General features: G+C 42.3%; 91 protein-coding genes and 1 pseudogene (1 of these 92 running past the window's edge). 35 read left to right on the forward strand and 57 right to left on the reverse strand.

Annotation, left to right across the window (positions count from 1 at the left end; all coding sequences use genetic code 11):
• Positions 1-741 precede the first annotated feature (741 nt).
• The 3 genes from LX64_RS04050 to LX64_RS04060 form a co-directional block, all read right to left on the reverse strand.
• Positions 742-1,962 (reverse strand): glycoside hydrolase family 5 protein, encoded by a 1,221-nt coding sequence (locus LX64_RS04050; RefSeq protein ID WP_111596352.1) that lies wholly within the window; start codon positions 1,960-1,962, stop codon positions 742-744.
• A 128-nt stretch (positions 1,963-2,090) separates the two neighbouring features.
• Positions 2,091-2,849, reverse strand: coding sequence for a DUF4846 domain-containing protein (locus LX64_RS04055; protein WP_111596353.1), 759 nt, complete (start codon positions 2,847-2,849; stop codon positions 2,091-2,093).
• A gap of 15 nt (positions 2,850-2,864) precedes the next feature.
• Entirely contained in the window at positions 2,865-3,704 is an 840-nt protein-coding gene (locus LX64_RS04060; RefSeq protein ID WP_148707185.1) for a DUF4846 domain-containing protein, read from the reverse strand.
• Positions 3,705-4,175: 471 nt separating this feature from the next.
• On the opposite strand from LX64_RS04060, the gene LX64_RS04065 reads away from it, so the two are divergent.
• The 5 genes from LX64_RS04065 (at position 4,176) to LX64_RS04085 (ending at position 12,639) form a co-directional block, all read left to right on the forward strand.
• Entirely contained in the window at positions 4,176-7,226 is a 3,051-nt protein-coding gene (locus tag LX64_RS04065) for a SusC/RagA family TonB-linked outer membrane protein (RefSeq protein ID WP_111596355.1), read from the forward strand.
• Between the two features lie 18 nt (positions 7,227-7,244).
• Entirely contained in the window at positions 7,245-8,714 is a 1,470-nt protein-coding gene (locus LX64_RS04070; RefSeq protein ID WP_111596356.1) for a RagB/SusD family nutrient uptake outer membrane protein, read from the forward strand.
• Between the two features lie 14 nt (positions 8,715-8,728).
• Positions 8,729-10,372: an arylsulfatase gene (locus tag LX64_RS04075; protein ID WP_111597023.1), complete on the forward strand. Its 1,644-nt coding sequence runs from the start codon at positions 8,729-8,731 to the stop codon at positions 10,370-10,372.
• An 11-nt stretch (positions 10,373-10,383) separates the two neighbouring features.
• Positions 10,384-12,006 (forward strand): arylsulfatase, encoded by a 1,623-nt coding sequence (locus tag LX64_RS04080; protein WP_111596357.1) that lies wholly within the window; start codon positions 10,384-10,386, stop codon positions 12,004-12,006.
• Between the two features lie 93 nt (positions 12,007-12,099).
• Entirely contained in the window at positions 12,100-12,639 is a 540-nt protein-coding gene (locus LX64_RS04085) for a prolyl-tRNA synthetase associated domain-containing protein (RefSeq protein ID WP_111596358.1), read from the forward strand.
• 121 nt (positions 12,640-12,760) lie between these two features.
• Here LX64_RS04085 and LX64_RS04090 read toward each other — a convergent pair whose 3' ends face one another.
• Positions 12,761-13,147 carry a hypothetical protein gene (locus LX64_RS04090; protein WP_111596359.1) on the reverse strand — a complete coding sequence of 129 codons (387 nt, stop codon included), beginning with the start codon at positions 13,145-13,147 and terminating at the stop codon, positions 12,761-12,763.
• A 233-nt stretch (positions 13,148-13,380) separates the two neighbouring features.
• Between LX64_RS04090 and LX64_RS04095 the strand changes: the two genes are divergently transcribed.
• Positions 13,381-15,372 carry an ATP-binding protein gene (locus LX64_RS04095; RefSeq protein ID WP_111596360.1) on the forward strand — a complete coding sequence of 664 codons (1,992 nt, stop codon included), beginning with the start codon at positions 13,381-13,383 and terminating at the stop codon, positions 15,370-15,372.
• Positions 15,359-15,994 carry a response regulator gene (locus LX64_RS04100; RefSeq protein WP_111596361.1) on the forward strand — a complete coding sequence of 212 codons (636 nt, stop codon included), beginning with the start codon at positions 15,359-15,361 and terminating at the stop codon, positions 15,992-15,994. The genes LX64_RS04095 and LX64_RS04100 overlap by 14 nt, the downstream gene beginning before the upstream one ends.
• Positions 15,995-16,012: 18 nt before the next feature.
• Here LX64_RS04100 and LX64_RS04105 read toward each other — a convergent pair whose 3' ends face one another.
• The 4 genes from LX64_RS04105 to LX64_RS04120 form a co-directional block, all read right to left on the reverse strand.
• Complete coding sequence (locus LX64_RS04105) at positions 16,013-17,386, reverse strand: hypothetical protein (RefSeq protein ID WP_111596362.1); 1,374 nt, start codon at positions 17,384-17,386, stop codon at positions 16,013-16,015.
• A gap of 72 nt (positions 17,387-17,458) precedes the next feature.
• Complete coding sequence (locus LX64_RS04110) at positions 17,459-18,649, reverse strand: hypothetical protein (protein WP_111596363.1); 1,191 nt, start codon at positions 18,647-18,649, stop codon at positions 17,459-17,461.
• Between the two features lie 666 nt (positions 18,650-19,315).
• Complete coding sequence (locus tag LX64_RS04115) at positions 19,316-21,709, reverse strand: TonB-dependent receptor (protein ID WP_111596364.1); 2,394 nt, start codon at positions 21,707-21,709, stop codon at positions 19,316-19,318.
• A gap of 121 nt (positions 21,710-21,830) precedes the next feature.
• Positions 21,831-22,616: a hypothetical protein gene (locus LX64_RS04120; protein WP_111596365.1), complete on the reverse strand. Its 786-nt coding sequence runs from the start codon at positions 22,614-22,616 to the stop codon at positions 21,831-21,833.
• 172 nt (positions 22,617-22,788) lie between these two features.
• Between LX64_RS04120 and LX64_RS04125 the strand changes: the two genes are divergently transcribed.
• The 5 genes from LX64_RS04125 (at position 22,789) to LX64_RS04145 (ending at position 26,544) form a co-directional block, all read left to right on the forward strand.
• Positions 22,789-23,664: a sugar phosphate isomerase/epimerase family protein gene (locus LX64_RS04125; RefSeq protein WP_111596366.1), complete on the forward strand. Its 876-nt coding sequence runs from the start codon at positions 22,789-22,791 to the stop codon at positions 23,662-23,664.
• A gap of 175 nt (positions 23,665-23,839) precedes the next feature.
• Positions 23,840-24,286 carry a hypothetical protein gene (locus LX64_RS04130; protein WP_148707186.1) on the forward strand — a complete coding sequence of 149 codons (447 nt, stop codon included), beginning with the start codon at positions 23,840-23,842 and terminating at the stop codon, positions 24,284-24,286.
• Between the two features lie 11 nt (positions 24,287-24,297).
• Positions 24,298-24,585 carry a hypothetical protein gene (locus tag LX64_RS04135; protein WP_148707187.1) on the forward strand — a complete coding sequence of 96 codons (288 nt, stop codon included), beginning with the start codon at positions 24,298-24,300 and terminating at the stop codon, positions 24,583-24,585.
• A 69-nt stretch (positions 24,586-24,654) separates the two neighbouring features.
• Positions 24,655-25,353, forward strand: a complete 699-nt coding sequence (locus LX64_RS04140) for a GNAT family N-acetyltransferase (RefSeq protein WP_111596369.1) — start codon at positions 24,655-24,657, stop codon at positions 25,351-25,353.
• A 57-nt stretch (positions 25,354-25,410) separates the two neighbouring features.
• Entirely contained in the window at positions 25,411-26,544 is a 1,134-nt protein-coding gene (locus tag LX64_RS04145) for a hypothetical protein (protein ID WP_111596370.1), read from the forward strand.
• Position 26,545: 1 nt separating this feature from the next.
• Here LX64_RS04145 and LX64_RS04150 read toward each other — a convergent pair whose 3' ends face one another.
• Together LX64_RS04150 and LX64_RS04155 are read right to left on the reverse strand one after the other, a co-directional pair.
• Positions 26,546-27,250, reverse strand: coding sequence for a LytR/AlgR family response regulator transcription factor (locus LX64_RS04150; protein ID WP_111596371.1), 705 nt, complete (start codon positions 27,248-27,250; stop codon positions 26,546-26,548).
• Between the two features lie 20 nt (positions 27,251-27,270).
• Positions 27,271-28,281 carry a sensor histidine kinase gene (locus tag LX64_RS04155; RefSeq protein ID WP_111596372.1) on the reverse strand — a complete coding sequence of 337 codons (1,011 nt, stop codon included), beginning with the start codon at positions 28,279-28,281 and terminating at the stop codon, positions 27,271-27,273.
• A gap of 167 nt (positions 28,282-28,448) precedes the next feature.
• Here LX64_RS04155 and LX64_RS04160 point away from each other — a divergent pair, with 167 nt between their 5' ends.
• From LX64_RS04160 to LX64_RS25945, 5 genes are all read left to right on the forward strand, one after another.
• Positions 28,449-29,507 carry a DUF5694 domain-containing protein gene (locus LX64_RS04160; RefSeq protein WP_111596373.1) on the forward strand — a complete coding sequence of 353 codons (1,059 nt, stop codon included), beginning with the start codon at positions 28,449-28,451 and terminating at the stop codon, positions 29,505-29,507.
• An 85-nt stretch (positions 29,508-29,592) separates the two neighbouring features.
• On the forward strand, positions 29,593-30,048 hold the full coding sequence (locus LX64_RS04165) for a PaaI family thioesterase (protein ID WP_111596374.1): 456 nt from the start codon (positions 29,593-29,595) through the stop codon (positions 30,046-30,048).
• A 454-nt stretch (positions 30,049-30,502) separates the two neighbouring features.
• Positions 30,503-30,682: a hypothetical protein gene (locus tag LX64_RS25745; protein ID WP_148707188.1), complete on the forward strand. Its 180-nt coding sequence runs from the start codon at positions 30,503-30,505 to the stop codon at positions 30,680-30,682.
• A gap of 2,034 nt (positions 30,683-32,716) precedes the next feature.
• Positions 32,717-32,878: a hypothetical protein gene (locus LX64_RS25940; protein WP_158538520.1), complete on the forward strand. Its 162-nt coding sequence runs from the start codon at positions 32,717-32,719 to the stop codon at positions 32,876-32,878.
• Between the two features lie 291 nt (positions 32,879-33,169).
• Positions 33,170-33,334, forward strand: a complete 165-nt coding sequence (locus tag LX64_RS25945) for a hypothetical protein (RefSeq protein WP_158538521.1) — start codon at positions 33,170-33,172, stop codon at positions 33,332-33,334.
• A 709-nt stretch (positions 33,335-34,043) separates the two neighbouring features.
• On the opposite strand, the gene LX64_RS04175 is transcribed toward LX64_RS25945, so the two are convergent.
• On the reverse strand, positions 34,044-35,642 hold the full coding sequence (locus LX64_RS04175) for a vitamin K epoxide reductase family protein (RefSeq protein ID WP_111596376.1): 1,599 nt from the start codon (positions 35,640-35,642) through the stop codon (positions 34,044-34,046).
• A gap of 122 nt (positions 35,643-35,764) precedes the next feature.
• On the opposite strand from LX64_RS04175, the gene LX64_RS04180 reads away from it, so the two are divergent.
• The 3 genes from LX64_RS04180 to LX64_RS04190 all read left to right on the forward strand — a co-directional run bounded on the left by LX64_RS04180 (position 35,765) and on the right by LX64_RS04190 (position 39,706).
• The gene (locus LX64_RS04180; RefSeq protein ID WP_245952548.1) at positions 35,765-37,618 is read left to right on the forward strand and encodes an ABC transporter ATP-binding protein; all 1,854 of its coding nucleotides are present in this window, start codon (positions 35,765-35,767) and stop codon (positions 37,616-37,618) included.
• Positions 37,619-37,799: 181 nt separating this feature from the next.
• Positions 37,800-38,948 carry a sensor histidine kinase gene (locus tag LX64_RS04185; RefSeq protein WP_111596377.1) on the forward strand — a complete coding sequence of 383 codons (1,149 nt, stop codon included), beginning with the start codon at positions 37,800-37,802 and terminating at the stop codon, positions 38,946-38,948.
• Positions 38,945-39,706: a LytR/AlgR family response regulator transcription factor gene (locus tag LX64_RS04190; protein ID WP_111596378.1), complete on the forward strand. Its 762-nt coding sequence runs from the start codon at positions 38,945-38,947 to the stop codon at positions 39,704-39,706. The genes LX64_RS04185 and LX64_RS04190 overlap by 4 nt, the downstream gene beginning before the upstream one ends.
• A 242-nt stretch (positions 39,707-39,948) precedes the next feature.
• On the opposite strand, the gene LX64_RS04195 is transcribed toward LX64_RS04190, so the two are convergent.
• The 5 genes and pseudogenes from LX64_RS04195 to LX64_RS04210 all read right to left on the reverse strand — a co-directional run bounded on the left by LX64_RS04195 (position 39,949) and on the right by LX64_RS04210 (position 44,118).
• Positions 39,949-40,362: an EamA family transporter gene (locus LX64_RS04195; protein ID WP_111596379.1), complete on the reverse strand. Its 414-nt coding sequence runs from the start codon at positions 40,360-40,362 to the stop codon at positions 39,949-39,951.
• Between the two features lie 180 nt (positions 40,363-40,542).
• Positions 40,543-40,776, reverse strand: a pseudogene (locus tag LX64_RS26430) (putative immunity protein); the annotation flags it as partial.
• Positions 40,777-41,065: 289 nt separating this feature from the next.
• Entirely contained in the window at positions 41,066-42,397 is a 1,332-nt protein-coding gene (locus LX64_RS04200) for a DUF2268 domain-containing putative Zn-dependent protease (RefSeq protein ID WP_111596380.1), read from the reverse strand.
• Between the two features lie 100 nt (positions 42,398-42,497).
• Positions 42,498-43,178, reverse strand: a complete 681-nt coding sequence (locus tag LX64_RS04205) for a ribosomal protein L7/L12 (RefSeq protein WP_148707189.1) — start codon at positions 43,176-43,178, stop codon at positions 42,498-42,500.
• Positions 43,179-43,590: 412 nt separating this feature from the next.
• Positions 43,591-44,118 carry a DinB family protein gene (locus tag LX64_RS04210; protein WP_111596382.1) on the reverse strand — a complete coding sequence of 176 codons (528 nt, stop codon included), beginning with the start codon at positions 44,116-44,118 and terminating at the stop codon, positions 43,591-43,593.
• Between the two features lie 128 nt (positions 44,119-44,246).
• Between LX64_RS04210 and LX64_RS04215 the strand changes: the two genes are divergently transcribed.
• The gene (locus LX64_RS04215) at positions 44,247-44,537 is read left to right on the forward strand and encodes an outer membrane protein assembly factor BamD (RefSeq protein ID WP_148707190.1); all 291 of its coding nucleotides are present in this window, start codon (positions 44,247-44,249) and stop codon (positions 44,535-44,537) included.
• Positions 44,538-44,622: 85 nt separating this feature from the next.
• On the opposite strand, the gene LX64_RS04220 is transcribed toward LX64_RS04215, so the two are convergent.
• The 5 genes from LX64_RS04220 to pdxR form a co-directional block, all read right to left on the reverse strand.
• On the reverse strand, positions 44,623-45,519 hold the full coding sequence (locus LX64_RS04220) for a DUF4421 family protein (protein WP_158538522.1): 897 nt from the start codon (positions 45,517-45,519) through the stop codon (positions 44,623-44,625).
• Positions 45,520-45,739: 220 nt separating this feature from the next.
• Positions 45,740-46,120, reverse strand: a complete 381-nt coding sequence (locus tag LX64_RS04225; protein WP_111596385.1) for a DUF1634 domain-containing protein — start codon at positions 46,118-46,120, stop codon at positions 45,740-45,742.
• Positions 46,121-46,132: 12 nt separating this feature from the next.
• Positions 46,133-46,966 carry a sulfite exporter TauE/SafE family protein gene (locus LX64_RS04230; protein ID WP_111596386.1) on the reverse strand — a complete coding sequence of 278 codons (834 nt, stop codon included), beginning with the start codon at positions 46,964-46,966 and terminating at the stop codon, positions 46,133-46,135.
• Entirely contained in the window at positions 46,967-47,632 is a 666-nt protein-coding gene (locus LX64_RS04235) for a FadR/GntR family transcriptional regulator (RefSeq protein WP_111596387.1), read from the reverse strand.
• Between the two features lie 67 nt (positions 47,633-47,699).
• Positions 47,700-49,121 carry a MocR-like pyridoxine biosynthesis transcription factor PdxR gene (gene pdxR / locus LX64_RS04240; protein ID WP_111596388.1) on the reverse strand — a complete coding sequence of 474 codons (1,422 nt, stop codon included), beginning with the start codon at positions 49,119-49,121 and terminating at the stop codon, positions 47,700-47,702.
• 105 nt (positions 49,122-49,226) lie between these two features.
• Between pdxR and LX64_RS04245 the strand changes: the two genes are divergently transcribed.
• Positions 49,227-49,457 (forward strand): thioredoxin family protein, encoded by a 231-nt coding sequence (locus tag LX64_RS04245; protein WP_111596389.1) that lies wholly within the window; start codon positions 49,227-49,229, stop codon positions 49,455-49,457.
• A gap of 82 nt (positions 49,458-49,539) precedes the next feature.
• Complete coding sequence (locus tag LX64_RS04250; protein WP_111596390.1) at positions 49,540-50,262, forward strand: AAA family ATPase; 723 nt, start codon at positions 49,540-49,542, stop codon at positions 50,260-50,262.
• A gap of 62 nt (positions 50,263-50,324) precedes the next feature.
• Here LX64_RS04250 and LX64_RS04255 read toward each other — a convergent pair whose 3' ends face one another.
• Positions 50,325-50,963, reverse strand: a complete 639-nt coding sequence (locus LX64_RS04255; RefSeq protein ID WP_111596391.1) for a hypothetical protein — start codon at positions 50,961-50,963, stop codon at positions 50,325-50,327.
• Positions 50,964-51,042: 79 nt separating this feature from the next.
• On the reverse strand, positions 51,043-51,444 hold the full coding sequence (locus tag LX64_RS04260) for a barstar family protein (RefSeq protein WP_111596392.1): 402 nt from the start codon (positions 51,442-51,444) through the stop codon (positions 51,043-51,045).
• A 68-nt stretch (positions 51,445-51,512) separates the two neighbouring features.
• Here LX64_RS04260 and LX64_RS04265 point away from each other — a divergent pair, with 68 nt between their 5' ends.
• Positions 51,513-52,031 carry a GNAT family N-acetyltransferase gene (locus LX64_RS04265; RefSeq protein ID WP_111596393.1) on the forward strand — a complete coding sequence of 173 codons (519 nt, stop codon included), beginning with the start codon at positions 51,513-51,515 and terminating at the stop codon, positions 52,029-52,031.
• A gap of 32 nt (positions 52,032-52,063) precedes the next feature.
• Positions 52,064-52,453, forward strand: a complete 390-nt coding sequence (locus LX64_RS04270; RefSeq protein WP_111596394.1) for a VOC family protein — start codon at positions 52,064-52,066, stop codon at positions 52,451-52,453.
• 574 nt (positions 52,454-53,027) lie between these two features.
• On the opposite strand, the gene LX64_RS04280 is transcribed toward LX64_RS04270, so the two are convergent.
• The 9 genes from LX64_RS04280 to LX64_RS04320 all read right to left on the reverse strand — a co-directional run bounded on the left by LX64_RS04280 (position 53,028) and on the right by LX64_RS04320 (position 60,461).
• Complete coding sequence (locus tag LX64_RS04280) at positions 53,028-54,587, reverse strand: M61 family metallopeptidase (protein WP_111596396.1); 1,560 nt, start codon at positions 54,585-54,587, stop codon at positions 53,028-53,030.
• Between the two features lie 152 nt (positions 54,588-54,739).
• A complete protein-coding gene (locus LX64_RS04285) occupies positions 54,740-55,513 on the reverse strand; it encodes an alpha/beta hydrolase (RefSeq protein ID WP_111596397.1) in 774 nt (257 codons plus the stop codon).
• A gap of 91 nt (positions 55,514-55,604) precedes the next feature.
• Positions 55,605-56,018 (reverse strand): OsmC family protein, encoded by a 414-nt coding sequence (locus tag LX64_RS04290; protein ID WP_111596398.1) that lies wholly within the window; start codon positions 56,016-56,018, stop codon positions 55,605-55,607.
• A gap of 90 nt (positions 56,019-56,108) precedes the next feature.
• On the reverse strand, positions 56,109-56,978 hold the full coding sequence (locus tag LX64_RS04295; protein WP_111596399.1) for a helix-turn-helix domain-containing protein: 870 nt from the start codon (positions 56,976-56,978) through the stop codon (positions 56,109-56,111).
• 63 nt (positions 56,979-57,041) lie between these two features.
• Positions 57,042-57,680 carry a hypothetical protein gene (locus LX64_RS04300; protein WP_148707191.1) on the reverse strand — a complete coding sequence of 213 codons (639 nt, stop codon included), beginning with the start codon at positions 57,678-57,680 and terminating at the stop codon, positions 57,042-57,044.
• Positions 57,681-57,687: 7 nt separating this feature from the next.
• Complete coding sequence (locus LX64_RS04305) at positions 57,688-58,335, reverse strand: hypothetical protein (protein WP_111596401.1); 648 nt, start codon at positions 58,333-58,335, stop codon at positions 57,688-57,690.
• A gap of 122 nt (positions 58,336-58,457) precedes the next feature.
• Complete coding sequence (locus tag LX64_RS04310; RefSeq protein ID WP_111596402.1) at positions 58,458-58,799, reverse strand: DUF2185 domain-containing protein; 342 nt, start codon at positions 58,797-58,799, stop codon at positions 58,458-58,460.
• A gap of 3 nt (positions 58,800-58,802) precedes the next feature.
• A complete protein-coding gene (locus LX64_RS04315; RefSeq protein WP_111596403.1) occupies positions 58,803-59,918 on the reverse strand; it encodes a glycoside hydrolase family 130 protein in 1,116 nt (371 codons plus the stop codon).
• Positions 59,919-59,999: 81 nt separating this feature from the next.
• Entirely contained in the window at positions 60,000-60,461 is a 462-nt protein-coding gene (locus LX64_RS04320; RefSeq protein ID WP_111596404.1) for an Lrp/AsnC family transcriptional regulator, read from the reverse strand.
• 156 nt (positions 60,462-60,617) lie between these two features.
• Between LX64_RS04320 and LX64_RS04325 the strand changes: the two genes are divergently transcribed.
• The gene (locus LX64_RS04325; protein WP_111596405.1) at positions 60,618-61,526 is read left to right on the forward strand and encodes an EamA family transporter; all 909 of its coding nucleotides are present in this window, start codon (positions 60,618-60,620) and stop codon (positions 61,524-61,526) included.
• 345 nt (positions 61,527-61,871) lie between these two features.
• Positions 61,872-63,272: an alpha-L-fucosidase gene (locus LX64_RS04330; RefSeq protein WP_111596406.1), complete on the forward strand. Its 1,401-nt coding sequence runs from the start codon at positions 61,872-61,874 to the stop codon at positions 63,270-63,272.
• Positions 63,273-64,037: 765 nt separating this feature from the next.
• Here the strand turns inward: LX64_RS04330 and LX64_RS04335 are convergent.
• Positions 64,038-64,532 carry a molybdopterin-binding protein gene (locus tag LX64_RS04335; protein WP_111596407.1) on the reverse strand — a complete coding sequence of 165 codons (495 nt, stop codon included), beginning with the start codon at positions 64,530-64,532 and terminating at the stop codon, positions 64,038-64,040.
• Positions 64,533-64,623: 91 nt separating this feature from the next.
• On the opposite strand from LX64_RS04335, the gene ybaK reads away from it, so the two are divergent.
• The 4 genes from ybaK (at position 64,624) to LX64_RS04355 (ending at position 67,632) form a co-directional block, all read left to right on the forward strand.
• A complete protein-coding gene (gene ybaK, locus LX64_RS04340; RefSeq protein ID WP_111596408.1) occupies positions 64,624-65,094 on the forward strand; it encodes a Cys-tRNA(Pro) deacylase in 471 nt (156 codons plus the stop codon).
• A gap of 49 nt (positions 65,095-65,143) precedes the next feature.
• Positions 65,144-66,031, forward strand: coding sequence for a dienelactone hydrolase family protein (locus tag LX64_RS04345; RefSeq protein ID WP_111596409.1), 888 nt, complete (start codon positions 65,144-65,146; stop codon positions 66,029-66,031).
• Positions 66,032-66,127: 96 nt separating this feature from the next.
• The gene (locus LX64_RS04350) at positions 66,128-66,946 is read left to right on the forward strand and encodes a pseudouridylate synthase (RefSeq protein ID WP_111596410.1); all 819 of its coding nucleotides are present in this window, start codon (positions 66,128-66,130) and stop codon (positions 66,944-66,946) included.
• Between the two features lie 47 nt (positions 66,947-66,993).
• Positions 66,994-67,632 (forward strand): hypothetical protein, encoded by a 639-nt coding sequence (locus LX64_RS04355; protein ID WP_111596411.1) that lies wholly within the window; start codon positions 66,994-66,996, stop codon positions 67,630-67,632.
• A gap of 69 nt (positions 67,633-67,701) precedes the next feature.
• Here LX64_RS04355 and LX64_RS04360 read toward each other — a convergent pair whose 3' ends face one another.
• The 12 genes from LX64_RS04360 to LX64_RS04415 form a co-directional block, all read right to left on the reverse strand.
• Entirely contained in the window at positions 67,702-69,183 is a 1,482-nt protein-coding gene (locus LX64_RS04360; protein ID WP_148707192.1) for a hypothetical protein, read from the reverse strand.
• 70 nt (positions 69,184-69,253) lie between these two features.
• Positions 69,254-70,348: a tryptophan 7-halogenase gene (locus tag LX64_RS04365; RefSeq protein WP_111596413.1), complete on the reverse strand. Its 1,095-nt coding sequence runs from the start codon at positions 70,346-70,348 to the stop codon at positions 69,254-69,256.
• A gap of 3 nt (positions 70,349-70,351) precedes the next feature.
• The gene (locus tag LX64_RS04370; protein ID WP_111596414.1) at positions 70,352-72,262 is read right to left on the reverse strand and encodes a LodA/GoxA family CTQ-dependent oxidase; all 1,911 of its coding nucleotides are present in this window, start codon (positions 72,260-72,262) and stop codon (positions 70,352-70,354) included.
• 27 nt (positions 72,263-72,289) lie between these two features.
• Positions 72,290-73,312: a catalase family protein gene (locus tag LX64_RS04375; RefSeq protein ID WP_211324732.1), complete on the reverse strand. Its 1,023-nt coding sequence runs from the start codon at positions 73,310-73,312 to the stop codon at positions 72,290-72,292.
• 637 nt (positions 73,313-73,949) lie between these two features.
• A complete protein-coding gene (locus LX64_RS04380; RefSeq protein WP_111596415.1) occupies positions 73,950-74,915 on the reverse strand; it encodes a TlpA disulfide reductase family protein in 966 nt (321 codons plus the stop codon).
• A 65-nt stretch (positions 74,916-74,980) separates the two neighbouring features.
• The gene (locus tag LX64_RS04385; RefSeq protein ID WP_111596416.1) at positions 74,981-76,222 is read right to left on the reverse strand and encodes a TlpA disulfide reductase family protein; all 1,242 of its coding nucleotides are present in this window, start codon (positions 76,220-76,222) and stop codon (positions 74,981-74,983) included.
• Between the two features lie 29 nt (positions 76,223-76,251).
• Positions 76,252-78,366 carry a carboxy terminal-processing peptidase gene (locus tag LX64_RS04390; protein ID WP_158538523.1) on the reverse strand — a complete coding sequence of 705 codons (2,115 nt, stop codon included), beginning with the start codon at positions 78,364-78,366 and terminating at the stop codon, positions 76,252-76,254.
• Between the two features lie 177 nt (positions 78,367-78,543).
• Complete coding sequence (locus LX64_RS04395; protein ID WP_111596418.1) at positions 78,544-79,356, reverse strand: putative zinc-binding metallopeptidase; 813 nt, start codon at positions 79,354-79,356, stop codon at positions 78,544-78,546.
• A gap of 19 nt (positions 79,357-79,375) precedes the next feature.
• Positions 79,376-80,875, reverse strand: coding sequence for a RagB/SusD family nutrient uptake outer membrane protein (locus tag LX64_RS04400; protein ID WP_111596419.1), 1,500 nt, complete (start codon positions 80,873-80,875; stop codon positions 79,376-79,378).
• 17 nt (positions 80,876-80,892) lie between these two features.
• Positions 80,893-84,525: a SusC/RagA family TonB-linked outer membrane protein gene (locus LX64_RS04405; protein WP_111596420.1), complete on the reverse strand. Its 3,633-nt coding sequence runs from the start codon at positions 84,523-84,525 to the stop codon at positions 80,893-80,895.
• A 60-nt stretch (positions 84,526-84,585) separates the two neighbouring features.
• Complete coding sequence (locus tag LX64_RS04410; RefSeq protein ID WP_111596421.1) at positions 84,586-85,704, reverse strand: FecR family protein; 1,119 nt, start codon at positions 85,702-85,704, stop codon at positions 84,586-84,588.
• A 50-nt stretch (positions 85,705-85,754) separates the two neighbouring features.
• A complete protein-coding gene (locus tag LX64_RS04415) occupies positions 85,755-86,306 on the reverse strand; it encodes an RNA polymerase sigma-70 factor (RefSeq protein ID WP_158538524.1) in 552 nt (183 codons plus the stop codon).
• Positions 86,307-86,820: 514 nt separating this feature from the next.
• Here LX64_RS04415 and LX64_RS04420 point away from each other — a divergent pair.
• Both LX64_RS04420 and LX64_RS04425 read left to right on the forward strand, forming a co-directional pair.
• The gene (locus tag LX64_RS04420; protein WP_111596423.1) at positions 86,821-87,702 is read left to right on the forward strand and encodes a lysophospholipid acyltransferase family protein; all 882 of its coding nucleotides are present in this window, start codon (positions 86,821-86,823) and stop codon (positions 87,700-87,702) included.
• 57 nt (positions 87,703-87,759) lie between these two features.
• Positions 87,760-88,803, forward strand: coding sequence for a fatty acid desaturase family protein (locus tag LX64_RS04425; protein ID WP_111596424.1), 1,044 nt, complete (start codon positions 87,760-87,762; stop codon positions 88,801-88,803).
• Positions 88,804-88,873: 70 nt separating this feature from the next.
• Here the strand turns inward: LX64_RS04425 and LX64_RS04430 are convergent, their stop codons facing one another.
• Both LX64_RS04430 and LX64_RS04435 read right to left on the reverse strand, forming a co-directional pair.
• Positions 88,874-89,752 (reverse strand): DUF11 domain-containing protein, encoded by an 879-nt coding sequence (locus LX64_RS04430; protein ID WP_111596425.1) that lies wholly within the window; start codon positions 89,750-89,752, stop codon positions 88,874-88,876.
• A 154-nt stretch (positions 89,753-89,906) separates the two neighbouring features.
• Positions 89,907-93,170, reverse strand: coding sequence for a glycoside hydrolase family 38 N-terminal domain-containing protein (locus tag LX64_RS04435; protein WP_111596426.1), 3,264 nt, complete (start codon positions 93,168-93,170; stop codon positions 89,907-89,909).
• A 167-nt stretch (positions 93,171-93,337) separates the two neighbouring features.
• On the opposite strand from LX64_RS04435, the gene LX64_RS04440 reads away from it, so the two are divergent.
• Entirely contained in the window at positions 93,338-93,907 is a 570-nt protein-coding gene (locus tag LX64_RS04440) for an RNA polymerase sigma-70 factor (RefSeq protein WP_111596427.1), read from the forward strand.
• Between the two features lie 49 nt (positions 93,908-93,956).
• On the opposite strand, the gene LX64_RS04445 is transcribed toward LX64_RS04440, so the two are convergent.
• The 6 genes from LX64_RS04445 to LX64_RS04470 all read right to left on the reverse strand — a co-directional run bounded on the left by LX64_RS04445 (position 93,957) and on the right by LX64_RS04470 (position 105,873).
• Positions 93,957-97,580, reverse strand: coding sequence for a glycoside hydrolase family 2 TIM barrel-domain containing protein (locus LX64_RS04445; protein ID WP_111596428.1), 3,624 nt, complete (start codon positions 97,578-97,580; stop codon positions 93,957-93,959).
• A 24-nt stretch (positions 97,581-97,604) separates the two neighbouring features.
• Positions 97,605-98,576 carry a BT_3987 domain-containing protein gene (locus LX64_RS04450; protein WP_111596429.1) on the reverse strand — a complete coding sequence of 324 codons (972 nt, stop codon included), beginning with the start codon at positions 98,574-98,576 and terminating at the stop codon, positions 97,605-97,607.
• Between the two features lie 32 nt (positions 98,577-98,608).
• Positions 98,609-100,357, reverse strand: coding sequence for a RagB/SusD family nutrient uptake outer membrane protein (locus LX64_RS04455; RefSeq protein ID WP_111596430.1), 1,749 nt, complete (start codon positions 100,355-100,357; stop codon positions 98,609-98,611).
• A gap of 18 nt (positions 100,358-100,375) precedes the next feature.
• Entirely contained in the window at positions 100,376-103,672 is a 3,297-nt protein-coding gene (locus tag LX64_RS04460) for a SusC/RagA family TonB-linked outer membrane protein (RefSeq protein ID WP_158538525.1), read from the reverse strand.
• 253 nt (positions 103,673-103,925) lie between these two features.
• Positions 103,926-105,047 carry a FecR family protein gene (locus LX64_RS04465; RefSeq protein WP_111596432.1) on the reverse strand — a complete coding sequence of 374 codons (1,122 nt, stop codon included), beginning with the start codon at positions 105,045-105,047 and terminating at the stop codon, positions 103,926-103,928.
• Positions 105,048-105,120: 73 nt separating this feature from the next.
• A complete protein-coding gene (locus LX64_RS04470) occupies positions 105,121-105,873 on the reverse strand; it encodes a hypothetical protein (protein ID WP_111596433.1) in 753 nt (250 codons plus the stop codon).
• A 660-nt stretch (positions 105,874-106,533) separates the two neighbouring features.
• Between LX64_RS04470 and LX64_RS04475 the strand changes: the two genes are divergently transcribed.
• Positions 106,534-106,983 (forward strand): SRPBCC family protein, encoded by a 450-nt coding sequence (locus LX64_RS04475; protein WP_111596434.1) that lies wholly within the window; start codon positions 106,534-106,536, stop codon positions 106,981-106,983.
• A gap of 133 nt (positions 106,984-107,116) precedes the next feature.
• Here LX64_RS04475 and LX64_RS04480 read toward each other — a convergent pair whose 3' ends face one another.
• The 4 genes from LX64_RS04480 to LX64_RS04495 form a co-directional block, all read right to left on the reverse strand.
• Positions 107,117-108,502 (reverse strand): hypothetical protein, encoded by a 1,386-nt coding sequence (locus tag LX64_RS04480; RefSeq protein WP_111596435.1) that lies wholly within the window; start codon positions 108,500-108,502, stop codon positions 107,117-107,119.
• Between the two features lie 76 nt (positions 108,503-108,578).
• On the reverse strand, positions 108,579-109,949 hold the full coding sequence (locus tag LX64_RS04485; protein WP_148707193.1) for a hypothetical protein: 1,371 nt from the start codon (positions 109,947-109,949) through the stop codon (positions 108,579-108,581).
• Positions 109,950-110,250: 301 nt separating this feature from the next.
• Positions 110,251-111,402: an efflux RND transporter periplasmic adaptor subunit gene (locus LX64_RS04490; protein WP_111596437.1), complete on the reverse strand. Its 1,152-nt coding sequence runs from the start codon at positions 111,400-111,402 to the stop codon at positions 110,251-110,253.
• A 3-nt stretch (positions 111,403-111,405) separates the two neighbouring features.
• Positions 111,406-115,343 carry the 3' portion of a CusA/CzcA family heavy metal efflux RND transporter gene (locus LX64_RS04495; RefSeq protein ID WP_111596438.1) on the reverse strand. It continues 442 nt past the right edge of the window, so 3,938 of the gene's 4,380 nt are visible here — the last part of the coding sequence; its start codon lies beyond the right edge, outside the window; it ends in the stop codon at positions 111,406-111,408.

A 115,343-nucleotide genomic window follows, 5' to 3' on the forward strand; every position in this document is an offset into this window, starting at 1 on the left:
CATTATCACCATTTACAACGAGCAGCGGCCACACAGTAGCTGCAACTACTTAACCCCTGCACAAGCGCATCATCAACATGGTAAAATGGCCATGAGATGGCAGCAAAAGGGTGCGTCACCTACAGGTGCCCAAGGCCGGTTATCCACAAATCCAGGTGGATTGTAAAAAGAAAAAAAGAAGCAAAAAAAGAAAAACTATAATAAGTAGTAGTAATAGGTTCTTTTTTTTAATCTTTGGAACTGTAAACTATTATACGGATTAACAACTACAGGTGTAAACCTTTATCCGGATTATCTAACAAGGGTGTAAACCTATTTTAGGACGTGACAGCATGAAGAAAACCTATCTTTTGCCTATCCTAACCCTATCTTTACCCTATCTCGACCCTATCCCAAGCCTATCTAAAGCCTATCTCGACCCTATCCTAAGCCTATCCCAGGCCTAGCTATATATTTATAAATCAACACCTTACCTGTTTTTTAGATAATTGTAGCTCTTGTAAATGCATATAATTCATTTACTTATAAAGGAATCCGGCATAATTCGGCACGTATACAGTAGTATGATAACTTATTGGGAGATTATTCCATGCTAAGGAGAGGGCGGCAAAGTGAGGTGTAAATGGGCGCATAACAATGTTTACAGCAGTAGTTATAGTGTAACCTTTAGAAGTTGATACGCTTTTACAATAAAAAAGAGGATGCCTGCTTGAGACACCCTCTAACTATTCATCGCAAAAATTATTCAGGTTTTAAACCGATCGCGTTGATGTAATTCTTCTGTACAACGTTGTTTTTAAACTTCATCGCCTCGATTAAATCTAACAAGATCTTCTTTGAAGCCGCTTGATCTGGACGAGCATCGCGGATTTCTTTGTAGGTTACGCGTTGTGCTTCCGAGAACTTCACAATGGTATCCCAAGCCGGTGGCGGTGTAATCGCTACGAAAGACGAACCATCCATTTTCTTATATGGCCAGAAAGTCCAACCAATGTTGTTCTCTTCCATTGTCTTCACGAAAGCAGCCATCCACTCGTCTTTACCATGACCAATTTCACCCATATACATCGGTAAGTTCACGCTATCGCGGAAGCGAATAAAATTGTTGATCGCTTTAGCAGTAGGTTCGCCGCCGTAACGGTGACAAGAATACATGATTTTCTTATCGAACTTCGAATCTTTGAAAGGCTTGAAGTTACCGTTCCATTGTGCGCCACCGAGGATAACGATGTGGTTGTTATCTACTTCACGGATAGCTTTTGTACCCAACTTGTAAATACCTTCCAACTTATCGTTCAACTCTTGCATGTTTTTGAAATACGGCGCGATAGGTTCGTTGAGCAATTCGTATGCCAGGATGGTAGGCTCGTTTTTGTAATATTTAGCAATCTTTCTCCATATATCGCAGAAAAGCTTTTGGCTAGCTTCGCTTTCGAACAACCATGGATAACCGTAACTATCGTCGATATTATCACCGGTTTGACCACCTGGGGCATCGTGCATATCGAGGATAAGGTATAAACCTTCCGCTTTACACCATTTCACAACAGAATCGATACGAGCAAAGCCATCTTGTTTGGCAGTAAGGCCCATATAATCTTCGTCGGTAAATAGTTTATAATGGAAAGGAAGACGTACGACGTTGCTACCTGTTTGCTTAATAAAGCGGATATCATCGCGGGTGATGTAATTGTCTTTCCAAAGTTTCCAGAATTCGTTGGTGAAATCGGGGCCTACCAATTGGCTAAGCATTTCGTTGATGAAACGGCCGGAATTGGTTTTGTTGAACTTAAGCATGTAACCTTCGGGATTGAGCCAGTTACCGAGGTTGGTTCCTTTGATGAAAAGCTTCTCGCCTTTCGGAGTTTTTAAATCGTGGCCGTCGATCTTTACGAATTGTGCATTCGATTGCAAAGACCCGACTAGCAAAGCCGTCAACGCGGTGAATAGGAATTTCTTCATGTGAAAATTTTGAAAGTTTTAGCGTGGAATAAAACTATGAAAGCATAAACCTACAACAAACAAAGATAACATGCAAGTTCCTACCCACTTGGGTTTCAAGGAATTTATAAGGGGTAACATATACACTATTACTCGAAGCGGAAGAGCTGCGAGGTATCGAAAGAGCCATCCATGGTACTGATTTTTTGTACGTTGGTAACTTTATGCCAAGGTGTTTTGCTAGTATTATTCATGAGGATTTGGATATCGACACTTGGCTTGTAGTTTTCGGCGAGCATGACCATCTTTTCGCCTTTCTTGTTTTTTACTACACGCATAACGATGGCGGCGCTGAGGCGGTCGCCTTTTTTGATGAAGACGTCGCCGACTTGGATATCGTCGACCGTTACATGGTTCATAGAGGCGCGTAGCGACTGTGCGTCACTAAAGGTGATCACATTATTAGTATATACCCGGAAAGACTCCATACTGCCGGAAGCCTCTTTCGTACGTTCTTTAGCGATTTTATTTTGTGGCAAAACAGTGTAGCGATCGCCTTTACGCCAGCCTACGTAATCCATCATGGTACCATCTACAGCATAAAAATGTATATCCTCGTAACGTTGGGCATTGTAGAGGTAATAAGCGCGTAAAAAAATGGGGGCTGCGGCATGGTGTTTTACGTCTTTCTTGCCGAGTGTAATGTCCAGTTTCCCGTAACTGCCTTCTTTCTTATCTATAATCAAAGTATAGCGGTAGAGCCAACCTGCAAAAGAGCGGCGATCTACAGGAACATCTGTAAACCCTGTAGGAGCCTCTACCTTTACTACTTGTGTGCGTTGTTGGGCTGTAACATTTACTTGCATGAATATAGAAATGACCATCAACAACCAAGAAAACTTTACCATAGCGCGTCGTTTAAATTATTGGAACCGCATTAAATGTTTTTGCAGGAACGTCCAACCAGGCGTAATAACCGTGCCAAACTCTTCGGCTTTGTACCAAGGTTGTTCAATGCCTCCTATTCGGTTGCGTACAACATGTATACTTTGCGCGGGTGTGTAACCTTGTGCTAACATGTATATCTTCTCCCCTCGCGGGTTTTGTGCCACGCTCATGACGATCATCGCATGCCCGGGGAAGCTGCCTTGAACGAATACATCGCCGGGTTGGATTTGTTGAATGTTAACCGGTTTTAGTTCCTTAGCGAGAGAATGGGTGCCGGCGTACATAAACACAAACCGCAAATACTTTTCAAAAGTTTCGCGGGTATCGGGGCGAGCGGCCACCTTCGTGGCTACTAATTTATTATGCTTTAATTGAAATGATTGTCCTTTTAACCAAGCCGTATACGCTATTAATGTTCCATCTGTAGCGTGGAATGCAATGCGTTCGACATCCTGCTTGTTGTACAAGTATTCTGCCCGTAACCTAATAACGGCATCGGCGCATTGTTGTAGGTCTTCTTTGCCTATTGGGATGTTTAGTACGGCGTATTGTGAAGCCTGGTCTTCTTTCTTTTCACCATTATAAAGATAAACGGTGCGATCCTTTTTTAATTGTACTTGTAGCAACCATTTGGCGAATGCATGATCGGCTAAACGGGTATATCCTTTAGGAATAGGAATGGCTTCAATGGTTGCATAATTAGGCGTAGGTGCTGCAATGGGTTCTTGGCAACCGTATAAACAGGCGAATAGTAAGAAAGTAAACAACATGGCGTATAACTTTCTTACTAAGATGCACAAAGGGTGTTTTTTCATAAATAGTTTAACCACCAAAATAGCGTGTAATCTTTTCAAATACAAACATTAACAACACTCCTTTTTTCCTTCATTAAAAAATAAACACGCTATTACCCTACTAACTTTGTAGATTAATAAAATTCCCATTATCTTTGCTTTGCCTAATAATCTACTGAATGTTTGCTTTTGCGCGGTAGAAGTAGCATGACCAACCTTATTCACGCTATCCTGGATGAAAAGATTTTAGTAGCCATAACCAGTTTATTCAAAAAAACTCAACCAACATGTCGACCAATCATTTGCGCTGCCCCATGCGGGCTTAATCTTCAAATTTCCGACTACATACTGTAGTTGAGCATTTTCGTTTATGCATTTCTCCTGTTTACGGGAGGTGAAATTGTATTGCCAATACGCATTGCAACGGCTATACTTTATACACCATTACCGGTAAGCGGGCTGGATTTCTATTGCCTTATAAAAAGAAAAAACATGGCCTATTTTTTACAGCAGGTGCAACGTGTCACTTTGCTAATTTGCTGCGTGGTGGGAACAAGCCTCACAATTTCCGCCCAAACAAAACCACTCATTAACTCGCATTTATCGGGGCGTGTTATGGATGCCCAAACCAAGGAACCATTGCCCGGTGCTGCCGTGCAAATTCAAGGTACTACACACGGTGTAATCACCGATCAACAAGGGAAATTCTCTTTCGTAACGGGGCAACCATTTCCCTATACATTAATTGTAACGTATACCGGGTATAAGAAACTAGAGATTGTAGCCAATAACCCAAACATCGACATTGCACTTGAAGTGCTGCAAAGTCAATTAAACGATGTAGTGGTAGTAGGTTATGGTACAAAGAAGAAAAGCGATCTCACGGGCGCCATTTCATCAGTGAACAACAACTTATTCAAACAACCCGTTAGCTCTATCGACCAAGCTTTAAAAGGCAGTGTACCCGGCGTGCAAGTAGTTCAAACCAGCGGGCAACCCGGTGGTGGTGTAAGTATTCGTGTACGAGGTGGGAGTTCTATACAAGGCGGCAACGAACCGTTGTACGTGATTGATGGGTTCCCCGTATATAATAGTACTACAAACGCCGGCACCACAAGCGGTACGCCTATTAATCCATTGGCTAGTATCAATCCTGCCGATATCGAAAATATCGACATTCTGAAGGATGCTTCTGCTACCGCCATTTACGGCTCTCGTGGTGCCAATGGTGTGGTGATTGTTACAACGAAGAAAGGTCGTGCCGATAGAAGCAATATTTCTTGGGAAAGCTCATACGGCGTGCAATCATTGCGGAAGAAAATTGATGTGTTGAATGCCCAAGAATTTGCGATACTGCGTAACGAAGTGTTATTCGATACCAATCCTGCGAAAGGTCCCAATCAATACTTAAGCAATGAAGAAGTAGCGAAACTAGGTAAGGGTACCGATTGGCAAGATGCAGCCTTCCGCAGTGGTAATATTCAGAATCACCAGCTTACGATTAGTGGGGGTAGTGCTAAAACGCGTTACCTCCTATCGGGTAATTATTTTACCCAAGAAGGCATTATTCGCCATACCGATTTCAACCGTATCAGTTTGCGGGCAAATATTGATGCACAGCCCTACGAGCGCTTGAAAATCAGCAGTAGCATTACGGCCAGCAAATCCGATGCAAACATCGCGCCTTCGGGTATAGTAAGCTCTTTACTATTAATGCCTCCTACTGCTACCATTTACGAACCCAATGGCTCGTATACCTTGCGAAATCCTTTTGAAAACATTTTTGCCAACCCCATAGCTACACTTAACGAGCAATTAAATAAGTCAACCACGAACCGGTTCTTCGGAACCGCGTTCGGGGAATTGAAGGTAATTGAAGGGTTACATGTGAAAGTTTTACTAGGTGCCGATGTAAATACCACCAACGAAAAGTTGTATATCCCTAGTACCATTTATGAAGGAACACAAACAGGTGGTGCTGCCGGTCGTGGTAACTACTCCAGCTATTCGTGGTTGAACGAAAATACGATCACATATAACAAAAATATCGGTCGACATGCTTTCGATGTACTCGGCGGTTTTACCCAGCAAGAGTTTAATAGCGATGTAGTGCGTACTGGTGCAGAGAAGTTCGTGACCGACCAACTAAAGTATAACAGTTTACAAAGTGGTGCCACTTTGGTGCGCCCTTTTTCCAATACTACTTCATGGGTGTTACATTCCTGGCTAGCGCGTGTGAACTATACCTACGATAATCGCTTGTATTTAACAGCTAGTATTCGTACCGACGGTTCATCCCGGTTCGGGAAAGGTAACAAATGGGGCTACTTCCCATCAGCAGCGGTATCGTGGAGAATTGGGAATGAAGATTTCTTCAAACGCTACAAACAAACCATTAGTGATTTAAAACTACGGGCCAGCTTTGGTGTAACGGGGAACCTAGAAATTGGTGAATACCAATCATTAGCCACCTTGTATAGTGTAACCTACATAATTGGAAATAAAATCCTCACCGGCTTCACCCCCAATCGCATTGCGAACGATCAACTAGGATGGGAAACCACCGATCAATACAATGCCGGTATTGACGTAGGTTTATGGAATAACCGCGTATTGGTTACCCTCGATGGTTATTACAAGAAAACCCGGAACCTCTTGCTGAATGTAGAATTACCATGGACCTCCGGCCAAGCTAGCTCCCTACAAAACTTTGGCTCGGTAGAAAACCGTGGTATAGAAATCGGTATCAACAGTAAGAATTTCGTAGGAGATTTTACTTGGTCGACCGACTTTAATTTCTCCTTAAACCGCAACAAAGTATTGTCGCTTGGTAACGGGGCTAAGCAATACATTACGGGCAACTACATTATTCAAGTAGGTCAACCTTTAGGTAGCTTCTACGGAACGGTTACAAATGGTATTCTTCAAACAGGCGAAGAGAAAGATAAAGGTGCTTTCACAGGTAATGCAGCTCCTAAACCCGGTGATCGATTATACAAAGACATTAACAAAGACGGCACTTTCACTACCGCCGCCGATCGCGCGATTATTGGGAATGCACAACCCAACTTCCTTGCCGGTATTCAAAACCATTTCTCTTATCATGGCGTGAGTTTGAGTGTATTTTTCCAAGGCTCATTCGGTAACAAAATATTAAATGGCAATAGGCAAAGTTTGGAACTGTTTACTGGTCAACAGAACGCTGCCGGTTCAGCACGCGACCGTTGGACTGCCACAAACCCTAGTCAAACCATTCCCCGCGCAAAGCTCGACCCTGCGCCTATTTTCAGTGATCGCTTTATTGAAGACGGCACCTTTGTTCGCTTGAAAAACATTGCACTCTCCTATGATATTTCGCGGAATTGGTTGCACAATATAGCAGGTATTCAAGTATATGTATCGGCACAAAACTTACTCACTTGGACGAAATACACAGGCTTCGACCCGGAAGTAACTTCGGGTAGTAACGTATCGCCCGGAACAGATGCCGGCATCTACCCTGTGGCTAAAACATTCAATGCAGGAATTAAAGTTTCCTTTTAACCGCTTAAAAACGTTACCATGAAAAAACTAGGCATTCTTTTCTTAATCATATGCATGGGCAGTATACAAGGCTGCTCTTCTTTAGACGAAAATCCGCAATCGGATATCGTTACCAACCAATTCTATCAAAACGAATCGCAAGCCGATGCCGCGGTAATAGCTGCTTATAGGAAGTTATACGAAACAGGACAATCGCTTTATAATAGCTTGTTCCAAATTGGCGTAGAAATGGCCACGGATGATTATGAAGCTGGACCTCGCGCCCGTAATGCCCATGTGCGTGCCATTTCAGGGCTAACACACGACGCTTCGAATGATAGAATGGAGCAACTTTGGAAACAATCCTACGATGCCATTAATACATCGAACATCGCGATCGAACGTATTGCTTTAATTGGTGAAACCCACATCAATGGCACGGTGCGCACACGCCTAATTAACGAAGCTAAGTTCTTACGTGCATTACACTATTTCAACTTGGTGCGATGGTTCGGTGATGTGCCTTTGGTATTGCATGAAGTAAACTCTTTAGAAGCGAATGGCTTGTATGTTGAAAAATCGCCCAGCAGTGAAGTGTACGCGCAAATCATTAAAGACCTACAAGATGCAGAAAACTTGCCTGCACCAGGTGCTTACAGTGCAGCTAATATTGGCCGTGCTACGAGCGGTTCTGCAAAGAGCTTATTAGCCAAAGTATACCTCACGCAACAAAACTGGACGCTGGCGGCTGCTAAATCCCGTGAAGTAATTGAAGCAAAATGGTATGACTTGTTTGAGAATTTCGCAGATGTGTATGCCGTGGGTAGAAAGAATGGGAAGGAACACATATTTTCTGCACAATTCTTAGGGAATGCGGGCTACCAAGGCAACAGTTTAGCCAGTAGATCGGCACCCAACGAAGTACCTGGTATTAATGGTGATTATGCCGATGCCATTCATAAGCAAGGTGGTTTGTATGAAAGCTTTAGTGAGAACGATACCCGTAAAGCCGTCACCTTTTCCACGAGCCTGGTAAGTCCAACCGATGGTAAAACGTACACCTTCGAACCTCACTTACACAAATATTACGATGAGTCTGTAGTCGGCAACCAAGGTCAATCCTCTAAAAACTTACCCATTATACGGTATGCCGAAGTACTACTCATTTATGCTGAAGCATTAAATGAAAGTAGCGGCGCACCCAGTACTGCCGCTTACGAGGCCATTGATAAGGTACGCGCACGTGCAGGTATTGCTTTGTTGAAAGACATTGCGCCCAATTTAGGCAAGGATGCCTTCCGGGATAGCGTGTTCCAAGAACGCAGGAAGGAATTGGTTTACGAATATCAACGTTGGTTCGACCTAGTACGCCGCGGACCAGATTATTATGTTAAAACCCTCAAAGCAGCCGGTAAAACATTGGCAGCACCCAAACATATTCGTTTCCCTACGCCACAACGCGAATTAAACCTCAACCCAAAATTGAAACAAGACCCATTATGGTTATAAAACGGCACATCAACATGAAAAACATCATCACCTTATTCACTTGTTTGCTGCTGGTACAGCTTGTATCAGCGCAAAAAAAGACCCAACAACCCAATATCATCTTAATAATGGTAGATGATATGGGATGGTCGGATATTGGTCCGTATGGATCTGAAATTAGCACACCCAACTTGGACCGCCTAGCGGCAGAAGGCTTGCGCTTACAAGAGTTTTACAATAATTCCATTTGCGCCCCTACACGTGCGTCGTTGCTAACCGGGCAATTTGCCCATAAAGCGGGCATTGGATACTTTAATGTAAACCTAGGCTTGCCCGCTTACCAAGGTTACTTAAACCGCGAATCGTTGACGCTAGCAGAAGTGCTGAAGGAAGCGGGTTACAGTACGTTAATGTCGGGTAAATGGCATGTGGGCGATGATAGCCTAAGTTGGCCTAATCAACGAGGATTCGACCAGTTCTTTGGGTTTATTGGTGGCGCTAGCAATTACTTTGACATTGCGCCTTACAAAGAGAAAGCACCGCCGGTTCAATTGGTAGAGAATAACCGGGCTATTAACCTGCAACCCGGTAAATATTTAACCGATGAAATTGCCGGGCACGCCGTACAGTTCTTAGAGGAACAAAACAAATCCAACAAGCCATTCTTTCTATACGTAGCATATAATGCACCACACTGGCCTTTACAAGCCCAACCAGCTGATATCGACAAGTATAAAGGTAAATACAGCATTGGATGGGATTCACTTCGCCAACAACGCATACAACGTTTACAAAAAATTGGACTCCTAGCTCCCAATGCTACCATCCCAAAAGATCCACAAGTACCAGCATGGGAAAGCCTCACGTACGACGAAAAGAAATACTGGGAAAAGAAAATGGAAGTTTATGCGGCTATGATCGACCGGATGGACCAAGGTATTGGTCAAATATTGAACAAACTAAAAGCATTGAAAAAAGATAAAAACACGCTGATTGTATTTATCTCTGATAATGGCGCACAAGGTGGCTTTATTCCGGCGGGTCGTAAACGCCCGCGTAGTAGCGGACCAATTGGCTCGGCCGGCTCATACGATTATGTAGAACAAAGTTGGGCGAATGTGTCAAACGCAGCTTTACGTTCTTACAAAGCCAGTGCATATGAAGGTGGTATTAGTTCTCCATTAATTGCTTGGTATCCTGGTAAAATTAAAGCCAATAGTATAGCGAAGGGTACGGCGCACTTGGTAGACCTCGCCCCTACTTTTTACGAACTGGCCGGGGCACAATATCCTCAACAATACCACCAAGTCGCCATTAACCCATTACCGGGCACCAGTTTAGCGAAGCTTTTCTTAGCACAACAAGAAATTAACCGGGCAAGCCCGCTATGTTGGGAACGTGCCGGAAACCGGGCAGTGCGTAGTGGTAAATGGAAATTGGTAAGTGCTTATCCTGCCAATGAATGGGAATTGTATGATATAGAAAATGACCGTGGCGAAACGAAAAACCTTGCACAGCAACAGCCGCAAGTAGTTGCCGAATTAAATGCAGTGTATGAAAAATGGGCGAAGCAAAATGATGTGATCGATTACGATAAAATCAAACCCACAGGTAATGCCGGGTTTGCAGGGCCTTTTAATGAGAATACACAAAATGCACGTCGTACTAACCAACGTTAAAACAAGCTTACATGAAAAAATTATTCTTCTCCATACTAGCCATTACAGTGGCTTTACAGGCAACAGCGCAAAAGCAACCGCCTAATATTATTTTAATCGTGGTAGACGATATGGGGTATTCAGATTTAGGTGCGTATGGTTCGGAAATAGCCACGCCTAACTTGGATCGTTTAGCAAAGGAAGGATTGCGGTTACGCGAATTCTATAATAACTCTATTTGCGCGCCTACCCGGGCTTCTTTGCTAACAGGGCAATACCAGCACAAGGCCGGCATTGGTTATTTTGATGTGAACCTCGGTTTGCCTGCTTACCAAGGGTATTTAAACCGTCAATCGTTAACACTGGCAGAAGTACTCCGCAATGCTGGATACAACACTTTGATGTCGGGTAAATGGCATGTTGGGAACGATTCGTTGGCATGGCCAAATCAACGTGGTTTCGAGCAGTTCTACGGGGTAATTGGTGGCGGAGCGAACTACTTTGATGCGAAACCGATGCCATTGGGTGGAAGAGACTACCCAGTTGTGCTTGTAGAAAATAACAAGCGTTTACGCCCGGCTGATAACTCTTACTACTTTACCGACGAAATTGGCAACCACGCATTGCAATACCTCGATGCACAAAGCAATTCCAATAAGCCATTCTTCCTCTACTTAGCCTTCAATGCACCGCACTGGCCATTACAAGCATTACCCGAAGACATTGCCAAGTACAAAGGTAAATACGATATCGGTTGGGATTCTTTACGGGCTAGCCGTTTGCAAAACCAAGCGAAACTGGGTATACTTCCTGCGAAGTATACCGTGGCTGAGCGTGACGAGGCAGTGCCTGCTTGGGATAATTTAACATACGATGAGAAAAAACTATGGGCAGCCAAAATGGAAGTATTTGCCGCGATGGTGGATAGAATGGATCAGAACGTTGGGAAGTTGTTGGATAAATTGAAAGCGTTGAAGAAAGATGATAATACCCTTATTGTGTTTATTTCCGATAATGGTGCGCCAGCGGAAGATGTAGCACATTTTGGACAGCGCGCAGGTCGGAATTCCGGGCCGGTAGGTACAGCAGGATCATTCGAAGCGCAAGGTAAAAATTGGTCGTACGTATCGAATGCACCCTTCCGCTCTTTCAAAAACTCGATGTACGAAGGTGGTATTAGTTCTCCTTTTATAGCTTGGTTGCCCGGTAAAATTCCAGCCGGTCAAATTGCAAAAGGAACAGCGCATTTGATCGACTTGGCACCTACCTTCTACGACTTAGCCCATGCCAATTACCCTGCCCAATTCCAAGGTGAAAAAACAAACGCATTACCTGGTAAAAGCCTCCTGCCCTTGTTACTCAACAATACCGCTATTCAACGCGAGCAACCCATTTTTTGGGAACGTGCAGGTAACCGCGCGGTACGACAAGGTAAATGGAAGTTGGTATCGATTTTCCCATCGTATAAATGGGAATTGTATGATATAGAGAATGATCGTGGTGAAACGAAAGACTTGGCCGGGCAAAATAGGCAATTGGTGAACGAGCTATCGGCAGCTTATTTCCAATGGGCGAAGGAAACCGGTGTAGTGGAATATGAAACGATTAAACCGGCAAATATTTTCGACCGGGGTAAACAAAACAATACGAAATAAAGGCCTGTTTTTTATTCATTATACATTGTGAGGAAAAGCCGTTTCTATTCTTAGAGACGGCTTCTTTTTTTATATTTTATTATCTTCATCCCTATGTTTTATATCAGTGAAGTAACGAAGTCGGCACCGGCGGTGTTTAAGTCGCCGCTACAGGAAAAGGTGTACGAAACATTAGCCAAATTCAATGTTCCATTTGAACGGGTGGATGTAGATGATGCTATTACAATGGAAGATTGCTTGGTGATTAATAAGCAGTTGAACATGAAAACAGTGAAAACATTGTTTCTCACCAATCGCCAGCAAACGGCGTTCTATTTGTTTGTTACAACGGCGGAGAAACCATTTGTTACAAAAGATTTCTCGGCAGCATTGGGTGTGCCAAGGGTATCCTTTGCGTCGGTAGAATTGTTGTATAGTATGCTGGGCACGCCTGTTGGTGCTACTACGATTTTTGGGTTACTGTTAGATACCGAACACGCGGTGCAAGTTATTATTGATGAGGAGGTGTTATTGGAAGAATGGTATGGCTGCAGCGATGGTACCACCACTTCTTACATGAAGATTCCGCGGGATTGGGTCATGAACGATTTCTTGGCTTACGTGGGGCATACGCCGAAGATGGTGAAGATATAAATGGATGATCGTTTAGTATAAGTAAAAATAGTCCCGTTTGTACGAACGGGACTGGGTAAAAAGTTGGCAAAGGTAATTTGCCTATAATGAAACAAGCTGAAGTAATGTTCTTGCCGTTATATTAGAACGTGTAGCTAACAGCGCCAACTAATGCAGAACCCGTGGCTACGTTCTCCTTCTTCAATTCTCCATCTACGAAGATTTGCACTTTTAAGTTACCGCTAGCATCGGGTGCTAAGGCTGTTACGTTCATGTTCACCATTAGTGTACCTGCCGGTGTAGTAACCTCTGGGCTTGTCCATGTGGCTGTATTTACATCCGAGTGGGAAGTAATTTTATCGTCGTAACCGTATACGATCGATTGGATTTTCGCATTTGTATTACCGATTGCTTTAAATACTACTTTATGAGAAGAAGATGCCGGTTTATCATCGTCTTTCGAGCAAGCAACGGTTAACATAACTAGGAGTGCAACAATTGGGAACAAAAGGTTTTTCAATGTTTTCATGATTTCTGTTTATAATGCCTACTCTTTAAAATCCACAGTTTTCGGCTTCCCTGTATAAGACATGTTTTTCCTTGGCTGGCAATTTTCATCTGCATGGGCCATTGGTAGGCACAAAATTACAGGCACAAAAAAGTCGTGGCAATCCCTATATCCCGTGAAAAATTTCTACTGGTTTCCCGGTATATTTATTTTTGGCAACGCTTTTGCTGAATTAGTGCATATTTTCGCCAAAGATGAAAAACCGAATATTGCTATGTATATGCAGCTTAGCAAGCGTGTTCTGTTCAGCCCAACAATCCCACGACGACAACACGTTGCAAGCGTTAGAGAAAAAATTGAAAGACGCCACTACGAACGAAACCACCATGCGCGCAAACTTTGCCTTATCCGACCATTGGCTGATGACGGATACGGTGAAGGCTTTGCAATACCTACAAGCGGGTGAAAAACTTGTTCCAAAGGGGCCGGTACTGCCCATGGCGATGGCACTCTACCACCGTTCCTTAACTTTTTCAAAAGACGATTTCGCGCTTCAACAAGCCAACTTTTTAAAGGTCGACAGCCTATTGCAACACGATCAACAACCGATGGCTTATTTGTACCGGGCGAAAGCTTGGTATGAATATGGTCGTATTGAACAAAAGAATGATGCACCCAAAAAGTTCGTAGATATCATTCTCAACAAAGCTATCCCCTTGGCGCAAAAAGCCGGCGACCCTACCCTTGTAGGTAAAGATTATCTTGCCGTTGCTATTGTATTCAAAAACACCAACGAGTTTGAGAAGGCACGTCTGTACACCCAGCAAGCCATCAATGCATTTAAAGCCCCTAGTGTAAATGAAGGAGAACTGCTGATTGGTTACCACACCATGGCCGAAATTGCCAGCTTATCGAATAACAACAAAGATGCTAGGCCTTACCTAGATTCTTCGCTAGCTATCTTGAAAAAATACCCCGGTAGCGAATACTACCTTAGTTACTATAATGCCGAAGGGATGTATTATACATTGGAATCGCGGTTCAAGGATGCCCTGCAAAGTTTATCGAAAGGAGTAGCACTGGCACAGAAACTACATTTGCGCTACGACGAACTTCGACTAGTGATGCAACAATTTTACGCCTACTACAATGATGGCAATTTTGGAAAAGCCCGTGAAACGGTAGAATACCTATTAGGCGAAGAAGCGATTGCTAAATACGCCATGAACCGCGTGCAATTGCTGTACGGCGCCGCTGCTACGTATAAAGCCATGAATAACTACAAAGCAGCTTTCTCGTACATGGAACAATATAGCGCCTTACGGGATAGCATGTCGCAAAGTAAGTTAACGAACGATGTGCATGCCTTGGAAATAAAATACCAAAACGCCGAAAAACAAAAAGAGATTGACGCACTAACGGCTAAATCGATCCAAGATTCATTGCAGGCGAAGAATGCTCGTTTATTAATGATTACATTGATTAGTGGCATTGTTGTATTGCTGGTGATTATGGGTTTACTGGTCATCATTTACCGCAATAAAAGAAAGCTCCACGCCCAAAAGGAATGGCAATTAAAACAACAACTCGACACCATTGCGCAACAACAACAAATCCAATTTAGTCAAGCCGTACTGCAAGGAGAAGAACAAGAACGGAAACGCCTCGCCCGCGATTTACACGATGGCTTAGGCGGTATGTTAGCCGGTGCGAAGATCAACCTTTCCACCCAAATAGCTGGTTGGCCTACCGATTCCCAGAAAACAGAGTTAGAGAAAATTACCCAGCAAATTGACGATAGCGTGCAAGAACTCCGCCGTATCGCGCATAATATGATGCCGGTAAGCTTATTGAAGTTTGGCTTACAAACAGCCATAAAAGACTTATCCGAATCGCTCATCAACGACGATATGCACATCGATTTCCAAGCACTGAACATCGCCGACAACCTGGGAGAAGAAGTACAGATACATATTTACCGCATCGTGCAAGAACTGCTTACCAATGCTGTTCGGCATGCCCAAGCCACGCATATTATTCTACAATGCAGCCAAGATGAAGACAGGTTCTACATCACGCAAGAAGACAATGGCATTGGCTTTTCGGAACAACAACTGGCGAAAGCCAAAGGCGCAGGATTTAACAATATTAAAAACCGTGTAGGACTTTTACGTGGCAGCATCGATATACAAGCTGCGCCAGGGGAAGGCACTACCATCAATATAGAACTACATGTTAACGGGTAATGTGAAACTGGCGATCGTAGATGATCACCCGATTGTACTAGAAGGCTTGCAACGATTAATTGCACATGTACCGGAAATAACCATGGTAGGCACCTTCACCGAAGGTGCTCCCCTACTCGATTATATACGTACCAACCAAGTAGATATCTTATTACTAGATATTTCATTACCCGGTGAAAACGGGATGGAGATTTGCAAGGAAGTAAAACGTATTTCACCCCAAACCCAAGTACTGGCTCTGAGTAACCATGCCGAACGCAGCATGATACTTCAAATGTTACAACATGGTGCCACTGGTTATTTACTAAAAAACATTGCCCCCGGTGAACTGGTGGCTTGTATTGCAGAAGCACAGCAAGGCTTACTTACTTTCAGCAAAGCAGCAAAAGAAATCATGGCCCGCCCCTCTTCCGTAGAATTGAAAGGCATTCCACAATTAACCAAGCGGGAAAAGGAGATATTACATTGGATTGCAGAAGGGCGAACCACACCACAAATAGCAGAACAATTGAATGTAAGCCCGCTCACTGTAGAAACGCATCGGCGGAACTTAATCCAAAAGTTTGCAGTACCTAATGTAGCAGCGTTAATTAAAGTGGCGGCGCAACAGGGGTTTATTTAATCATCCCCTTTCAGAAAACTATTTCTGCAACCTTGGAAGACTTTCTACGTATTGCTGTGCCAGCTTAATCCAATCTTCTTTAGGTGATAAAGTGATAGTGGGTGTAATAAATTTTTGCAAGATACCATTTTGCACGGTTGTATTAGTTTGCCGGGCCATATATATGTTTGCATAAGCGTCTTTACTAAGCAAGAATTGGCCATTTAAATTGTATTGTGCTAGTGGAATGGGTTTCGCTGCAATGATGGTAACGAGGTTACTTTGACGAATGACATCTAAAAACCTAGCAGTGAGATCATTTACTTCATTCACTAATATAACAACGTGTTTCAATTGTACAGGCGACTTAACCGGGTGATATACTTCTTTTGCATCTGCAGGTATCCACCAAGCGTTGTTGTTTGCTTTTGTAATGTAATTACCAGCGTCAGCAATGCCTTTATTCGTAAAACGCTGCTTGTACTTCGCTGCTTGCACGTAAGTACGTGTGGCTGGAGAGGCATATAAATCAGATCCATATTTCACGACATCATGATCTGCCATTACAGGTACAAGGTGCCATAAGCTTAGGCCGTAAGCGCTTTTGCGCATATCAAATATTAGGTTTTCGGCTTGCGAAATAGTTGACCACTGTTCTTTCATGAGATTGTCGAGCTTCGTGGTGCGATCGTATTCGATGAAGTTATAAGCGAAATAGACTGTTTTTGGTGAAAGTTGTTGTACAATAGCCGTATCTCCTTGGAAGTACTCTTTACCGGGCATTGCTTCGGCAAACGGTACTCCGTCGCGGGTTAATTGTAATATGAACTTACCGGGCTCTACCTTCCCATATACCCTTTGCTCGTGGAGAAATGCACTCAGTCCTTCAATATAACCATTCACAGTATCTTTCAATAACATCACAATACTGCCTGGCGCAACAGGGCGTTTGCTGCGAACAAAGTCTAACAACACCACGGCGTATTTACCAAATGGTGTAGGATGTTCTACAACAGCTAAATGATGTGACCCCATGTTGTAAATGCCTTCAATACTATTCGCATCTTTATCGCGGAGCGCTTGTAGTTGGGCAGTTGTTAACACCATTTCTCCTAGTACATCTACGGTAGCGGATTGACGGTTATATGCAACATTTCCATCGAAAAAGGTGGTCCATTTCTGCAAATAGTACGTACAATAAGGGTACTGCTGCACGTTTTTTATCATCGCTTCTGTAGCGCGGTTATGTTCTTCATAGGCTGCTTGCGTAGCAGGTGTTACATAATCGTGAAAACCCGCGAAGCTTTCTTCTACGCGGCTTTTCAGTTTCTTAAATTCTTGTTCACAATCACATTGTGCCCAAAGTACAGTGCTGCATAACTGTACACATACGATCAATAATAGTTTCTTCATATCTCATGATGAGTAGTTAATATACAAGGTATTTATAAGCGCTGATTGTATGATGCACCCTTTGGGGGATGCTTACTTTCCTTCTTCCAATAATATGGACGACACTGTGTAATATTGCACCATAAGTGCTCCAACGTGTAATTCCACTTGTACATACCCGCCAATGGTGGCTTCATCGTACACGATTTTCGTTACTTTGGCTGTACTTGCTTCCGTGATGGGACCACAAGCTTGGAAATGCACTTGGTAATCTGTTGTCTTCCCTTTTCGAATACTTTTATCGATCACTTTTGCATGACAAACAAATAGTGGCTTATAATCGTAGTGAACATTCATAAAGCAGATCAATCCCCATAATACACCGAGTAAACAAAGAAAAATCATTGGATATTCGATCAAACGTTGTTTGAGCGTAGGATTACTACGTTCTCGAGCAATGATGAACAAAGAACCTAAAAATACTAGGCCAATTAAACAATACTTCCAAAGTAAGTTATAAGAGAGGATTTCTGTTTTATCATAGGCAGACACTAAGAAAAGCAACATAGGAATTAAGAACATAAAAAAGATGGAAGGCACTTTTTGCTGTTCATTTAATTTATCAATTGTTACCAAGTACCTGAACGTATATAATAAGTAGCAAGCATATACGGGGCACAATGCGAGTAAGTATACTACAATCGGCCAATCATTTCGATATAATGCCACTAACCCTGCTAGGATCACCGTAACAATATTACCTGCTTTCACATATACACGTGCTTTTCGCAAGGAGGATGCAGCCTCATCACGTCCTTTTTTCTTTACCTCTTCTTCGAAACCTGCATTAGCTTCTTCGTTGTCCAAATCTGTGAAATGTGTGGCAGCGAAGTGTTTAATTTTTTCGAAGCCGGTAAGTGAGCCTGGGATGTCAATCTTCGTATTAGAAGAACTATTCGGCAAGAACGATAATGTAGTTTTCGTTGACTTATATCCTCGAATCGCATTGTAAGGCAAGTACTTAGTGCTACTTCTTCCTTCATAACCTTCCGTAATTCCGTAATCGTCGAACGTTATCACAATATCCAATAAGCGCATAGCATACACCAACACACCCGTAAACACAAAACCGCATACAACCAACGTTCCTTTCACCCATATATCCGTAGCAGCATATATAGAAACAACCGCTCCCCCGCACGATAACAATGCCATCACGCCAAAGAAAACCTTAATCGTTAACTTATATTTCTTGGTATTGGTAAAAGAGCCTCGTATTTTCATATGGTATACATCCAACCATATAACATGCCCTAACAGGAGTATGATAGTTTCGGTACAGGTCAAATGGCACCCTAAATATAGTTTTTCTCTTTTATATCTCCATATCCATTCACCACGATTTTATACCTACTACATCAACCTATATACCCAAGAGAAGGTAGCTTTTACGGTGTATACAAGGTAATTCCAACCAGTTGATTATACCCAACCCAGCTATCGATAAGGTAATAACAAGGTAACATGCACTAAATCACGATCTAACATTAGGGTAACATCGATGAATATACGATCTAACTACATGGATTTACATGAAAACTACATGGAATTTACATGGAACATACCTAGAAATTACATGGAACGTACTTTGAAACTACTGGGATGTTAGCTAGTTCATATAGGGAAGAAACGAAGTCATATAAGATAAGAGACGGGCAACGATATATGCCCAACCGGACACATTTGTGGGAATATACTTAACCGATAAAGGGAACATGGCACTACCTATTGGCAGCACATGGGTATAATGTACATTTATTTGCTGGATGGTAGCTATTGACTTATTAGTCCGTATTACCGGCAAAAGCAATGCCATCTACCTTCCCTTACATCCAATAAAAAGGCACCCCAAATGGGATGCCCTTTCCATTTTACTATATAAGACTAACACTAAAATTTGTAGGCTACGCTGGCGGTTACGGCGCTAGGTTTTTGAGGGTTTACCGACCAATAACCAATGTAATAAGTTGTATTGGCGATATTGTTCACATTCACCGTTACCCTGAACCTGTTATTGTTGAAGTACACGCTACCATTCAGTAAGGTATAACTTGGTAGCCTAAATACGCCTGTTACACTGTTATCGACTACTTTGTATTCGCTGGCATAGTTACCACCGAAACCAATACCGAAATAGCGTAATGGTCCGTTTGTAAATTTGTAGTTAGCCCATAGGTTCACTAAGTTACCTGGACCTTGGCCACCCGGGGCACGACCCGGTTCTGCATAGAAACCGCCATCTCCTTTTACCACGTAAATGTCGTTATAGGCGTAACCGGCAATAAGCGTTAAATTTCTTACTGGTTGTGCATTGAATTCGATTTCGAACCCTTTGCTGCGTACTTCGCCGCCTTGTACAACACTGTTCGGGTTGGCAGGGTCGGTCATTACCTTATTGCTTACGGTAATGTCGTACACAGAGAAAGTACCTTGTAATTTATCGTTGAACAAATTAGCCTTTACACCGCCTTCGTATTGGTTGGCGTGTTCGGGTTTCAAGGATTTGAAATAGCCATTGTTACCATCTTTATCTGTTACGAATGCGGGTGCTACGTTGAAGAAGGCATTCATGTAGTTGGCGAAGATGGATAATTTATTGAGGATTGGTTGGTATACCACCCCTATTTTGGGAGATAAGGCAAATTGATCGTAGTCCTTTGTTTTGAAGTAATCGCCCCGTAAGCTGAGCATTACATCCAAGTTTCGCGTGATATTTAGTACATCTGAGAAATAAACGCTGTAATATGAATTCTTAGTAGCACTGATATTGCGATCGCCCGGCGCTAATAATGAATCGATTGCTGCACGGGTTAAGTTAAGTTTCGGTAGCGGCGCACCGGTGCTTGGGTCTTGTGTAGCTACTTGGCCTTGTGGGTTTACATAGCGACCGCTTGCCCAGCCTGAACTGTTTTCATCGGCTTTTCGTTGGTAAAAATCTATCCCTACCAATAACCTGTTTCTTACACCAGCGATTTTAAAGTCGCCTGTAAAGTTTTGTTGCACGTCGAAGGTATTCACCGTTTGGCCTTCATCGTGGAAATATTGGTTAAACCATTGATCACCTGGTTCATCATCCCAAATATAGGAATAGATACCAGCAGATTTGGTACGACCTTTCGAAATAACCGTTTGCGAATTCCATTGGCTAGATAGTTTATATAACATTTGACCTTGGATATTGAGGCGCGGGTTTTTGATGGTTAAATCGTTACTGGTGAAAGAAGCCTTATTGTTGAGGTTTAATTCCTTTACGGTTTTCCATTGTAAGGGAGTAGCCCTATCGCTATGGAAAAATACGGGTGGTACCGCACGTTCTTCTTGCAAGATTTCAGCAATTAGGCTAAAAGATAAGCGGTTGTTTGCTTTATACGAGAATGAAGGTGCGATGAAGAATGATTCTTTTTTACCGGCATCTTGGAAAGAGCCTTCGCGGTGATAAGCTGCATTAACACGCATCGCCAACTTATCGTTCTTATCGAGCGGGGTATTGATATCGGCTGTAATGCGGTGTAAGCCGAAGCTGCCAAGATTATAAGCTACTTCGCCACCGAAAGTGTTGTATGGCTTTTTGGTGATGGTATTGATGATACCGCCGTAACCATAGAAACTACCGCCAAACAAGGTACCAGATGGACCTTTAATAACCTCGATAGATTCGATACTAGCGGGATCGAGTGTACCATTGGTAATACCCGGTAAGCCGTTATACAAAGTGGGTTGTGCTTCAAATCCACGGAGGGCAAAATAAGCTGCACCATCGCCACCACGACCAGTCGACTCCCAAGTACGGGAAATACCGGGTACATTGCGCAAAGCATCGTCGAAGTTCGTGATGTTCTGTTGCTTCATGGTTTCGAGTGTAACCACTTGGTATACTTGCGGGTTCTCCAAGTTCGTTAACGGTAGCTTAGCCACTGTTTTGGTTTCCATGTTAGCATTACGACCATTCACGGTTACTTCGTTTAGCTGGGCCGTATTTTCCTTTAATTGGAAATCGACTTGCAGGGTTTGCCCGGCAACGACTGTAATATCCTTTTCCTGTGCTGTTGATACGAGGTTTGTTACTTTGATCTTATATGAACCGGGCTTTACGTTTTTAATGGTAAAGTCGCCTTTATCGTTTGTAATATCGCCCAACATGGTTTTATCGATACGTACGGTTACAAAGGGGGCCGGTTGGCCGTCGCTCGTAAGAATTTTACCGCGAACAACGGCATTAGATTGGGCAAACGAGATGGTAACTGTACAAATGCATACAATTAACAAAGAAAGTTGCTTTAGCATGTGGGAACCTAATTTGGTTGATGAAGAATTAGACTGCAAAGTTCCTGCACTGGGCAACGGTATGTTATTCGAATCGGGAAAACTTATATGCGAACCCGGAAAATATTGGGGTATTCAAAGTTTATGGCCAGGATTGGCGTAGCAATTGCTCCGCCTTGGGAGAGGTGAAATAGACTTGTATTTCGTTTTGTTGCATGGCTTTGAAGAAGTCGGTTTCCGTTTGCCATGCGGGATGTTTGGGGGGATGGAGTATCCATTCGGTATGGTTGCCGGGGGTAATTTTCAATACGGAGATGTAGGTATTGATTTCATGGGATTTGTGATAGCGAGCTACGTATTGTTGGATGGTAGTTTCTATCACCCTTGCCATGGTAGCACAATCTACTGTAGGATTATATGGAAACCCAGATAGGTCATCTTCACAAATAAAGCCCTCGTTTTTAACCGTATCGATCCGCCCTTTTTCTAGGATGCCGATAATAGGTGTTGTTCCTTCATATTGGGCGAACAGCAATTTATTGCGTTGAGTAACGAGGCGATAGGCGCTTTTATCGGTTTGACGGAGGAATTTATAGAAACCTAGGATGGTGGAAAGCAAGGAGGTATCGGCTTGTTGTGGTTGCTGGGAGAAAAGGTGGTAATAGAAGTATGGGTATTTGTCGTTCAATAAGTAAGCACCCGAAGAGGAAATAATAAACCCCGGCATGTCGTACACCTTTTGTACAGTATCGTAATATGCCAAGATATTACCCCGGCGATCGTTAATAGCGATACGTGTATCTGTTCCGATAACAATACCATCGGAACAAATGGCGGCGATTTGGTAGCTGCCATGCTGAAACGTAGGCTGCGTATGATTATTAGCAGCGTATAATAAGAGTTGCAGGGTAACGATGATATTCCACATATGCCAAGTGTACAGGTACCCCTGTGCAAAAACCGTGCAATGCTTTTGGGCTGTTAAGGTAGCCTGGAACTTAAAATTGGCTTAAAAAGCTGGGTGGTGCAGGAATATTTAAGGGTATTTAACTAAAATCTTTCTAAAGAATTATATAGATTTAAGCCTAAATATTCAGCAAATGTTATCGAGAAGAGATTTTTTAACGAGTGGCGGTATTTTGGCTGCCGCTGCCATCGCTGCACCTAGCTTCGCTTTTGCTAAAGGCAAGAAGAAAGTTGGGTTGCAATTATATTCATTGAGAGACTCCTTGCCGAAAGATGTACCAGGTGTAATTGCACAGGTAGCAAAGGCGGGTTTCCAAGAAGTTGAAACGTATGGTTTCTCTATCCAGGGTCAATTCTGGGGACAAACGCCTAAACAATTCAAAGCGTTATTGAAACAACACGGTTTAACAGCACCAAGCGGTCACTACGGATTGGGCAGCTTCTTGCACGACGGTAAAACCGACGAGTTAAAAGCAGCGATTGAAGCGGCGAATGTATTGGGAGCCGAGTATGTAACCATTCCTTGGTTAGAAGAAGGTCAACGTAAGAGCCTCGACGATTACAAACGCATTGCTGAGAAGATCAACATTGCGGCAAAAGCATGTAAAGAGGGCGGAATCCGCGTGGCTTATCACAACCACGATTTCGAATTCAAAAAATACGGCGAGCAAACAGGGTATGATATTTTGTTGGCAGATACCGACAAAAGCTTGGTTGACTTTGAATTGGACTTGTACTGGGTAGTACGTTCCGGTAATGATCCAATTGAATTGTTCAAAAAGCATCCGAAGCGTTTCACCATGTGGCACGTAAAGGATATGGACAAGCAAAACCATGCGTTGAATGCAACGGTAGGTACCGGTGCAATTGACTTTAAGCCGATTTTTGCGCAAGCGAGCTTATCGGGTATGAAACATTTCTTCGTTGAACACGAAACAAACTACATTCCAACACCGATTGGTACATTAACTGCCAGCTGTGCATTCATCAAGAAAAACTTGGTTAAATAGTACAGGGGTTCGTTCCACTTGAAATTTATACAAACAACATTGAAGCAACGATTTATAAAAATCGTTGCTTTTTTTATGGAAATCAATTATTCCGCTGCATCATAGGTAAAAAATACCGATGTCTTCACCTATATCTCTATCTATACCCACAGCATGTGACCAGGATACAGCCAATATGAAGATAGTGCCTGGTGGGAGATATTGCGATAGCTGTGCACATACAGTGCACGATTTCACAGGGTTCAGTGACGCGGCGCTCCACTCTTTTTTAAAAGATAGAAAAGGAAAAATTTGCGGTATATTTACGTACGACCAGTTAGATAATGCGTTACATACCCCGCCCCGGCAGCAAAGTGTACCAGTTTGGATGATAGTGGGCGTATTAACGACAGGCACGATTATCAATACACAACCTATACCCTTTCAACCAACCACCCATTATACACAATATGCTTTCCAGGCTGATAGTATTCCCGTATTAGATACGACCGTAGCGCAACCGAAAACAATCTGTGAGATTGTAGGAACCGGTCCTAAAAAAGCATATAGCATAACAGGAGAGGTATTGGTAGTAAAACATACAAAAACCAAAAAGGGGTTCTGGCAAAGAATCTTCCGTTAAAACCAACCAAGATGCCACTTAAAATTTTCATTCTCTCCTGCTTACTTATTACGTTGATGAGCGGTTTACAAACATCCGCCCAAAGCAAAACAGATTCAAGTAAATACGATTCCCACATCAAAACCGTTCAACTCGATACTTTGCAGGTATTAGCTGGGCGATCACGTATTATTACATCTTACGTTTGTGTGACGGGTGGCTCGTATTATGTGGGTACTCCATTAAAAAAACGTAAACTGAATGCTTGGCAAAGGTTCTGGCAAAAGATTTTCCCACAGAAAAAAAGTGAGCAGGTGTAAAAAGCAATGCAACCGCCTAGTATCTACCCAATAATTAGTACATTGCAACGCTAGCCAAATTAAGGAAACATGCAGAGAATGAATGTACTAGACAACCCAATTTTCCACGCCCTTCAAACCACGCAACATCATTTTAGTGAAGGCAATGAACAAGTATTAAAATTCAAATCTTCCATCCTTCCATTTGCAGGTGCTAATACCAACGATGGACAGGCATTAACAGCCCTCCTACCCTTTATGGAGAACGGGGAAACATTGTTTATCAAAGACCAGTTTGATCAAATTCCAAGCGAATTTCAAGTAATGGGTATCGTGAATTGTTGGCAGATGGTTTATACTCCGGGAAACATCCAAGTACCTATCACTGCTGACGTGGCGGCCTTGACAGGGGAAGATGCAGCATCATTATTTCAACTTGTAGATACCGTGCAACCGGGATTTTTTAAACCGGGTACTAGTAGCATTGGTCAATACTTTGGTATACGCAGCGAGGGGCAGTTAGTAGCCGTGGCGGGTGAGCGATTTCGCATGCCGGGATTTACGGAACTGAGTGCCATTTGTACTTTGCCAACGCATACTGGGAAAGGATATGCGCAACAACTAATACAAGTGTTATGCGAACATAACTTGGCGAATGGTCAGCAAGTACTGTTGCACGTAGTGGATTCTAACGAGCGTGCTATTAAGGTGTATGAGAAAATGGGATTTGCGAAGCGGATGGATTTGCCTTTGTTAAAGTTGAAGAAAGTTAGCGATAAGTTATCTTGATAGGTATTGATAGCTAGAAACTTTCCTTATTTTTAAGTGCAACCTATTCGCTTATTTATGAGAACAAGATTTTTATTGTTGGGTTTGGCAGCTTGTACCATGGCTTCCGCCCAACAAAAACTCCCCGTTATTCGTGCCAACAATGCCAAAGCTACCATTATCGAGGGCGCTATGCGATCCGACTGGTATATATCGCCGGAAGCAAAACCCGATGTGCACCGTTTAACAAAACATACCAAGCCACAAAGGATGGTATTTAAAACAGATATCGATTCTATTGTTGTATCTATTAAACCCGGTAAGCAGTTTGATTTCATTGTGTTATTGAATGGTAAAGATTCTGCTTACACACGCTTCCAAAGCATGCCGTTGGTGAACTACTCGAAGAAAAAACCAGTACAACATGATACATTGCATTTCGAGTTAACCAGCTTCAATAATGTGAAGGTAAAAGCGGTTGTAAACAAAACCGATACGCTCGACTTAAAATTTGATAGTGGCACTACGGGTTTGCTCCTCACCAATAACGTCATCAAAAATAAAACCCGCATTACCACGCCCATGAAGCCTATGCACCATTTACAATTAGGTAATATGCAATGGGATAATTTGATGATTTACCCCGTGGAGTTAAGTGGTCAAGGTACCGATGGGCGATTTGGCTGGGATTTATTTGATGGTAAAATCGTAGAAATTGATTACGACAAATCGTTGTTTGTTGTACATAGTCGTAGACCTACCATTAGTAAAGATTATGCGGCGTTTGACATAGAATATATCAACACGTTGTTTTGCATACAAGCATCATTACAAGTAAAAGGCGCTAATTATCCAGCCCGTTTCTTATTCGACAATGGTTACCAGCGCACGATAATGCTCGATACTACGATTACGCATGCACAGCATTACCCGGAAGATTTACCGGTTATTAAGAAAACGATTTTGCGGAATGGACAAGGGAAGGAAATACCTGTAATAACTGTTAACAATGAAAAACTGGTAATGGGTCCTTTTGAACTGAAAGACGTACCTGCACAATTATTAGCCACAACAAACCCAGCGAGGTTTGATACGCATATATTGGGTGGCGAAGTATTGAAGCGGTTTAATATGTTTTTGGATTTTCAAAAAAACATTGTGTATTTAAAGCCGAATACGCTTTATCATCAACCTTATGCCGAAAGCATGTAATTTATCGTTGTTTAATTTGCTCGTAGAATAGAGGGCGATACGTTTCACTTACCGGCAACACTTGCTGGGCAATGTGTACCGTGTTGCCCTCAATTTTTTGTATGTGTTCTAAAGAGATGATATAAGATTTATGAATCCTGTAAAATGGCGGACTGGGCAAGCTTTCCGTAAGGTCGCTTAAACGTTGGTAGGTGATAATTTTTTGTTGCGTAGTGTGGATCACTACGTAATTCTGCAATCCTTCTATATATAGAATGTCCTGGTAATTAACTTTGATAAAGGCATGTTTGCTATCTCCTTTCACAAACATGTAATTCGTTGGAGGAGCCGTTGGCGCTGCCGGGGAAGCTGGTTGAAAATGAACCTGTGCTTTTTGTACAGCGCGTAAAAAACGTTCGAAAGGAACGGGTTTTACAATATAGTCAACCACATCATGTTCAAAACCTTCGAGGGCAAAACCAGGGTAAGCCGTTGTAACAATTACCTTGCATTGATGACCAGCGATTTTCAAGAATTGGATGCCTGTTAATTCGGGCATTTGAATATCGAGGAATACCAAGTCGGCTTTCCCTTCTTGCACAAAACGGAGTGCTTCGATGGCGCTGGTGAATTTACCGACAAGTGATAAAGCCGGCGTTTTTTCTACAAACCCGGCAATAATATCGATGGCATATGCTTCATCGTCGACCACAATGCATTTGATCATACTTAAATCTACGGTTTATTTTAGACTTCCAATTCCAATTCCGTGGAATAAAACCCGTTCTCTTCTTTGATTTGTAGCACATGCTTACCGGGGTATAGCAACAGTAACCGCTTTTGAACGTTCACGATACCGATACCACTAGAGGCATCCTTTTGTAACTGGTGGATTTTATTGTGCACGGAGAAATGTACCTTTTTGCCTTTGGCGGTTAGATTAATGGTGATAGGATGTTCGTGGTCGTTCACTACGCCATGTTTAAACGCATTTTCTACAAAAGGAATCAGTAAAAGCGGGGCTATACGGGGGCGTACTATACCATCCTCTTCAAACGTCAATTTTACAAAGAAATTCGGTTCAAAGCGGATATTGAATAGGTTGATATAGCTTTCGATGTACTCGTATTCACTATCTAAATCTACCTTTCCATCTTCGTTTTGTTGCAGGCTGTATTGCATCATTTCCCCGAGGTCGGTAATGGCTTTGGAAAGCTTATCGGAAACGGGCAGTGCAAGGCTGTACATATAATTGAGTGTATTGAATAAGAAATGAGGGTTGATTTGCGCGTGTAAGAAAGCCAGTTCGGCTTTCTGTGCTTCGGCGCGTAATTGCGCATTGTATTTCTTTCCTTGTAATGCTTTTTGGGTGAAGAAGACGGCAGCGGCTATTAGGATAAATGGCAGGCCGTAGTATAGGTTATCGATGAGGAAAACGCGGATGGGGGTACCGGGCGCGTAATTACTTACATTCAGCAGCTTGGGGTAAATCCCTTCTTCCAAACCTGTTCTTACCACTACAAACAAAACATAAGCTGCTACAATACCTAACACAAGCTCCCAACCGCGGTTGTATTGATAGAACCTTGGGTAAACCAACAAATAGCAAAAGTAAAACTGTATTACCCTAGCGAGGTTCATGGAAACGTCTAACCATATATAGAAATGTTCGTTGGATTCTATTAGCCAAGCAGTTAGGAAATATAAGAATAAAACCAACCAGCAAGCAATATGTACAAGTAGCGTTTTAAGTTTCATAGCAGCAATCTATTACCTAGGAACGACTTTTACGTTTTTTTTATCTGAAACACCCTTTTTTTTATGTGAAACCTGGTGGTGGGATTCGCATAAAATTCCGCGGCACATACATAATGCTCACTTCATGTGTGCTAAGCAATCTTCACCTTTACAAAAAACAAATTCACATGAAAACATTCCTCACCTCGCTATGCATTTTGTTTGTGCTTCAAACATCGGCTCAACAAAAAATAGAAATCCTATTTGTGGGTGCTGCACACGTTAATCCGCCCGCCCCTGCATATTACAATAAGCTTGTAACCAAAATTGCTACGTTTAAACCGGCCATGGTATTTGGCGAATTCCTCTCTCCTGCCGACCTTTCTAAATTATCTGCTGGCAATTATGGTTACGACCGCGACCTTCCAAGAATACAATATATAGCCGCCCGCAACCCTACACCGGTTATTACATCGGCTGCACAGGCGAAAAAGTACCATGATATGTTGCAAGCAGATCCTACAAAGCACATGCTTCGTTCCGACCTGGCTGTTTATTACTTATTACAAGGTGATTTTGCCAATGGTATGTACCAAGTATTCCGTTTGTATACAGTTGATTCGACTTCCCTTACTACAGCAGAAAAGGCTTATATAGCCAAATGTTTTGGCGAACGTAGCGAGGTGGTACGTAAAGGATTGTTGGAGAAGAAAAGTGAATACTACAATGTTTTCTACCCCTTAATACAAACCACGAACCTAAATTATATGCATGCCATGGATTGTCAAACCAACGATGGTACATGGGCGAAAGCTTGGCGTAAAATGGATAGTGCCTTCCAAGTGCTTCAACAAAAAGCCAAAGCAGATACGAGTTCTGCTGAAGCGCATACATTAGCACTTATCGACAAATACATGTCGTACACCGAAGCCGAAGGACAACAATTTGCCACGCAGCCTTATGAAAGCATGAATACCGATCGTTATAAAACTTTAGACGCTGCCATGAACTTCTACGGAGGGCAAGCATTCTTGGGATTCCCTGGTTACCCTACACAAGAATTAAAAGCTATGACGATTCCATGGATAGCTAGAAATGAAGGCATGTGTACTAACATTTTACAACAAGCACGAGCAGCGAAAGCCGGCAGGATTGTAATAGCTGTTGGCGCTTCTCATGTAAAAATAATGGAAGAGATGTTGCAACGCGAGCCGGGTGTAAAACTGGTGAATTTGAATGACCTATAAAGAACGATGCTTACCCCGGTTGTATGAACGATTGGGGTAAGTATTTCATTGCCAAGTATTTCGTAGCTTTAAAATAAAAAGAGACATGGATCGCCTACAAATTATTCGAAGCTTCATTGGCAAAACATTTACCGCATCGCCCTCTCCTTTCATGCAATGGTTGGCTCCAACAGTAATAGCCGCAGAAGAGGGAAAATTAACCTTTCAATATACCATTAGAAAAGAATGGTTGAACCCAATTGGCAACTTGCACGGCGGTGTAATGGCGGCTATAATGGATGATATTATTGGCGCTACTGTTTTTACTTTGACTGAACAGAATTTTTATACGACGATCAACAACGTGATCGATTATTTTGCACCAGCCAAAGAAGGGGACGCTATTATAGCAGAAACTTTGGTGATTAAAAAGGGTAAGCAATTTGTGAATGTACAATGCGAAACTTGGAATGCCGATCGTTCGAGAATGTTAGCACGCGGAACGAGCAACTTATTTTTAACAGGCGTTGCTGCGCAAACTTACAAGTCACCTACCACATAATTTCCGAAAGTCTATAAATAATCTCCATACTGCAATCATACGGCAGCAATTGCGTTTATCTTTATTTTTATTAGTGGTTGTTTTGAACCCAGTTTAAATATTCCTGTTACGCAAACTATTCCTCACACTATGCATTGTAACCCATGCATAGCAAATGATTGTTGTATGAATTTATCGAATCCATTTGGTAATCCGCTTTCCCGTTCCCATATGCAGACCCTTTCTGGCGGGGCAACACATGTAAAACCTCCGTGTGGTTACGTGGTTGAAGAGTGTGAACAATGTTCAACAAACTGCATGTGTTTATGGCATTCTACCGGTGTTTTATATTGTGAAAGATACCAAGGTGGCGGCGTCGATTGAAAATAATTGATCCCTTCCAGCATCCAGGCTGGAAGGGATTTTCTTTTTATTGCTTTCCTGTATTCTTAACACAACAAATCATCTAAACAAGATGCAACATTTACTTTTCGGTAAGCGATTAGATAGGCGTGCTATGTGCCTATTACAAGGTGGTATGTCCAGCGAATCATTGCCTTGCGGTTTCTATGTAGATGACTGCGTAACGGAATGCACGATTGTTCGTTGTTACTGTGAATTGGCGGCTGGTGGTTACTACTGTGCTAATCGCTAATTGGGATAATTATTCACCTTCAATAAATAACCTCATGCAATTGGGAAAATTACTTGACAGAACTGCTTTGAAACAACTTTTCGGCGGGCAGCTTACAGGCAAACCTTGTGAGATGGCTGTTGTTTGGGATTGTGCACAATGTCCTCCTGAATGTACTTGCGATGACGATGATAGCGCTGATGCGTCTTATCTCTGTTATGCTCGACTATAGTAGTATTTCTTATTTCATCACATTAAAAACAAACTATCATGCAATTAGGTAATGCTTTGAGCAGATTACAAATGAGGTCGATCCTAGGTGGTGACCAGAAAGCGGCATTTTGCGCAGCACAAATCGTAATGGATTGCGGCGAATGTCCAAGTTCATGTAAATGCGACGATTCTTGGGGTATTGAATGGGTATGTTATTCTTGATAACAACTCGTATAAGATTTATTAAACAATAGCGAGTTGATGGGTAACAAACGTTCTCGCTGGTATTTAATAGAATGGAATACCCGTTTTGTATTTGTATATATATGAACGGTGTATTCCTATATCAAATCTACACCTGGGTAAATTCCTTTTACAAACATGCCAATAGGTACAGCCTTAAATAGGCAACAAATGCAGCGACTTTTCGGTGGTGATGTACAAACAGCACGTTGTGCTGCGCGGTTTGTAAGTAATTGTGACTTACAATGCCCTGCAAGTTGCTTGTGTATTGAAACAAGTACAGATGAGTTCTATTGTTTCTAAAAATATTTCAACACGATTAAAACAAACTATTATGCAATTCGGTAAAACTTTGAACAGAACCCAAATGCGCCAAATAACAGGTGGTATGTTTATGCCTCCATTATGTGCCATGAGCTTAGTATGGGATTGTACACAATGCCCTAGCCATTGTATTTGCGAAGAATACAGCCCAGGAGAATTCTTGTGCTATTCTTGATTTAAAACCCATATTACACATCATTCATGATTCTTGGTACATCATTAAGCAGGCAGCATATGCAACAAATTGCCGGCGGCAGGCATCTATCGCAAAGTATTTGTACGAACACGATACTACCCGACTGCACGCTCATTTGCCCCATTGGTTGTTACTGTTACTTTACAGAAAACCCGGGTATGTTGCTATGCGGCGACTAATTCATCATTATTAATAGTATAAAAAACTACAGCTATGCAATTTGGTTCAGCTTTAAATAGACTTCAAATGCGCGCTATTAGTGGCGGCTTAAGAGAAACTGCTATTCTCTGCAATTTCTTCATTATCGATAGTTGCGAACGTGAATGTCCGCCTAAGTGTAAATGTGACGGTTTCATTTGTTTTAACTAGTTCATATGAAACTAGGAAATACATTAACCAGGCAGGCAATGTATTGCATTGCAGGAGGTATACGTAGAGAAATGCGTATTTGTCCAAATACCCTTCTTCCCTACTGTTCCCCGGACTGCCCTGCACATTGTACGTGTTATTTGATAGAAATTGAAGGTTATTACTTGTGTGCAGATTGAAACAATTAGCACAATATACAATTAGGTAGTATTTAAAGTAGGCATGATTAGAAGATGGATTACACACTTTCCGTGGTAGTTTATCTCCATCAACTGCTTATTGGATGTAATACCAATTGGATAGATGGCATTGCCACAAGTTTCCTCCCAACAATTAAAACCAAAACATCATGCAATTCGGTCTTACGTTAAATAGGGCACAAATGCGTGCTATTGCCGGTGGCTATAGCGATGGCTACATTCGTTGTTTAAGAACATTGGTGGATGATTGTGCAACACAATGTCCAGCGGAATGTAAATGCGTCAATTTTGTTTGTTTTTCATAATCAATTTTTCATCCAAAAAAACTATATCATGCAATTAGGAACATCACTTAACAGGGTTCAAATGGGTAGCATTAATGGCGGTTTGAACCAGAAAGCAATTATTTGCCAGTATACGCTGGTTTGGGATTGTGAAACACAATGTCCTAGAGAGTGCCAGTGTGTTGATTACGTTTGTTTTTCTTAAACCCATAAATCCCATAATACCATGATCGGTCAACAACTTGGTAGAGCGCAACTGCGCAACATCACTTGTGGTGTTATCAAACGTTCGTCGTCTTGTATAGAAATGATCACGATGGACTGTGCACAATGCCCAGCCTGTGATTGCTCTCCATATAGTGGAGAATGGTTTATTTGTTTACGTTAACCGGTTGAGCCGGTATTACTGTATCTATAAAGGTTTGTACTGAATGCTTGATGGGTTGTTTTTACAGGTACCGCTATCGATAACGTATACAATTACGAATACTAAACCCAATTAAAATGATTGGTCATCAACTTGGCAGAGCGCAAATGCGGCATATAGCATGCGGTACATCTATGCGGTCTTCAGCATGTTCAGAAATGATCACGAAAGATTGCAATGAGTGCCCTGTGGATTGTAATTGTTCGCATTTTGCGAATGCATGGTTTATCTGTTACATTTAAAATTGAATGTATGGTAGTTGGTCAAATACTTAACAGGCAACAATTACAACAAATAAATGGTGGCTTAGCCTCTATTGATCTTTGTTGGGATGGGTATGTACTCGATTGCGTGCAATGCCCGCGTGATTGTGCTTGTGATTTTTTATGGGAAGGTGAATACCATTGTCATCCCTAACAGGTTGTCTTTCTTTTTTTCACTTATAAATCAATAAACATGTTAGGAAAAACGCTGAACAGAATCCAGATGCGTTCAATCGCAGGCGGCAATGGCTTACGTCCATATTGCGACGAAGAAGTACTCAACTGCGCAACACAATGTCATAGACTTTGTGTTTGTATGCCATTATCAGAAACATTCTGGTGTTCTACTTACTAAGCAGCAGATGAACCCGTGCAAACGGTTTCTTTCCTTGTCATTTCTCAACCAAAATATATCCATTATGTTAGGAAAAACACTGAACAGAACCCAATTAAGAAGTATTGCAGGGGGAACTCATTTCGACGCATTCGCATGTAATAAAAGCGTGCGTAATTGCGCTGCATTTTGTCCACAAACTTGTTCTTGCGATCAAATGACCGATTTAGACTTTTACTGTGGCTACATTTTGTAAAACACGTGCTGCACATATTTGTGTGCAGCATTTTTCTTTTTTCAATCTAAAATCTAAAACATGTTAGGAAAATCTTTGCAAAGATTCCAATTACTCGGTATTAACGGTGGAAGATCGTTCGAGCAAAAAATTTGTGCTAGTTTACCAACATTAATGTTGGACTGTACTGCATGTGATGCTCCGTGCACTTGTTACTTATTAGATCCGCCGGATCTTTTCGTTTGTTCGAAATAAAAAAAAGTCCCTCAAACGAGGGACTTTTTTTTGCTTTGGTTAAGCATTATTACGGGAGGTAAACTCTTCTACTTCTTGGAGATTGGGTATTAAACCAATTAGATCTTTTAGTTGGTATTTACGAGGGAATTCACGGCCATTAATATAAATAGTGGGCGTTCCTTTCACCCCTACATATTCCATCCAGCGATTAAACTGTTGACGTAAAGGTGCTACATCATCTTCGTTATTGGTAGACCATTTCGCCAGGAACTTCTCCAAGTTCATATGTAGGAACCAATCATGAATCATAGCAGCACGTTCATCGGACGTTGCCAGCGTGTAAGCCTTCCTTAAGATGTGCGTAAGGGCGAGGGCTCTACGTTCGTTGGGATCGGTTGTACTACTGGAGAAGCGTACTTTGATATTAATATCGTTTTTATATTGATGATACAGTTGATCGAGTGTTTCGTGGGCACCGGCACATGGTCCGCAATATGGGTTACAAGCTACGGTGATTTGGATTTTTGCTTCCGGGTTACCGAATTGGAATTCATTATTCCAAGTACGCGTATCAGCCTCCGCCGATTGCTGCCATAAATGCGTGAACACACCTGCATCTTTTTTCCATTTCAATAGTTCGATCGCACTTTCTGCTTGTTCCCGTAAGTACTTCGCAATCGATTTAACAGGCAACAAAATAGCACATACTACCGCTTGTACCCCGAAGAAGATACCCAAGGCAATTGGATCGATACTGTTAATGAAAGTAGGTAAATAGATGAGCGATACGGCGAATTGCAGCGTAAGTACACCTACTATACCTAGGCAGAGCGCACACCAGCTTTTCACCTTGTATTTCTGCATATACACACTTGCGACTGCTACTAGTACCATGGGCAATGCGAGCACTTGTATGGCGTTGATGAGTGCTGGGAACCTCACGGAGAACAGCAGGAATAGCAATTGTGTGCTGAAAAAGGCGAAGGAGAAATCCGCTAAGCTAATTCCCCAAATACCTTTGGCGTACTTGCTTCGTAGGATGGCATCACAACCGGAATGACTCACCGCATTGCATACCTCCTTTACAACTTTGATTTTAACACCTAGCTCCGTTGCCAAAGTGGCGGCGCTGAACATAAAACCAGCTACAATTAAAATACTCCAAGAGATGAGCCAGATATTGAGTTGCGACCAAAATAACAGGGTCAATAAACCCAATAGCCCCACTACGCCGGCAGCTAATAAAGTGCGCAGGAACGAGTCTTGCTGTACTAGGCGGTTATTGCCTTCGAATTCCCAATTGGCTTGTTCGCCGGGGAATAGCACAACGCCCGTCCAACTGTTCTTAAGCATCTCGTTTTGATCCCAATCCGCTACGTTGTTGACTTGTACAAGATAATCGCGTTGCGAATCTTCTTCCCGAACATGTGCGAGTAATGGGTACGTGAACTTAGGAATGTACTGGCGCTCGCTCTCTAAAGCGTAATATTGCATGCCGCCCATGTCGAGGAAATCGACCAATGAGATTAACGATGGGTAATGTGGGTGCGTCTGTAACTCTTGCGCGATAAAGGATTTGTTTACAGGGATTCCCATTTTGCGCATCCAATTGTAAGCAGTGTCTTCAAAGACAGGAATAGTTTGTCTACTTTTCATTATAGCGGGTTTGGATGAATGAATATCTATAAAGCTAATACGCAATAACGCGGTATTCTTGCAGTGATGGAACCTACCTTACATATTTGTTGACCTGACTAATATTTGTTTATATTCATTGTATGAATGCACGTGCCAAATTTCAACGCCACAAAGGCGGTAAATCGACCGACAAAACACTTACTTTCAAAGAACGTTTAGCCGCACTACGCAACCTGCCCATGTTCTTCAAAATGGTGTGGCAAACAAGCCCATGGATGACAGTTGCCAGTTCTCTCCTGCGTATTGCCCGCTCTGCCATGCCCGTAGCCATTCTGTATATCGGGAAATTGATCATCGACGAGGTGATTTTCTTGAGTGCTCATGCCGTTCATTCAACCGAAAAGTTGTGGACATTAGTAGCCTTGGAGTTTTTGTTGGCGATCTTATCGGATGGTAGTAGCCGTTTAATTAGTTTATTAGACACGTTGTTGGGGGAATTATTCTCCAATAAAACCTCCATCAAAATTATGGAGCATGCGGCAACCTTGGATTTGGAACAATTTGAAGATGCTACCTTTTATGATAAGATGGAACGTGCCCGCCAGCAAACGACAGGGCGTTCGGTATTACTATCCCAAACCATGGGGCAAGTACAGGATATTATTTCCATTATATTCTTTGCGGCCGGTTTGGTGGTATTAAGCCCTTGGTTGATTCTATTATTGATAGTGGCTGTGATTCCGGCGTTTTTGGGTGAAAGTCATTTCAACAATAAGTTATATGAGCTGTATTGGGGACAAACGAGCGAGCGGCGCGAAGTGGATTACATCCGGTACTTAGGCGCTAGTGATGAAACGGCGAAAGAAGTGAAAGTATTTGGATTGAGTGACTTCCTTATTGATAAATTCCGCACGATTGCCAATAAGTTTTACCGCGACAATAAGCGGATTGCCGTGCAGCGCTCGGCTTGGGGTACAGTATTTGCCATGATGGGGAGTTTGGGGTATTACGGGGCTTATATCATCATCATTCTCAGAACAATTAATGGTCAATTGTCGATTGGTGACCTAACCTTCATGGCGGGTTCATTTAGACAGTTACGGGGATTATTAGAAGGGGTATTAATGCGTTTCACGGTTGTATCACAAGGCGCCATGTACCTAACTGATTTATTTGAATTCTTCGAGCTAAAACCACGGATTAACAATGTTGCTAAACCAAGGCCATTCCCTGCTAAAATCGAGCAAGGATTTGTATTTGAGAACGTGAGTTTTAAGTACATGAACAGTGAAAAATGGGCCATCCGGGATTTGAGCTTCACCTTGCATGCAACAGAAAAGCTAGCGTTGGTGGGTGAAAATGGTGCCGGTAAAACAACATTAGTAAAATTACTTACCCGTTTATACGATCCAACAGAAGGCCGCATTTTATTAGATGGTTATGATTTACGGGATTATGATCTTCTCCAATTACGACAACATGTAGGCATTATCTTCCAAGACTTCTTACGCTATCAAATGAACTTATCACAGAACATAGCGGTAGGCAACATTATAGAAAAAGACAATACTTCGTTGATCACTTCCGCCGCTCAGCAAAGTTTAGCCCACTTATTAGCGGAGAAACTACCTGCCAAATACGATCAAATGCTGGGCAAAAGGTTCCATAACGGCGTAGAACTATCTGGCGGTGAATGGCAAAAAGTGGCACTCGCTAGGGCGTATATGAAGCATGCAGATTTGATTATACTGGACGAGCCTACGGCTGCATTAGATGCCCGTGCTGAATATGAAGTATTTCAACGGTTCGCCGATTTAACGAAAGGCAAATCATCGGTATTGATCTCTCACCGTTTTTCTACTGTTAGGATGGCAGACAGGATATTGGTATTGGAAAAGGGAACGTTGGCAGAAATTGGTAGTCATGAAGAGTTATTAGAGAAAAACGGTCGCTATGCCGAATTATTTAATTTACAAGCGATGGGATATCGCTAAAACATATGTAGAAAATCGTTTCTATCATGCGATAGAACGATTTTCTCTTCCTTCACTCCATCCTCTTAAAATGACATTCGACCCTCGCAAATCGTCATTCGAGCAATAAAACCATGGATTTTCGGCTAAAAATGATCAACTTAATCCCTTCATTATCATATTCCAAAACGCCGATTTGTACATGGACATTCACGCGAACGCCCACTATTCCATTCCTCTACAGCAAAAAATACGACTGGCACTCGGCGTGTACGCGATTTATTGGCCCATTCGAATATATGTTAACCACGACGATTTCGGTATCCATGCTATTAGCCGTGATTGGCTGATTTGGATCGTAGAACTCATTCTTACCACGGCTTACTTTACCCTTTGGTTAGTTTTCACCGAGCGTATAGAGCAGCAATTAAAGCATTCCTTCCTATCGAGATCATTTAAAGATCATTCGCTCACTTGGAAGATACTTATGTTGGTGATAGCCGCTTTATTAGCAGTAGGCTTCAACTGTTTTTACGGTGCTGTTTGGATGCGGTTAGATAGTTTCTTACATGAACCTGATTTCCGCCATTTTGCGGAAGATTATATGCGCAAGCGAGCTTCCACTTCTCCCCTCATAACCATACCTATAGAAGTAAGACATAAAGCAGTAGCGAAGGTCAACAATGGTTTAGTAGTGATGGCCCTTCTTTCGGCCTACTATTTGGCGGCTTTGAGCCGTGGCCATAAGCAATTGGAAGAACTCCGTGTAAACAGTGAACAATTGAAGCGCGAAGCTACACAAGTGCAGCTGTCTGCCTTGAAAAACCAGGTGAATCCACATTTCCTTTTTAACAGTTTAAGCATTTTATCCAGCTTGGTTGAGATCGACACCAAACTATCTGTGCAATTTATCGCGCAGTTATCGCGGGCATTCCGCTATGTGTTGGAGCAACGAGATACAGAAAAAGTGCTATTAAAAACGGAAATGGACTTTCTGAAATCGTACATCTTTTTACTGAATATCCGCTTTGAAGATAAGCTGGTGGTTAGTACTCATGTAGATGAAAACGATAGTATGCGGTTCCATATTGCACCGTTGACCTTACAGCTGCTAGTAGAAAATGCTGTCAAACACAACCAAATGTCGATGGAACAACCGTTAAAGGTAACCATTTTCGTGGAGGGCGATTACCTCGTAGTTAAAAACCCATTGCAGCTAAGGCCACAACGAGAAATGTCGACCGGTATGGGATTGCAGAACATTATTAACCGCTACCGTTTGTTGGTAGATCGTCCTGTAATTGTGGACGATCAGCCGGGCTATTTCACCGTAAAAATACCTTTGTTATGAATGTTGTGATAATTGAAGATGAAACATTAAGTGCAAAAAGGCTCGAGAAGATGCTGCATAGCATTGATGTGAAAATAAACGTAATGGCAATATTGCCATCGGTAAAAGCGAGTGTGCAATGGTTAGCGGATAATTCAGCACCATTGAATTTGATATTTATGGACATTCATTTGGAAGACGATCATGCTTTCAAAATCATAGAAGAAACGGCGCTTTCCATACCTACTATTTTCACCACAGCTTACGACAATTATGCGATTAAAGCATTTAAAACGAATAGTGTTGATTATTTGCTGAAACCCATCGAGCAGGCAGAACTAGAACAAGCGATTACCAAATTCAAGCAAATACATTTTCAGCAAGGCTCCAAAGAAACATTCAACTACCAAGCCTTGTTAGAAAAACTAGCCCCTACTTCGTATAAAACACGTTTCATGGCAAATGTGGGCAATAAGCTGATCAGTATTCCAACAGAAAATATCGCCTACTTTTATTACAAAGACAAAGCCACCTGGGCTATGACAAAAGAAGGGAAAAGCTGTTGCGTTGAATACAGTCTCGATAAGTTAATAAAACTACTCGACCCTAGCACCTTTTTCCGCATCAACCGCAGCTACATTGTATCGTATGAAAGTATACAATCGATGAAATATTACTCTACCAGTAAATTAAAATTGGATATAGCGCCGATAACGAGTGAAGAAGTATTTGTGAGTAGCGACCGGTTAACAGCATTTAAAGAATGGCTGGGCAAATAATACAGCAAAGAAAATGACTATTCGACCTTGAAAATTGGGTATTCGACCACAATGTTTTTTGAATACAATTGAATTGCAAGACATTTAGAAATAGATGAAGATTTTGTTTCAATAAAGAGCAGGTTTCTTAGAAAATGCTTTTGGAATTGAAATTCCCCCAGCGGCATATTTTACATATGCCGTTTCTATTAGTACGTTATTCAAATTTGCAATCGAATTAATCAAGCATCAACCGCATTCAACTACCTTATAAGAATGATCGTACCGGCAATAATACAAGATGCGCCCAATATTGTTTTCCAATCTAGTTGTTCCTTTAAAAATATTGCCGATAAAACGATGGCGATTGCAACACTAAGTTTATCAATAGGTGCAACTTTTGAAACTGGGCCCATTGATAGCGCTTTGAAATAAAAAATCCATGAAAGCCCCGTGGCTAAGCCACTTAATGTAAGAAACAAGATGTTTTGTTTGGTAAGCGTTCTAATACCTTTCAGCTCACCGGTTACAGCTACAATTCCCCAAGCTAACCCTACAATCACAATCGTTCGAATAGCCGTTGCAAGGTTGCTGTTCACACCTTTCAATCCTACTTTCGCCAGTACAGCGGTTAGTGCTGCAAAGATGGCTGATAAAAGTGCATATAATTTCCACATACAGCTAATTTTACAGTGAATGTAAGGGATAAAAATCATTCAGATTTTCTTCAGATTCTGGGTACAAATTTGTGCCAGTACCTACAAAGTACACCGTTTGTAACAAATATACAGGGCGATGAATGACCGGTTTGAAGAGAGAGAACGACCGGTGGTCTGTCGCCCTTCGTATACCAGGGCCTATATGCGGTTGGGCAATTGCTCCAATTGCCAATTAAACTCACTTACGGGAGATTGACCTAGTGTATGTACGGCATGCACAATACGATCCGCTGCCAGGATAGCATGTTCCGCCATGTGAGTTGTAGCGGCAGCATGGCAAGCAACTTGGGCAAGGAATTGGATAAAAGCAGCTTGGTAACCGCTTGCAGCAGATTTAGCAGCAAAGGATGCCTTCCGAGCATCATTTATTCTTACTTTCCCATCAACCTAGCTAATTCTAAAAACAATACCTGGTTCTTGCTATGGATACGGGATATTGAGTATATAGGTCGAGATTATTAGCATATTTCACAAGCGAAGGAATGACTTCTAATTGTATTTTTTGCAAGATTAAATGGGGCGTAAAGTGTATGGGGAATTCCATTTAGTTAAATGCACGCTATGTATAAAAGTAAAAATACTATTCATGCACATACCACCTCGTATAAGACGCTGCTGTATTGTACATGAATAGTATTGTCATATTCAGTTTGTAATCAAACTACTTCCTAAATTTCAAATCATACTTACTGTTGTATAAAAACTTAATCGGATCATCTACTTCAATAATATCTATGACCGCTTGTTGCTTATCTTTTGCATTTTTGTAGTATGCTTCTGCTATTTTGTAACCCATGTAATATCCCAAATCAGCAGGTTTATCCTTTACCTTATCGTAGTTGTACAACCAATTACTAGTTGATGTATTACACAATTCTTTTTTCAGATCAGTCCACAATTCCTTTTCATGTGCATCACCATATTCTTTTACAATTGAATTGATTTGTCCACCTGTTGTAAGTTCTCCAATAAAATCACAAAACCCTTCGCGCATCACATTGTACAACAAATTACAACTCATGGCTTCTGGTGCGTACTTCGACACTTGTTGTGTATGCACACATTCATGTGCTACCATATTCCTAATCTTCTGAACGAGGTTCGTATCACCGGCTAACATTTTTCCATATGCAGAATTATTAAATTCGCTTAAATCTATTTCGCGGGTAGAGGTGGTGACTTCTGTGCCAATTAACACGTACTTATCCGATACTGTACCGCCCGTATTGACAATACCAATGGCAAAACACACTTTAAATGGTTTAAAATTCGGATAGATCTCTTGGAACTTATTGAAGAGTTGATTGATATCATCCTCTACTGCTTTTACCTTATATGTATTCGCACGAACGGAGGCAAAATATTTGGGCAACTTCCGAATGATATTTACATACTTTTCAGCAGTAAGCTCTCGTACTCTCATAAAATCTATCAAACCATCTGTAGCACGATCTAAATAAATGGTTTGAATGGCGTTAATACTATCGTTCCTAGTTTTACATGTTGCCAGTGCATCAAATGCTTCCCAGAAATGATCTATATCTACTGTTAAAACATGCTTCTTATTCTCTGGTTCTAATTCTTTTTTTATGCGGGCTATTCTTTCCAACTCAGCCTTCGTATACTTTTTCACTTGTACTGAAACTTTCCCGCTTTCCGGGTTTGTACTTTCATTCAAGCGCTCAATTATCAATGTATAACTACCCGAAGTACTAGGCGTAAAATCAAATTTCTCTGGACCATCCGTTCCATTGGGGCTATCCTGCGTATGTAACACTTTTCCATCCAATTGCAGTATTACTTGCACGTCGATACCTTGCTGTTGAACGTGTATCTTATAGGGTCGACCCTTCTCTAATTGCAAGGTATAACCAGTTGCTTTGTCCTTCTGGATAGTTACATCTGTGTATAGTTTACCAATGTCTAATTTACTAGTTTGGCCAAATGAAAGCATAGCCATAAGGCACAGGGTAATCGTGAAAATTGTTCTCATGTTGAAAAATATAAACGTATATATAGATCTTAGTTTATTGGCACAAGGTATCTTGCTGAAGCGGGTCTCTCCAGTTAAAATAACGCTATTTTTAGAAATATTATTTCGAATTACTAGGTATAAATTCAGCTTTTGCACCCAAGCTTTCTAGTTGAGCAATGACTCTCAGCATTAATATTTTGAATCCACTTTTTAGTACAAATGGCGGGTTATTGACCATTCCCAAGGCTGCTTGCGGACTTAAACCTAGCAACGCTTTTACAAATTGCATAACCTTCACCTTGTTAGGTCCACAATCGATTACAAGAATATCACCTTGAACATAATCTCCCATGTTAACCGGTTCTTGCTCAACAAATTCATCTTGCGACAATGTATGATCGTATACTTCTTGCCACAGCCCTTCATCAATGTTGCAGTGTTCTTCAAGGTAGGCAGCTGTGCCAGGCTGGTTACCATGCAAACGCTTTAAGTCCTCTAAAAGCGCTTGACAAGCTTGTATACCAGGTGCTACTAATTGTGCTTCCCATACCCCTGCACCATGCCAAGCAAAGTACACAGGGTACCCCTTCGTTTCTTCTGAAAAGTCAACAAAATAAGGATCATCCATTTCATTCAGAGCCACCACAAACCATCCTGGTTGCCATTGCCCTGCTTGCATACCCGTTAAATCTTCTAACGTAATGCCATGAAACCGGTAACCACTTTGTAGCTTTTCAAACGCAACCTGGTCTTTTGGATAATATGCAGGCAAACAAGCATCCCCAGCTATAATAGCCATATCGATAAAATTTTGCACTGCAGCAGGAACCTGGATCATTTTCCTCGAATAATTAAATAGTGAATAACAATACATTATAGGTTACAACAGCCTTTTCAGATGATATGAATCTACTACAATTCAGTCGTAAGGCAAAAGATAACCAATAGATCGTTTGTTGATTAGACAGGGAAAGATGGTAGGTGGTCACATAAAAAACAAAATAATTTTTTGCGAAAATTTCGTGACCAATTTACTCGCTTCATTGTCTTATAAGTGAATATCCAAACACTTTTTATTATGCGAAGCGATATAGTAAACCAAAAGGAAATAGTATGAAATCCTCACAATATTGAAGTTTCCCCAGTATGCACCTACATAAAAAAAGCCGCTCCTATCATGTAGAAGCGGCTTTTACAAATATCACTGTTGACTAGAATAACTTCTCTTGCGGAGGCTTCGCTCCCGCTAAGCGGATATATACAGTTGTTTGTCCGCGATGGTGGGTTTGATGCTCAAAATCCTTTTCAAAAGCCACGCGGCGTGTCATTTCAAAACGGTTCATGAACTTAATGTTACCATCTAACTCTGCTGGCGTCATTTTCTTAAGAGCAGCCATCACGTAATCATAACTGTCCATAACCATTTTGGTAACGGCTTCTTTAGATTGATCTTGAGATTTCTCCAACGCGCCAAATCCATACGGTGCTTTTTCACCCGTAATGGTGGCTGTAAATCCATAATTGGCATCGGCCAAATGGAGCATTTGCTCTGCAAAAGAACGCATTTCCGGCGTTGGCTTCAAGCCATAGCTACCGGCAGGCATCACATCAAGGTATTCTTTCGTATACGCTTTGGCTCGTTCCCACTCTTTCAAAGCCTCGTCGGTCGACTGGCCGAATGAAATGGCAGACATACAAAGGCATACCAATAAAATTTGGAAAATTTTGAGTGCTTTCATTGCGATATATTTTTCGTGGAAGGAATGTTTTAATGGAATATTACACACAGCACACGATCTATATAAAGTTACAATCAAAAAAAGATAATGCAAAAATTACTATTTTTGCCCTGAACAACAATGAAACAATGGATCTTACATCATCATTTTCAAAAGCCCTTCTATTACTAGATGAAGGAAAAATCGAACAGGCTGTCACTTTACTGCAAGAGGTTGTAACGGAAAGTCAAGAAGCGAATGATGTCCAACATTTCGTGCAAGCTAACTGTGCATTAGGCGAATTCTATTTTAATAACGCTGAATGGGATAAAGCACTCAGCTATTTAGAACTAGTGATCGGCACTCCTATGAGCGACGAAATGGAAGAAGCGCTTGCATCTGAAATTAACAATGCGAAACAAATGCTACAAGAAATGTAGTATTAACCTTATATGTTTTCTTTGATTCTATGAATACACGCTCTCCTAGCGTGTATTTTTATTTATAAGAATAGGCTCGATACAACTATAATATCCCCAGTATCTTCTTCTTAAAGTTGCTAAATCGATACCCAAAAGTGATCGATATATCAGAATTAACTCTCCGCAATTTCTTTATCAAGAAATTAGTCCTCAAATTCTCCCAACTAGCATTCATGTACACGTAATAACGAGGACCATTATACCCTGTATTAATCCAAGCATGCACATCATACACCGCTTGAATCGACTTATTCCCGGGTGTTAGTTCATACAAGGCCCCTCCACCCGCAGCTATAGCAGGTGCAATCAACCAATTTTTAGCAGGCACAATATTATACGTATAACCACCCCGTAAAACCAATGAAACCCATTTAGGATTCGACGACAATAGCTGGTAAGTAGCCGAGTCGGGCACTAAATCGCGCGATGGTGTTACCCAACTAATCCTGCGCCAAACGGGTGATGCCGTAAAAAAGAAAGTACCCTTAGAACGAACTTGTTCTTCCGAGAAAGCAGAAGCCGCCCTGTGCGAGAATTGGCGGGCATTCGTATAATAATACATATCTAGCCCCACATCTACGAAGTGAATATTTCGAAATGGTTCGTATGATCGATGCTCCAACTTGGGAATCAGCAAGCCATTATAGGCATTAAAAAACGGCTGAAAGATCAGTTTACGGGTGCCAAACTTAAATTTTAAGGAAGTATAGTGGAAGTTAACGTTTTTATCGAGCTGGGTGCCAGGGATATTCACTGTGGCTTGCAAATACAACCACTTGTAACTTACATCCACCCCTATATAGTTACTGGAATTGGCTGTTAACCTAAAATCACTTTTATCGGTCTGGTTCTTCGCAAAATTGAACTGTAAACTCGTGAGGCCGGTGAATACTTCTATCATATTACTCTTCTCGTACCGGCGCACGAAATTCGTATCCAAATCAGCCGATTGCCCCTGTAGGTGAAGAGCTTGCCAAAATAGTGCAAATACAAATGTGATATGATAACGCCACCGTTTCATGTGAGTACTTCTCGAAAATACATGCTTTCGTACGCGAATATAATCGACAAATCCCAAACAGCCTTACCCTACAATAGCTTTTTCAAACCACAATGCCGGCAAAGTATCCCCCCAACACCCAGCCGGCCAATATTTACCATCAACCTAAACCACCCCGCACACTAATAAAAATAATCATCAACACAATCAATGTAATACAAACGTACAGGCGATCTTTCTCTAGAATAAATCCTACCAACGAAAAAAGCACCCGCGAAATTGGTGTCGCGAACAATAACATAATACCCAATAGAATTATATCACGACCACGACCCGCTCCAATCCCTTGCAACATCTCTTTTAAAATCGTTAACATATCCCGATCCGTTTCCACGAACTTAGGGTAATACACCACCTCTTGCCCATGACGTGATAAGTAGATGAGTCCTCCTATAAAAGCAATACCCAAAGAGGTCCATACGCCCCAGCGTAATAGGTTGCCAATAATATATTGTAAGTCTTTATCTTTTACATTTTCCATGATATCCCGCTTTTAAATTCTCCCGGTAGCCCCGTTATAAATCATCTGTAAGGCTAATAGTGTAATAACGATGGCGAAAAACAGCTTCAATTTGCCAGGTGAAGAACGAATAAGTATTCTCGCACCCGTTAAAGCTCCTAATAATACCCCTATTACAACAGGCATACAAATTCCCGGTTGAATATACCCTCTTTGTAAATACACTACCGCGCTGGCCGTTGCTGTTACCCCCATCATAAAATTACTGGTAGTAGTAGATACCTTGAATGGTATACGCATAATATTATCCATGGCTATTACCTTTAAGGCGCCTGAGCCAATACCCAGTAACCCCGATAGAACACCCGCTACAATCATCATTAAAAAACCACCTATCACGTTCTTCGTTCCATAATGCACCGTGCCTTGTGCTGTAGGATATGATCCGTACAACTTAAGCTTCGTGGCTAGCGGGCTCGATGTTTCTAGCACATGCACATCCTTCTTACGCAAGGAATTCATCGCAGAAAATATCAAAATGGCACCAAACAATACGGCAATCAGATGGGTAGGTGCAACTGTTGCTAATAAGGCACCCACGACCGCTCCCACCGTGGTAGCAATTTCGAGAAACATCCCAATGCGCATATTTGTAATACCCTCGCGAACATATGCCGCCGCCGAACCCGAAGAAGTGGCAATCACCGACACAAGCGCGGCCCCGATAGCATAATGAATATCAATTCCTAAAAACACGCTCAGCAAAGGAATAATAACTACCCCTCCTCCTAGTCCTGTTAACGACCCAATCAAACCTGCCGCGTAAGCACCTGCAAATAAGATCAATGTAAAAACTAAAACCGTCATTTATATAGCATTTGAATTATGTTGAAGTAATGCATCGAAGCTTGCAATAGCAGCTACTTCGTTGCGATCGATAATGGCTTCCAAAAGTTGTTCATGCAAAACATGCGTGTGCGAAAATTGGGTAACACTGCCGCTATCCCGTTGTTGGAAGGATGTACGTAATACATGCGTAAAGCCTGCATATAAATCGGCTAATACGCTATTTTTACTAGCAGCCGCAATGGTAGTGTGAAATTGAATATCTGCATCAATGGCAGTAGTATAATCATCGGCTTGAATGGCTGCAGCCCGGTTTTTCAAGGACTTTTGCATTTCTTTGACCTGTGCTTTTGTACGGTGTGCAACAGCTAAACGTATAATGGCATGCTCCAGTAATATACGCACTTGGTTCAATTCCTGCTGGGCAGCACGTCGTAACCGCTGCTCCAATGTTTCCGAAGATACGCCTGGCTCGTTCACAAACGTGCCCGACCCTTGCTGTACCCGCAATATCCCGTTTTGCGCCAAGGTTTTAATCGCCTCCCGGATGGTAGATCGCCCTACAGCAAATTGCTCCATCAACTCCGGCTCCGCGGGAATCTTCTCACCCACTTTCCATTTACCAAGTGAAATATGCTGCTGCAATTTCTCTATAACTATGTCTGCTAATTTTGTTCGTTTCGACATACAATCAAACATCAGATGTTTGACAAAGGTAAACCAAAACAACATTCAAACATCAGATGTTTACAAATTATAGTACGCTAGCGATCAATTTTACGCCTTCTGCTATTGTATCTTCTGAAAGAGAACCATATCCCAATCGAATACCATATTGGTTCTTGCCAAAATAGAATTGTGAAGATGGTGGAAGAGAAATATTTTTTTGACTGAGTTGATGAAAGAATGAAGTCGTATCTAGGTTTTCTTTTGGCGTTAACCAGAAAGCCAACCCACCTTCCGGCACTGTATAATTAAAATAAGTAGCTAGATGTTCTCCTAGCAACTCGCTCATTTTATCACGCTTTGCCTTATAATGCAACGTTGCTTTTTTGATATGTCGCTTAATGGTTCCATCATGAATCAACTGCAATACAGCTTGTTCCATGATAATATCTCCTTGTACATCGATAATTTTCCGCAACTCACCAATCGACTCGATAAACGAAGCCCGGCTACTTACCAAGTAACCCGTACGCAATGCCGGGGCTACTACTTTACTCATGGTACCTATGTAGATGAAATTAGCCAGGCCAGGTAAACTGGATATAGGCATGAAGGGCCTGTAGCCGAAATGAAATTCGTTATCGTAATCATCTTCAATAATTGTAAAACCGTATTTATTCGAAAGTTCTACTAATTGGTATCTACGTTGCAAGCTAAGGGTAACAGTGGTGGGATATTGACGATGCGGCGTTGTAAAAATTGCCTTGATGCGTTTTTTTGATTGAAGATGATGAAGAATATCATCAATTACTAAACCATCACCATCCACTCGAACAGGCAATAGCTCCGCTCCTGCTTTTTCAAAGGCAGCCCAAGCCGGTTTATACCCGGGCGTTTCAATCATTACTGCATCGCCCTTTTCCAATAAACATTGTGCAGCCAGGTAAGTAGCCATTTGACTACCGCGGGTAATACATACCTGCGATTCGTTGATTTGCATGCCCCGTTGATGGTTCAACATTTGCGCAATGGCTTTTCGGAATTCCATAGAACCCAACTCACAAGCATAATCCATTACCTTCCAGCGAGCTTTACGACTGAATATTTGCCTATAGGCCCTCGCCAACTCGTTAATGGGCGCTATTTTACTATCGGGATGCCCATCGTCGAATACAATTGTATGTGCTTTTTGAATGGCAACGGCGGCGGTTGAAGTGGTTACAGGAAGATCTTTTTGCAGTTGCAAGGTGGGGGTTGTTTCGGCTACGAATGTGCCTTTACGCTCTTTGGATACTAACCACCCTTCCATCAATAATACTTGCAATGCATCTACCACTGTATTGCGGTTCACTTTCAATAGCTGGGCTAGCAACCTGCTCCCCGGCAAGGCCTCACCTGCTTTTAGGCGCCCCATTTTAATATCGTGAATAATTGCATCCGCTATTTGCAGGTAAATGGCCTTTTCAGCCGACTCATCGAGTTGAATATTTACGGACCAAGGTCTTAACATCTGGACTACCAATTTTTACACATTCTGTATCATAACAGTAGTCCAAAGGTACAGTAGTTTTGCCATCGAATTACAATCATTCTTTCACGCACAATTTTAAAACATATGCAAAAAGCCGTTTTTTACCACGCAGGTTGCCCAGTTTGTGTAAGCGCAGAACACGATATCATCCAACTCGTTGGCAAAGAAAATCTTGACATCATTCACCTCGGTGAACAACAACAATACATCGATGCAGCAGCTGCTGCTGGTGTAAAATCCGTTCCAGCCTTGGTTACAACAAACGGAAACGTACTTCATATCAACTTCGGCGCATCTATCGCAGATGTAAAATAAGCTGTACACAAGGCATTATTAAGTAATTAGTAATGCCTTTTTATCAAATTGACCTAATTTTGGGCATTCAAATGTAGAATGCATGCACGTACTCGACGTAATCATTAATGAGAAAGAAAAAGTAAACTGGTCGGATATTTCATTAGACCCTGCTAATAAACAAGTGTTGGACCAGCTAATGAAGGAATTCCGGTATATCGACGAGCTAAAGAAGTACAATTTACCTGTCGACAATAAGATTATGTTGCATGGAAGTTCCGGCTGTGGCAAAACAACCACCGCGAAGGCCATTGCTTCAACGTTGGATAAAAATCTCTATATCCTCAATCTTAGCACCATCGTTTCTTCTAAAATAGGCGAAACCGCCAATAACCTAAAAATGGTATTCGACAAAGTCGCCCGCGACCATGCCGTACTATTCCTCGATGAATTCGACCATATTGGTAAAACCCGCGGCGAAGACGATCGAGACGTAGGTGAAATGCGCCGTTTAGTGAATACCCTTATTCAACTCATCGACTATTTCCCTCCAAAGGCATTGCTTGTTGCTGCCACCAATCACCTCGAAATGATTGATCATGCATTGGTAAGAAGGTTTCAATTACGCCTGCAATACAACCTGCCGAGCGTACACGAATTAAACGCTTACTACGATAAACTACTTACTGCCTTTCCTCCACATTTGCAGGAGGTTGAAAGGTTATACGGGATTTCCTATGCTGAAGCCAAGGATCACTTGTATACTTCAATTAAATCGATTCTTATTAACGATTTAGAGTCAAAAGCTGTAATAGCAAACGTATAGGGCACCTCCAAATAAAAACGTCACATGTAAATAGTGACGTTTTTATTTGGAATGCATATGTATTATTCTTTCATTGTTTCTTCACGACTATACCCAGAAGCCTCCGTATAATCTCTCTCTATTTGATCAATTAACCCTTCATCAAACATATTTACTATTTGGTTCTTGGAATACTTCACAAATGCATTATTCATAAAATAATCAATTTCAGCAAACTTCTTACTCACATGTACATATACTAGCCGACTTTCATAAAAACTTAGACTATCTCCTTCAATTTTTTTAAGCTTTAAATAAGTATACACATCGCCATTTTCCTGCTTATCCACCACACGATAAACATCATTTACTATAGGATGTTGTACAAACTTTTTAGTGCTGAAGCTATCCATCCAATCAGCTATAGCGCCATAGAGCATTAATGATAATATGACAATAAGCCCACTGTAATAATAAAAAGGCGCTCTCGTCGATTTTTCATAATCATTTTGCAATGTTGTATCATGGGTGCGTTGTCCGCAACTTTCACAGTAAATTTCTGCATATTTAGGCCCCATAGGGAAAAAAGGGATGTAATAAACATGCCCATAAGCTTGGCGAACAACAGTTTTTTGGTTAAAATCTTTGCAGTTTTTACAATTCCGTTGGTGGTCAGTGGAACGTTTGATCACACCGACCTTCTTGCCGTAAACAATAAACATAATAGTTAGGGATAATAAATTTAGGCCAGAAAAGTAATACAATTAAATAACATATCATAAACTTCGTTTATTGATCACCCTACTTCGCCCATAACTCAATATCCGGATGCTCTCCAATCACCTCTAAAATAATATCAAAATATGTTTGTCCTTCTCCAGCCAGCAAAGCTTGCAACTTCTCGGTAAAAAGTTTTTTATTGAATGGCGAGCCTGGCACTAACTTGCTTTCATAATATGCCCGCGTAACATCTACCCCCAACGCTTTCTTGCTTTCTTCGAAATGTTCCCACACCAATAACACAGGTTCATCCAGTTTTATCAACCCAAAACCGCCATATAACAAATCATTCAAAGCATCCAAACTTTGCCCTAATAACCAATCTTCATCGACCATAAAAACACGGTTGATCTCATCATAAAAGCTGGGAATATCATGCATATTTGCACCTTGAAGGGTAATTACTTTTCTTGGGTTCGACATACATTTGCACTTTCGTTCATCCTAAAGTTACATTCCTGTAATTGAAATCCCTACTTTCGCATAAGACCATGCAAACAATTTCTATTATACAAGCCGGCGAAAACGACGTAGTTGCATTACAGCAAATCGCGCAAACCACTTTCATAGCAGCTTATGCTGCCGTTAATACACAAGAGAACATGGATAAATATCTCCATGAAGATCTTGGGTTACCACAATTACGCAGCGAATTAAATAACCCCCACTCGCTATTCTTCTTCGCCCAACTCGATGGCCAAAACATAGGCTACATCAAACTAAACATTGGCGATGCACAAACACACTTACAAGAAAAAAACACGCTAGAAATCGAACGTATATACGTGTTACCTCCATACCAAAGCATGCGCATAGGCCAACAACTATTTGATCATGCCGTTGCATTAGCCAAAGCACGTGCATACACGAAAGTATGGCTAGCCGTATGGGAACAGAATCATAAAGCCATCCAGTTCTATACAAGGAATGGATTCACCGTGTTTGATACCTGTACTTTCACTTTAGGTAATGATGTACAAAATGATTTGATGATGGCATTGACTTTGTAGGATTTTATATTATTCAACACCAACATTCACCCATGACCCAATTACATAACCCAGTCGCCTATTTCGAAATCCCGGTCCACGATATGGCCCGCGCCGTTGAATTTTATGCCAACGTATTTGGATATACCTTCGACATCGACACGATCGACAATTACGAAATGGCCCTCTTTCCTTGGCAAGCTGCTCATCCCGGCATTACGGGTGCCCTTGTAAAAGGCGATGTATACAAAGCCACCAACAACGGCATCATTCTCTATTTCCATACCAACGATATCGCGTACACCTTACAATGCGCCATCGATAACGGTGCCAAAGTACTCTACCCTATTACCGTTAATGAACAATACGGCTTTGCAGTAGCAGAATTTGAGGATACAGAAGGTAACCGTATAGCACTACGCCAAGTTTTTAACGAAGCATAAATACTTTGTCCGTATATTAATTATATATATCAACACAGAAGGGTTGTCTAAAAACATACCTCGTTTAATGTCCTACACAAGACAAATTCTATTACAGGATACCCTTACTAAAAACCGCATTTCTTTATACTTTTTAGCCCCATAAAGACAACCAAACACCCTACCCCTACCCCTACCTCTTCCTCAAAACCACACTTTCGGCCCAAATAAGGCTAAAAACGAATGAAATTCCCAAATAATTGAATGCCAATCAGTTCCATAGCAAAGCCTTTGACAACCCTTTGAAAAGCCTTTGAAAATCGCCCGAAACCCTTATAAACACTAGGGGGTGCCTTTGAAAGACTTTAACTTCCCTTTGAAAATGGCCTAAAACCCTTGTAAACACTAGGGGTACTCTTTGAATGACTTTAACGACCCTTTGAAAAGCCTTTGACATGCCTTTAACCTGCCTTCGAAAGTAGTGAACAAAACTGCTACGCCCCTTTAAAACACTTATAGATGCAGCTGGCATCAATAAAAAAAGCAATGCCCGTTTATCACGGGCATTGCTTTACATGGTATATTCAAAATCGTATTAGTTCTTCGGCATAACCGGGTCTACACCTAACCATTTCTCACGGATGAATTTCGCTTGTGCTGAAGCATTCTCATCGATGATTAATTTTTTAGACGATGGTGTAGAGAATTTCACACCGGCCAATGCAAAGTATTCTGCATACGGAATCGGTGTATTACCGGCTACATATTTCACTAAGAAATCTTTGATAGCTGGGTAAGATAATTTACCAATTTCATCGAAGATTTCATCATCATTGAAATAAGCATTGGCGCCATATTTCACACCTAAATCGTGCATCAAATTACGTAAGCCGTAGTTACCTTCTGAAAGATGTAATAAATAAACATCCAAACAGGCAGAAATCAACGCACCTTTCTGGTATACGTTACCATACTGATCGGCATACGTAGTTGCTGCAGATTTACTCAATGTAGTGAACGGTAATGTATCGTTATACTGCAGAAGTGAACCTGTTACTTTTTGCGACAATTTATTCAAAAATTGTTGCTCTGTATCAATACCGGCTTTACGTTGTACGTGGTGAGCAGTGTATTCTGTTGCTCCTTCATATAACCATAAGTGTTTCGACAAAACAACTTCATCATAGTTAAACTCTTTCACCTCTTTAGAAGCAATTGTTAACGGTGTAATGATGTGGAAGAATTCGTGTGAAGAAATATTCACAATCATGTTCTCCAACGCCGCCGCCGGCATTTCTGGTAAGTAGTAGAAAGAAGATGTGGTATGTTCCAAAGCACCAGATAAGCCTGGAGGGAACGATTGTTTCAATCCTCTACCTTTAATGTAATACAAGAACGCGTAACGATCTGTTGGTAATTTACCACCCAAATAGTTCTTCGCACCTTGAATCAAAGCCGATAATTTGTTAGCAATAGGCGCCGCTTTAATATCCCCGTTCGGAGAATATACAGCCACCAATACATCTGTTAAACCTACTTTAATAGTAACCGTATCCATTTTACCATACATGGCAGGCATATCATAGATATCGTCTACGTTCGTAAAATCGAATACATCTTGGTTAGCAGTTGTTTTTACAGGTGTTTTGCTGGTAGCAGCGAAGTAATTCGTAGGTTTATTGATGGTTACTTCGAAAGGCAGCTTGCCTTGGTTTTCGAAAAACCCAATAATGCCCGGGTAATGCAATACAACGTTGTTCTCCTCGAAGTTGGTAGCCGCCATCGGGTACACGTTATGCTTCTTGTCGGTATCAAAAATATCTTCTACGTTGTAGGTCAATTTCGCCATATGGTGAGCATTCGAAATCTCCCAACGGTTCACATCCAAGCGCTTTACCGGCAAAGCTTTACCGGCTGCTGTAAAGGCTTGTACATTATCCACGAAGTTTCCATAGTCGCTAATAGCGTAAGTACCAGGGATAATTTTGGGTAACGAAAAGATGACTTTTTTACTCGTTTGCGGCGGCGTCACCAAGCTCACCGGCAAAATATCGTTCTTGATTTGGTTGACATCCAGCGTATACTTGTACGATTGGGCGTTCACAACCGACAACATACTAAAGCTGGCAATGCAGGCTAAGAATACTTTTTTCATCAAAAAAATTGGTCAATTTGTTATAGAATTGCGCTATACACCGCAAGATTACAAAATAATCCCCGCTCAACGCACTACTATTACATGAAGAAGGCACACCTTCCGGCGCGCCTCCTTTTGCAAAATCAATAAAAATCGCTCGTCTACGCTTATTATTTTACCCCTTGGGATGCTTGCATAATCACAGCGGCCGTTTCTTGTGGTTTCGACATGAATACAACATGACTAGCCTTAATTTCCGTGATTTTCGCCCCTGCCCTTGCATACATCTTTCTTTGGATGGACGGTAAAATCGCTTTATCTTCTAAAGCTACAATCCCGTATGAAGGCTTTGTTTTCCATGGCGCCTTGCTTACTTTCGCCCCTAAAGCATCTGCCGCGAACATTCCCTGCGAAGCATACATAAAGTTAGCTTGGTCTACTGGAATATCTGCACAGAAACCTGCATGAAACTTCGCTTTATCATAATACAAGATACCATTCGCATCCGGTGCTAAAATCCCACTTTCTGGAGCCGCCGGTTCTGTTTTCGCCCAATCAATCGCAGATTCACCCTTATCCAATTGGAAAGCCGCGATATATACCAATGCTGCCACGTTCGGATGATCGCCCGCTTCTGTAATAACGGTTCCCCCGTATGAATGCCCTACTAAAATGGTTGGTCCATCTTGTCGATCTAAGGCTGCTTGGGTAGCTTTTACATCGGCATCAAGGGAGCTAAGGGGATTTTGTACAACCGTTACGTTGTAGCCCTTCTTGGTTAAAATATCGTATACACCTTTATAGCCCGAACCATCTACAAATGCCCCATGCACGAGTACTACGTTCTTGATAAATGGTTTGTTTTGCGCAAATGCAGTATGGAGGCTAGCTGTCAATAAGAAAAGACTAAAAGCTATAAATATTCTTGTAAGGAACTGTTTCATTTTTGTGAGTTTAAGGAATGTGTAGGATTTGTTAGAACGCCTAGCGCGGAGCAGCCGGCGAATGAAGAAAAGAGAATAGTGAATGAAATGATTATTGTTCGAGATGTGCTTCTAAGGTGATTTGTAAACTTAAAGCATTACTCACCGGGCAAGTTTTCTCGGCATGTTGGGCAATACGAAGGAAGTCGGCTTCCGTAATACCGGGTACTTTAGCACGTAACACCAAATGAGAATGCGTAATTTTGCCTTCTTCCAATACAACAGTGCTCTTTGTTTCCAAACGTTCCGCGGTGAACCCTTCCGTTGATAAATCTAGGCTCAACTTCATGGTGAAACAACCTGCATGGGCTGCAGCTAACAATTCTTCGGGGTTCGTACCAATACCATCGGCAAACCTGCTATTGAAAGAGTATTGCGTTTCGTTTAATACGGTGCTTTGTGTAGTTAAATGACCGTTTCCTTCTTTAATGTTACCGTTCCAAACGGCTGTAGCATTACGTTTCATATCGTTTTTACGTTTTTTGTTTTTGTAATAATTAATTCAACGATACAAAGGTATAGCCGTTCTACAGCTCGAAAAATGTCATTTTGCCGATTATAATTGTACTTTTTTCCCCGAAAGGTACTTTTTCTTAAAAGTAGCCGGTGAATCACCTGCTTTATTGGTGAAAAGGCGGTTGAAATAGGCTGGGTCGTCATAGCCTAACTGGTAGGCAATCTCCTTCACGCTATAATTAGAATAACAGAGTAAACGCTTGGCTTCTAGGATAATGCGGTCTTTTATAATATCATTGGGGGCGAGTAGGTCGTACCGGTTAAATTTAGCAGAAAGGGTTTTAGGCGCTACACCCATTAAGTCGGCATAATCAGCAACCATGTGTTTAGTACGGAAGTGAATTTCTACTAAACGACTGAAATCTCGGAAAAACTCTGTTTCTTTCAATGGTTCATCAAGTAAAGCGCCTAACTGTTGCTGCTTCCAAATGCGGGTGGCACGTATAATTAATTGTTTCAAATAGGTACGGATCATTTCTTCATGCGAACTCTCTTTCCCACTCAATTCCTGTTTAATATATCCATATAAAGCGTCAATCACTTTCGCCTCCGCGCCGGGTAATTTTGTAATGGGCAAGTTGTACATATTATTAAACAAGATGCCATCGCAGGCTACTTCGGCATCGTGTATCTGAATACAATAAAAATCCCGGTTATAATATATGAAGTATGCCGGGCCTTTCCCCTGCTTGTTAAAGTGTAGGTATTGGAAATTGCCAACACAAAACAGTGCCGCACTATCTATTTTATATTCATCAAAATCAATAGTAACACTGGAACCTGCAGGCATGAAAATAATCTTGATGTAATCGTCGTACTTCCCTGCACGGATCTCCTCCAAAGTATCTTCATCAATTTCAAAACACCCGAACTTTTTATAATTAGATTCAAAGTAATTCGAATACGCCATGCCATCTGTTTTTATGATGATGCAATGTTAGTGGTTTCCAAGAAGTATACAAAATGGGTGGAGTTATTTTGCTTCACTTACCTCCATTGTTCTTAGTAGTTCGAGTGAGTTTTGGATGAAATGATCCGTGGCACTATCTTTCACTTTTGAAAATATTTTATACTCTAGTTCAAGCAATTCACCGTGTACCTGGGTATGTATCAACAATCTCTTCCTTATAATAGAATCGGTATCCTCTGCTGCCATGATATAATAATAACGCCCGTTTATCTTCTCAGTTATAAACTTTCTATTTGTTAATGTACGATCGAATATCGATTCTTTTTCTTTCATGCGATCCAAATAATACCGATGATAACTCGTGTCGGCATCATAAACAGGAAATAAGTATGCATGCTTGAAAGTCAACTCGTTTTTATGTAAAATAGTATCGATCCAGAAAAAGCCGCTTTCTTCAAAAATAGGTAATGCTTTCGATTGGAACCTATACCACCTTTCAGCACATGCAGGCCAACAATCCGATTCACAAATCCAAGAGAAACTAGTATCGTACGTTTCCGGCACATAAAAACTTAAGGTAGTAATGCTATCAGCCAACTTCAAGCTAACCTTCTTGGCATGCTTGGGCAAAGGTTTTACAGGAACTCCCGGCCTACAAGCGGTGCAAATCAACAACATAAATAGGGTTACATATCTCAACATATAGATATTATAACGTTTTCAAGGTATCACCATACACACGCACGGTGCTTAACAACTGGACAGACCGCTTAATGAAATTTTGCTTACGAGTGGAATCCGTATCACGCATTACCAAGGAATATTTCAAAAACAAACTAGTGCCATGGAATTCAGTTTCTGCAAGTACTTCTACCCTCTCTGTATAATTCATTTTACCCGGCACAACCACTCCCATATATCGATCTCCAATTTTAAAAATAGTATCAAATGTTACACTATCTATAGATTTGTAACGGGATATGATACGCATGGCAGTGTTCAAATTACCCGTATCAACCAGTGCATACCTAGGTTCCGTAAAGTATTGCATGGTAAACATGTCAGTTGAATCACTTTCCCACCAATTAGCCTCTTGCGCATAATAGGTTGAATCCCGAAGTGGCCATTGCTTCGATTGGTAACGATATACTTGGTCGGGGAAATAACTACAGGTATTACCATCAAAATATTGATAACTCGTATCGTACTCCTCCGGCACCGCAAATGTTACGCTTGTAGTACTATCTCCTAATCGTACTGTTTCCCACCGGGCATGTATCGGTAACGGATTGGGGTTGATAGCTTGGTGACATGCTATCAAGCATACAGCAATACAGGATAAAAGGGTATATTTCATATAGGTTAGGTCGATGCTTCCTATAACGCATCACTCGTGAAAGATATTTTATCAAAGCTCGCTTACATCTCTCTTCTCCTAACAAAAAAAAGGACGCCTTTTCAAACGTCCCAATATGCTCATTACCCCGCAATAATATTAAACTTGTCCGTCCCTTCCTCCCGCTCTAACTCCGTTCCAATCGGCAAATCCAAATAAGGTATAATCGCCGGGTCGTAGTTCGCAATCGTATTTACATCATACACCCCGGCATTATTGTGATCATTCACATACTCATCTGGCTCTATGCCGGCGAAAAATTGCCAACCTGTATCTACTTCATTCACCGGCTCATCACGGTACATGTACATAATTGGCAGCCCTTCCACGGTAATCATATCCGTGGCAATACAACCTCCCCTATTAGGCACCAATGGTACAATTTCTGCTGCCGTTAATTTGAATTTTTTATTGGAAGGATGCATATGCTATTGTTTTAATGATGGATCGAAAATTGCAACCGCTACGCGGCTATCAGCACAACCGTAATATAAATACCACTTTTTGTTATGCATAACCAATCCCTCTACAAATACTGTACCCGCGGGATATTGCCCACTTTTTTCAAATGGCGCACTTGGTACAAAAAACGGTGTATCTAAACGACCAATTACTTTGGATGGATCGTTTTTATCAAACAATATTTGCCCAGCCGCATAGGTATTCGCTGTGTAATTAGTATCGCGTCCTTCGCCCGGTTTATTTTTACCATTGTACAATAGCAAAATTCCTTTATCTGTAATAACAGCCGGAGGGCCACATTCCGTTAAGTCACTATCAAAATGGTAAGGTCGCGTTCTTACGCAAGCCGCCAACTCGTTATCCTTATCCAACGTAGGCTCCCAATTAATTAAATCGGTGGATGTAGCAATGTTGATGAAATGTTCACCCCAATACATCATGTACTTACCATTTACCTTAGCAATGGTTTGCTTGCCCTTTTCCAACTTCGTTACAATAGATGCCGATTTACTGGCCATATCCCTAAAACGCCCTTCGTAGGCTTTATAAAAAGCTGGGCCATGCTTGGTCCAGTGCAACAAATCTTTCGAGGTAGCCACCGATAAGCGTGGTACTTTTTTATTCCAAGCCGTATATAACATTACATAAGTACCATCTTCTGCTTGGGCAATCCGCGGATCTTCGCAACCACCTGGCCATTCGTATTCTTTATTGTTATCATTCGCCGGGTAAAAAACAGGCGTTGAACGCCTTTTCATCTGAATGCCATCTTTACTTTTCGCCATCCCCAACCGCGAAGTTCTTTCGCCAATACCCACACCCGATTTATCTTCCGACCGGTACAGCACATATACATACTTCCCCTTCTTCGTGGCCGCCGGGTTAAATACATCATTCGATTCCCATGCCACTTGCTTCCCACTCATTGGGTCGAGAAAAGTACTGGTACTATCGGGCGATAAAATGGGATTTACATTGGCCGGGCGTACAAATGGCCCAAATGCCCATGCAGGCAATTTCGCTTGGGCAAATGCCAATGTAGCAAAGCAGGTGTACGCACATAATAATAGGAAACGTTTCATACGCGGAGTGTTTATTGCATTAACGTGGAACTGATCCTTTAATGTAGGAAGGATTCTTGATAAATAAAAGCGGCTATTGCCTTAAATCGGCAAATTTGTTGTTTGCTTAATGGTGCGCATCACGAACGAACTTTGAATTTTACTGATATGTGGTAAAACAGATAGCTTTTTCATCACAAACTCGTTGAAATCATCCGGGTCTTTTACCAATACCTTCAATATCACGTCCACTATCCCACCCGTTACATACACATCAACGATCTCGTCGAGGTGCTGTACTTTTTCAAGAAACTCGTCTGTGTATTCGATGCGTTGGGTATTTAACGATACATGCACGATGACCATAAACTTCAATCCCAATTTTCTTGCATCCAGCAAGGCTACGTAGTTCTTAATATAACCTTCCTGTTCCAGTTTTTTAATACGCTCATATACAGAAGTACGCGACATGTTCAGCTTTTCTATTAGCTCCCCGATATCGAAACGGGAGTTCTGTTGCAACAAACGTAATAGCTCCAGTTCCTGTGGCGATAATTGCTCCATTGGATTTTTTCCTACTAATATACCAAAACAACCCTTCTACTCGTACTTATTCCGACAAAATAATTACTTGACAAAACAAAATACATATTTCACTGCCATATTTCACACCACAACCAGCACATCATACATTTACCTGTACAAAACACAATTTCAACCATGAAATACGCTATTATCGTAGCACTCGGCGCGATTAGTTATGGCGCCCTCAGTTCATTCGCCAAAATTGCCTATGGCCAAGGCTACACTCCTGCTGAAGTAACATTTACACAAGCCTTATTGGGTACTTTAATTTTATGGTCGCTCACTTTCTTTCAAAAGGTAACAAAAGGCAACATCCGTATTCAGTTCAGTTGGAAACTAGTATTAGCCGGTACCACGATCGGGCTATCGGCGTATTGCTTTTACTTATCGGTAAAGTTCATTCCCATTTCACTCGCCATTGTATTACTTATGCAAGTGTCCTGGATGAGCAATTTGGGTGAATGGATATTCTTTCGCAAGAAAATGCAAGTGGTCGATATTATTTGCACATTGGTGATTATTGTAGGTACCATCTTAGCAGGTAACCTATTGCAAACACAGCAGCTGCACTTTTCGTTGGTTGGAATTGGCTTAGCATTGGCAGCAGCATTCATATATACCTTATACGTTCTCTTTGTTAGCAAGCTAGGAAAAGATATCCCGATGCTGAACAAAAGTGCGCTTATGATGACTGGCTCTTCCCTTGTGATATTCCTTATCAATGCCCCTTCCATCGTACAAAGCACCCATTTCGACGTACAGTTATTTCATTGGGGTATTTTCTTAGCACTTTTTGGCACCGTCATCCCTCCTATATGCTTTACGGCCGGTATGCCCAAAATTGGCCCGGGTTTAGGCGCCATCCTCTTAACATTAGAATTACCCGCGGTGGTTTTATGCGCACATTTCATACTGGGAGAAGAAGTTAGCCCACTACAAATTGTAGGCATGATACTGATGATGGGCGCTATTATTTATTTGAACTTATACAAGCAACGTGTACAACAACAATTATCGAAACCCTGCTTGCACAGCAACTTATAAACGCTAGCGTAGATCGAGCAATGGTGAAGATAGTAGCTGTGTTAACAAAACTTGGTACAACAACAGGTACAATTCTCTCCTGTATTAATACTTTTTTAGCACCTATTAAATGGTAGTTATACGCTCTGCTGTTGTACATTTTAGCACTTTTATTTTTTGTTGTTTTTATTGAAGTTTTGATTATATCTTTACGCCGTTACGCGATGAACAAAAAACATTTCCACCTGTTTTTTTATCGCCATTTCAATACACAGCGAACACTGCGTAACTTGTTTTCATTCCTTCCCACGCATATAGGAAACCAACAGCTTTTTATTATCAACCTTATAATTAAATCCAACAAAAGTGAAATTCACACGAATTGTTAGTGCGTTATGCCTGTTGCCATTACTATTTGCAGGCCGCGTACAAGCGCAACAGAACGGCCAACTACATGCTTTACAACAAAAATTTGTAGACCTACGTTTCGGTATGTTTATCCATTTCAACATTCCTACATTTATGGAAGATGATTGGGCCGACCCCGATGCTTCACCCGCTCTTTTTAACCCACGCAAACTTGATTGTAAACAATGGGCAGATGCCGCTGCAGCAGCCAACATGACTTATGGTTGTTTAACTACCAAACACCATAGCGGCTTTGCTATTTGGGATACGAAAACAACCGACTACAGCGTTATGAGTTCTCCTTTCAAACGCGACGTAGTAAAAGAATACGTAGAAGCATTCCGCGCAAAAGGTTTACGTGTAATGTTGTACTACTCTATTCTCGACACCCATCATAAAATAAGACCTGGCCATATAACGCCTGCGCACATCGCCATGATTAAAGCACAAATCACGGAATTGCTCACCAAGTATGGCGAAATCGATGCGTTGATTATTGATGGATGGGACGCCCCTTGGAGCCGCATTTCGTATGAAGATGTGCCTTTCGGTGAAATCTATGGCTTAATTAAACAATTGCAACCGAAATGCTTAGTAATGGATTTGAATGCTGCGAAATATCCTGCTGAAGCGCTCTTCTATACCGATATCAAATCGTATGAACAAGGCGCCGGTCAACACATTTCTACCAGCACAAACCGCCTTCCAGCCTTAGCTTGTTTACCATTACAACAAAACTGGTTTTACAAATCCAACTTTGCTACAACACCTGTAAAAGAGGCCGGCAAATTGGTGAATGAAATTATTGTTCCATACAACAAAGCATGGTGTAACTTCATCTTAAACGTAGCGCCTAACCGCGATGGCTTGTTCGACGCGAATGCTATTGATGCATTGAAAGCAATCGGCAAGCAATGGAAAAATGAAGGTCCTGTTGCACCATTACCGGCAAATGAAGCACCTATCATTGCAGAAAATATCGCGAAACATGTAGCGGCTAACAGTAGTTGGAGCGATGATATGAACATCATGGATTTCGCGAACGACGATAACTTCCGTTCATCATGGTCATCGCACCCAAGTGTAAAACAACCATGGTATGAAGTTGAATTCCCGAAAGAGCGTTCTTTCAACATGATCACGATGGTAGAAAATTCAGCACGCATCAAAACGTACCACTTCGAATATTTCGATAACGGTGTTTGGAAACCATTACCTGGTAAGCCAACAGATGCCGGCCGTGTAAAAATTTTTAGGTTCCCGCGCGTTTGGGGTACAAAAGTGAAAATCGTCATCGAAAGCTTCTCTGAAACACCTAGCATTGCTGAATTTGCTGTGTACGACGAGAAAAGAAATTAATAAAGCCTTGATGAACAAACAAGCCCATCTCAAGCGTGTTGAGATGGGTTTTTGTTTTCTACCCTACATGGTCATAAAATGGTCGATTCACTGCGGTAAATAGCCGAATTATAATATCTTCCAATGGTAGTTTAATGTTCTTCCAATGTTCCAGGCCGCTTCTTTCCTATATGGAGATATATGTGGGATATATTTTGGATCAATACCACCTGCTTCTTGCAGCAAGTGAATAGCCATCCCCCATTTTTCTAACCTGCTCTAAATAAGTCATTTCCGTTTTTTCTCCGTGTATTTCGGCCCCTTTCACCGACACTTCACCGACACTTCACCGACTTTTCACCGACAAACCCCTAGTAAAACCAAGGGTGAAGTAAGCCTTTTGTCGACATTTCTCCGACATGCACCTTGAATTTACTGGGGTTCAGTCGACTGTTTGCCAAGTGTAAGTTGATCGCAAATGATTGAAAAGCGGCATTTTCCGGCACTTTCCGGCATATTCCGGCATATTCCGGCACAAAGCGGCATATTCCGGCATAATCCGGCAAAAAGCGGTTAAAAGCGGCACTTTCCGGCACGCGACTTTTTTTCTTCGAAAGGGAGCTGTACTTTTGTTTTGAAGGGGATGAACAACAGTTTTAGCATTGCGATAAGGGAGGCTCGCAAGGTGCAATGGGTAGAAGAGCTGGGCGTAAAAAAAGGGCAAAAAAATAAGCAACATCATGCCGTACCAGCACCATGTTGCTTATCATCAAAACAAGCAGGAAATTACTTCACTTGCTGCACCACAACTTTCGACAATTGCTTCACAAAACGGCGGCCTGTGGCAAAATCGGAAGTGGTTATCAAGGAAATTTTCTCTTCTAACTGCATAGCATCCGTATCATCGATACTTAGGATAATATAAGTTTGAGACCCGGTGGGAGAATTGAAGATTTCATTCCAAGAGTACACCACCTTGTAGTTGTCTTCTGCCCACCCAATCAAATAAAATTCGCTGTTCCATTTGGGCGAGTCCGTTTTCAACACTAGCTCCTTCAGCGCATCTTTCAACAATACACCCTTCACGTTGTGCAAGGTTTTCTTGTACTCAAGTTTATGATTCAAAATGCGAACACTGTCGATCTTATGTTGTGGTAAAGATCTCAATTGCGCAAATTGAATAGTCAGCACTTTTTGCACATCGCCTTCCACTGTAAAAGATTGCTGCGCTTGGGTTTGAATAGTGAGCACTAAGCTAAAAACAAGTAAAATATATTTCATAAAAATGGGTGTAAATGCGAACTAATATACAAAAAATATGCAGGGCCCTGCTGCATATTTAACAAGCAAAATGAAGTAATTTGCGTTGAACATGATCACGAAAACCAATGCCGCCCGCATGCTCGATAGCCTTCACATTTCCTACGAAGTAAGAACGTACGAAGTACACGAAGACCATCTCAGTGCTGTTGACGTAGCCGAATCAATCGGCATCGAACCGGAACGACTTTTTAAAACGCTCGTGCTTAAAGGCAATATCGACCCCTACATTGTAGCCGTTATCCCGGGCAACGCGCAACTCGATCTTAAAAAAATAGCCAAGCACAGCGGCAATAAAAACTGCGACATGTTGCCCATGAAAGACCTGCTCGCAGTAACTGGCTACATCCGCGGCGGCTGTTCGCCCATCGGCATGAAAAAACAATTCCCCACCTATATCGAGGAATTGGCTACGCTTGAAGCAACCATTGTGGTGAGTGCCGGTAAAAGAGGCCTCCAAATTATCCTCGACCCGCAAGATTTAGCCAAAGCTGTCAATGCCCGCTTCGTGGATATTGTATAAATCGCTTTCATGAACCAATAATTATGTCTATTTTTTAAAAAATTTCACCATGTATACACCCAAGAAAGAAGACATACAACAAGAAGTATTCGACCTGTACGACGATTACGCGCATAACCGCCTCTCCCGTGCAGATTTCATGCAGAAACTGTCGTTGTTTGCCGTAGGCAGCCTAACAGTACCTGCTCTCATGAGCTTCCTAATGCCGGAGTACAAAAACTCCCTCCAAGTGAAAGCTGGCGACCCACGCATCACGGAAGCTTACATTACCTACACCTCTCCAAAAGGCGGCGGCCAAATCAAAGCCTTGCTCTGCATGCCAAAAGACAATACAAAGAAGCTGGGCGGTATATTAGTGGTACACGAAAACCGCGGCCTCAACCCGCATATCGAAGACGTAGCCCGTAGGGCAGCACTGGCAGGCTTTATTAGCCTAGCACCAGATATGCTAAGCCCACTTGGCGGCTACCCCGGCAACGACGATACCGGTCGCGAGATGCAAAGCAAACGCGATCGCAACGAAATGCTGGAAGATTTTATCGCCGGTGCCAACTATTTACAAGAACAACCCTCCTGCAATGGGAAAGTGGGCGTTGTGGGCTTCTGTTTCGGTGGATGGATCGCTAATATGATGGCTGCCCGTGTACCCAGCTTAGCTGCCGCTGTACCTTTCTATGGTGGTCAGCCGCCACTGGAAGAAGTACCCAACATCAAAGCCCCCTTACAAATTCACTACGCCGAACTGGATACCCGTGTAAACGAAGGCTGGCCGGCATACGAACAAACACTCAAAGACAATAAAAAGGAGTACACCGCCTTCATATACCCTAAAGCCAACCACGGCTTTCATAACGATACCACCCCTCGTTACGATCGACCAGCCGCTGAATTGGCATGGAAAAGAACCATTGAGTTCTTTCAAGCACAACTGCAATAGCCAAAACATAAACAGGGCATCTCTCCGCCTAATTTTCAGTATCTTTGCGCCCGCCCGGCCCCATTGGCCGGGGTATAACTATTAGAGAATTGTGAGATGAACGATCCCGCGGATTATACAACTACTATTGCCACTTTAGACATGCCATTCCTGCAAGGGGAAGGGCCTTTTCGTGGCTTCGCGGATCAAGCGTTTGCCCAACAATTGGCAACGGGCATCGTGTTTAGTGTGAACAACGCCATTCATCCTCTTTGTCGAATAGCCGCCGAAGATTTACAAATTCACTTACAGCAGCAGCAAGAATGGACACATAATTTTGGGCTATCCAGCGATACCCAAGGACAAGTAATTGGTAAAATGTTTGGCGTGTTGGTGGTGGCGCACAACAACGAAATTGGTTACTTAGCCGCCTTTTCCGGCAAATTGGCGAACGGGAATTACCACAGCCGTTTTGTGCCACCTATTTTCGATGGAATGGAACCAGGAGGATTTTTAGCCGTCGGCATGAAGCGTATTACCGGCATTAATACCGAGATAGCGGCCCTAGCAGGCACATCTTCACCCGAAGCTACAGCACAAATACAACAACTGAAAGCCGCCCGCAAGGCGCTTTCCAACGGTTTGCAGCAACAAATCTTCAACGAATACAATTTCATCAACCAAGCGGGAGCATACAAAAACCTGCTAGATATTTTTACCCCGCATGGTTACCGGCAACCGCCAGCAGGTGCCGGGGAGTGTGCAGCACCCAAATTATTACAGTACGCATTCCAGCAAAACATGCGCCCATTGGCACTTGCAGAGTTTTGGTGGGGCCTTTCACCTAAGTCGGCTACCTGGCAACACAAACATTTTTATGCACCTTGTAAAGAAAAATGTGCTCCAATATTATCATTTATGCTAGATAATTATTAGTTTGTTGGCGTTACCCAATATCTCTTATACTATTTGTATTCATTCCAATGAACTTTAAAAAAGTACCATTAGCCGAAGTGCTCGAAAAATACCCAATTAGAGACCATCTTTTCGGCGACTCCACATTGTTCGATGAACGTATCGACACAGGTTTCTTCTATGTAAATGAAGGCGACATGTTAATCGAAGATCATGTTGATCTGAATATTGTAAATGCCCCCGGCGACATACAAGGGATTATCATTACCGGTAATCTCGTTGTTTTTGGCAATATTCTCAATCATGAACTAGATTTTGGTTTAGCCTTTTATGTAATGGGAAACATAACCTGCGACAATTTCTTAATTGGAGGGGCTGCTACCTATATCGGTGGCAACCTATCCGCTAGGGAAGTAATATTATTACACTATAGCGCAGGTTGGATGCAAATTAACGGGCTTATTTCTTCTAGGGTGATGATCGTAGACGATTATCCATTCATCCCTAAAGAAATGAACATTACACAGTTTTACGACAATTCGCGCGACGAAAACAGTCCTAAAGAGAATGCTTGTTTTAGGGATGAATCTGGTAATTACCGCATTTCAAATAACCTGAAAGCGTTACTTAATATGCCTGATGCCCTCATCTATGAAGACATCATAGATGAATTGTCGCAAGGCTCTTCCGTATTGCTTCCCCTGTAACACGATCTTTGTAAACACACAAAAACCATCTTTACTAAAGTAAAGATGGTTTTTGTTATGCCTGTACAACTAGCTTTTCTTCTTAATTAACTTCACTACACCAGGATCGCTGATGTATTGAAGGTTGTACCGCGATTGATCATCAAATTCCTTTGTAAAATCGAAGTACCCAGTTGTTTCACCGGGCTGTAAAGTAATGGAATCGTCGACATAGGTATATCCTTTCGCCGTTTCTCTTTTCAATATGCCTTTGATAATAACGGGGTGGTTACTAATGTTTACATAGTAATAGAAAGGTTGCTTACCACCAATTTCCATATCATAAATTTCTTTCGTAACTACGAAAGGTTCTCCATAATCGGGATTATCGCGGGTTGTCCATTGAACGGTATATTGCTCTTTGGCAATAATGGCCAAGTTGTTTTTGCAATCGTATGCAGCGGGATAGCTACGATGCTTCTTTAATACAGCTTGGTATGAAGAAGAATTCGCTAAGCGAGCTTGCACGTATGCTTTGAAATACTGTGTAATATTTTGTTGTTCTGTAGGAGTTAAACGTTGATGGTAGTAACTGGAACGAAAAACATAATGCGGGAACTCGGCATAATCGTTATTCGTATAGCCATCTTCAAACTTATAATTATACCCATCCCCTTCCAAGGCATAAGGCAAACCATTGCGATACAGCACCGTTACGATACCATCATAGATATTACTCCATTTGTTCGATAAATAATAACCTGTTTCGTAATTAAACTGCAGTACTTTCATACTACCATCTGCGTAGCGTTCTTTCACGCGCCAATTAGTTGTTTCTTTGATAGATCGAGATAAATCTACCAGTTTCAATTGCCTTAAAAGGTTTTCAAGATCACCTTTTAGGAACTGTATTTTATGTTGATCGTCGGCGGTTAGCGTGGTATATGTGTTGGAAGTAACGGGTGCTGTAGTAGCGTTTTCTACACGGGAAGGCGTGGGTGCTGGGTTGTTGCTACGGTTATACAATGTGCGATATTGCCTGGTTGTATTTCCTTGTGCCATTTCATTATTATACCCTTTGCGCGTAGCATCTACAGTAGCCTGAGCATTGTGGGAAAGCGGTTTCTCCTTCGCTATTCGAAACGTACCCGGTGCACAAGAAGCCGACGATCGAATCCATTCACCATCAAAGTACGTAGCACCGGTATACTTCCAATTGCCCGTTATAATAATACTATCCGCGGTTTCAGTAATATCGGCCGTATAGTTCCCTTGGAACAAATCGCCGCCCCGTTTACTTATCACTACAGCATCTTTGAAATACAAGCGGTTGCCGCTACGATAACCGGTTACTTTTACCTGCGCCTCGAAAATACCCATTGCATATTCGTATACACCGGAAATACCGGTACCCGATTGTTGTAAATCAATCACAAAGCGGGCAGGTGCATATTCACCTTGCACAAAGTATTTACCCTTGAATTGCCCGGCAATATTGGTTTGTGCGAACATAGTAGCATAACAAAGCGTAGCACATAAGGTACTGGCTACGAGACAGAACATTCGTTTCATAAAGAGGATTGTTGCATTTTGGGGTGGTTGAAGTAATATGAAGATATTGATTTTAGGTGGAATGCTGATGTTAAGAAATCGCCCTGTTATGAAGCCCCCTTCTGCTCCAAAATGGCGATTGTTTCCAACGTTGTTCTACCGCGTAATAATCGGCATGCATCTGCATATATGTTGAAAAGCCTTGGCTAATGGCATAATCATAAGCTATAAGCGCATCGTGGTTGCCTTGCAAATGGGCTGCTATTGCATGACCTGCATAATAGCCACTTTCCATGGCCGAAATAATACCATGAGAAGAAATAGGATCATAGGCAAAGGCGGCATCGCCAACGGCTAACCAATTATTACCATGGCGTTGTTGTAAATATCCTGTTGCTGCGTGGTATAAGCTGGGTGTAATAGGTTGTATCGACTTTGTTAATACAGTGGGTAAAAACTGTGTTTGCGCATATAGTTGTTGAAACCCTCCGCTTGTTCTATTGAACGGGGATATTACATCGGCATCGGTCATGTAGGTTAGCACCAATTGCTCCTCGCTTAATGGCGCCCCGTACCACCAACCGTGTTCCACTGCTTCAATATAGGTATATTGCTGTAAAGAGCCTGTATTTTGAACGATCGCATAACTGCCTACCAACTTATCCAAATTCCTTCGCGGCACGTTTAAAAGCCTCGCAATGCGCGATTTTCTACCGGTGGCATCTACGATAAATGAGCAAGCAGCTACTTGCCGTTGTTTTTCCGTATTGGTACATTGTACCTGCCAACCGTTTTCGCAAGGCGTAACAGCCTGTACCGTACTACCTTGCCATATGGTTACGCCGCGCGCATGTGCTACTTGGCATAATTGGGATTCGAACGTTTGACGGTGGATATGCCAACCTTGTGGTGCCGTGTGATGAAAGAATATTTTATCAATTGGCCTAACATGGCCCCATACGGCACGGTTACCGTAGCAGGCAATATGTGCAGGATGTTCGAGTAGCGATTGTAATTGTAGCTTTTGGAACACCTGGCGCGCTTGTGGAGGCAGCGTTTCGCCGGGTTTTGGGATGGGTTGTGGAGCAGCTTCAATGATTATTGATTCTACCCCCAAAGCGGCTAATTGTAAAGCAGTGGCGGTACCTGCAGGACCGCCACCAACTATGATTACTTGCTTATGCATGCCTTACATTTCATCACGTGCTAATACTCTACGTTTACGTACTTGCAATTGCTCTGGATGTACACCAATCGCATCTGCCAACATCATTCGCGATGTTTGTAATGCCGGTGGTGTAGCATGTTCTGCATACAATACTTGTTGGAAGCTTGGATCTTCTGCTTCAGAACCTGCACGCCCTGCCTCTACCCATAGCTTCTTTGGCAAGCCTTCTATTTCACTACCTGCAGGCATTTCCATTTCTGTAGAGATACCCAGTAAATGCCATTCATGCACCATTTGGTTGATCTTTGGTAAGTATTGTGTACCGAAATCACGCAACCAATCTTGCCTATAATCGAAGTGTTTCAAGCGTTGTGGTAAGTTCAAATTACTATCCGTTAAACGCTCCCAAGAAGCGGCTGATAATACTTGGTTCGGCACACGTGCTGCCCAGAACGATGGTAATGATAAATACGTTGTTCTTTCATATCCCGATAAACAACTAGCTTCATCCGTTTGCCATGGCACGCCCAACCAACGGGTTAAAGAACCGGGGCCACTACCGTCTAATGGTCCATTTGGGCCCAAGGCAATCGCCGGCGTTAATACCGGTCCATAATTATCCAACGGTGCTTCGTTCTCTGGTAATATTTTTAAACGGAATGGTTTGGCATCCCAGAAAATACGTTGGCGGAAAGGCCATGTAATTTCAATACCAGGGTGGAATGGGCCGCCGAGGCATTCTTCCAGTGGGGCTTCAATTAAGTATTTCACTTGCTCTTCCGGCGACAATGCATCGAAATCTGTAGCGCGTGGTGTACCTTCTATAAACTCGCCTTGCGCCCACTTTTCCATACGTGCGTATTGGGCAGCTGTTAATGGTAAATCAACGTTGTGCACTTTTTCATATTCACCAAATGCATCGCCATAGAATGGTGGTGCTTTAGTAGGTTCGTATGATAAGCTGGATGGAGAACGGTACCAATCCAATACACGCTGGCGGAATTCGGCATTATGTGGTGCAGGTGTTTTCAACTTATCAATCATCTCCGGCGTAGTGAAATCGCTCGGCGAGTTTTGTCCAAACACCATAAAGAACCCGTGGTTCACCCACTGCGTTTGCACCGTGCGTTCCAAGATGGGATAAATATGTTTCCAGAATTCTACTTGTGTAGGTTGTTTAATTTCCCCTGTGCTAATGAATAAGTCTTCTACTACATCATACATCGTTACTACAGCAAACAAACCTTGTCCATAGTTCGGCGGTGTAATAGCCACCATAGCTGGGGCTGCATCATACTTGGTACCGCCAATAGTTACAGTAGCGTAGATCGTACCATCTGCCACATCATCATGCCAACCATCGTTATTGGCAAAGGTGGTAGGCTTCGCACCGGGTTCTTTAGAACCTGATGTACCATCGGCTGGCACTACTAACAAACGACCTGCTTCATCTGTTCTAATTTCACCTAAAGGCACGCTTTTACCGAAGAACTTTCCATCATTAAACATCACACCTTGCTGGTTAATCCCGGAAATTTTTTGCGGTGCAGGTTCAATTACTAACTGCGTACGGTCTGGCTCTTCGAGGTTACGGTGTTCGCTGGGAATAGATTGGTTACCGGGTAAATCCAGGGCATTCATAAATTGGTACCAGCCAGCTTTACGATTGGCAATATTCACGCGCCATTCGATGGTTACATCGGCACCGGCTGTTAACTCTTGCACTACTTTTCCTTGTGCATCCAGCCCGTAAATTCTGAAACGCGGTACTTGTTTCTTGATACGACCTTTCGCATCTTTATAACCGTTCGTATTACTGGGTGCTACACCCGGCACATCGGAAGCGAAAAATATTTCGTTGGAATTACCCACGCGGGCAATGCCCAATGGAGGATATATCTCTACGGAAGAGATTGCATTTTTAGTAGCCATGGAAAGTTTTTTTGAGGGTATAAATAATTATTGACGGGCTGAACGAGGTTCTGTTAAAGCAATACCATTGCGGTTTCTACGAAGGCGAGCACCTTCTTCATACACCACTTTCCGTACTGCTCCTATTGAGTCGGCCGGTGCATGTTCCGCTAATGTATGCCAAGGGTTATAAGATAAGTTTTCGCCGTAGGCTACTTGCCCGGGCGCATCAATATCTTGTTGATGCAAAGTAAGGGTAGCAAACAATTCTGGGGGCGACACTTGTTCATCCCATCTCACCGTTGCGTCATCAATGGGCATACCTGTACCCGATTGGAATTGTACATAAAACCCGAAACGCCAAGATTTTTCAATAAGGCTTTGTTTCAATTCATCGCGCAAATAACAGGGGTTATTCTTGGGAATAGGCTTCGTAACGGCGGGTTCTAGTGCTACTACTTTGTACTTTACGTAGTTGTTAGTACCAAAAGCGTAGGGCAAACAACTACCGAATGTAGCCATGAGCGCGCTGGGTTCTTCCTTCTCCATCTCCGTTAAAATCTCATCGGTAATGGGATGATCTTTTAAGTACTCGTTGTAATCGCGGAGAATAACTCCGGCATGCGTAAACTTGCACATTTCGGTGGCGTTGGGTACAAAGAACACGTCGTGGTTTTGCAAAATGAAATCGGCCGTTAAAGCATCGTGTTCACTTTCCAAGAGCTTTTCGCCGGGTACGCCAAATAGTTTAATCCCAAGGCCAATGGTACTTTTAAGATCACCTAAACCCACCTTGGTATCACTAGAGAAGCGTAGCCAAGCGTCGAGCCTTTCGTGTTTAAATACACCTACTTGTTTAGCAATGGGTAAATTGGGGGTACGTTCCCAGGTAGCTTTTACCATTCCATGTTGCTTCGAGAAAACGGGTCTACGAACAGGGCACTGGCCATCTAGTGCCCGCGGAAATTGAATAATGTCGATAAACATTTCCTTGAGACTGGCCGTGGGGTTTTGGTCGCAATCAACCGCTTTTTCTTTACGCGTGTTGTGATGCGAGGATAATAAATGCATACATGCATATTTAGGGGTGAGCAATTAGATAGCTAACAACATGGGATTATTAGGACACGGGTACAAACACACTATAATGCTGTATTATAGCCTACTTACGCACATTTAGATACTGTAGATACTGTCGTTTATTGTGGAGCAATATTATGTAAATTAGGTATGCCTTCCAAATGAAATTTAGCTTGTTACAACATGATTTTGAATCACTTACCATACATCTATACCATCATCAATTCCTACCTTATTACTCGTTATAACATCATGTAAAAAATTCATTTAATACCAAGAAACATTTACATATCTTCTTCGTCATACCGCAACAAAAAAGGCTGGAACTAGATAGTCCAACCTTTATTGGTAGATGGTTCGAAATTATAATAATTGTGATGAATTCTCGCTTGCCAATGGGCACAAAGCCCGGGCAAAGTTGATGGCATTTTTAACACAGTATACTTGTAAAGAAAATAGAAGTAACTGAGCTTTAAAATCCCCCTTTTAGGGGATGCTATTCATAGGAATCAATCTTGGTAGGATACGGTTATGGCGGAGGAATTGGGGATTTTAATGATGATTTCTATGCAATAAATTTCATCAAGCCTTACCTAAATCATCCCCAACCCTCCAGCACAACAGTTCTCTACTTTTTAACCAATTCAGCGATTAGCTCCGGAAGCTTTACCTTCTGTGCATAATCCATATTCGCTACAATCTTTCCATCTTTACCAACTACCATCACGTAAGGAATACCTTTGATGTTAAAGGTTTTACGCAAGCCTTGATCAGTAAAACCACCTTCTGCCAAGCCTTGGTACCATTCCATCTTATGTGCTTCCATACCTGCTTGCCATTTTTGGGCGTCGTCGTCGAGGGAAATGCTGAGGAATACGACATTCTTGTCTTTATATTGATGATACAGTTCACGAAGTTTCGGGATATACGCAACGCATGGCGCACACCAAGACGCCCAATAATCGATTACCACGTATTTACCTTTAAAATCGCTTACCGAGAAAGTTTTACCACTAGCATCTGTTAACTTGAAATCGGGGTACACAGTACCGGCTGCACGGGTTTTATAACCTTCTATACGGTTAGCTAATTCTTGGCCATAATATGAGGCTTTACCGATGGCAGATAACAAGTTATAACCCTCTACAGCGGTTTCAGCATTCTGATCAGCTTGTGTGGCCAACCATGGGGCTATTTGGAGATATGGGTGTGCTTTCAAATACACCATTGGCTCTTTGAAGGCTGCTTTATACTCGTGGTATTCCAAGTTGTACATACCCCCAATAATGCTCTCCCCTTTTAAAGAATCGAATGGAACGTTTACTTTATACGGCTTGTTCTCCAAAAACATGAAAAAAGATTTCGTACTAATCTTCAATTGCACAACCGTTGGATGATCAACAGTACCCTTAAATACGAACTGCCCATTTTCAATGCGTACTTTTTCAAATTGAATACCAGGCGTAGGGCGGAGAATTTGTACTGAACCGCTCACTAAACCTGGGATGTTACCTTTAATTTCAAATCCTTGTGCAGATACTGCTACTGCCGGCAGCAACAAGAATGCGCCTATTTGCAAAATGCGTTTTAACATATTGAGAGGGATTGTGGTTGATCAAGAAAAGGTAACGGCACCAAGAAGTGCCGTTACAGTACTGCTTATTTTTTTATGGTCGGGTTTTTCAAGTTCGATGGTGGTAAATCGTTTGGTTTCATTTTGAAGATCTCTGCCAATTTAGCATCGATTTGATCATTGTATAAATCACGCGCAATTACCACACCTTCTGGATTAATCAAAACATTGGAAGGAATATAAGTAACACCATATGCTGCCGCTGTTGTATCGGCCCAACCTTTTAAGCTAGACACGTTTGTCCACGACAATTTATGTTTTGCAATAGCATCTACCCAAGCTGCACGTTTAGAGTCCATTGAAACAGCCAGCATAGCAAAGTTTTGGTTCTTATATTTCGCATAGGCATCTTGTAAGAACGGGATTTGTGGTAAACATGGTCCACACCAGCTAGCCCAGAAATCTATAAACAAGTATTTACCTTTATAATCCGACAATGAAACGTTTTTACCATTTACATCAGGCAACGTAAATCCAGGTGCTTTATCGCCCGCTTTTAAGCGATTTACTAAGCTTGGATCTGCTGCTCCCTCACCCAATTTGAACTGAATATTCGATTTATCTATTTTACCAGGGTATAAATAGCGTTGTACATACCTTGTTTTAAGCGCATGCTCGCCCAATAATGCAACCACGCTGTCGCGTTGTGCTTTTTGTGGGAAGAAAGTAGTAGCAGTATAGCCAGAAGGGCCTGAGTTAGGGTGATTGCTTACCCAACGGATTAACGTATCGCGCATTTTCTTATCGAGCACTTGGATGTGTGCTACACAAGAATCTGCTACATCTTCATCACCAATTTTAATGGCTTTATTCAATGTTTCTTGTAAGTCGGCCATTGTTTTACCGTCACCTTCAAATGGCGACGTAATGTCCATTACTTCTTGCCATTCTTTCACCCATGGGCTACCTGTAAAAGAAGCACCTTCAAAATAAGGCCCTTTACCTTCTACTTTACAAATACCGCTTTCGAGGTACAACACGGTACCCCCTTTTTCGCCGCTGTTACCTACTTGTAAGATGTATACGCTACCACCTTTAGGTACGCCCATTGTTAATTCGAACTTGTTCTTCTTGATGTAGGTGTACACAGCTTCTTGCGAGTACGCTTCTGTTAATACAACTACGGTATCATTCAGTGCATTTTCGAACTTACCATACACGGTTACCAGTGTATCTTTATCTTGTTTTACAGCAGCAGTAGGTTTCTTTTTCTGTGCATAGGTTGCTGCGGAAGCTAAGCAAAGCAGCAAAGTGAATATTCTTTTCATCTTGGTTGTTTTCGTTATTAAGTTGAACGTTATTTAGATCCTTTTGCCATATCTTCTAACACAGATACTGTTTCGGCGATGTAGATGTCTTTACGAATTCTATCTAAGAAAGCTTTGTATCCTGGTGTTTCTGTTTCTTCGGCTTTATGAATAGCGGGATTGTAGCTATTTAATGTGGCTGCTTTTACAGACAACTGTGCATTAGCCGGCAGTTCTTTGCCTGTTTGAATGGCTTTTTGTGCGGCATTGGCTTGTTTGTATTGACGAACGAAACTGGCTAGTTCTAGGTTTACCGGCTCTTTCGAGTAGTCGAGCACGGCTTGGATATTGGCGGATACATTCTTGTAAGCCGGGTTATTCGCGATACGTTCTTTTGCCCGGTTAACTACGCTTGCAGAATCAAAAGAAAACTTTAATCGATTGATCGGCGGGAAACGTAAGGTGTCCACATTTAAAGCAGAAGAAAAAATCTTTTCGCCAATTGGTTGCCAGTACATGCGGTCTTGGAATACAATTTCAGGTTTTACACCAATCATTTGCGTTGTAGTGCCATTTACACGGTAGAACTTCTCCATGGTTAAACGCATACTACCGTAGCTAACATCGGCGGTATTACCATTAGTGTCGCCCAACTTACCTAAGTTCATATTCATTTGCGCCGTGCCTTTACCGTACGAGGAAGAAGTACCTACAATAAGACCGCGACCTAAGTCTTGAATAGCCGCTGCAAAAATCTCGGAAGCAGAAGCACTCGCTTCATCTACCATCACCGTTAACGGGCCGTTATACATGGCTTCTTTTGCACTGGAAGAATAGTTATTCACCACTTCCTTGCTTCTTAACCAGGATATAGGACTAGATGGCATAAAGCAATTGCCCATCTTCACCACTTCTTCCAAAGAACCACCACCATTACCACGTAAATCCATGATAATACCATCAACTTGCTGCTCCCTCATTTTATTCATTTCCTTTACCACATCATTATACGAACCATTGAGATTCTCGCCTTTTGGGTCGATGTAGAAGCCAGGTAAGTAAATATATCCGTAGCGCTTACCATTCTTTTCAATGACAGCACCTTTGGCTTTATTTTCTGTATCTACCATTTCATCACGCTTAATTTCAACAATGCGCGATTTCTCACCAGGTTGTTGTAATTCCATTTTCACAGTGGTTCCCTTCTCACCACGGATCATAGCTACCACATCATTATTAGCCATACCACTAACCGGCTTCATCTCTCCATCCTTTGTTGCGATGGCGATAATGTTATCATTTTCTTTGGCTAAACCGCTTTGCATAGCCGTACCACCGGGCAACAAGCGTTTAATAAAATAATCATCCGCATTAATACCCAGCTCCATTCCAATACCGTAGTATCGCTTAGCTAACATATCGGCAAAAGAATTATCCTTTGGTCCAGAATACATGGTATGAGGGTCAATCTCGATTACCGCGTCGTTGATATAAGCTGTAAACTTTTCATTTGCAGCCTCTTTACCGTACGATTTTTTAAAATACTCGGCATACCATTTACGCACCTTTTCGCGAGCTTTGGCTTCTATTTTAGGATCTACTTCTGATGCGAGTGTAGTTGTATCACCACTGCTCATTTTCATCTCGATGTAATTACGTAGTACATAAGATTTCATCAGCTTACGCCAACGTTCTGAACGTTCTGCAAGTGTAGTAGGATAATGAAAAGCGTCGGCATTGTTAGCTATTGATTCTTTTTGTTTGAAATCGAAAGGCTTTGCCAAGTGTTGCATACACAAAGCTTCTGTTTCCTTTACTCTTTGTTCTAGTAAAGCAAATGCAGCATCAAAGAAGTCGGTTCTCCCGGTATTAATTTCATCATCAATCGTTGTTTTATACTTCGCGAGTTGATCGATATCTTGTTGTAATAAGATAGAGCTATACGGATCGATCGTTTGGAGATAATGTTTCCATACGGCCGTTGCATACACATCATCGATGGCACGTGGTTGGAAATGCTTCTTTTTCACCTTACTAAACACCGCGTTGATTACATCGGATCTAAATGCTTTTAAAGCAACCGGATCGGTAGGTGCTTGTGCATTCGCCACTGTTCCAACAGAAGAGGCACAAGCTAATAAGAATAGCCATTTATAACGCTTCATTACACTTCTTTCTTTTGATAAAAAATGATAAACAAACCTTAACATGCTTGCTTTCATCTAAGGCAACGAACCTGGTAAAAAGGGTGAAGCAAAAAGTGAAATATTTCTACAATAAAAAAAGGAACCGGTATTACCCCGGTTCCTCTTAAACATGATCGAATAGCGGATCACCACGTTTTATGAAGCATTACCAATAGCTTGCAAATCGAAGTTATAATTGTCTAAAAAGAATTTCACAACAATGGCGTATTTCTTTTTGATTTTACCGCTTTTATCTACGGAAGCACTTAAGATAGTAGCATCCAATTCACTTTTCGTATAGCCCATAATATGCTCTACGAAGCCTAGGAAGTCGGTGGTTTGATTATTACCAAAAGCTGGTGGCTCTACAATACCCAATGCATATGGTACCGGGCCTACTACATCGTAGGAGGTATATGCTAAGGCTGAAAAATCGGCCGGCACTGTAATAATATTGGCCAACATCAATCTTTCAAAATAAGCGCGGTTCATTTTTCGATAGATGAAGCGCATATTCTCCGGCGTTTGTTTTACCAAGGTACTATCGCACCAGCCAATTGTCATAGCGCTAATGGTGGCTGCGAAGTTGCTGGCAGATGGTTTCCCTGTATTACCGATCGACGATGCCAACAAGATTTTCTGCGGCATGGTTTTTTGCAAGAATGCTTCGGGGTATTTATTTAAGATCCCCTTACGCAACATCTCTAATGCATTGGGCACATACGTTAAGTTAGGCGCTTGTGCACTATCGGTACGGTTATTAAGCAAGTTATACGCAAAATCTGCATGCGTGTATTTATACAGGATGTACGTTTTATACTGACCGTAAAGCTTTACGATGGTATCATCGTAAGGTTGGTTACCTTGCGGTATTTGGTATAATGGTTTTACCGGGGAAGGCGTTAATTTATCTTCCTTACTACAAGCAGCCATCACCACCACCAATAAGAATAAAGCATATTTTTTCATGATACTCTTTTTACAATGATTAAAGTGCCACACGGGGACCGGCGAATAATGTATTCTGTGTTAACAGCGGGTTACGCGTTAATACAGCTTGTGGAATAGGAATCACATATTGCGGATCTCTTTCCTTCAATTCGTATACTTCCGTAATTGTTTCTGTAGGCCGATAGATATGGCGAATCGATGGCATACCATAACGTCTTAAATCGAACCAACGGTGCGCTTCCTCACGGAATAATTCACGTCTTCGTTCTTCACGACAATGTTTCAACAATGTATCGGCAGGCGCGGTTTCCCATGCTTGGAAACTATATTTGTCGATACGATTTTGGCGCAAGGTATTCAAGCTTTGTAATGCTTTATTATCAGCATCTGCTTGGCCTTTTTTGAACAATTGGATATAGGCTTCTGCCCTATTCAAATACGCTTCTGCACTACGGAAACAAGTGCTAAAATGGGCAGACACTGTACTGCTGGTTGTAGAGCCAGAAATGGTATTTTTCATGTCTGAATAAACAACACCGAAGATATCTAACAAAGGACCAAAGTTTTCAGCAATATTGATGAATTTACGAAGGTCGTTATCAGCAAAAGAATTATACAGGTCGGTAGAAATACCATAAGGTTCCACCAACAGAGACGGTAGTTGTTCTTGGTTCATCCCAAATGCCCAAATAGTTTCAACATTTTTAAGACCCGTAACCGGCTTTGATTCTGGGTCTGGGTAACCATCCCAAGTATTCAGGTTCATCAAAGTGGGGTGGTATTTGATCACTTCATCTGCATGCGCAATAGATTGCTCCCATTTGTCTTCGTACAAATACACCCTGCTTGCCAACAAATGAGCTGCTACATGTGATAAGCGCGTTTTATTATTGTACTTTTTCCCTTTGTTCAAACAGTAAATAGCACTATCTAAGTCGCGCTCAATTTGTGTATACACTTCTTGTACAGAGGCACGAGGTATAAATTCATCCGATAAGTTAGCCGTTAATACCAATGGCACGCCAGGATTTTTTGCCGGCGAAGTAAGTTTATCATTATAAGGAAGCCCGTATAAATTTACTAACTGGAAATAATAATAGGCGCGTAATGCATAAGCTTCACCTTTATATTGGAATTTATTATCATCGGGACCAATTGCACCATCCATATATTGAATAGCTACATTGGTTCCTAAAATACCTTGGTAATAAGTCTGCCAACTATTGATATTATTTTTTATTTCCACTTCCCCAATATTCTCCACGTAATCGGGTTGCCATTGGAAAGCCGCACTTCCGCGTACTGCATTACCCACTAACACCCTCCCTTTAGGAGTAAAAAAACATTCAACATCGTCTGACAATAATCCCACATATGCTTGTAAAATACGTTGCCCGGGGTAACCATCGGTTACTAATATACCAGCATAATCTTCCGTTGTTTTAGGTACCAAGTCGGTTTGAGAATACTCCGCCAAGAACTTCTTACAAGAAGAAAAACTAATGGCGCACATCACGATTAATATTATCTTTTTCATCTGTTCTTTTTTCTTGTTTAGAAAGTGGTATTTACAGTAAAGCTATACTGTCGTGTTATAGGCAATGCGAAGCTGCCAAAGTTATCCGTTTCTGGATCTTGACCATTCAACCGTTTGTTGGCAATTACAAAAACGTTATTCACTGTACCCGATACCGACAAAGTTTTCAAACCCGCTTTCTTCACTAACCGTGGAGGTAATGCATACCCCATATTGATATTCGTACACCTGAGATAGTCGTTATTAATGGTTCTAATATCCGATTGGAAATAAGCGGTATAAGGACTTACAGTAATTTTTGTCAAAGATCTACTATCACTTACTACGGTAAAAGGCACCTCGATGTTATTGTTTGAACGATCGTAGAAGGTGGGAATATTAGTATATGCCTCATCACCAGGTTTGCGCCAACGATCTAAAAACTCAACAGGAAGGTTTGTATAGGTAGGTGGTACACCACTCATAATATTATTAGCAATACGTTGGTAACCATCATTCAAACGTTTTGTAGCACCCAAGCTGAGGTACAATACAGTGGAGAATGAAAAGGCTTTGTATCGCAAAACTGGGTTGATAGTACCCGTTACTTTAGGCAATAGTTGGCCGGAATATACGAGAATATCATCCGGGTTGCTGGTGAATGCATGATCCATGTTATTGAATGTAGGAATACCCGTGTTGTGGTCTAAGCCTTTAAAGCTATAAGAGTAAAACCCACTAATCGGGCGACCAGGCACGTTTGCATTTGCACCAAATAGCGCGTAATAGTCGTTACGCGTTACACGGTTCGACAGCTTATTGAGGTTCTTACTAGATGATAAAGACAGGGTAAAGAATGTGTTCTTACTTTTAATTACATCAATACCCACGCTCATTTCTAAACCGGCATTCACAATCGTGTTGCCATTTCTATACATCTTACCCATACCATACTCGAAAGGAATATCTACTTGGTCGATAACATCTACCGTTCGCTTGTTGTAATAGTCAACATTCACCCTTAATTTATTATCTAAGAATGCTACATTAGTACCTATGTTCCATTGGTACGTCTTTTCCCAACGTAAATCCGGGTAAGGCATGCTTTTAATCGTTAGCTTAGGAATTTCATCATAATAGTTTAATATATCATTCTTATAGCTGGCGATCAGTTGTGGGCCAACGGCATCCACTACGTTACCTTGGGTACCGAATGATGCGCGTATTTGCCAGTCTGATAAGAGCCCGCTTGTTGGGAACCATTGTTCAGCAGCAGCATTCCAACGGGCCGAAATGTCGTAGTTAGGTAAGAACCTTGAATTGGAGTATTGTCCAAATCTATTTGAACCATCTGTACGAATCAAACCATTCAAAATGTAACGTCCTTTAAAATTGTAAGCCATGTTTGCATAATAGCCTACACCGTTATCCAACATATCGATAATACTGTTCTTAGAATAATTCTCTAATGCTTTCTTTGAGGGAGAAAATATCTTACCTCTTTCTGGGAAATAGCCTGGCGCTGTGTTCAATAGTAAAGAGCTTCGCGTAGAACGAATTTCATTACCAATGGTAAAGTTGAAATGATCTCTTTCAGCGAAAAAGCTTTTTGTATAATCGAAGCTATTCCTAATGCTATATGTTAAGTTATTTGAATTATTAAAATCGGCAATCCCTCCACGTGGCAAGGTAGATTCATTAAATTCTTTCTCGGTAGGTTGGTAACTTAAGTTATAACCACGTTTAGGGGTCATCGCAAATGATTGCTCATCTGCGGCAATAAAACCACGCATGATATTATAAATAATACTGGAATTGTTCCTAAATGTCCATCCTTTTCCGAGCTTATAATCCAAACTAAGATTAGCTGTAGTAGACTGCAATGTTGTCGTATTCTCTGTATGCGCCAATTCATTCTTCATATTGAAGAGGAAAGGTTCCTTATACTGCTCATAATTAGAAGAACCGCTGGCGGCTTGTCTTACTTGCTGGGGATACTTGAGGTCGGCATTATACGTTCTTGATGTTTGCAAAGAATAAGCCAGCACGTCTACACCGTTATAATACCCGGTAGATTTCCGGTAGTTCGACATCACGGTTAAATCCAACTGCAATTTAGACGTTACTTGGCTATGAATGTTTACATTCATGCCATATGAACGATTCCCATCATTCTTAGCAGCGCCATTATTTAGATTATAAGTAGCAGAAGCGTAGAACGTTGTTTTACCGGCACCACCACCCATGCTAAGCGAGTGGTTTGTACTCATACTATTACGGAAAAACAATCCTAACCAATCGGTATTTTCCGTTTCAAGCTTTGCTACCCTTTGTTGGAATTCAGCTTCGGTAATTTCCCTGGCATACAACATCCGCAATAAGCCTTCATACGAATAATTCTCTTTGAACAAGCTTAAATCCTGTCCATACGCCACGCCATCTTCCAACATTTCTCTTGAAAAACGGATACGTTCTTTAGAATTCATCATGTTATAATCGCTATACTTCGGTGCACGGTTAAAAGAAACCGTGGCGTTGTAACTAAACTGTGTAGGCCCGGCTTTACCGCGTTTTGTAGATACTACAATTACACCATTTGCTGCACGGGTACCATAAATAGCTGTGGCAGCAGCATCTTTTAAGAAAGTGATGCTTTCAATATCGTAAGGGTTTACACCACTGATGGCATTTCCCATTAATTCATAGTTAGCCGATAAACTTCCGTTTACTACGTTATTTAAAACGGCCGATGGCAGGTTCACGGGTTCTGGGCGAATCATCCCATCTATCACCCACAAAGGCGAAGCATTCCCTACCAAGGTAGCTGTACCACGCATGCGTAACGTGGGTTTAGCATTGGCACCACCCGAACTGTTTATCACCATTAAGCCCGGCACTTTACCTTGTAACATACGATCTACTGTAGGTACACCTGGTTGTATAATGTCGGCACCACTTAACTTTACCACGGAACCGGTAGCTAAACGGGGATCAATTTTTTGATACCCGTTTACCACTACTTCCTGTATATCCCTTGCAATGGTATCCATTTTAAAAACCTGTAACTCATTCTTGCCTTGCCTGGCAGTAATGGTTAAAGGTTTCATCCCGATCATCGACAAAGTGATAAGCTCCTCGTTTATCGGGGTTAAGGAAAACAAACCATCGGCTTGTGTAACGGTCATTTCGTTGGATGTATGTGCTTTAATACTTACCCCTCCAATTGGATGTCCATTGGCATCCGTTACACGGCCCTGTAAAACGAAACCTAAGCGTTTATCTTCGTTTACACCGGGTTTTTCATCGGCAAAAATTGTAATGCCCCCCATTCCATCAGGCGAGAATTTCAGCTTTGTATTCGCTAACAACTTCTGCAACAAGGCTTCGATGGTAACTTCCTTCATAGAGATGCTCACCGGTTGTTGGCGCTCGATTAAATCGGAACTATACGTAAAGCGGATTTTTGACTTTACGCGAATTTCCTTCAAGGCTTTGCTTAACGGGACGTTATTCGCCGAATAAGAAATTTTTGTCTTTAAATAATCTTGCCCGCCACTTTGTGCTTGTGCCGAGAATTGAAAAAGAATGCAAAACATGCACAGCATGGGAAGCCTTACTGCATAAGCTGCCATGTCCTTCCACCGAAAGGACGATTTTAATAATGTACGCATGGTAGGTATGTTAAATGAATGCCTGGCAACACCCAACGATGTTACCCTGTTAGTTGGCTTTTACGGTTGATATACAATTTTTACTACACGGCCTTCCATTTTAAATTGCACGTGTTGATCACTTTGGCTGATTTGTTTAAATACATCTTGCACATACTGCGGGCGGCGCATGTCGATCGTGAAGCGTTTTTTCTCTAAAGAAACTTGGCTGAACCGAACATCGTAATCATACATCCGCGATAAGGTGGTGGCTATTTCTTCTAATGTTGCATCCTCGAAGAAAATATCGCCATCCTTCCAAGCCGTAAATGGCCTTGTGTCCACTGTTGTTTTTTCCAGCGTTGCATTACTTTTTTGGAAACGTGCTTGTTCCCCCGGTAGTAATACAACTTGACTATTAGCGGCCATCACTAATAGTTTACCGGAACTGAGTGTTGTGATAACATTGGATGAATAATTATTTACATTGAAACCTGTGCCTAATACTTTCATAGAAGCATCGCCAGCATGTACAATAAATGGTTGTTGTGCATTGGCGGCTACATCTAAATAGGCTTCTCCATCTACATATACTTCGCGGGTAGCACCGGCAAACACCGGTGGAAACACAAAGCGCGAGCCTGCATTTACGAACACCCTCGTTCCGTCGGACAATTGCAAAGCGAATTGCATACCGCGTGGTACTTCTAAAGTATCCAAAGCATTCGCTGCTACCGTGGCATCGCCCGCGGAATACACAGCTTTATCTGCCTGTACTTGTACACTAGCACCTGAAGAAGCTTGTTGTAGAGAAGTTGTTTTCTCCACTTCCAACACCTTCCCGTTCGACAATTTGAACTTTACTTTACCCGGTTCGCCGGCTTCGGCGATGGTTGTAGATGGCACAGCAGGTGTTAAGGAAAACCAAGCACCGAGACCTACCGCTACAAGAATTACAGCAGCTGCTGCAAACCTTACGAGACGGAATACCCGGGTACGTTTTTGATCCCTTGCTGCCACGAACCTTTCCCAACCGATGTTTTCATCGAATTGATCGGTATGAAGGCGGGCTTGGATCTCTTTCGCATTCGCCAAAAGTGCGAATTCTTCCGGCGTAAGCGAGGTGGAACTATCCTCTCCTTCAAAGGCGTCGAGGAGTTTATCCCAGTTTATATCGTTTTTGTTATCGTTCGTATTCATAAAAATTACTACTCATTAGGCAACGAAATGTTACAAAAGGGTGAAGGCTTTTACCATTGTTTGAAAAAAAACAGGCAAGCCATCACTTTTACCATCCAACTACACTCTCTCCGTAAGAAGAGTAAAGCCAGCTTTATTTGGGTTTTGACGGTATTAATAGAGATATCGAGTTTAACGGCGATATCCTTGTACTTCAAATCGTCCTGGTTACTTAATAAGAAAATTTTTCGGCGCTGTTCTGGCAAACGACTAATTGCTTCCCATAAGGCTTTGTTGCGCTGGTCGTCTTGTTCCAGCTCTTCGCCTGGGAAGTTTTTCGACAATTGTTCGATAACACCTACTTCTTCGAGCGTGGTTTTGCTCGATTTCTTTATGTAGTTGAGCGAGGCATTGCGAATGGCACGTACGGCATACCGTTTAAAATCGTGCGTAATTTGGATATGGTGTCGTTTCTTCCAACAATAAAGAAAAAAATCCTGCACAATATCCCGGGCAGCATCTTCATCATTTACTATATAGAAAGCAACAGCACACAGCAGTTTAAAATGAAGCTTGAACTGGTTCTCGAAAGAAACGGCTTCTCCTGAATTCGGTTGATGCATAGACCACGTTGTACCTTGAGCGGTATCCGCGCAAAGAAAGTATAATTCCCTGTTAATTTCTATCATTTTGCTACATCGCTTTTCTGGCAATAAGTTCGAACAAGCCTTTCCTATAAGGCATTACATGATTTTTTCTTCTCGGCTGAATTTAGACCTATGGTTGCCGGCAAATATTAATCTTTCTTTTGGTTGATGGCCTTTCTAACACGTAGCCATGACTATAGGCAATGTTTGTTCAAAAAAGGGTGAAGCCTGCGCAAAATATTTTTCAAATTGATGAATTTTTCCCTGTTTAACAAGTCTTTGTGATTATTGCTTAGGGGTAAATGCTATTTTGGAAGTCTATTTAATAGGTAATAAAAGCATGTTATTCAATTTGTCAATGCTCAATCCCGGAAAAAATTGGGCAAATAACACGATTATCACACGCTAATATTATGAATTTCAATTATTGAAGTATATATTTATGACTTTTGCTTCCTAACCGGGAGCTTGTATTAAACCTATTGCTAACTTGTCGACTATCATTTTTTACTGCCTACAACCAGTTATTTATGGCATTTCTTTATTGCCATTCCCGTTGCTGTACCTATTATCCGACGCGATGAATGGGTTACTCTACTATGTGCTTTCTTATAGGAAGAAAGTAGTGATGAGCAATTTGCGAGCGTCGTTCCCAGGTAAATCAGAAGAAGAACTCAAGAGAATTGGTAAGGACTTTTACCATTATTTGTGCGATATGTTCCTGGAAACATTCAAAACACTTACCATCAGTAAAGAAGAAATGTTGAAGCGTTGCAGCTTCACACCCGAAACCGTTCAATTGTTCAAGGAACTGGCCGACAAAAAACAGAGTGTTGTGCTGGTAATGGGCCATAAAGGGAATTGGGAATGGGCCGGTAATACCTTCAGCTTGCTTTGTGAGCACCAGTTGTATGTAATTTACCACCCACTTGCCAACAAGGATTTCAATAAGTTGATGTACAAAATGCGTACACGCTTCGGCACGAAGTTGATTGCCATGCAGGATACTTTCCGCGAAATGGTGAAAAACAGGGGCGAATTAAATGCCACGGCGTTCATTGCCGATCAATCGCCTACCCCTTCTACCGCGCAATGGGTACAATTCCTTCACCAGGATACACCCGTTTCGAAAGGCACGGAAAAGATTGCCCAGAAAATGAATTCACCGGTAGTGTACGTATCCGTTCATAAAGTTAAACGTGGATATTATAGCGTAGAAGCTGCTATGTTGGTAGCAAAACCATCGGAAGCAGCAGAAGGAACGATTACCGTGTCGCATACACGACAATTGGAAAGAGATATTATAGAACAACCTGCAACGTGGCTTTGGTCGCACAGACGTTGGAAACATAAACGACCACAAACAGTATAAAGCCCGTAACTATGGCGGGTACTTTTGCCCAGCCATCACCATTCAAATCAAACACCTATGCGCGAAGGAAAAGAACTCATCTTGGCAACTAAACCATATGCCAGCGAAAACCGCTCCAGTAGTTGGAAACATCTTTGGATTACCCTTGTATTACTGGTAGCCGCTTTATCAGCCACCCTATTATTACCTTTTTTTGTAGCTAAACTGGCTGCCAGCATCCTATCAGGCTTGCTCGTAGTAAGAATGTTCGTTATTTACCACGACCATCAACACCATACCATTTTACAAAACTCTGTATTGGCAGAAGGTATTATGACCATCTTCGGGTTATATATCCTAGCCCCTACCTCTATTTGGAAACGTTCACACGATTATCACCATAAACATAATTCTAAATTATTTAGTGCTAGCATTGGCTCGTATCCCATTGCTACGCGCCAAAAGTTTGAGCAAATGAGTGGCAAGGAAAGAAGGGCTTATCTTTTTACCCGTCACCCATTAACGATATTAGCAGGGTACTTGTCGATGTTTATGATTGGCATGTGCTTACAGTCGTTCACGAGCAGTCCAAAGAAACACTGGGATAGCTTATTGGCGTTGATCTTGCATATTGGCGGTAGCGCTGCTGTGATCATCTTTTTAGGCTGGCAGGCTTGGGCTTTATTTATCGTTATTCCGTTTACGATTGCTTGTGGTATTGGGGCGTACTTGTTCTATGCGCAGCATAACTTCCCGGGAGTAACGTTTAAGGAGAATGAAGATTGGTGTTACCATGATGCTGCCTTGTTATCGTCGAGCTACATGTTAATGTCGCCGATGATGAACTGGTTTACGGCGAACATTGGTTACCACCATATTCATCATTTGAATGCCCGCATCCCGTTCTATAAGCTGCCACAAGTAATGGCGGAAATACCGGAGTTACAAACCGCTAAAACTACAAGCCTTGGTATTAAAGACATCATTGCTTGTTGCAAACTGAAGATTTGGGATTCCCAACTACAACGCATGATTACCTTGCGTGAAGCAGCAGCATTAAGAGGTACACCATGTACCCCGGCTAAGCCTGTTTACGCGGTGGTTACATCGAAAGTAATGTAAGAGAACATAACAACATATTGCAAAAGGATCACCTGGTAACGGGTGATCCTTTTTTATTTGTAGTGCTTGCTTACTGGGTTGTATGCGTTACTTCGGTAATAGCGGTGCTTTGGCTGCTGGCGGTATCGGGATTATTGGTACCTGTGGGTGCTACCACATAAGCCGTGTTACTTACTTTACCTGTTCCACTGGTAGTACCCTTCAAGAGTAACACCACCTTCGCTTGGGCAGGAAAGGTGCCGATATTGGCTTGCAACGCATTCCCCTTGTTAGAGAAGCTAATATTACTGACCCCTGCTGTAGCGGAAGACACTTCAAATACCGGTGATACTAGCACGCTAGGCACGGTATCAATTACCACGGTACCATTCGCAAATGAAGGCCCGCCATTCACAATCTCTAATTTATAGCTAAGGGTACTTCCTTCCGTAACTGTAAGTGGTGCCGTGTTTACAATGGCTAGTGCTGCTACAGCCGATACATTAATAGCATAAGCAGTACTGGTAGGCGAATTCCCAGGTATGCCTACCTGCACTAGGTTCTGCGTAGCGCCTAATGTCGCCGATTGGCTCACTGTAGCTGTCACCGAAATTTGCACGCCACTGTAATTACTCACCGGCAAGTTGGCTTGCAAGGAAACATTCCCCGTTCCGCTCGTATTCCCAATGATTACCGTACCCGGGTAAGCACTTGCCTTCCATGTGATGTTCTCGAAGCCTGCCGGGAATAGATCTGTTATCAATGCCCCGGCAACGGCAGATGGGCCTAGGTTATTCACGTAAATAGTATAGGAAACCACTTCCCCACGGGCTACCGATACAGGCCCATTGGTATTTACTTGGAAGGCCCAACGATGGGTCGTAGATGCAATGCCTATGGTTGATTGTATGATGCATAGGAAGAATGCTACGCATACTGTAAACGCTTGGGAGCGCATTAGCTTAAACATGCTGTAAACGTTTTTGAGGTTACTGTAGATAGAAAATTAGCTACAATAACAGCGCAGGCGTTTTGAATGTTTATTTGGGTGTTGGCACACATGGTGCATAAAAAAAGCTGCCTACATGATGTAGGCAGCTCTCCTTGTATAAATGAAGCAAGATTTATTTCATGACCACTTCTTTCACTTCAAATGCTTGGAACGACAAGCTTGATGTACCGTTCCCCCTGGATATAAGGTCTGTATCCTGGGCAACAGCTAAAGGATTAAATAAGCGAACAACAAGTTGACCACCCGGTTGCGGTGTAATACTTGTTATAACTACATGATGATTAGATAATGTACATAATGGCAATGTAGCTTTCAAGGTAGCTTTAGCTGGGAATGCGATCAACGGTTGCATAAACTCCATAGCCGCCTTCTCTTGCTCTTCATTGGCAATACCATTATGTGGACGTAAGGCATAATGGAAAACACTATTTCCTTCTTGGCTGGCTTTATAATTCGTATGCCAATAGTTATTCATTACATAACTAAACCATTGCGCAGTTGGAGCTGCGGTTGTTTTCCATTCTTTATGCTGTTGGTTAATCACTAACCTTTCATCTACCATACCCGGCGACATCATAAATGGTTCAATCATCATTAACTGCACGCCACGTTTCTCACCAGATGCATCAAGCCAACGACGTGTACTAATAAAATCACGGTTCGAGCCCGGTAATTGGTCTTCCAAATAACGTAATGTGCCATACCCCGCATCTGTAGTAACTTTATTCATTGTTTGAACAAAAGGGAATGAGAAATACATGGCTTCTTTCGTAGTAGTGGGCGACTTCTCCAACATATTCTCAATGGTTACTTTGTCGTCATTAGCTACCATAGTAATTACGCGTACTAACTTTTGCGTGCCGGGTGCTGATGATTGAATTCGCACCACGCACCTATAAGGCCCTACTTCCTCGACTATAACTTCCGGGGCGGCATTTGTAACCGCTTGCGTAGGATCCATACCTGGCACATACCAATATCCATTTAAGCCTTGTTCTCTGAATGAAGCTGCATAATTCACCCCATCTTTCTCTAACGTGGTAATAGAACCATTCATTGAATTCCATATAACATTCACTTTTCCATTTGATATAGCTGTTTTGGTAATGGTGAATGGAGATGGATGTACTTTAACCGGCGTATTTTGTAAGGTATAAATTGTTGTACTTAAGGGTGGCAAGTTCTCTGCAATAAACAAATAACTACCATCTTTCAATTGCTGCAATGGGTATACTTTTCCTTTACTATCTGCTATGCTTTTAACAGGTGCTTTAGAAGAAAAAATAACTTGGCCATTGCGGGTCCACGACAAGGTATTCACTACTGCAATAGACGTTGATGACGAATCGGTGAGTGGATCTAATACAGCTACTTTAAGTGCAGCTGTTTGTTGTTCCCCAGCTAACATAAAGTCTTTTTTAATACGCCATTGTTCGGTTACGAAAGGAATACCCGGCTGCGTTATACTATTATGCGCTCCCCAAGTATGCTCGTGGAACATCAGTACATTCCGCCAAGCTTCATAGAAAGCTTGCGGGTTGTATTTACCTGGGTTCAGTACAGAGTATAGCGTTGTTATTTGTTGTAATTGTAAACTACTTACACGGTTAGCGCCTTCTTCTGTAGCTGTTGATGCCGCGCCATCTTCCCAATACGGCGTTATATCTCCTTTCACAACTGGAATATCTTTGCCATAACGTGCAGCAAAGGCTTCGAACATTTTATCGGCCGAGTTGAGTACTATTGTAGGAGAGGCATATTTCTCATTCCACTGTTTTACGAAGTCGGAGATGGTACTGTCTAAAGGGGCGTTATCGGCCACTACATTATAGCGCCATTGTACCATTTCGTAAGGGTATTTATGGGCGGCTAAGTCGTTCAAGTATTCCGCGATGCGTTTTGGTCCATTCTGGAAAATGGCGCCCGGCGCATTGCCATGCCACGAGGAATATCCCTTCCCGCCTGTCCAGAATAATACTTTTTCTTGGCCAGAGGGCGATTGCCACCATACAGGTTTATCACCCCACTCTTTCACGAAATGACCAACACGGTCGCCACGGTACGGATGGTTATTACCCAAGTAATTCGGGCCGCTGGAGAAGTACTTTACGCCTCCTTTGGAAAGGCCAGTAACGGTTGTCCATGCAAAGCCCGGCACATCGGAAATCATGGCGCTTTCTATTTTAATACCGTATTTCTTGCGTAACACTTCCGCGTAATCGGTATAATGGAAGATTTCTTCCGGCATACTTAACCCTGTAAGGATATTCGCATACAAAGCCGACAAGCAAATGCGACCGCTTTTAACGGCTTGTACAAACTGCTGTTCTTCCGTTGGCGTAGCTTCTTTTAAAAAATTCTCTACTGCCCATAAAGATTCTACGTTCCAAGTGAACTTCGCTTCTTCGGGATAGTTTTTTGTTTTCTCTACTAACCGAATGGCATCACGGATATTCTTCGTGTGAATGCGTGCCACCTCTGGTTGTAAATGGGAGTACCCAATATCGGTATGCGAATGATGGATGAAATGGATTTCTCTTTTGATTACCGGTTGCATGGTAAGGTTACCATCAAACAACACTTTATCGGCATACTTCGCCACAACGGCTATGTTGCGGGTTGCTTGTACCGCCGGTACAGCTATTTCAAAAGAATTCATACCATCTTTTACCTCGAATTGATGTTGTTGTGTTTTGTCGATGGTAACTGAAAGTGATTCATTTTTACCAAAATGTAATACATTCATCACCACGGCTTGGCGACCATTTTTTAATAAAAATGGATAAGCGGCAAGCTCTGCTTTTTCTTCAAATGTATACTTCGACGTCATGAACCAATCGTTGCTTTGTTGCGCTTGACCAATGAGCATCAACCGTTGTTTTGCACCGGGTTTAATTCGTGCTAGGGGTACACGTAAGTACGCAATACCATGGGCATCATTGGCGCCATCGGTTCTTACTTGAACAAATGCGATGGTGGTACTATCGGCATTGGAAAAGCGCCAAGTGGGCTTTTTATTACCTTGTTCCGTTGTAATCGTCACTACTTTTTCACCATTCAAATACAAATCGAAATGCCTGTTCCCGCTATTGGTGCCCGTAGAATGCGACGCTAGCCAGCGGAAGTAAACGTATTTATCTTTTGTATTAGCAGGAACGGGAGCCGTTTCCCATTCAATGGTCTTGCGTCCATCGGTGGCTCTTGTGAGCAGCGATTGGTTTACAAAATCCGGGTAGGCAGAATGATAGGTTAATGTTTCGCCTTGTAGATCATTTTGGTAGCCCGACAACCATTTCGTTTGTTGGCCGAACGGGGATTGCCCCTTGGCTATGTGTAGCGCGCAAGCTAACAAGCCTAATAACAGGAATTTCTTCATACGGGAATAATATTATTATGTTGTGCACTGTCACAACTCGCTATATCAATAGCAAAATACTAGGGTTTTATAAATTTGCTACTTTTACTTTACAAACGGTTCTTTAACAACGCTTTGATAAGCCAACTATTTCTATTACCTTTCGATCATTATTCTTCGTTCCGACAATGCAGCTAAAACAGTATACCGACCGTGAGTTGCTCGGCCTTCTTCAAGCCGGCGACCACCACGCGTTTAGCGAGCTCTATCGTCGTTATTGGGACAAACTCTTCTACATTGCTGCCAAGAAACTACAAGAAAACGAAGAAGCCGAAAGTATTGTGCAAGACGTATTTGTAGACCTCTGGCAACGCCGCGAACAACTCAACATCGAAACCTTGGAAGGTTACTTAGTAGTAGCCGTTAAATACCGTATGATCAATTACTTGGCCAAGCAAGATCGTGCTAAACATTACCGTCAACACTTGGCGCAACAAGTTAGCTTAACGGATTCGTATACAGAAGAATGGATCAGTTTTGAAGACCTGCGCGAATGGTTAAAGAAAATGGTATCGGGCTTACCTGAAAAATGCCGCATGGCCTACCAATTGCGCGAAGAAGGTTACTCGCAGAAAGAAATCGCTGAGCATATGCAGATTTCTGAAAAAACAGTGGAAACGCACATTACCCGTGCACTCAAAACAATACGCACCAGCATTAGCCAACTCTTCTCTTTCCTCGTATCATTATTATTATAAAAAAAGGGATGGAAGACAAGCACTAGGCCCGCCTTCCATCATGGGATTATCAATCGATGGGTTGTATTGTAAACGACATACGTACGGGTGCCACAGGCACTAAGTATTGTGGTAATTGCATAGGGCCGCAACTGCCATTACCTAAGCCCATTTGGCGAGCATCCAATGTAACCACGGTTTCTTTCCGGGGCTTCAACTCGTACAAATGTGCTGCCTTTCCTAAATCTTCATCTGTTACATGTAAAGCACTAAAACTCATTACATCATGACTCACAATCTGCAATCCTCCTTTACCTTGTTTATTGGCCGATAATTTCAACCAACGCACATCTTCCCTATTTCCCATACCTTGGGGTTTCTCATATTGTTCCAACATGCTTGTTACAGAGCGGTTGTAAATTCCTACAAAAGCCGAAGATTTACGATCGATGTAGTTTTCATGCGGGCCACGACCGTACCAAGTCACTTCTTCCAAACCTTCCTCTAAGAACATACGCAATCCAAGGCGGTTAATAAAGAGTTGTGTTTGACTAGGTTCCAATAACGCGTCTACCTTAATAGCGCCATTACCATAGATGGTATAATGCAAGGCTACTTGTACATTAAAACCTTGCTTGGTTTTCACTTGTAAGCCTGTTTGTACTTTTATTTCCGAAGTACCAGGTATTACTTCGAATTTGTGCAAAGTGTATTCCGGTTGATCGAAACCAAAGCTGCGGGTATCATAAGGTTGCCCCCAGTCGCCCGTATGATCATTGTCTAACATAGCCCGGTAAATATTTACAGCTAAACCATGTTCTGCCCGCGATATGTAGGTTTGTTGCCCGTATTGCAAAGTAGACATACGGCCTGTTGTTCGATCGAATTGAACAGTTACATTTTTACCGGTGATGGTTACTTGGTTACCCGTTTGTTTGAGAACTAAGGGTAGTTTAGTAGTATCTACTACCGGGTTCGGGGTAAACCAATTCACGATCAATTGTTCGGCAGCTACGATATGCCCCTTTTTCGCCCAAATAGCATCTTCTTTCAAGGCTACTTGCATGTTAAGGTAATAGCTGGCGCCGGGTTTTAATGCCGGTTGTGTGAAAGGAATATGTATGACGGTATCCTTCGACGCTTGTAGGGCGAAATTGTTCAGTACTCCTTGTTGGATGGCATAGCCATTTTCCATGAGTGTCCATGTAATGGTATAATCCGACAGGTTTTGGAAGGCATAACCATTTCGTATGCGTATGTTGCCTTCTTGTACACCGGCATTCAGGAATTTCACGTATTGGTATACTTTCTTCACCTCTTGAATAGCTGGTTTTAGTTGACGATCAGATGTTACTAAACCTTTAATGCTAAAGGTGCCATCATTGGGTGTATCACCTAAGTCACCTCCGTAAGCGAAATATGTTTTACCGGTTTGATCGCCCGGTACTTTTGTTTGTATACCTTGGTCGACCCACTCCCAAATACAACCACCAATTAGGCGTTTGTGAGATTCGATAGCATCCCAATATTCTTTCAAGTTACCTACCGAGTTACCCATGGCATGGGCATACTCGCACATAAAGTAAGGTTTCTCGGAAGTCGCTTTCCCTCTTTCAATAATATAATCCACTGAAGGATACATATTTGATTCAATGTCACCCACACTATTCATACCTTCGTAGTGAATAGGGCGCGATAAATCAAGCGCTCTTACTGCTTCACGGGCTGCTACAAAGTTTTGACCTGCCCCGGCTTCATTGCCTAACGACCAAATAATTACGCAGGCATGGTTTTTATCTCTTTCTACCAATCGTACCGTACGATCGATAATAGCAGGCTGCCAAGATGGATAGGTGGCTATTTTCTGGTGACCATGCGTTTCGTGGTTGGCTTCATCAATTACATACAAACCGTAATAATCGCATAATTGCAACCATATAGGATCGTTCGGGTAATGGCAAGAACGTACGGTATTGATATTGTGCTGTTTCATCAACAAAATATCTTGTACCATACTTTCAACAGTAACGGCCTTACCTAATGTAGGGTGAATCTCGTGCCTATTCACGCCTTTCAGCAACACGGGTTTACCATTCACTAATAATTGGCTACCACTAATTTTTACTTCGCGTATACCAAACTTGGAAGTCATTACTTCTAGTACGGCCCCCTTGGTATCTTTCAAGGTGATATTTACGGTGTATAATGCAGGTTTCTCTGCCGACCATAATTGTGGTTGTTGTATATCACCTACCAGCGTGTATATCATTTCCGTGCCTTTGCGCTGGGCATTGATATTTACTGGGTCGATCTTACCTGCATGCTTCCCTTGTTCATCCAAAATCTCGGCTTCAACAATGGCAGGAGCACTGGTACTTTTGCCATTATTCACCACCTTCGTTTCAATAGAGAAACGGGCAGCGGTATAGTCTTTATTCAATTCGGAACGTAGGAAGAAATCGCGGATATGTAGTTTGGGAACAGCAAATAAGTACACCCTTCTGTGTATGCCACTGAAGCGGGTCATATCTTGATCTTCTAAGTAGCTGCCATCACTGTATTTGTACACTTGTACCGCTACTGTATTTTTACCGGGTTTTACATATGGACTTACATTGAATTCAGCAGGACTGAAACTATTCTCCGAGTAGCCCACTTGTTTCCCATTTACCCATACATACATGGCGCTAATAACACCATCGAAATGCAGGAATATATCCTTCCCATCCCAATCGTTCGGAATGGTAAATTCTCTACGGTACGATCCTACGGGGTTAGGCTCTTTAGCGGCCGTCCAATCGGCAGGTACTGGGCCCATTACGCGGGGTGGATCGTTCTTGAAGGGGTAAGTAATATTTGTATAGATAGGGGTTCCATAGCCTTGCATTTCCATATTGGAAGGCACTGGAATGGTGGCCCAGTTTTTATCGTCGTAATTGGGTTGATAGAAGTTTTTAGGCTTCTCGTTCGGGTGTTTCACCCAATTGAATTTCCAAGGGCCATTGAGGCTTTGGTAGAAGGGTGAAATATGGCTATCATCACTGTACGGTTTGGCTTCGTTAGCAGCTTTGATAGAGGGGAAAGGAATGTAAGTAACGTGTGTAGGTTCTTTATGCACAGCGAAGATGGTTTCATCTTCCCAATAATCGCCTCTTACTATTTTCTCTTCCGGCACATCAACTTTGATGGGTGTAATTTGCCAGTATTGAGATTTATCCGTTGTATCAACCGGTGCTTGGCAGATCATCTCATCACCATTACTTAGTTTGCGGCTGCACAACCGTTGCCCGTTGACAATGCTGGTAATGGTATAAGTGCCGTTGCTGGCAGGTTGAAAGGTCCAATGTTGGTTTTTATTTTCAGGTTCATTATCCCACAATAAAATGGGTGTGGCAGCTTGGTTGGCGCGGTTGCCCACGTCGATACTTTTTGCACTTAGGGCCATGTTTAATTGCCAGGTATCTTTGGCTATGGCATGTAAAGTCCATGCCTGTGAAGGTGCGTTTTTAGCCTTGGGCATCATATATACCGGGGCGTTATTGTCGCGGTTATTTTTTACATCGGCTACTTGTTGTGCATGGTTACTTAACTGGTAGTACTGTTTTTCTTTGAATTGTGCTGCTGCTTGCAAACACATAAGGAAAGCACCCGCAACTACGGCGGGTGTTTTCCATTTATTTAATGATGGTTTCATATTCTCTCTTAAACTATGTTCTTTCTAAAAAGCCCCCAACTCTGCGAGATGCGTGTATTCTACGTTGCCGAAATTACTGAGCACGGTTACTTTGAAGTAACGACCTTCCGGGAAGGAGGTTACAAAGAAGCGTTGCGCTGTATTGATATTTTGCAAGGTGAATGTTCCGGCACTTGTCCATGTAATATTATTGTCGCTTACTTCTAATAGTACGTTATTGGGCTTGCCGTTGTTTGTGCTTTGCCTACCTGTGAACACTAAGCCATGAATGACCTTCTTCTCGCCCATGTCTACACTAATCCAATGCGGCGGCGTACCAAAACCACCGTCCCACTTTGTATGCCAGAAGGTAGATGTTTTACCATCGATGGTATGCTTACCTAAACCACCATTCTCTTCCCCTTCTGCCGGTTCTTCCGATGATACACCCGCGATTGTCCAGTTGGCACGGTTGTAATCGGTAAAGTCGGAGAAGTTGAGCGAAGCACGTACGATGTAATAGGCTGTTTGTAAAGCAGTATTCAACTTCACATTGTTGCTTACTTGTTTAATAGAAACAGCTAAGAGGTAATCTTTAAACAAGACCATCCCTTTGTTTGGGTTGACTTTGATGGCCAGCGGGGCGGTTGATACACCTCCTTTTGGAATGACAGCGGAAAGAGATTCCAAGGAATAACAAGCCGCGGGTAATTGCGGGTAACTGGTACCATACTGCGTGTTATAAGCTGTTACTTTAGCGGTATCGTTGATAAACTCTACGTTTATGTCGTGCGACAATTGTTCGAAGCCACCATAGCTTGCACCGTAAGTAATTGTGTAGGTGGTATCGGCCATGCGCAACACGGGCATGTTCATGTTTCTTGCGGCTGCCGCCATATACACTTGGCTGGAGCTGGCCACTTGATCTTCTTTCGGAATATTGATCTTCTCGCAGCTTGTAGTCCACCCAAGCGTGATGGTAGCTAAAAGCACACGTGATATATATGTTAGTTTCATGATTTGGAATGATAAGGTTTTGAATGCGAATATTAGTAACCTGGGTTCTGTACGAGTTTCAAGCCACGGTCAATTTCGAATTGCGATAAAGGGAACCAGTAATAGGCATCTCTCCATGCACGGCTATCGGCCACCACGCGTTGATAGAATTCAGTGCCATCTTTATTGACGTTCATACCATGTAAATCCTTCATGATAGATTTTACAATTTTCCATCTTCTAACATCGAACCAGCGATGACATTCATACGCTAATTCAATTCTTCTTTCTGCACGAATAGCGGCAATTAAATCAGCACCACTTACAGCAGGTACTTCCCCGCCACCGTATTGTGGAATGCCCGCGCGTTTACGAATTAGGTTGAGGTACTTCAATGCTTCTGCATCATTACCACCATACTCTGCCAAGGCTTCGGCATAGTTGAGGTAGATTTCACCCAAACGCGCCAACACGTACGGGCGATTATTGCTAATACCTGCCAACCTATTGGTTTCCGGCGATACATTCTTCACTACTAAATACCCCGTATGCGAATAATCTTCGCCACCATTTTTCTTACCGTCTTTTCCCGAGTAAGTTAAATCTACCGTAATAGAATCTTGCGTAATGGAACCGCCTTTGTAACGTGCACCGTTGTATAAAATGGAGGCATAGAAACGCGGTTCACGGTTGATGTACATATTGTATACACCATTGGTAAAGCCTGTTTCGGAATACAATGGCGACTTAGAAATTGGCAAGCCATCTTTCATAAAGTACGCATCAACCATTTCTTGTACGGGTGAAATACCGTTCCAACCACCGGCAGAACGTAACGAACAGTTGTAGTCCCAGTTCCAGAGATCATTGTCTTTGCGTACAAAAATGGATTCATCATTCCAAGGCACTAAATGAATACCACGGTACGATTTCACCGGGTCGCCGGAAGGATCTTCATACAGTTTATAAATATTAAGATCAATCACTGCTTTCGCTGCATCCGCAGCTTTCTTCCAACGTTCACGGTCGGCAGCTTGCGATATGAAAGGCTTGCCTTCTGTGCTAACAAAAGATGCGAAGTCGGGATTACCATTATATTCAGGGCTGGCAGCATATAATAATACGCGCGATTTAATTGCCAAGGCAGCACCTTTGGTGGCACGACCAAAATCGCGGTCGGTCGCCGGTGTTAATGGTAAAACGGTGGCTGCTTTATCGAGTTCTGCTACAATATAATCAACACATTCATCGAAGGTATTGCGGGGTAACATCATGTCAATGGATGGCGCATCGGCCGGCAGTTCTGTATCGCCAATTAATACGGCTGGGCCATATTGGCGGATAATCATGAAATAAAAATAGGCGCGTAAGAAGCGGGCTTCGGCTTTGTATTGATCGATTAACTTTTGACCATCGAGGGCTAACATTTCTTTGTTACCGTCGATGTGGTTAATGAAGTACGTGGCCGAACGGATGCCGTTGTAATATGATTGCCAAGTATAAAATGGCGACGTACCCGGGCTGAAGTTACCTACGTTTACTTGGTAGATTGTCCATTTGGCCCAAGCCACGTTTATTTCATCCACGTTGCCCGTCCACGGGTTACCGTTCCACTGGTCGCTTTCATCGCGTACATAATTGTATACATTGGCTAAATATTCTTCGGAAGGCTTTTTCTTTTGAAACACCTCCTCGATGGTTTGCCTATCGTTCGGCACTTGGTCCAAGAATTTGGAGCAAGCGGTTAGCATCGCGAACACTAAAAAGATGCTGGTATATGAAATGATATGATACTTTCTCATGTGCAAAAGGCTTAATTGTTAAAACCGGCAATCGATGCCAAAGCTGTAAGTTCTCAATAAAGGATATTGCGCCCCTTTACCGTCGCCAAGTTCTACATCCCATAGGTCGAACTTGCTGAATGTGGCCACGTTGTAACCAACACCGTAAATTCTGAAGTTGCTAATACCCAATTTGTTTAACCAACGTTTCTTCGTGAAGGTGTAGCTGAGTTCTACGTTCTGTAAACGCATGAATGCACCGTTTTTAATCCACCAAGTACTATTGGCATAGTTGGAGTTAGAAGTAGAAGGATACGTAAGACGTGGGTACCAAGGATCGGTGTTTTTACCATCCGGCGTCCAACGATCGGTGATGTTGCTAAATAAGTTACCTCTCGAACCTTCTTTCTGGAAAGGTTGTAATCCTTCACCGTTGAGTGAAATATCCACGTTGCTAATACCTTTGAACCATGCGCCTACACTGAACCCTTTGTAAGTAAAGGAAGGACCAAAACCATACACAATTTCTGGGATAGAGCCATAGCCGATAGGACCTTCGTCGTAGTTATTGATGCGACCATCGCCGTTTAAATCTTTATACTTGATATCACCCGGTTGTATATCGCCGGTTTGTATAGGACTGTTGGCAATCTCTTCTTTCGATTGGAAAAGTCCTAACGCTGTTAAACCAAAACGTTGGCCTAGTTTACGACCAATGGCTTGTTGCCAAGGGTAAGGCCATAATGCGTTAGCATCTTGTTTCACAATAGCGCGGTTCCATACAAAGTTGCCACGGAATTCGAAGTAGAAATCATCCCCTATCTTCTTATTATAAGTAATCGTAGCATCTACCCCTTTGTTACGCACAGCACCTAAGTTCCCATATGGCGAACGCTGAATACCAGCGTAGTTTGGTAAATCGCCCCGTTGACGGAAAATACCATCGCGGTTTTCCAAGAAGAAATCGGCGGTGATAGAAAGGGCATCTTTCAAAGTACGTAATTCGATACCGAGGTTCGCTTTCTTTGCACGTTCCCAGGTAACATCTACAGCGTAATCGCCCACATCTAAACCACCATAATCGTTGTTGGTGTTTTTACCGAAACTATAACCTGTTGTAGTAGCTACGGTAGAAATGTAAGCGAACCTTCTACCCCCAATATTACTGTTACCCACAATACCATAAGAACCGCGGAACTTCAAGAATTGAATGGTATTCTTCAAAGGCTCGAAGAACTTTTCACTAGAGGTAACCCAGCCCACACCATAAGAAGGGAACAACCCAAAACGAGCGTTCTTACTAAAGGTTTCGGAACCATTATACCCGAGGTTTAATTCAATTAAATAACGTTCATCGTAACCATACGTAGCCCTTGCGGCGAAACCTTGGTAACGGTATGGAATAGCATCGATGAAGTTACCCGCGAAAGCATCGGTACGATCGCTTTGGTTGAATAACAACATACCGGTTACATCGTGTTTGCCGAACGAGTTATTATAGTTAATAGCCGCTTCGGAGTAGAACTGGCGGCTGCCGCTGTTGCTGCGGTTGTAACCCAAGTAGCTAGAACCTACACGCGTTTGTTCAAATACCAAGTTACCTTCAGCATCGCGGTGTGTAGCAAACCAGGCATCTACTGTTTTGGTACGCGAAATTTGGTGGTAGTTATAGTTATCGAACGAGAACATACCGTAAGCAGATAAACCTTTCAAAAGCGGGCTTAAATCTTGTGTAACACGTGCGTTCGACCATAATTGACTGTTGGTATTGTTAATATATCCACTTTGCGTAAGCATGTCGTAAGGGTTTGCTTCTTCACCACGCACTTGAGGAATAAGGCCATTGGAGTATTTTACAGGAATAATCGTAGGGGGCATTATGTATGCCGCGTTCCAAATATCGCCTGTGCCTTTACCTGGATAATTACCTTCAGAAATCCATCCCGATGCACCGAAATCAACTTTTGTATTCTTGAATACTTGTAATGATAAGTTGCTCGTGAAGTTATAACGGGTGAACTTAATCGCTGAATTATATTGCGCTAATTCATCCGTTTTATATAAACCGGTTTCGTTGTAGTACCCGGCAGATAAATAATAAGTTGCTTTTTCTGAACCACCGCTGGCATTCAAGTTCACACGTTTATTATAACCGTGCTTATTGAACATTTCGTTCATCCAGTTTACGTTTGGATAAAGATCTGGATCGCTACCATCAGCTGTTTTTTGAATCTTTTCGGCGGAATAGAGAGGGTCGGCTGTAGGGTTGGTATTCGCGTAGGCTTCATTGGCCATTTTAAGATACGTAACACCATCGGCGAATTGCGGCGTTTTGGTGAACTGGGTAATACCTTGGTTAAACTGTACGTTTACTTGCGGCCTACCCTGCTTACCTTTCTTCGTTTCAATTAAGATCACACCATTCGCGCCACGTACACCATAAACAGCTGTGGCCGATGCATCTTTTAAAATGGTAAAGCTGGCAATATCTTCTGGATCGATGTTATTGAAAGTACGTTCTACACCATCTACGAGTACTAAAGGACTACTATTGGTGAACGTGCTTATACCACGGATATAAATTTGAGAGCCATCGTACCCGGGTTCACCACTACGTTGCACCCCAATTACGCCCGCAATACGACCGGCAATAGCGTTTGTAAGGTTGGCTGCCGGGATCTTCAAATCCTCTGCTTTAATAGAAGATTGCGCACCGATTAAGCTGATCCGTTTCTGGCGACCAAAACCTACGACAACCACATCTTTCACACTACCACTTTTCGCTTCCAATATAACATTCACCACCAGTTGCTCGCGGATAGCGATGGTTTGAGATGAATAGCCAATGAAAGAGAATTGGAGTGAATCGCCGATGTTGGCACCAATCGAATACCTACCCAAATCGTTTGTAGGTACTACGCGGCCGCTTGTTTTGTTCATAACCGTAGCACCGGGCAGCATGAGGCCCGTTGCGTCGGACACGCGCCCCGAGATCGATAATTTTGGCGTATCTACCGGGATGGGCATCGGTGCCACCGGGAAAGAACGCGGTTTAATAAATACATTGCCACCTTCCAGCGCATAGCCGATCGGTTGGTCTTTGGTGCATAGGTCGAGCACTTCTGTTAAACTGGCACCGTTCACATGAATGGTAACGGGCGCGGTGCGTTTCATGAGGATTTCTTTATAGAAGATAGAAATCCCCGTCTGTCGTGTTAGTTCCGGGAAAATATCCTGGAGGCTTTTATTACGAACAGACAATGAGACCTTTTGCGAATAGCCTGCCGCGTTTACGTGCAGGAAAGCAATCAGTAGTAAGAAAGCTGTTAACTTCATTATCAGCCAAATTTTGGTTGTTGACTTCATTCCATACGAAGCCCGTGCATTACTTTTAAAATGCATAAATTTGCAGTGTTTGGTAGTTCTCAATCAGGTTGCCCTCGCTTTGCGAGATGGAACCCAGTTACAGATGTTGAATTATCAGATCCAAACGGGGGTGTTCCCGCACCTCCGTTTACTCTGCCGGCTTATGAGCCTAATCATTAGCGTACATACATAGTGTGTGGATTTTATTTTATAATTGGCTTTGTTACTTTGGCAGAATCGTTACTTTGCGTCCTTCTACTTTAAATTGATGAGAACCATATGCGCTTAATAGTTGCAATACATCTGAGAGGTTTTTCTTTCTACTGATACTTCCCCCGTATAATTCTTTACTGTCGCCCGCGAGGTTAATGAACTCTACATCATACCAGCGCGAAATTTCCCTGACAATAGATGCTAGGTCGGCATTATTAAAAATAAACAGGCCATTTTTCCAGGCCAGTGTTTTATCGAGATTGGCAGGTTGTACGGTTAAAGTACCGGCTGTTACATCCGCTACAGCTTGTTGTGCTGGGTGGAGCAGCGTATGTTCTTTCGCGCTTTGTACTTGTACACTCCCTGTTACTAAGGTTGTTTTTATTTGTTGTTCGTCGGGATAGGCCATAATATCGAAGCTGGTGCCCAGTACATGTACGTTTACGGTCCCTACTTTCACTTTGAAGGGGCGGTTCGCATCTTGGGTAACATCGAAATAGGCTTGGCCTTGTAATTCTACAATTCTTTCCTTTCCATTAAAAACGGTCGGGAACGTTAGCTTGCTGGCAGCGTTTAACCATACATTTGTACCGTCGGGCAGGGTAACATTAAAGCGCCCACCACGGGGTGTTGACAAGGAATTGATTTGCGCTACATCCGCCGAGGCATATAGATAGGTTAAACGGCCGCTATCTTCTTTTACAGCTTGATCCAGGTGCGAGCCGAGTGCCATGTTGTCTAACACTACTTCTTCGCCATTCCCAAGGGTTAATACGGCTTTGTTACCGGCCGGTAGATGGTCGTTCGCGAGGAGTTGTGTAGCAGGTGTTGGGGAAGAAGGTAATAGGTATTTGTACCCTACTACCGCCACCAGTAATACGGCCGCTGCTGCGGAGATCACCCGTATGCGTCGTTGCAAAGTGCGCGGTTGAGTAGCCTTTGCAATGTTCTTCCACATCCTAGCTTCGTGGGCTTCACGACTGGCTACAAAATCTGCAGGTAAATCCAGCACTTGGCCATCGTCGTCGTTGAGCCATTGTGCTAGTTCTTCGCGCTCTTCTTGCGTGATCGTACCTTCCAATAGTTTGCGGGAAAGTGCCTCGTAACGGTCGTTCGCTTGTTCATTTGCCATGTAAAAGATGTTGGTGCTTATAACAAGGTCAATTGAAACAGGCCGAACCCTGAGTGTGAGAAAAAATATTTTTTCAGGGCTTCCCCCGGGGGTGTACAGCTACAATTTGCATAGCATTGTGATGGTCGCCAAATACCTTGTACGTTCTGCCTTGTTCCTTGTCTTCGAAAATAATCCCGAGTGACAGGAATAGGTGCCGGGGATCGTTCGGTGGAAATGAAACGGTAAGGATTTGCGTATTGGTTACATGCTTCGTCAAGGATATAGGAGCTGTGATGTGCATATCGCTATGTTCCTCCCCTGTACGGAAATTAAAAGCGCTGATATGTACTACGATTTTAAAATGCGTAGCATCCTTTGGCCGTGTTATTTTGTTGATGGGTATGAACGAAGGAATTAGCACCCCGGCCTCGCCACTAACCCTGTTAATATCGGTTACAAAAGGCACCCTAAACACGCGCTGAAACCGGCTATTTTCATTGACTTCAAAACCTTGTAAGAGGCGGGTATCGCCATCTTCTACGGTGCGCTGCCCGCGGTAATTCACGGTATCTGTTTTCACTACTTGGAAGAGTTGGGATACGATACGATGGAATAATACCTTATTGGGTACAATTTCGCTGATATCCTGTAAGCCAGCCCGGAAGCTAACAGCCGTTTGAACAGTGTTGCCGAATTCCGTTTGATGCGAACGCATTTTCTCATACTGCACTTCCTCCCGCTTTATTGGTTTACGGAATGCCTCCGTGGCAAGAAGGCCATTTTGCGTTTGATAAAAAGAAAGCTTTTCTGCTTTTTGTGGATTGAGATAACAAATCTTTGTCATACTGATGAGATATTAAAAGTTAACAATACAGGCATTTTTAAAGCTGTGCCATGCAGCTATCTCATCTGATCAGATATTCATGTAATTACAAGTCAAAAATACTTCCCTATATCGATTCTAGGAAATGCCGTGCATAAATATGCATGATTATGCATGAATGTGCATGGATATGCAGGTATACAAGTATAGGAAAGATTTTGAACGCTTGCATTTACGTAGGTCAAGCGTGCCGGAATATGCCGGTTTATGCCGCTTTATGCCGGATTCCTTTATATCGCTTTGTATATGAATGCATTATCAGCAGTAGATGTAGCTACGAAAGTCATAACCACTTGTTTATCATATCTATAAACGATGCGGAGATAGGCTTAGGATAGGCTCGAGATAGGCTTTAGATAGGCTTGGGATAGGGTGAAGATAGGGTTTAGATAGGGTTGGAAAGGGTAAAAGATAGGCATACAGATGGGTAAGTAGTATAAACCAAACTGTTTACCTTTATAGCGACTTACCTCCTGTCGCAAAGAACCCTTTATTTGTCCGATCTCCCCATCTATGAAATCAAAGAAACGCTGCAACTTTGTAGCGGAAGTGGAGCAGGTACCACTATAATAAACGGGCATTACCGAAAGGCCATATGAGTAGGATGTAAAAAACTATCTTATGTCGAACAATTCCGTTTCCTTACACAGGGTTATAAAAACAACGCCGGAGAAATTATACCGTGCTTTTACAGATGGGGCTGCCTTATCATCGTGGTTACCGCCTTATGGGTTTGTATGCACTGTACAAGCATTTAATGCTACAGTTGGCGGCGCTTTTCGCATGACGTTTATTAATTTCAATACTGGCAATGGGCATTCTTTTGGTGGCACCTATACAGCATTAACACCGAATGAATTTGTACAATACGCCGATACTTTCGACGATCCTAATTTACCCGGTGAAATGACTACCACTGTTTGGTTAAAGCAAACCATTGCGGGTACTGATATTAAAATTACCCAAGAAGGAATTCCTGCCGCTATACCTGTAGAAATGTGCTACTTGGGATGGCAAGAGTCGTTGGAAAAACTAGCGAAGTTAGTAGAGCCGAATATTCCTGATGCTTGATATATATTTGTTCAATTGGTATCGTCCATATTTCCTTGCACATTATCACCTTCATCGACAGCAATAAATATAGCAATAGCGTTTATCAAACATTAAAAAGCCCGCGATGTGCGGGCATTTTAATGTTTGATAATTATTTCGCTTTCCGAGCTGCTTTTCTACCTGTATCTACACCTGGTTCGGCAGCCCCCCCTCCATCGGGAGGATAGTTAGGTGGATATGGCGAGGTTTGGTAATAGCTGGCACCTGGGTATTGGAGGTAATTATACCGTACGAAGTTCTTCAAGCGTTCGATAAAGCCGGCACTACTTACTTCATCCGGCAAATCGTAACCGCTTGAATTGAATCGATTAATGGCATATAATAAATCGGCTACATTGTATTCAACAGGCACACCTTCTTCCATACTATTGGCGATGGCGTAGTGTTTCACTGCATTCAAGTAATCCCAATAGGCCAAGTACTCCGAGGTTTTAGGGTTAACATCTGGGGTACCGGGATTTCCACCGCCTGGGTTACCCGGGTTGCCGCCAGGGTCGGTAGGGTTGGCGGGATCGGGTATTTCTTCACCAAAACCAGGCTTGCATGCAGGACCACAGAACCAAGCAGGCTTGCAATTCAAACAAGCGAGATCATGCGCTAAACACGCTAAATCGGCGTATAAACAACAACCTTTATAGTTTCCACAACAACCTAAAGAGGTACCACATCCCAATACGCAGTACCAAGCACAATCTCTTCCGCCATTTTTAATATTGTCGACTACATCAATAAAATCCTCGCTTGATACTAATAGCCCGTAAAAATCAGTGAATGGAACGGCTACGCCTACATAGTTTTGTAAATATTGTTTAACAGCAGTCGATTGTGCCGTTTGCCCGTGCGTACTTTCATATTGTGTGACCGTATATTCTAAGTTCGCTTTCGTATAATAATGATCTTCTTGACACTGGAAGTACGATTTACCGACTAAAAAAGCTGGGTGAACTGTGCAATTACAATCTGCAGCATTCGCTTCTTTGCGGGCTAGTGTTTTGAAAATAGCTAGGTTCATACTTAGGCTGTAAAGTACTTCATGACTAGCCGTTGTGAGCACACTATTCATAATCGCTTCTAAATCGGCAATGGTACCTTGAATAGTTGCAGCAGGCAAATCGTAGTCACTTAAATCGGCCACTTTTTGTTCGATTTGATCGGCTTGGTAAACTTTCCAAATTTCGTTGTTAAAATCGAGTTGGTAAGAAACATCCACATCTATGTTACTTAACTCGATGCTCGAACTAACCACTTTAGTACTGGTGTTATATTCTACAGACACAACATCTACCGGGTTACCGGCTTCTTCGGAAGCATCGTATACTAACTCATTCGCGGAAGCTTGGGTAATAGGAAGATCGAGGTCAATTTCCGGTGTAGGGCGAGGTTTGTTAGCATTTTGTTGGGTCGATTTTTGGCAGGCCATTACAAACAACATGGCCACTAGCACAAAGGCTATGTAAGCGAGATTTTTGCGCATCATGTAATATAGGGTTTGATAAAATGGAAAATATGAGTGTATATCGCAACTTACATGCTTTGCAAGTTGCGATATAAGGTTATGCTTTTTGTGCTACTCTACCGCCTGGATTTGGGACAGGCACCTCTTCCCCACCATCTTCCGGCGGGAAATTTTCAGGGTATGGTGTAGCTTGGTAATAGCTGGCACCGGGGTATTGCAAGTAGGTATTGCGTACGAAATTCTTTAAGCGCTCGATAAAGCCAGGGGCATCTGCACCTACCGGTACAGCAAAGCCACTATTGGCGAAGGAATCGATTCTAAGTAATAATTCTGCTACGTTATATTCCAATGGAATTGGTACGTTCATACTATTGTAAATAGCGTAACTTTTTACGGCATTCAAGTAATCCCAGTAAGTGATATATTCTGCTATTAAAGGAGCATCGCTAGGGGTACCAGGATTACCGGGGCCACCTGGGCCTGTAGGCGTGCCTGGATCATCGGCAGGATCGTCGATAATGGCTATGCCCGGCTTACATTTTGGCAAACAGAAATCTTTGGGTTTACAATCGATACAGATTTTGTCGTGAATATAGCAAATGATATTCCTGTAATAACAGCAACCTTTGTAGTTACCACAACAGCCGTGATCGGAACCACAACCGAGTGGGCACCACCACGCGCAATTGCCACTACCACTACCAATGTTTGTTATAGCGGTATCAAATTGTGCAGGCGTTACCATTAAACCATATACATCCTTGAATGGGATTGCAGGGCCGGCATATCCTTGTACAAAGGTTTTGATAGTTGTAAGGTCGGTTGTTTGACCATATTCACCTTCATACAAAGTGAGCGCTGATTGTAAGCTTAGCTTTTCGTAGAAATGATCTTCTTGGCAAATGAAATAAGCCGTACCTGTTAAGAAAGAAGGATGCACGGTACAATTACAATCACTTGGGTTAGCAGCTTTTCTTTCCAAGGTTTTGAAGATGGACAGGTTGATACTTAAGCTGTACAAAACTTCGTCGCTGGCAGTGGTTAATACATTGCTCATGATCGCTTCTAAATCTGCAATGGTACCTTGTATGGTAGCTAAAGGCAGATTAGCGATACTTAAATCGGCCACCTTTTGTTCAATCACATCTGTTTGATGCACTTTCCATACTTGGTCGGTAAAATTCACCGCGTACGATACATCCACATTGTTACTGAGTTCGATCGTGGAACTAACGATTTTTGTGCTTGGATTAAAGGCAACAGATACCATGTCTACTGGGTCTGTTAAAGAAGCACTGGCATCATATACCAGTTGATGGGGCGTTGGCTGTGTAATGGGCAACGATAGGTCTATTTCAGGCGTAGGTCGTGGCTGGCTAACTGTTGTGTTAACCGACTTTTGACAGCCTATAAAACCGGGTAAAACACAGCACATGAAGCCAAAGAACAATAGGGACGTTTTCTTCATATTATAAGGGGATTTAGATGTAACGGGATAACGTCGGGTATAACACATTCCGGGATAACATACGCATGCGCGTTACTCAATATAACATGATAATTTCATATTTCCAATAGTTGCACGTAATGTGCCATATAAATAGTACGGGTAAGACTAATTAGGATTCCGATTTATTCAAATCATCTTTAAAAAGAAAATCCCCCGCGGTAAGAATACCGGGGGGAGTCTATCAACTTAAATAGAAAGTATGTTCTTTGCGAGCATATCGTTAACAGTTATTGATAAGCGGGTAACCGCTATCGTATTTTTATTCTTCGCTTTCCGTGTTTTTGATTTTCATCAACAATGCAAAGGCATTCTTCAATACTACTTTCGTATCGGCAGTAATACCTTGGCCTTCGATTTGTTGCTTCTTATCGTGTTGAATGCCGGGTTTTACTTCGGTCATTTTATAGGTTTCCGGTTTGGTTTCTACAAACACATAGTACTTGTTTTCCCAGCGTACCATGGCATCTTCCGGCACTATAATGCCTTTCATACCTTGTACAGCTACTTCACCATTCATAAACATACCTGGTGCTAATCCTGGAACGTTTTGTTCGAAATGGCAATGCACTTCAGCCATCCTGTTTTCATCGAAGGTTCTATTGACTAAGATGATTTTAGCTTTGTAACGTTCCGTAGGATTGGCATTGGTGTATGCAGATACAGGTAAACCAACCGTAATTTTATCCAAATCCTTTTCAAATACCTTCAATGCAAGGTGTTTATCGGATGGATCTACAATGGTAAATAGAATATCTGTAGGAGATGCATATTTACCGATAGTTACATTTACTTGCGTAATATAGCCATTGAGTGGCGATACTACTGTTACCTCTTTTCTAACAGATGCAGGCGTTAAGTTAGCGGCATTGATACCAATCATTTTCAACTTCTCGGCCAAAGCACTGATTAAGATGCGTTGACGATCCATTTCTGCCTTGGCTTGTTCGTATACTTTATCGCTGGTGGCTTTACTTTCGTTGAGCACCCGTTGCCTGTTGTATTCTAATTCTGCTACGCCGTAATTGGTTTTGGCGGTGAGGTAATCTTGTTGCAGTTGCACAAATTGAATATCCTCGATAACAGCCAACACCTCCCCTTTTATCACGGCTTTACCGGGCAACATGTTGGTCGATTTAATATAACCACCTAGCGGGCAACTTAAGTTCGCCGTATTTTGGGGTGCTACATCTATCGCACCTTGTAAAGTAATAACGCCATCGATATTCTCGAAAGATGGCAGTCCTACTTCTACCCCGGCGTTCTTGCGTTGTTGCTCGGTAAGCGATACAATTTGCTCATCTACTACGGCTACTTCCTTCGTGGTATTTTCAGCCGGCGTATTGGTGGCTTTTTTATTGCCGCAGCTCGTCATCATAAACAATACTACGCTGCTATATATAATCGATTTCATGGTTTAATTATTAGTGAGTTTATTGTATTGAATAACGGCCTGGTTGAAGCTATTGAGTGTATTGATATACTCGCTTCGAATACCAATGGCTTGGTTGACGAGCATAACCCATTGTAGAAAATCAATTTCTCCATTTTGGAATTGTACATCCGCCGTGGAAGAAATGAGTGCTGCATTGGAGAGTCCTTTTGCTTCGTAATATTCTAATACTTCGCGGTACTTGGTTACTGCTTGTACGGCATCGTTCAGGGCTGTTTGTAATTGTAGCTCCACCGAGGAAGCTTGCTTGATACTACTTTCGTAATTAAGCTTTGCTGCACCTGCGCGGGCCGATTGAGCCTTGGCAAAAATGGGAATGCTGATGCCAGCGCTTACATAATGAAAGCGATCTGCGCCACCGTACATCTTCTCTACCCCGTTTACGTTTTGTATGCCTTTGATACTTTGGTTATTGTAGCCTAAAGTAAGCCCCGGCATTAAACGCGAGCGTTCAAGTTTCCAGTTATTGTATGCCGATTCAGTGGTGAATTCGGCTTGTTTGTAAATGGGCAATTCCTTCACATCTGCCGTTGCTATTTCGCCCGGTAGCTGGCCAGGGAATTTATCTTCGTTGATGACGGGTTCGTGGAAGACGGAATCTTGTAATAACTGGTTATAGCGGTTCAGCGTTAGAATCATGTCCTTTTGCAATAACCGGTATTGGTTTTCTATTTGTTGTAATTGGGCTTCTGCAGAAGTTTTCTCCAATATGTTCGCGGCACCTGTTTCGAAACGCTTGCGCGATTTGGATTCGAATAAACGGTATAGGCTATCGGCGTATAGCAATAGCTCTTTACGTTTTAGCATGGCCGCGTATTCGTAGAAAACGGTACGTACTTCGGTGCGTAACTCCAATTCGCTCATTCTTGTTTTCTCTTGCGCTACTTTCCAATCGGCTTGTAATACTTTCGATTGGTTAACATACACAGTAGGGAAACTAATGGTTTGACTGAGGCCAAACCTATTATCGGTGTACACGCTGTTGGTATGCCCGAAATCGGCGCTTAATACGGCATGACCGGGATCGAATGCTGTTTTCTTCAACTTCGCAGCAGCATCTTGGTGTAACCGGGCGCTTTGGATGTTGAGGTTATTTCTTTGCGCGATTTGTAAGGATTGTTCCAGCGATGTAGGCACTGCTTGTTGGGATTGTGCTTGGCTCGATAGCGGCAGCATAAACATCGCTAACAATACCGCTGTTACCGCTGCTGCACTTGCCTTCGAATTACTTTTCGGTGGGCGATTGAATAACAAGTACAAAGCCGGCAATACAAACAAGGTAAGGAAGGTAGCCGTAATTAAACCACCAATTACCACGGTAGCTAAAGGACGTTGTACTTCGGCACCGGCGCCGTTACTCATGGCCATTGGTAAGAAACCAAGGGAAGCCACGGCGGCTGTCATTAATACAGGGCGTAGCCTGTTGCGAGTTCCTACCATAATTAATTCTTTCGTATCCGTAATACGGCCTTCTTTTTTGATCCGGTTGAATTCCGAAATCAATACAATCCCGTTCAACACGGCCACACCAAATAAGGCAATAAACCCTACGCCGGCAGATATACTGAATGGCATATCTCTTAAGGCCAATGCAAACACGCCACCAATAGCCGATAGCGGGATGGCGGTGTAGATCAACAATCCTTCTTTTACAGAAGAGAATGCAAAATAGAGCATCGCGAAAATCAAGAGCAAGGCCACCGGAACGGCCACGCTTAAACGTTGTTTTGCTTGTTGTAAGTTTTCGAAAGCACCACCGTAAGTGATGGTGTAACCGGGATCGAGTTTCAACTTAGCAGTTACTTTCTGTTGTAACTCTTCTACGATCGATTCCACATCACGACCACGTACGTTGAATCCAACAATAATTCTGCGGGCAGCATTTTCCCGTTGGATTTGGTTCGGCCCTTCAATTTCTTCGATGTTGGCTACTTGGTACAATGGTACTTGTTGCCCCGTTGCTGTTGCAATGGGTAAGTTGCGTACATCTTCAATATTCTTTCTACCATCTTCTCCTACCCGTACCACTAAATCGAAGCTTTTTTCGCCTTCGTATATTTTACCGGCAGCAGCACCGGCGAATGCGGCATTGATGGTTTTATTAATATTTTCTACGTCGAGACCGTATTTAGCGATTTCATCGCGGTTATAGTCGATTACAATTTGTGGCATACCGGTAACAGACTCTACGTACCAATCGGCAGTGCCTTCTACTGTTTTAGAGATTTCGCCTAGTTTGGCAGCGTATTCAGCGAGTTTGTCGAGGTCTTCCCCGAAGATTTTACATACAACATCTTGTTTGGCGCCTGTCATTAACTCGTTGAAACGCATTTGTACAGGATATTGGAAGCCTGTGGTAACACCCGGCATTACTTCTTGCGCGGTGGCCGACATTTTGCTGGCAAGTTCAGGGAACGACTCGGCACTAGTCCATTCACTTTTGGGCTTCAGCACGATAATCATATCGCCCCCTTCGATGGGCATTGGATCGGTAGGAATTTCGGCGCTACCGATACGACACACAACCTTTTCTACTTCCGGGTATTTCTCTTTGAGTGTAGCGGAGATAAGATCTATAGATTTAATCGTTGTGCTGAGGTTGGTACCTACCAATAAGCGGGTTTCAACTGCGAAATCACCTTCTTCCAATTGCGGGATAAATTCGCCACCCATGCGGGTAAACACGAATACAGCAAGGGCGAATAAAGCGAAAGCAATGGCTACTAAAGATTTGCGGATACGGAGAGCTTTGGTGAGCATTTTGTGATAGCCGTTCTCTATCCGCGTCATGATTCGATCGGAGATATTGGGTTTATGAGAGAGCTTCTTACTTAACACTACCGAGCTAATCATGGGTACGTATGTTAACGATAGAATGAAAGCACCTAGAATGGCGAACGCCACGGTTTGCGCCATTGGCTTAAACATCTTCCCTTCGATACCGGTGAGGGAAAGAATGGGTAAGTATACGATAAGGATAATGATTTGTCCGAATACGGCGGCGTTCATCATACGGGCGGCAGAAGAAGTTACTTCTTCATCCATCTCTTGCTGGGTGAGTTTGGATAGACCGGCATATTTTTTAGAGAAGAAGAGGTGATGTAAAATAGCCTCCACGATAATTACAGCGCCATCTACAATTAACCCGAAATCCAATGCACCCAGGCTCATGAGGTTACCGCTTACACCAAACGTGTTCATCATCGCTACAGCGAATAACATCGATAAAGGAATAACCGACGCTACGATTAAACCCGCGCGGATATTACCGAGGAACATCACCAATACAAATATAACAATGAGTGCACCTTCTAATAAGTTATGCTCTACTGTGCCGATGGCATTGCTCACCATTTTGGTACGATCGAGGAAAGGTTCAATTTCCAACCCTTCCGGCAAGCTTTTTTGAATCTCTGCAATTTTTAGCTTAACGGTTTCGATTACATCGGAAGAATTCCCTCCTTTCAACATCATCACAATACCACCACATACTTCTCCTTCCCCGGCCATTGTTAAGGCGCCGTAGCGGATAGCGGAGCCTAAACGTACTTCAGCAACGTGACTGATTAATACAGGCACACCACCATTATTCTTAATAACGATTTTATTGATATCGTTGATGGATTTGGTTAACCCAACACTGCGGATATACAAAACGGTGGGTCCTTTTTCGATGTAGGCGCCACCCGTGTTTTGGTTATTTCTTTGTAAAGCAGCAAACACGTCGCTAATGCTAATATTCATCGCTTTTAGCTGCGCGGGGTTTACTACTACTTCGTATTGTTTCAGTTCGCCACCGAACGTAGATACATCGGCTACGCCGGGTGTACCGAGTAGTTGCCTACGTACGAACCAATCTTGCACGGAGCGCAATTCGGCTAAAGAATAGCGATTTTGATAGC

Origin of the sequence: Chitinophaga skermanii (assembly GCF_003259335.1) — a bacterium.
Lineage (GTDB): Bacteria > Bacteroidota > Bacteroidia > Chitinophagales > Chitinophagaceae > Chitinophaga > Chitinophaga skermanii.

What these genes read in the sequence shown, in the direction of transcription:
- LX64_RS04050 (WP_111596352.1), bottom strand. Translation starts at nt 1,962, where the DNA reads ATGAAGAAATTCCTATTCACCGCGTTGACGGCTTTGCTAGTCGGGTCT.
- LX64_RS04055 (WP_111596353.1), bottom strand. Translation starts at nt 2,849, where the DNA reads ATGGTAAAGTTTTCTTGGTTGTTGATGGTCATTTCTATATTCATGCAA.
- LX64_RS04060 (WP_148707185.1), bottom strand. Translation starts at nt 3,704, where the DNA reads ATGAAAAAACACCCTTTGTGCATCTTAGTAAGAAAGTTATACGCCATG.
- LX64_RS04065 (WP_111596355.1), top strand. Translation starts at nt 4,176, where the DNA reads ATGGCCTATTTTTTACAGCAGGTGCAACGTGTCACTTTGCTAATTTGC.
- LX64_RS04070 (WP_111596356.1), top strand. Translation starts at nt 7,245, where the DNA reads ATGAAAAAACTAGGCATTCTTTTCTTAATCATATGCATGGGCAGTATA.
- LX64_RS04075 (WP_111597023.1), top strand. Translation starts at nt 8,729, where the DNA reads ATGAAAAACATCATCACCTTATTCACTTGTTTGCTGCTGGTACAGCTT.
- LX64_RS04080 (WP_111596357.1), top strand. Translation starts at nt 10,384, where the DNA reads ATGAAAAAATTATTCTTCTCCATACTAGCCATTACAGTGGCTTTACAG.
- LX64_RS04085 (WP_111596358.1), top strand. Translation starts at nt 12,100, where the DNA reads ATGTTTTATATCAGTGAAGTAACGAAGTCGGCACCGGCGGTGTTTAAG.
- LX64_RS04090 (WP_111596359.1), bottom strand. Translation starts at nt 13,147, where the DNA reads ATGAAAACATTGAAAAACCTTTTGTTCCCAATTGTTGCACTCCTAGTT.
- LX64_RS04095 (WP_111596360.1), top strand. Translation starts at nt 13,381, where the DNA reads ATGAAAAACCGAATATTGCTATGTATATGCAGCTTAGCAAGCGTGTTC.
- LX64_RS04100 (WP_111596361.1), top strand. Translation starts at nt 15,359, where the DNA reads ATGTTAACGGGTAATGTGAAACTGGCGATCGTAGATGATCACCCGATT.
- LX64_RS04105 (WP_111596362.1), bottom strand. Translation starts at nt 17,386, where the DNA reads ATGAAGAAACTATTATTGATCGTATGTGTACAGTTATGCAGCACTGTA.
- LX64_RS04110 (WP_111596363.1), bottom strand. Translation starts at nt 18,649, where the DNA reads ATGAAAATACGAGGCTCTTTTACCAATACCAAGAAATATAAGTTAACG.
- LX64_RS04115 (WP_111596364.1), bottom strand. Translation starts at nt 21,709, where the DNA reads ATGCTAAAGCAACTTTCTTTGTTAATTGTATGCATTTGTACAGTTACC.
- LX64_RS04120 (WP_111596365.1), bottom strand. Translation starts at nt 22,616, where the DNA reads ATGTGGAATATCATCGTTACCCTGCAACTCTTATTATACGCTGCTAAT.
- LX64_RS04125 (WP_111596366.1), top strand. Translation starts at nt 22,789, where the DNA reads ATGTTATCGAGAAGAGATTTTTTAACGAGTGGCGGTATTTTGGCTGCC.
- LX64_RS04130 (WP_148707186.1), top strand. Translation starts at nt 23,840, where the DNA reads ATGAAGATAGTGCCTGGTGGGAGATATTGCGATAGCTGTGCACATACA.
- LX64_RS04135 (WP_148707187.1), top strand. Translation starts at nt 24,298, where the DNA reads ATGCCACTTAAAATTTTCATTCTCTCCTGCTTACTTATTACGTTGATG.
- LX64_RS04140 (WP_111596369.1), top strand. Translation starts at nt 24,655, where the DNA reads ATGCAGAGAATGAATGTACTAGACAACCCAATTTTCCACGCCCTTCAA.
- LX64_RS04145 (WP_111596370.1), top strand. Translation starts at nt 25,411, where the DNA reads ATGAGAACAAGATTTTTATTGTTGGGTTTGGCAGCTTGTACCATGGCT.
- LX64_RS04150 (WP_111596371.1), bottom strand. Translation starts at nt 27,250, where the DNA reads ATGATCAAATGCATTGTGGTCGACGATGAAGCATATGCCATCGATATT.
- LX64_RS04155 (WP_111596372.1), bottom strand. Translation starts at nt 28,281, where the DNA reads ATGAAACTTAAAACGCTACTTGTACATATTGCTTGCTGGTTGGTTTTA.
- LX64_RS04160 (WP_111596373.1), top strand. Translation starts at nt 28,449, where the DNA reads ATGAAAACATTCCTCACCTCGCTATGCATTTTGTTTGTGCTTCAAACA.
- LX64_RS04165 (WP_111596374.1), top strand. Translation starts at nt 29,593, where the DNA reads ATGGATCGCCTACAAATTATTCGAAGCTTCATTGGCAAAACATTTACC.
- LX64_RS25745 (WP_148707188.1), top strand. Translation starts at nt 30,503, where the DNA reads ATGCAACATTTACTTTTCGGTAAGCGATTAGATAGGCGTGCTATGTGC.
- LX64_RS25940 (WP_158538520.1), top strand. Translation starts at nt 32,717, where the DNA reads ATGATCGGTCAACAACTTGGTAGAGCGCAACTGCGCAACATCACTTGT.
- LX64_RS25945 (WP_158538521.1), top strand. Translation starts at nt 33,170, where the DNA reads ATGGTAGTTGGTCAAATACTTAACAGGCAACAATTACAACAAATAAAT.
- LX64_RS04175 (WP_111596376.1), bottom strand. Translation starts at nt 35,642, where the DNA reads ATGAAAAGTAGACAAACTATTCCTGTCTTTGAAGACACTGCTTACAAT.
- LX64_RS04180 (WP_245952548.1), top strand. Translation starts at nt 35,765, where the DNA reads ATGAATGCACGTGCCAAATTTCAACGCCACAAAGGCGGTAAATCGACC.
- LX64_RS04185 (WP_111596377.1), top strand. Translation starts at nt 37,800, where the DNA reads ATGGACATTCACGCGAACGCCCACTATTCCATTCCTCTACAGCAAAAA.
- LX64_RS04190 (WP_111596378.1), top strand. Translation starts at nt 38,945, where the DNA reads ATGAATGTTGTGATAATTGAAGATGAAACATTAAGTGCAAAAAGGCTC.
- LX64_RS04195 (WP_111596379.1), bottom strand. Translation starts at nt 40,362, where the DNA reads ATGTGGAAATTATATGCACTTTTATCAGCCATCTTTGCAGCACTAACC.
- LX64_RS04200 (WP_111596380.1), bottom strand. Translation starts at nt 42,397, where the DNA reads ATGAGAACAATTTTCACGATTACCCTGTGCCTTATGGCTATGCTTTCA.
- LX64_RS04205 (WP_148707189.1), bottom strand. Translation starts at nt 43,178, where the DNA reads ATGGCTATTATAGCTGGGGATGCTTGTTTGCCTGCATATTATCCAAAA.
- LX64_RS04210 (WP_111596382.1), bottom strand. Translation starts at nt 44,118, where the DNA reads ATGAAAGCACTCAAAATTTTCCAAATTTTATTGGTATGCCTTTGTATG.
- LX64_RS04215 (WP_148707190.1), top strand. Translation starts at nt 44,247, where the DNA reads ATGGATCTTACATCATCATTTTCAAAAGCCCTTCTATTACTAGATGAA.
- LX64_RS04225 (WP_111596385.1), bottom strand. Translation starts at nt 46,120, where the DNA reads ATGGAAAATGTAAAAGATAAAGACTTACAATATATTATTGGCAACCTA.
- LX64_RS04230 (WP_111596386.1), bottom strand. Translation starts at nt 46,966, where the DNA reads ATGACGGTTTTAGTTTTTACATTGATCTTATTTGCAGGTGCTTACGCG.
- LX64_RS04235 (WP_111596387.1), bottom strand. Translation starts at nt 47,632, where the DNA reads ATGTCGAAACGAACAAAATTAGCAGACATAGTTATAGAGAAATTGCAG.
- pdxR (WP_111596388.1), bottom strand. Translation starts at nt 49,121, where the DNA reads ATGTTAAGACCTTGGTCCGTAAATATTCAACTCGATGAGTCGGCTGAA.
- LX64_RS04245 (WP_111596389.1), top strand. Translation starts at nt 49,227, where the DNA reads ATGCAAAAAGCCGTTTTTTACCACGCAGGTTGCCCAGTTTGTGTAAGC.
- LX64_RS04250 (WP_111596390.1), top strand. Translation starts at nt 49,540, where the DNA reads ATGCACGTACTCGACGTAATCATTAATGAGAAAGAAAAAGTAAACTGG.
- LX64_RS04255 (WP_111596391.1), bottom strand. Translation starts at nt 50,963, where the DNA reads ATGTTTATTGTTTACGGCAAGAAGGTCGGTGTGATCAAACGTTCCACT.
- LX64_RS04260 (WP_111596392.1), bottom strand. Translation starts at nt 51,444, where the DNA reads ATGTCGAACCCAAGAAAAGTAATTACCCTTCAAGGTGCAAATATGCAT.
- LX64_RS04265 (WP_111596393.1), top strand. Translation starts at nt 51,513, where the DNA reads ATGCAAACAATTTCTATTATACAAGCCGGCGAAAACGACGTAGTTGCA.
- LX64_RS04270 (WP_111596394.1), top strand. Translation starts at nt 52,064, where the DNA reads ATGACCCAATTACATAACCCAGTCGCCTATTTCGAAATCCCGGTCCAC.
- LX64_RS04280 (WP_111596396.1), bottom strand. Translation starts at nt 54,587, where the DNA reads ATGAAAAAAGTATTCTTAGCCTGCATTGCCAGCTTTAGTATGTTGTCG.
- LX64_RS04285 (WP_111596397.1), bottom strand. Translation starts at nt 55,513, where the DNA reads ATGAAACAGTTCCTTACAAGAATATTTATAGCTTTTAGTCTTTTCTTA.
- LX64_RS04290 (WP_111596398.1), bottom strand. Translation starts at nt 56,018, where the DNA reads ATGAAACGTAATGCTACAGCCGTTTGGAACGGTAACATTAAAGAAGGA.
- LX64_RS04295 (WP_111596399.1), bottom strand. Translation starts at nt 56,978, where the DNA reads ATGGCGTATTCGAATTACTTTGAATCTAATTATAAAAAGTTCGGGTGT.
- LX64_RS04300 (WP_148707191.1), bottom strand. Translation starts at nt 57,680, where the DNA reads ATGTTGAGATATGTAACCCTATTTATGTTGTTGATTTGCACCGCTTGT.
- LX64_RS04305 (WP_111596401.1), bottom strand. Translation starts at nt 58,335, where the DNA reads ATGAAATATACCCTTTTATCCTGTATTGCTGTATGCTTGATAGCATGT.
- LX64_RS04310 (WP_111596402.1), bottom strand. Translation starts at nt 58,799, where the DNA reads ATGCATCCTTCCAATAAAAAATTCAAATTAACGGCAGCAGAAATTGTA.
- LX64_RS04315 (WP_111596403.1), bottom strand. Translation starts at nt 59,918, where the DNA reads ATGAAACGTTTCCTATTATTATGTGCGTACACCTGCTTTGCTACATTG.
- LX64_RS04320 (WP_111596404.1), bottom strand. Translation starts at nt 60,461, where the DNA reads ATGGAGCAATTATCGCCACAGGAACTGGAGCTATTACGTTTGTTGCAA.
- LX64_RS04325 (WP_111596405.1), top strand. Translation starts at nt 60,618, where the DNA reads ATGAAATACGCTATTATCGTAGCACTCGGCGCGATTAGTTATGGCGCC.
- LX64_RS04335 (WP_111596407.1), bottom strand. Translation starts at nt 64,532, where the DNA reads ATGAAATATATTTTACTTGTTTTTAGCTTAGTGCTCACTATTCAAACC.
- ybaK (WP_111596408.1), top strand. Translation starts at nt 64,624, where the DNA reads ATGATCACGAAAACCAATGCCGCCCGCATGCTCGATAGCCTTCACATT.
- LX64_RS04345 (WP_111596409.1), top strand. Translation starts at nt 65,144, where the DNA reads ATGTATACACCCAAGAAAGAAGACATACAACAAGAAGTATTCGACCTG.
- LX64_RS04350 (WP_111596410.1), top strand. Translation starts at nt 66,128, where the DNA reads ATGAACGATCCCGCGGATTATACAACTACTATTGCCACTTTAGACATG.
- LX64_RS04355 (WP_111596411.1), top strand. Translation starts at nt 66,994, where the DNA reads ATGAACTTTAAAAAAGTACCATTAGCCGAAGTGCTCGAAAAATACCCA.
- LX64_RS04360 (WP_148707192.1), bottom strand. Translation starts at nt 69,183, where the DNA reads ATGAAACGAATGTTCTGTCTCGTAGCCAGTACCTTATGTGCTACGCTT.
- LX64_RS04365 (WP_111596413.1), bottom strand. Translation starts at nt 70,348, where the DNA reads ATGCATAAGCAAGTAATCATAGTTGGTGGCGGTCCTGCAGGTACCGCC.
- LX64_RS04370 (WP_111596414.1), bottom strand. Translation starts at nt 72,262, where the DNA reads ATGGCTACTAAAAATGCAATCTCTTCCGTAGAGATATATCCTCCATTG.
- LX64_RS04375 (WP_211324732.1), bottom strand. Translation starts at nt 73,312, where the DNA reads ATGCATTTATTATCCTCGCATCACAACACGCGTAAAGAAAAAGCGGTT.
- LX64_RS04380 (WP_111596415.1), bottom strand. Translation starts at nt 74,915, where the DNA reads ATGTTAAAACGCATTTTGCAAATAGGCGCATTCTTGTTGCTGCCGGCA.
- LX64_RS04385 (WP_111596416.1), bottom strand. Translation starts at nt 76,222, where the DNA reads ATGAAAAGAATATTCACTTTGCTGCTTTGCTTAGCTTCCGCAGCAACC.
- LX64_RS04390 (WP_158538523.1), bottom strand. Translation starts at nt 78,366, where the DNA reads ATGAAGCGTTATAAATGGCTATTCTTATTAGCTTGTGCCTCTTCTGTT.
- LX64_RS04395 (WP_111596418.1), bottom strand. Translation starts at nt 79,356, where the DNA reads ATGAAAAAATATGCTTTATTCTTATTGGTGGTGGTGATGGCTGCTTGT.
- LX64_RS04400 (WP_111596419.1), bottom strand. Translation starts at nt 80,875, where the DNA reads ATGAAAAAGATAATATTAATCGTGATGTGCGCCATTAGTTTTTCTTCT.
- LX64_RS04405 (WP_111596420.1), bottom strand. Translation starts at nt 84,525, where the DNA reads ATGCGTACATTATTAAAATCGTCCTTTCGGTGGAAGGACATGGCAGCT.
- LX64_RS04410 (WP_111596421.1), bottom strand. Translation starts at nt 85,704, where the DNA reads ATGAATACGAACGATAACAAAAACGATATAAACTGGGATAAACTCCTC.
- LX64_RS04415 (WP_158538524.1), bottom strand. Translation starts at nt 86,306, where the DNA reads ATGCATCAACCGAATTCAGGAGAAGCCGTTTCTTTCGAGAACCAGTTC.
- LX64_RS04425 (WP_111596424.1), top strand. Translation starts at nt 87,760, where the DNA reads ATGCGCGAAGGAAAAGAACTCATCTTGGCAACTAAACCATATGCCAGC.
- LX64_RS04430 (WP_111596425.1), bottom strand. Translation starts at nt 89,752, where the DNA reads ATGTTTAAGCTAATGCGCTCCCAAGCGTTTACAGTATGCGTAGCATTC.
- LX64_RS04435 (WP_111596426.1), bottom strand. Translation starts at nt 93,170, where the DNA reads ATGAAGAAATTCCTGTTATTAGGCTTGTTAGCTTGCGCGCTACACATA.
- LX64_RS04440 (WP_111596427.1), top strand. Translation starts at nt 93,338, where the DNA reads ATGCAGCTAAAACAGTATACCGACCGTGAGTTGCTCGGCCTTCTTCAA.
- LX64_RS04445 (WP_111596428.1), bottom strand. Translation starts at nt 97,580, where the DNA reads ATGAAACCATCATTAAATAAATGGAAAACACCCGCCGTAGTTGCGGGT.
- LX64_RS04450 (WP_111596429.1), bottom strand. Translation starts at nt 98,576, where the DNA reads ATGAAACTAACATATATATCACGTGTGCTTTTAGCTACCATCACGCTT.
- LX64_RS04455 (WP_111596430.1), bottom strand. Translation starts at nt 100,357, where the DNA reads ATGAGAAAGTATCATATCATTTCATATACCAGCATCTTTTTAGTGTTC.
- LX64_RS04460 (WP_158538525.1), bottom strand. Translation starts at nt 103,672, where the DNA reads ATGAAGTTAACAGCTTTCTTACTACTGATTGCTTTCCTGCACGTAAAC.
- LX64_RS04465 (WP_111596432.1), bottom strand. Translation starts at nt 105,047, where the DNA reads ATGGCAAATGAACAAGCGAACGACCGTTACGAGGCACTTTCCCGCAAA.
- LX64_RS04470 (WP_111596433.1), bottom strand. Translation starts at nt 105,873, where the DNA reads ATGACAAAGATTTGTTATCTCAATCCACAAAAAGCAGAAAAGCTTTCT.
- LX64_RS04475 (WP_111596434.1), top strand. Translation starts at nt 106,534, where the DNA reads ATGTCGAACAATTCCGTTTCCTTACACAGGGTTATAAAAACAACGCCG.
- LX64_RS04480 (WP_111596435.1), bottom strand. Translation starts at nt 108,502, where the DNA reads ATGATGCGCAAAAATCTCGCTTACATAGCCTTTGTGCTAGTGGCCATG.
- LX64_RS04485 (WP_148707193.1), bottom strand. Translation starts at nt 109,949, where the DNA reads ATGAAGAAAACGTCCCTATTGTTCTTTGGCTTCATGTGCTGTGTTTTA.
- LX64_RS04490 (WP_111596437.1), bottom strand. Translation starts at nt 111,402, where the DNA reads ATGAAATCGATTATATATAGCAGCGTAGTATTGTTTATGATGACGAGC.